109 protein-coding genes, 1 rRNA gene and 1 pseudogene (2 of these 111 cut by a window edge) are annotated in these 114,824 nt (G+C 60.1%); 59 read left to right on the forward strand and 52 right to left on the reverse strand.

All coding sequences use genetic code 11. The features are described 5' to 3' along the window. Both RR_RS02495 and RR_RS02500 read right to left on the reverse strand, forming a co-directional pair. A protein-coding gene (locus RR_RS02495; RefSeq protein WP_011222537.1) for a hypothetical protein crosses the window boundary here: on the reverse strand, positions 1-332 show its start. Its footprint begins 1,102 nt before the window's first position; 332 of the gene's 1,434 nt are visible here — the first part of the coding sequence; the start codon lies at positions 330-332; the stop codon falls past the left edge of the window. Then, positions 325-1,074, reverse strand: coding sequence for an ABC transporter ATP-binding protein (locus tag RR_RS02500; RefSeq protein ID WP_049938528.1), 750 nt, complete (start codon positions 1,072-1,074; stop codon positions 325-327). The genes RR_RS02495 and RR_RS02500 overlap by 8 nt, the downstream gene beginning before the upstream one ends. 448 nt (positions 1,075-1,522) lie before the next feature. Here RR_RS02500 and RR_RS02505 point away from each other — a divergent pair, with 448 nt between their 5' ends. From RR_RS02505 to RR_RS02520, 4 genes are all read left to right on the forward strand, one after another. Further along, a complete protein-coding gene (locus tag RR_RS02505; RefSeq protein ID WP_011222539.1) occupies positions 1,523-2,848 on the forward strand; it encodes a hypothetical protein in 1,326 nt (441 codons plus the stop codon). A gap of 241 nt (positions 2,849-3,089) precedes the next feature. Continuing rightward, on the forward strand, positions 3,090-3,707 hold the full coding sequence (locus RR_RS02510; RefSeq protein WP_011222540.1) for a nitroreductase family protein: 618 nt from the start codon (positions 3,090-3,092) through the stop codon (positions 3,705-3,707). Positions 3,708-3,927: 220 nt separating this feature from the next. Beyond that, positions 3,928-4,050: ribosomal RNA gene (gene rrf / locus RR_RS02515) — 5S ribosomal RNA — on the forward strand. A gap of 297 nt (positions 4,051-4,347) precedes the next feature. Further along, positions 4,348-5,157 (forward strand): hypothetical protein, encoded by an 810-nt coding sequence (locus tag RR_RS02520; protein WP_011222542.1) that lies wholly within the window; start codon positions 4,348-4,350, stop codon positions 5,155-5,157. A gap of 51 nt (positions 5,158-5,208) precedes the next feature. Here RR_RS02520 and RR_RS02525 read toward each other — a convergent pair whose 3' ends face one another. The 4 genes from RR_RS02525 to RR_RS02540 all read right to left on the reverse strand — a co-directional run bounded on the left by RR_RS02525 (position 5,209) and on the right by RR_RS02540 (position 8,245). Continuing rightward, on the reverse strand, positions 5,209-6,219 hold the full coding sequence (locus RR_RS02525) for a hypothetical protein (RefSeq protein ID WP_011222543.1): 1,011 nt from the start codon (positions 6,217-6,219) through the stop codon (positions 5,209-5,211). Positions 6,220-6,382: 163 nt separating this feature from the next. Next, entirely contained in the window at positions 6,383-7,042 is a 660-nt protein-coding gene (locus RR_RS02530; RefSeq protein ID WP_011222544.1) for a cytochrome c biogenesis protein CcdA, read from the reverse strand. Between the two features lies 1 nt (position 7,043). Continuing rightward, positions 7,044-7,571, reverse strand: coding sequence for a TlpA family protein disulfide reductase (locus tag RR_RS02535; RefSeq protein WP_004965823.1), 528 nt, complete (start codon positions 7,569-7,571; stop codon positions 7,044-7,046). Further along, positions 7,568-8,245: an SCO family protein gene (locus RR_RS02540; RefSeq protein WP_011222546.1), complete on the reverse strand. Its 678-nt coding sequence runs from the start codon at positions 8,243-8,245 to the stop codon at positions 7,568-7,570. The genes RR_RS02535 and RR_RS02540 overlap by 4 nt, the downstream gene beginning before the upstream one ends. 536 nt (positions 8,246-8,781) lie before the next feature. Here RR_RS02540 and fmdA point away from each other — a divergent pair. Together fmdA and RR_RS02550 are read left to right on the forward strand one after the other, a co-directional pair. Continuing rightward, positions 8,782-10,053: a formamidase gene (gene fmdA / locus RR_RS02545; RefSeq protein WP_004965819.1), complete on the forward strand. Its 1,272-nt coding sequence runs from the start codon at positions 8,782-8,784 to the stop codon at positions 10,051-10,053. A 34-nt stretch (positions 10,054-10,087) separates the two neighbouring features. Continuing rightward, a complete protein-coding gene (locus tag RR_RS02550; protein ID WP_011222547.1) occupies positions 10,088-11,704 on the forward strand; it encodes a TCP-1/cpn60 chaperonin family protein in 1,617 nt (538 codons plus the stop codon). Positions 11,705-11,759: 55 nt separating this feature from the next. Here RR_RS02550 and RR_RS02555 read toward each other — a convergent pair whose 3' ends face one another. Further along, on the reverse strand, positions 11,760-12,494 hold the full coding sequence (locus RR_RS02555; protein ID WP_011222548.1) for a universal stress protein: 735 nt from the start codon (positions 12,492-12,494) through the stop codon (positions 11,760-11,762). 2 nt (positions 12,495-12,496) lie between these two features. Further along, positions 12,497-13,927, reverse strand: coding sequence for an APC family permease (locus tag RR_RS02560; protein ID WP_004965814.1), 1,431 nt, complete (start codon positions 13,925-13,927; stop codon positions 12,497-12,499). Between the two features lie 216 nt (positions 13,928-14,143). Here RR_RS02560 and RR_RS21420 point away from each other — a divergent pair, with 216 nt between their 5' ends. Further along, positions 14,144-14,620, forward strand: coding sequence for a Mov34/MPN/PAD-1 family protein (locus RR_RS21420; RefSeq protein ID WP_011222549.1), 477 nt, complete (start codon positions 14,144-14,146; stop codon positions 14,618-14,620). A 79-nt stretch (positions 14,621-14,699) separates the two neighbouring features. Here the strand turns inward: RR_RS21420 and RR_RS02565 are convergent, their stop codons facing one another. Beyond that, entirely contained in the window at positions 14,700-16,262 is a 1,563-nt protein-coding gene (locus tag RR_RS02565) for a sodium:solute symporter family protein (RefSeq protein WP_049938531.1), read from the reverse strand. 420 nt (positions 16,263-16,682) lie between these two features. Between RR_RS02565 and RR_RS02570 the strand changes: the two genes are divergently transcribed. From RR_RS02570 to RR_RS02585, 4 genes are all read left to right on the forward strand, one after another. After that, positions 16,683-17,699: a phosphate signaling complex PhoU family protein gene (locus RR_RS02570; RefSeq protein WP_049938532.1), complete on the forward strand. Its 1,017-nt coding sequence runs from the start codon at positions 16,683-16,685 to the stop codon at positions 17,697-17,699. Positions 17,700-17,886: 187 nt separating this feature from the next. Further along, the gene (locus RR_RS02575; RefSeq protein WP_007188496.1) at positions 17,887-18,993 is read left to right on the forward strand and encodes an agmatinase family protein; all 1,107 of its coding nucleotides are present in this window, start codon (positions 17,887-17,889) and stop codon (positions 18,991-18,993) included. Positions 18,994-19,215: 222 nt separating this feature from the next. Then, positions 19,216-19,824, forward strand: a complete 609-nt coding sequence (locus RR_RS02580; protein WP_011222552.1) for a class I SAM-dependent methyltransferase — start codon at positions 19,216-19,218, stop codon at positions 19,822-19,824. Positions 19,825-20,023: 199 nt separating this feature from the next. After that, positions 20,024-20,431, forward strand: a complete 408-nt coding sequence (locus RR_RS02585) for a hypothetical protein (protein WP_004965802.1) — start codon at positions 20,024-20,026, stop codon at positions 20,429-20,431. 84 nt (positions 20,432-20,515) lie between these two features. Here RR_RS02585 and RR_RS02590 read toward each other — a convergent pair whose 3' ends face one another. Further along, positions 20,516-21,445: an SDR family NAD(P)-dependent oxidoreductase gene (locus RR_RS02590; RefSeq protein WP_011222553.1), complete on the reverse strand. Its 930-nt coding sequence runs from the start codon at positions 21,443-21,445 to the stop codon at positions 20,516-20,518. Positions 21,446-21,668: 223 nt separating this feature from the next. On the opposite strand from RR_RS02590, the gene RR_RS02595 reads away from it, so the two are divergent. After that, entirely contained in the window at positions 21,669-22,367 is a 699-nt protein-coding gene (locus tag RR_RS02595) for an SDR family NAD(P)-dependent oxidoreductase (RefSeq protein ID WP_269764277.1), read from the forward strand. A gap of 105 nt (positions 22,368-22,472) precedes the next feature. Here the strand turns inward: RR_RS02595 and RR_RS22230 are convergent, their stop codons facing one another. The 5 genes from RR_RS22230 to RR_RS02615 form a co-directional block, all read right to left on the reverse strand. Continuing rightward, positions 22,473-22,646, reverse strand: coding sequence for a hypothetical protein (locus RR_RS22230; protein WP_004965797.1), 174 nt, complete (start codon positions 22,644-22,646; stop codon positions 22,473-22,475). Positions 22,647-22,857: 211 nt separating this feature from the next. Continuing rightward, positions 22,858-24,066 carry a PQQ-dependent sugar dehydrogenase gene (locus RR_RS02600; RefSeq protein ID WP_011222555.1) on the reverse strand — a complete coding sequence of 403 codons (1,209 nt, stop codon included), beginning with the start codon at positions 24,064-24,066 and terminating at the stop codon, positions 22,858-22,860. Between the two features lie 73 nt (positions 24,067-24,139). After that, complete coding sequence (locus tag RR_RS02605; RefSeq protein ID WP_049938533.1) at positions 24,140-24,469, reverse strand: hypothetical protein; 330 nt, start codon at positions 24,467-24,469, stop codon at positions 24,140-24,142. A gap of 107 nt (positions 24,470-24,576) precedes the next feature. After that, positions 24,577-24,912, reverse strand: coding sequence for a hypothetical protein (locus RR_RS02610; protein WP_011222557.1), 336 nt, complete (start codon positions 24,910-24,912; stop codon positions 24,577-24,579). 117 nt (positions 24,913-25,029) lie between these two features. Continuing rightward, a complete protein-coding gene (locus tag RR_RS02615; protein WP_011222558.1) occupies positions 25,030-26,136 on the reverse strand; it encodes a hypothetical protein in 1,107 nt (368 codons plus the stop codon). An 85-nt stretch (positions 26,137-26,221) separates the two neighbouring features. Between RR_RS02615 and RR_RS02620 the strand changes: the two genes are divergently transcribed. Both RR_RS02620 and RR_RS02625 read left to right on the forward strand, forming a co-directional pair. Beyond that, positions 26,222-26,896 carry a ribonuclease HI family protein gene (locus tag RR_RS02620; protein ID WP_011222559.1) on the forward strand — a complete coding sequence of 225 codons (675 nt, stop codon included), beginning with the start codon at positions 26,222-26,224 and terminating at the stop codon, positions 26,894-26,896. 121 nt (positions 26,897-27,017) lie between these two features. Continuing rightward, the gene (locus RR_RS02625; RefSeq protein WP_049938535.1) at positions 27,018-28,088 is read left to right on the forward strand and encodes an NAD(P)/FAD-dependent oxidoreductase; all 1,071 of its coding nucleotides are present in this window, start codon (positions 27,018-27,020) and stop codon (positions 28,086-28,088) included. Positions 28,089-28,150: 62 nt separating this feature from the next. Here the strand turns inward: RR_RS02625 and RR_RS02630 are convergent, their stop codons facing one another. Beyond that, positions 28,151-28,549 (reverse strand): ribbon-helix-helix domain-containing protein, encoded by a 399-nt coding sequence (locus tag RR_RS02630; protein WP_004965786.1) that lies wholly within the window; start codon positions 28,547-28,549, stop codon positions 28,151-28,153. Positions 28,550-29,010: 461 nt separating this feature from the next. Here RR_RS02630 and RR_RS02635 point away from each other — a divergent pair, with 461 nt between their 5' ends. Next, positions 29,011-30,366 carry a sulfatase gene (locus RR_RS02635; RefSeq protein WP_011222562.1) on the forward strand — a complete coding sequence of 452 codons (1,356 nt, stop codon included), beginning with the start codon at positions 29,011-29,013 and terminating at the stop codon, positions 30,364-30,366. A gap of 120 nt (positions 30,367-30,486) precedes the next feature. Further along, complete coding sequence (locus tag RR_RS02640; RefSeq protein ID WP_007188487.1) at positions 30,487-30,921, forward strand: universal stress protein; 435 nt, start codon at positions 30,487-30,489, stop codon at positions 30,919-30,921. A 71-nt stretch (positions 30,922-30,992) separates the two neighbouring features. Here the strand turns inward: RR_RS02640 and RR_RS02645 are convergent, their stop codons facing one another. Next, on the reverse strand, positions 30,993-32,906 hold the full coding sequence (locus tag RR_RS02645) for a methyl-accepting chemotaxis protein (protein ID WP_011222563.1): 1,914 nt from the start codon (positions 32,904-32,906) through the stop codon (positions 30,993-30,995). A gap of 701 nt (positions 32,907-33,607) precedes the next feature. On the opposite strand from RR_RS02645, the gene RR_RS02650 reads away from it, so the two are divergent. Then, a complete protein-coding gene (locus RR_RS02650) occupies positions 33,608-33,805 on the forward strand; it encodes a heavy-metal-associated domain-containing protein (RefSeq protein WP_011222564.1) in 198 nt (65 codons plus the stop codon). A 105-nt stretch (positions 33,806-33,910) separates the two neighbouring features. On the opposite strand, the gene RR_RS02655 is transcribed toward RR_RS02650, so the two are convergent. Continuing rightward, positions 33,911-34,174, reverse strand: coding sequence for an MTH865 family protein (locus RR_RS02655; protein ID WP_011222565.1), 264 nt, complete (start codon positions 34,172-34,174; stop codon positions 33,911-33,913). Positions 34,175-34,237: 63 nt separating this feature from the next. Beyond that, complete coding sequence (locus tag RR_RS02660) at positions 34,238-34,450, reverse strand: hypothetical protein (RefSeq protein ID WP_004965776.1); 213 nt, start codon at positions 34,448-34,450, stop codon at positions 34,238-34,240. A 228-nt stretch (positions 34,451-34,678) separates the two neighbouring features. Between RR_RS02660 and RR_RS02665 the strand changes: the two genes are divergently transcribed. Beyond that, positions 34,679-35,869 (forward strand): PQQ-binding-like beta-propeller repeat protein, encoded by a 1,191-nt coding sequence (locus RR_RS02665; RefSeq protein WP_004965774.1) that lies wholly within the window; start codon positions 34,679-34,681, stop codon positions 35,867-35,869. Positions 35,870-36,118: 249 nt separating this feature from the next. Then, positions 36,119-36,496, forward strand: coding sequence for a hypothetical protein (locus RR_RS02670; protein WP_049938536.1), 378 nt, complete (start codon positions 36,119-36,121; stop codon positions 36,494-36,496). 28 nt (positions 36,497-36,524) lie between these two features. Here the strand turns inward: RR_RS02670 and RR_RS02675 are convergent, their stop codons facing one another. After that, positions 36,525-37,823 (reverse strand): DUF6498-containing protein, encoded by a 1,299-nt coding sequence (locus RR_RS02675; RefSeq protein ID WP_011222568.1) that lies wholly within the window; start codon positions 37,821-37,823, stop codon positions 36,525-36,527. 153 nt (positions 37,824-37,976) lie between these two features. On the opposite strand from RR_RS02675, the gene RR_RS02680 reads away from it, so the two are divergent. Next, positions 37,977-38,408: a DCC1-like thiol-disulfide oxidoreductase family protein gene (locus RR_RS02680; protein WP_004965769.1), complete on the forward strand. Its 432-nt coding sequence runs from the start codon at positions 37,977-37,979 to the stop codon at positions 38,406-38,408. A gap of 71 nt (positions 38,409-38,479) precedes the next feature. Here the strand turns inward: RR_RS02680 and RR_RS02685 are convergent, their stop codons facing one another. Continuing rightward, the gene (locus RR_RS02685) at positions 38,480-38,704 is read right to left on the reverse strand and encodes a hypothetical protein (RefSeq protein WP_011222569.1); all 225 of its coding nucleotides are present in this window, start codon (positions 38,702-38,704) and stop codon (positions 38,480-38,482) included. A gap of 193 nt (positions 38,705-38,897) precedes the next feature. Here RR_RS02685 and RR_RS02690 point away from each other — a divergent pair, with 193 nt between their 5' ends. Together RR_RS02690 and RR_RS02695 are read left to right on the forward strand one after the other, a co-directional pair. Continuing rightward, entirely contained in the window at positions 38,898-39,350 is a 453-nt protein-coding gene (locus RR_RS02690; protein ID WP_011222570.1) for a pyridoxamine 5'-phosphate oxidase family protein, read from the forward strand. A gap of 478 nt (positions 39,351-39,828) precedes the next feature. Then, entirely contained in the window at positions 39,829-40,587 is a 759-nt protein-coding gene (locus RR_RS02695; protein WP_011222571.1) for a creatininase family protein, read from the forward strand. Positions 40,588-40,778: 191 nt separating this feature from the next. On the opposite strand, the gene RR_RS02700 is transcribed toward RR_RS02695, so the two are convergent. From RR_RS02700 to RR_RS02715, 4 genes are read right to left on the reverse strand one after another with little or no spacing between them, the layout of a single operon-like run. Continuing rightward, positions 40,779-41,258, reverse strand: coding sequence for a hypothetical protein (locus tag RR_RS02700; RefSeq protein ID WP_007188477.1), 480 nt, complete (start codon positions 41,256-41,258; stop codon positions 40,779-40,781). A gap of 25 nt (positions 41,259-41,283) precedes the next feature. After that, positions 41,284-42,057, reverse strand: a complete 774-nt coding sequence (locus RR_RS02705; protein ID WP_007188476.1) for a CDP-alcohol phosphatidyltransferase family protein — start codon at positions 42,055-42,057, stop codon at positions 41,284-41,286. A gap of 45 nt (positions 42,058-42,102) precedes the next feature. Beyond that, entirely contained in the window at positions 42,103-42,486 is a 384-nt protein-coding gene (locus RR_RS02710; protein ID WP_007188475.1) for a DUF7475 family protein, read from the reverse strand. A gap of 49 nt (positions 42,487-42,535) precedes the next feature. Continuing rightward, complete coding sequence (locus RR_RS02715; protein ID WP_049938537.1) at positions 42,536-44,506, reverse strand: aldo/keto reductase; 1,971 nt, start codon at positions 44,504-44,506, stop codon at positions 42,536-42,538. An 89-nt stretch (positions 44,507-44,595) separates the two neighbouring features. Between RR_RS02715 and RR_RS02720 the strand changes: the two genes are divergently transcribed. The 5 genes and pseudogenes from RR_RS02720 to RR_RS02740 all read left to right on the forward strand — a co-directional run bounded on the left by RR_RS02720 (position 44,596) and on the right by RR_RS02740 (position 48,951). Next, on the forward strand, positions 44,596-45,465 hold the full coding sequence (locus RR_RS02720) for a hypothetical protein (protein ID WP_011222573.1): 870 nt from the start codon (positions 44,596-44,598) through the stop codon (positions 45,463-45,465). A gap of 132 nt (positions 45,466-45,597) precedes the next feature. Beyond that, positions 45,598-46,587, forward strand: coding sequence for a zinc-dependent alcohol dehydrogenase (locus tag RR_RS02725; protein ID WP_011222574.1), 990 nt, complete (start codon positions 45,598-45,600; stop codon positions 46,585-46,587). A gap of 30 nt (positions 46,588-46,617) precedes the next feature. After that, positions 46,618-46,994: pseudogene (locus tag RR_RS02730) on the forward strand (6-pyruvoyl trahydropterin synthase family protein). Further along, the gene (locus RR_RS02735) at positions 46,991-48,058 is read left to right on the forward strand and encodes a glycosyltransferase family 4 protein (RefSeq protein ID WP_011222576.1); all 1,068 of its coding nucleotides are present in this window, start codon (positions 46,991-46,993) and stop codon (positions 48,056-48,058) included. Before RR_RS02730 ends, RR_RS02735 begins: the two are co-directional and overlap by 4 nt. Continuing rightward, entirely contained in the window at positions 48,055-48,951 is an 897-nt protein-coding gene (locus RR_RS02740; RefSeq protein WP_049938538.1) for a hypothetical protein, read from the forward strand. Before RR_RS02735 ends, RR_RS02740 begins: the two co-directional genes overlap by 4 nt. Positions 48,952-49,049: 98 nt before the next feature. On the opposite strand, the gene RR_RS02745 is transcribed toward RR_RS02740, so the two are convergent. Together RR_RS02745 and RR_RS02750 are read right to left on the reverse strand one after the other, a co-directional pair. Further along, positions 49,050-49,493 carry a MaoC family dehydratase gene (locus RR_RS02745; RefSeq protein ID WP_007188468.1) on the reverse strand — a complete coding sequence of 148 codons (444 nt, stop codon included), beginning with the start codon at positions 49,491-49,493 and terminating at the stop codon, positions 49,050-49,052. Positions 49,494-49,748: 255 nt separating this feature from the next. After that, a complete protein-coding gene (locus RR_RS02750) occupies positions 49,749-49,964 on the reverse strand; it encodes a hypothetical protein (RefSeq protein ID WP_004965744.1) in 216 nt (71 codons plus the stop codon). A gap of 125 nt (positions 49,965-50,089) precedes the next feature. On the opposite strand from RR_RS02750, the gene RR_RS02755 reads away from it, so the two are divergent. From RR_RS02755 to RR_RS02765, 3 genes are all read left to right on the forward strand, one after another. Then, the gene (locus tag RR_RS02755; RefSeq protein WP_011222578.1) at positions 50,090-50,440 is read left to right on the forward strand and encodes a hypothetical protein; all 351 of its coding nucleotides are present in this window, start codon (positions 50,090-50,092) and stop codon (positions 50,438-50,440) included. A 312-nt stretch (positions 50,441-50,752) separates the two neighbouring features. Continuing rightward, positions 50,753-51,661, forward strand: a complete 909-nt coding sequence (locus RR_RS02760; RefSeq protein ID WP_049938539.1) for a DUF7139 domain-containing protein — start codon at positions 50,753-50,755, stop codon at positions 51,659-51,661. Positions 51,662-51,827: 166 nt separating this feature from the next. Then, a complete protein-coding gene (locus RR_RS02765) occupies positions 51,828-52,856 on the forward strand; it encodes a hypothetical protein (protein ID WP_004965739.1) in 1,029 nt (342 codons plus the stop codon). A gap of 90 nt (positions 52,857-52,946) precedes the next feature. On the opposite strand, the gene RR_RS02770 is transcribed toward RR_RS02765, so the two are convergent. Further along, positions 52,947-53,420 (reverse strand): hypothetical protein, encoded by a 474-nt coding sequence (locus RR_RS02770; protein ID WP_011222580.1) that lies wholly within the window; start codon positions 53,418-53,420, stop codon positions 52,947-52,949. 81 nt (positions 53,421-53,501) lie between these two features. Between RR_RS02770 and RR_RS02775 the strand changes: the two genes are divergently transcribed. Beyond that, positions 53,502-54,191 (forward strand): hypothetical protein, encoded by a 690-nt coding sequence (locus RR_RS02775; RefSeq protein WP_011222581.1) that lies wholly within the window; start codon positions 53,502-53,504, stop codon positions 54,189-54,191. 70 nt (positions 54,192-54,261) lie between these two features. Here the strand turns inward: RR_RS02775 and RR_RS02780 are convergent, their stop codons facing one another. Next, positions 54,262-55,026: a DUF7093 family protein gene (locus tag RR_RS02780; protein ID WP_011222582.1), complete on the reverse strand. Its 765-nt coding sequence runs from the start codon at positions 55,024-55,026 to the stop codon at positions 54,262-54,264. 308 nt (positions 55,027-55,334) lie between these two features. On the opposite strand from RR_RS02780, the gene nth reads away from it, so the two are divergent. After that, positions 55,335-56,036, forward strand: coding sequence for an endonuclease III domain-containing protein (gene nth, locus RR_RS02785; protein ID WP_004965732.1), 702 nt, complete (start codon positions 55,335-55,337; stop codon positions 56,034-56,036). Between the two features lie 214 nt (positions 56,037-56,250). Here the strand turns inward: nth and RR_RS02790 are convergent, their stop codons facing one another. From RR_RS02790 to RR_RS02815, 6 genes are all read right to left on the reverse strand, one after another. Continuing rightward, positions 56,251-57,666: a sodium-dependent transporter gene (locus tag RR_RS02790; protein WP_004965731.1), complete on the reverse strand. Its 1,416-nt coding sequence runs from the start codon at positions 57,664-57,666 to the stop codon at positions 56,251-56,253. Positions 57,667-57,843: 177 nt separating this feature from the next. Beyond that, positions 57,844-58,542, reverse strand: coding sequence for an ABC transporter ATP-binding protein (locus RR_RS02795; protein ID WP_049938626.1), 699 nt, complete (start codon positions 58,540-58,542; stop codon positions 57,844-57,846). Next, entirely contained in the window at positions 58,542-59,348 is an 807-nt protein-coding gene (locus RR_RS02800; protein WP_004965728.1) for an ABC transporter ATP-binding protein, read from the reverse strand. The genes RR_RS02795 and RR_RS02800 overlap by 1 nt, the downstream gene beginning before the upstream one ends. Beyond that, positions 59,348-60,502, reverse strand: coding sequence for an urea ABC transporter, permease protein UrtC (gene urtC / locus RR_RS02805; RefSeq protein ID WP_011222584.1), 1,155 nt, complete (start codon positions 60,500-60,502; stop codon positions 59,348-59,350). Before urtC ends, RR_RS02800 begins: the two co-directional genes overlap by 1 nt. After that, on the reverse strand, positions 60,503-61,441 hold the full coding sequence (gene urtB / locus RR_RS02810) for an urea ABC transporter, permease protein UrtB (protein ID WP_004965724.1): 939 nt from the start codon (positions 61,439-61,441) through the stop codon (positions 60,503-60,505). A gap of 2 nt (positions 61,442-61,443) precedes the next feature. Continuing rightward, positions 61,444-62,751: an urea ABC transporter substrate-binding protein gene (locus tag RR_RS02815; protein WP_004965723.1), complete on the reverse strand. Its 1,308-nt coding sequence runs from the start codon at positions 62,749-62,751 to the stop codon at positions 61,444-61,446. Between the two features lie 632 nt (positions 62,752-63,383). Here RR_RS02815 and RR_RS02820 point away from each other — a divergent pair. The 7 genes from RR_RS02820 to RR_RS02850 are packed head-to-tail and all read left to right on the forward strand — an operon-like array spanning position 63,384 to position 68,672. Next, positions 63,384-63,800, forward strand: a complete 417-nt coding sequence (locus tag RR_RS02820; RefSeq protein ID WP_011222585.1) for an urease subunit beta — start codon at positions 63,384-63,386, stop codon at positions 63,798-63,800. Then, positions 63,797-65,503 carry an urease subunit alpha gene (gene ureC / locus RR_RS02825; protein WP_011222586.1) on the forward strand — a complete coding sequence of 569 codons (1,707 nt, stop codon included), beginning with the start codon at positions 63,797-63,799 and terminating at the stop codon, positions 65,501-65,503. The genes RR_RS02820 and ureC overlap by 4 nt, the downstream gene beginning before the upstream one ends. Continuing rightward, positions 65,500-65,886 carry an urease subunit gamma gene (locus RR_RS02830; protein ID WP_004965718.1) on the forward strand — a complete coding sequence of 129 codons (387 nt, stop codon included), beginning with the start codon at positions 65,500-65,502 and terminating at the stop codon, positions 65,884-65,886. The genes ureC and RR_RS02830 overlap by 4 nt, the downstream gene beginning before the upstream one ends. Continuing rightward, positions 65,883-66,506: an urease accessory protein UreG gene (gene ureG / locus RR_RS02835; RefSeq protein WP_004965716.1), complete on the forward strand. Its 624-nt coding sequence runs from the start codon at positions 65,883-65,885 to the stop codon at positions 66,504-66,506. The genes RR_RS02830 and ureG overlap by 4 nt, the downstream gene beginning before the upstream one ends. Beyond that, on the forward strand, positions 66,506-67,405 hold the full coding sequence (gene ureD / locus RR_RS02840) for an urease accessory protein UreD (RefSeq protein ID WP_011222587.1): 900 nt from the start codon (positions 66,506-66,508) through the stop codon (positions 67,403-67,405). The genes ureG and ureD overlap by 1 nt, the downstream gene beginning before the upstream one ends. Beyond that, positions 67,405-67,986, forward strand: coding sequence for an urease accessory protein UreE (locus RR_RS02845; RefSeq protein ID WP_011222588.1), 582 nt, complete (start codon positions 67,405-67,407; stop codon positions 67,984-67,986). Before ureD ends, RR_RS02845 begins: the two co-directional genes overlap by 1 nt. Further along, positions 67,983-68,672 (forward strand): urease accessory protein UreF, encoded by a 690-nt coding sequence (locus tag RR_RS02850; RefSeq protein WP_011222589.1) that lies wholly within the window; start codon positions 67,983-67,985, stop codon positions 68,670-68,672. The genes RR_RS02845 and RR_RS02850 overlap by 4 nt, the downstream gene beginning before the upstream one ends. Before the next feature lie 97 nt (positions 68,673-68,769). Here RR_RS02850 and RR_RS02855 read toward each other — a convergent pair whose 3' ends face one another. The 3 genes from RR_RS02855 to RR_RS02865 all read right to left on the reverse strand — a co-directional run bounded on the left by RR_RS02855 (position 68,770) and on the right by RR_RS02865 (position 70,951). After that, a complete protein-coding gene (locus tag RR_RS02855; protein ID WP_011222590.1) occupies positions 68,770-69,330 on the reverse strand; it encodes a class I SAM-dependent methyltransferase in 561 nt (186 codons plus the stop codon). Continuing rightward, the gene (locus tag RR_RS02860) at positions 69,330-69,770 is read right to left on the reverse strand and encodes a DUF302 domain-containing protein (RefSeq protein ID WP_004965704.1); all 441 of its coding nucleotides are present in this window, start codon (positions 69,768-69,770) and stop codon (positions 69,330-69,332) included. Before RR_RS02860 ends, RR_RS02855 begins: the two co-directional genes overlap by 1 nt. Before the next feature lie 593 nt (positions 69,771-70,363). Then, positions 70,364-70,951, reverse strand: a complete 588-nt coding sequence (locus RR_RS02865) for a hypothetical protein (RefSeq protein WP_011222591.1) — start codon at positions 70,949-70,951, stop codon at positions 70,364-70,366. 241 nt (positions 70,952-71,192) lie between these two features. On the opposite strand from RR_RS02865, the gene RR_RS02870 reads away from it, so the two are divergent. The 3 genes from RR_RS02870 (at position 71,193) to RR_RS02880 (ending at position 73,755) form a co-directional block, all read left to right on the forward strand. Next, positions 71,193-71,597 carry a helix-turn-helix domain-containing protein gene (locus RR_RS02870; RefSeq protein WP_011222592.1) on the forward strand — a complete coding sequence of 135 codons (405 nt, stop codon included), beginning with the start codon at positions 71,193-71,195 and terminating at the stop codon, positions 71,595-71,597. 161 nt (positions 71,598-71,758) lie between these two features. Then, entirely contained in the window at positions 71,759-72,118 is a 360-nt protein-coding gene (gene trxA / locus RR_RS02875) for a thioredoxin (RefSeq protein WP_004965691.1), read from the forward strand. A 212-nt stretch (positions 72,119-72,330) separates the two neighbouring features. Next, positions 72,331-73,755 carry an FAD-dependent oxidoreductase gene (locus RR_RS02880; RefSeq protein ID WP_004965688.1) on the forward strand — a complete coding sequence of 475 codons (1,425 nt, stop codon included), beginning with the start codon at positions 72,331-72,333 and terminating at the stop codon, positions 73,753-73,755. Between the two features lie 15 nt (positions 73,756-73,770). Here RR_RS02880 and RR_RS02885 read toward each other — a convergent pair whose 3' ends face one another. From RR_RS02885 to RR_RS02900, 4 genes are all read right to left on the reverse strand, one after another. Next, positions 73,771-76,353 carry a calcium-translocating P-type ATPase, PMCA-type gene (locus RR_RS02885; RefSeq protein ID WP_011222593.1) on the reverse strand — a complete coding sequence of 861 codons (2,583 nt, stop codon included), beginning with the start codon at positions 76,351-76,353 and terminating at the stop codon, positions 73,771-73,773. Between the two features lie 222 nt (positions 76,354-76,575). Further along, a complete protein-coding gene (locus RR_RS02890; RefSeq protein ID WP_011222594.1) occupies positions 76,576-77,010 on the reverse strand; it encodes a pyridoxamine 5'-phosphate oxidase family protein in 435 nt (144 codons plus the stop codon). 124 nt (positions 77,011-77,134) lie between these two features. Next, entirely contained in the window at positions 77,135-78,037 is a 903-nt protein-coding gene (locus tag RR_RS02895; RefSeq protein ID WP_011222595.1) for a universal stress protein, read from the reverse strand. 253 nt (positions 78,038-78,290) lie between these two features. Beyond that, positions 78,291-78,740: a DUF2267 domain-containing protein gene (locus RR_RS02900; RefSeq protein WP_004965680.1), complete on the reverse strand. Its 450-nt coding sequence runs from the start codon at positions 78,738-78,740 to the stop codon at positions 78,291-78,293. A 214-nt stretch (positions 78,741-78,954) separates the two neighbouring features. On the opposite strand from RR_RS02900, the gene RR_RS02905 reads away from it, so the two are divergent. From RR_RS02905 to RR_RS02925, 5 genes are all read left to right on the forward strand, one after another. Beyond that, a complete protein-coding gene (locus RR_RS02905) occupies positions 78,955-79,434 on the forward strand; it encodes a pyridoxamine 5'-phosphate oxidase family protein (RefSeq protein ID WP_011222596.1) in 480 nt (159 codons plus the stop codon). A 168-nt stretch (positions 79,435-79,602) separates the two neighbouring features. Beyond that, entirely contained in the window at positions 79,603-80,025 is a 423-nt protein-coding gene (locus RR_RS02910) for a universal stress protein (RefSeq protein WP_007188444.1), read from the forward strand. A 138-nt stretch (positions 80,026-80,163) separates the two neighbouring features. Next, positions 80,164-80,484 carry a DUF7471 family protein gene (locus tag RR_RS02915; protein ID WP_004965673.1) on the forward strand — a complete coding sequence of 107 codons (321 nt, stop codon included), beginning with the start codon at positions 80,164-80,166 and terminating at the stop codon, positions 80,482-80,484. 57 nt (positions 80,485-80,541) lie between these two features. Continuing rightward, positions 80,542-81,108 carry a nitrous oxide reductase accessory protein NosL gene (locus tag RR_RS02920; RefSeq protein WP_049919381.1) on the forward strand — a complete coding sequence of 189 codons (567 nt, stop codon included), beginning with the start codon at positions 80,542-80,544 and terminating at the stop codon, positions 81,106-81,108. A 70-nt stretch (positions 81,109-81,178) separates the two neighbouring features. Next, positions 81,179-81,706 carry a winged helix-turn-helix transcriptional regulator gene (locus tag RR_RS02925; RefSeq protein ID WP_007188442.1) on the forward strand — a complete coding sequence of 176 codons (528 nt, stop codon included), beginning with the start codon at positions 81,179-81,181 and terminating at the stop codon, positions 81,704-81,706. 74 nt (positions 81,707-81,780) lie between these two features. Here RR_RS02925 and RR_RS02930 read toward each other — a convergent pair whose 3' ends face one another. Genes RR_RS02930 through RR_RS02940 form a run of 3 tightly spaced genes read right to left on the reverse strand, consistent with a single transcriptional unit; the run spans position 81,781 to position 85,225 of the window. Continuing rightward, complete coding sequence (locus RR_RS02930) at positions 81,781-82,593, reverse strand: ABC transporter permease (RefSeq protein ID WP_011222598.1); 813 nt, start codon at positions 82,591-82,593, stop codon at positions 81,781-81,783. Next, positions 82,590-83,315 (reverse strand): ABC transporter ATP-binding protein, encoded by a 726-nt coding sequence (locus RR_RS02935; protein WP_011222599.1) that lies wholly within the window; start codon positions 83,313-83,315, stop codon positions 82,590-82,592. Before RR_RS02935 ends, RR_RS02930 begins: the two co-directional genes overlap by 4 nt. After that, a complete protein-coding gene (locus RR_RS02940; protein ID WP_011222600.1) occupies positions 83,312-85,225 on the reverse strand; it encodes a NosD domain-containing protein in 1,914 nt (637 codons plus the stop codon). The genes RR_RS02935 and RR_RS02940 overlap by 4 nt, the downstream gene beginning before the upstream one ends. Positions 85,226-85,430: 205 nt before the next feature. Here RR_RS02940 and fdhF point away from each other — a divergent pair, with 205 nt between their 5' ends. Then, entirely contained in the window at positions 85,431-87,500 is a 2,070-nt protein-coding gene (gene fdhF, locus RR_RS02945; protein ID WP_011222601.1) for a formate dehydrogenase subunit alpha, read from the forward strand. Positions 87,501-87,832: 332 nt separating this feature from the next. Further along, positions 87,833-88,111: a hypothetical protein gene (locus RR_RS02950; protein WP_049938540.1), complete on the forward strand. Its 279-nt coding sequence runs from the start codon at positions 87,833-87,835 to the stop codon at positions 88,109-88,111. Between the two features lie 60 nt (positions 88,112-88,171). Here RR_RS02950 and RR_RS02955 read toward each other — a convergent pair whose 3' ends face one another. Next, on the reverse strand, positions 88,172-89,281 hold the full coding sequence (locus tag RR_RS02955) for a guanosine monophosphate reductase (RefSeq protein ID WP_007188435.1): 1,110 nt from the start codon (positions 89,279-89,281) through the stop codon (positions 88,172-88,174). A gap of 268 nt (positions 89,282-89,549) precedes the next feature. Here RR_RS02955 and RR_RS02960 point away from each other — a divergent pair, with 268 nt between their 5' ends. Continuing rightward, a complete protein-coding gene (locus RR_RS02960) occupies positions 89,550-89,891 on the forward strand; it encodes a branched-chain amino acid ABC transporter substrate-binding protein (RefSeq protein WP_232508520.1) in 342 nt (113 codons plus the stop codon). A gap of 1,022 nt (positions 89,892-90,913) precedes the next feature. Here RR_RS02960 and RR_RS02965 read toward each other — a convergent pair. After that, positions 90,914-92,860, reverse strand: coding sequence for a hybrid sensor histidine kinase/response regulator (locus RR_RS02965; RefSeq protein ID WP_011222604.1), 1,947 nt, complete (start codon positions 92,858-92,860; stop codon positions 90,914-90,916). Between the two features lie 234 nt (positions 92,861-93,094). On the opposite strand from RR_RS02965, the gene RR_RS02970 reads away from it, so the two are divergent. Beyond that, on the forward strand, positions 93,095-96,994 hold the full coding sequence (locus RR_RS02970; RefSeq protein WP_011222605.1) for a PAS domain S-box protein: 3,900 nt from the start codon (positions 93,095-93,097) through the stop codon (positions 96,992-96,994). A 72-nt stretch (positions 96,995-97,066) separates the two neighbouring features. Here RR_RS02970 and gdhB read toward each other — a convergent pair whose 3' ends face one another. From gdhB to RR_RS02980, 3 genes are all read right to left on the reverse strand, one after another. Further along, positions 97,067-98,362 (reverse strand): glutamate dehydrogenase GdhB, encoded by a 1,296-nt coding sequence (gene gdhB, locus RR_RS02975; RefSeq protein ID WP_004965653.1) that lies wholly within the window; start codon positions 98,360-98,362, stop codon positions 97,067-97,069. A 2-nt stretch (positions 98,363-98,364) separates the two neighbouring features. Then, the gene (locus RR_RS21870) at positions 98,365-98,508 is read right to left on the reverse strand and encodes a rubrerythrin-like domain-containing protein (protein WP_007190230.1); all 144 of its coding nucleotides are present in this window, start codon (positions 98,506-98,508) and stop codon (positions 98,365-98,367) included. A 125-nt stretch (positions 98,509-98,633) separates the two neighbouring features. Then, positions 98,634-101,501 carry a bacterio-opsin activator domain-containing protein gene (locus RR_RS02980; RefSeq protein ID WP_011222606.1) on the reverse strand — a complete coding sequence of 956 codons (2,868 nt, stop codon included), beginning with the start codon at positions 101,499-101,501 and terminating at the stop codon, positions 98,634-98,636. A gap of 346 nt (positions 101,502-101,847) precedes the next feature. Between RR_RS02980 and RR_RS02985 the strand changes: the two genes are divergently transcribed. From RR_RS02985 to RR_RS03005, 5 genes are all read left to right on the forward strand, one after another. Next, positions 101,848-102,393: a ribbon-helix-helix protein, CopG family gene (locus RR_RS02985; RefSeq protein ID WP_004965646.1), complete on the forward strand. Its 546-nt coding sequence runs from the start codon at positions 101,848-101,850 to the stop codon at positions 102,391-102,393. Positions 102,394-102,574: 181 nt separating this feature from the next. Further along, the gene (locus RR_RS02990; protein WP_004965643.1) at positions 102,575-103,783 is read left to right on the forward strand and encodes an Nramp family divalent metal transporter; all 1,209 of its coding nucleotides are present in this window, start codon (positions 102,575-102,577) and stop codon (positions 103,781-103,783) included. Beyond that, positions 103,784-105,778 carry a hydantoinase/oxoprolinase family protein gene (locus tag RR_RS02995; RefSeq protein ID WP_011222607.1) on the forward strand — a complete coding sequence of 665 codons (1,995 nt, stop codon included), beginning with the start codon at positions 103,784-103,786 and terminating at the stop codon, positions 105,776-105,778. Then, positions 105,775-107,403, forward strand: coding sequence for a hydantoinase B/oxoprolinase family protein (locus RR_RS03000; RefSeq protein WP_011222608.1), 1,629 nt, complete (start codon positions 105,775-105,777; stop codon positions 107,401-107,403). Before RR_RS02995 ends, RR_RS03000 begins: the two co-directional genes overlap by 4 nt. A 102-nt stretch (positions 107,404-107,505) precedes the next feature. Beyond that, positions 107,506-108,498 carry a DUF3592 domain-containing protein gene (locus tag RR_RS03005; RefSeq protein ID WP_011222609.1) on the forward strand — a complete coding sequence of 331 codons (993 nt, stop codon included), beginning with the start codon at positions 107,506-107,508 and terminating at the stop codon, positions 108,496-108,498. Positions 108,499-108,543: 45 nt separating this feature from the next. On the opposite strand, the gene RR_RS03010 is transcribed toward RR_RS03005, so the two are convergent. Next, positions 108,544-109,104 (reverse strand): PAS domain-containing protein, encoded by a 561-nt coding sequence (locus RR_RS03010; RefSeq protein ID WP_011222610.1) that lies wholly within the window; start codon positions 109,102-109,104, stop codon positions 108,544-108,546. Between the two features lie 129 nt (positions 109,105-109,233). Here RR_RS03010 and RR_RS03015 point away from each other — a divergent pair, with 129 nt between their 5' ends. Next, complete coding sequence (locus RR_RS03015; protein ID WP_011222611.1) at positions 109,234-109,638, forward strand: DUF4864 domain-containing protein; 405 nt, start codon at positions 109,234-109,236, stop codon at positions 109,636-109,638. Between the two features lie 759 nt (positions 109,639-110,397). Here the strand turns inward: RR_RS03015 and nhaC are convergent. After that, positions 110,398-111,864 (reverse strand): Na+/H+ antiporter NhaC, encoded by a 1,467-nt coding sequence (nhaC, locus tag RR_RS03020; protein ID WP_004965630.1) that lies wholly within the window; start codon positions 111,862-111,864, stop codon positions 110,398-110,400. A 370-nt stretch (positions 111,865-112,234) separates the two neighbouring features. On the opposite strand from nhaC, the gene RR_RS03025 reads away from it, so the two are divergent. Further along, entirely contained in the window at positions 112,235-113,029 is a 795-nt protein-coding gene (locus RR_RS03025) for an IclR family transcriptional regulator (RefSeq protein ID WP_049938542.1), read from the forward strand. 1,175 nt (positions 113,030-114,204) lie between these two features. Next, positions 114,205-114,824: the 5' portion of an NAD(P)-binding protein gene (locus tag RR_RS03030; protein WP_011222614.1), read on the forward strand. 451 nt of this gene lie beyond the right edge of the window; only the first 620 of its 1,071 coding nucleotides appear in the window; the start codon lies at positions 114,205-114,207; its stop codon lies beyond the right edge, outside the window.

The following is a 114,824-nucleotide window of genomic DNA, read 5'->3' on the forward strand; positions in this document are numbered from 1 at the left end:
AGTCCCAGCAGCGTGTTCTGCGATAGCGGGAGCGTGCGAGCCGAAAAGACCAGCAGCGTCACATCACCGAGGAGGTTCCGGAGAGCATCCCGTCCCACAAAGCCGATGGACCCCGTGTGGAGACCAAAGACGAACACCAGTGCGTGGAGGCCGGCGAACACGGTTTTCGGCTCGGTCCCGGTAACAGCAAGAAGCTTGGCCGCGGCTCCAGCGAGCAGACAGATAAACACCGGAAACAGGAAGAAGTGACTGCCGCGGAAGAGCCGACTGTGGAGTCGCCACTCCTCCCGGAGCATCTCGACAAACACCCTTCGCGCTCGTCCGTCACTCATGTGTCAGCGATTTCGGTCCCTGGTCCACTGTTGCGTCAACGTTGTCCAGAAACACGTCGAGGAGCGTCACATCAGCGTCGAGTTCTGCCGGCCGGACATCGGCGACGAGTTCGCCGCCGTACATGATGCCGACCCGAGAGCAGAGTTCGGCAGCAACGTCTACGTCGTGTGTCGTAACAACAATCGTGTTGCCGTCGTCCCGGTACGAGCGCAGGAAGCGCTTGACCCGCTCCTGAACGATTGGGTCGAGATTGGCCAGCGGTTCGTCGATGAACACGACATCCGGCTCGTGGAAAAACGCGCCGGCGATCATCACTTTCTGCTGTTGGCCCCGCGAAAGGTCCGAGGACAGCGTGTCGAGTTTCGCGGTGAAGCCGAGACGGTCGGCCCATGACTCGGTCTGCGCTGTTACCGCGTCGTCGGACATATCTCGGATAGCACCGACAAAGTCGAAGTACTCGCGTGGCGTCATGAAACTCGGCGGTGACTCTTTTTCAGGGAGAATCCCCGCTCGTTCGCGGACCGCTGTTGGCTGCGTTGCCGGGTCGACACCGAGTACCGCTGCCTGTCCACTATCCGGACTGAGCTGCCCGGTGAGTATTTCCATTGTGGTGGTCTTGCCGGCCCCGTTCGGCCCGAGCAGTCCGAAGAACTCGCCATCGTCGATGCTGAGCGAGAGGTCCGCTATCGCGGTCATGTCGCCGTAGGCCTTCCGAAGCGACTCGATCTCGATTGCTGTCACGGCGTTCTGCCGACCATCGTGGTTCTGTCCGTATAAGCTATTATACTAGATAAGAACATTCCAGATAGTCTGACAGCGGTTTCGGGGACACGTGCATCTAAATTGACGAATCTGTGCCCTGCAGTATCGACCTCATCGACGACGAGACCACGTTTCTGACCATTGACCGCGAACGTAACAGTGGATTCGACAGTTCCACTGGACGCCTCCCGATGTGGTCGAGTGGGCGTCAGGGATGCTCGACGAAGCAGCGACGGCGTCTGCTCCGCTCAACGACCACGCTGACACCGCCGAAAGTTGAATCTGGCCGGCATAGCGGACGCGATATGTATTGAGCGGCATACTTGTCAGATATGTATCGGCCGAACTGTCACCTGTAGTCTATGTTTGTATAACCATTCTTTGAGTAATCGATATCTCTTAACACATGACAGGATAGATATGCTATATGGCCCCGCATCGACTCCACCACCTCGCCCTCCTCTGTCTGGTCTGTGCGTCGCTCCTCTGTACCGCCATGCCAGTCGGCGCAGCGCCCCCGCCAAGGCCGCTGTGTGACGCCTGCGGTGACACCTTTGAATCGACGGCCGAGTCTCACGGTGTGTCGGTCACTGTCACACACAGCAACGCAACCGTCGCCGTCAACAACAACGGAACCGCAACGTGGGTCGTCCACAATCGTCTGTCTAACGCAGAAGGTGTTACACGGCTTCGAGCAAACGAGAGCCTCCGGACCGCTATCGCCGACAGGGCGATGTGGGACACCGAACTCCTGAGCGCGAACGTGTCCGGCGATGGCGTCATAACGCTACGGTACCGCGAGGCCGACTTCGCTCAGCAGTCCGTCGGCGGGACAGTCCGGACTGGCGAGTTTACTGAAGCCTACGGCTATCGAAACCTCGATGGCCTCGGTGCTGATCGGCTCGTCGTCGTTGCTCCCGACGGGATGCGAGTCGAGCGAGCCATCGACGGCGCAACCGTCTCAGACGACGGACAGCGGATGACGCTGACCGAACTCAACGACGGGCGTATCGTGACGTTCGTTCCCCGTGACACGGCCGTTGGGCCGCTATTGAGTCTACTCGCGGTCGGAGCACTGCTCGGACCCGTGATGGCGGTGAAGGCGCTCGCATACACCACGCTCCCCGCAGCGGTGTTTACCCTCTTGATCGGCGCTGCCGCCGGGGGTGTCGCCCGGCTCGATTGGGACTTGAAACGCGTCCGGGACTCCGCGGGCATCGTCTTCGCCGGCGTGGGCGCGCTAGCGACTGTTCTGTCGCTTCTTGGAGCGACGGGCGTTTTGCGGTTGGGTGGCATAGCGGCACCGCTGTTCGGCGGTGGCACCGCGCTGTTCATCTGTGGCATCGCACTGTCACAGCGGCGCGTCCGTGAGCGCACAAGCTATCGGACGGTCGTTGGCGGCGCAGTAGTCGGCGCAGGCATCGCGCTCGGAGTGACGATAGCGGCGGCGCCGATGGTTGTCGGGGACGGGTTCACGTTCCCGGTGTCAGCGCTGCTGGTTCTTGGACCTGCGTTTGTGCTTCTCCCAGCCGGGTACGCAGTCGGCCATGGGAACCGCCGGCTGGCGTTGAAGACCGCCGCCATCGGGTTCGTGCTGTCGATGCTACCAGTCCTCCCGATACTGCCTGCGCCGTTTGGACTGGGCGTGCTTTTCATCCCTATCGCAACGGCCAGCGCTGCTGCCGTTGCTGTCGCCGGTCTCCCTCTCTTCCTTGCCGGCGTCTCGCTTGGCGTTCCCTCATCTGGCTGTTGACCAGTTCTCTGGCGACAACCGCAGTGCAAACACGCTATTCGGTTCGGCTCTGAGTAGACCGGTTTAGACGTGTCAGGACAACGTGGGCGACCACGGCCGTGCCCTGATTTGATCGGCAGTGTGTTCCCGCGTTACTCTATGCCATATTCTTTGATAATTACCCGAAGATAGCATCGATGTTACCTGGTTGTGCTTATGTTGCCATTAGTACATAAGCGCGTGAACCGAACAGAAATACACGATGTCACAGACGAATACTGGTCACAATCTCGACGATGAAGTTGCTGAATACCGTGACCCCGTCCACAACGTCGACCCGCTCTTTGTCAATCGCTGGTCGCCGCGTGCGATGACTGGTGATTCGCTTGCTGAAGATGCCCTCCATTCGTTGTTCGAAGCCGCACGCTGGGCCCCGTCCGCGTTCAATAACCAGCACTGGCGGTTTGTTTACGCTACCCGCGAAGACGACGAGTGGGACTCCTTTCTCGACCTGCTGAACGATGCCAACCGCTCGTGGGCACGCGACGCTGGCGCGCTCATCGCCGTCTTCTCGAAAGTCACCCTCGACCACAACGGCGAAGCTGCTGTGACGCGCTCTTTCGATACCGGCGCTGCGTGGCAGAATCTCGCTCTCGAAGGCGCTCGGCGCGACCTGGCTGTTCATCCAATGGCAGGCTTCGACTGGGACCGGATTCACGACACTCTGGGCGTCCCCGAAGACGAATTCGACGCCGAGGCGATGGTCGCTGTCGGTGAACGCGCCGATCCCGAGACGTTGCCTGACGACCTCAAAGAGCGTGAAGAGCCGAGCAATCGGAAGCCGCTCGACGAAATCGTCTTCAGCGGCCGGTTCGAGTGAGCGAGCAGGTGTGTTCTGCACCCAGCTGAGAGCGTAGCGAAACCCAGGTATCTCTTCGTTACCGCCAACCATGGACGGGGAGTCGGCACCCTGAAACAGAGCGCTGAACTGAGTCGTATCGTGCGCCCTTCGGTGCTGTGCTAGTGAGTGTCGAACTGTGTTCGGGTAGTTCTCGTCTCCGAGTAGCTACGCTTATAACTGTGGCCACGAGAGGTATCGTATAGGCGGCCACAGCGGCGGGGTTGCCTCCCGTACCCATCTCGAACACGGAAGATAAGCCCGCCAGCGTTCCGGGGAGTACTGGAGTGCGCGAGCCTCTGGGAAACGCGGTTCGCCGCCACCATTCATACCTGATTTGAGTTCCAGTGAGCGACGCGGCTTTGCTGTAGCTCGGCTTGAAGTCCTCCTAAATTCGGTAAGCACTACCAGACAGTTCTGCCGTTGCGTATCGAAGTGTTTGCAGCGACATCGTTAGTCTGTCGCCGTCGATGCTGCGAAACAACGAACGGTCAGTCGCTCGCGGGGCAGGCACAGCGGCCATGTCGCTCACAGAGTGAATGGGCTCTGTGGTCATGCGTAACGCACAAGTTCTGTTTTGAGTCTTGAGCACTTACTTAGTGGTGCTGTGATTTGATTCGGCATGGACCGTCGCTACGTCATTGGTCTCGCCGTCGCGCTCGTAGCAATCGGTATCGGACTGGCCGCTTTCACGGCCCCCTGGTCCCCGCAAACGACCTCACCTGGGCTGGACGAGACGTATCCTGCAGGGGCAGGTCCGGATCACATCAACTTCTCGGCGCTTGAGGAAGACGATATGAACGTCTCGCACACCCCCCGTGAATACTGGGACTCGTACGCTATCATCTACACCGCACCACCCGACCGCCCGCTCATAGAAGGCGATTATTATATCAATTCCAACACGGGGGAGATACTCGCTGACCGGTGGCACAACGCCACGGTCTATCGGAACGGGACGACGTATGCGGCCGTTCAACTGGTCGACGATATTCCGAACGAGCGCCAGAGGGAGGAACTGGAATCGGACGACAGCTACGTCTACCACGACGCCACCGACGCGTATTACCGGTACGACCCACGCTACGGACAGATTGCGCCCACGAACATCGGCCGACATCCTGACCTCCTCGACGGGTACACGTGGACGGCCACCAACAGGACGACGCACCACGGCGTCTCCGTCATCACGTATCGCGTCACGGGCAAACGAGCGACCGCCGCCGACGACGCCCCACCGCTTCGCAACGGCACGCTCTCGCTCGGAGTCGAGGATGGGATCGTCTACGCGTTCGATATCACGTTTGGCAGAGACGGACGCACCGGCCGATACACGTACGACGTTCGTCCCGCTTCCTTCCCGGACCACAGTTGGGTCGACACAGCCCGAGCGGTCGCTTCTGAGAACGCGACCGAGAGTTCCGCCCGTTGAGGCCCGTCAAGGTCCTCGTGACTTTGCGGCGTTCCGGTTGGTCACGACCAGTCAGGGGGTCACGATCAGGCTAAACCGATAGACGGTGCCTTGGTATTCGGCGACGACACCCCGGAAGTCGACTCGGTCGTCGTAGCTGTCTATCGGCTGGAGGTCGCCAGCGATGCCGAGCGCGTCCAAAACCTCAGCAAGTCCGTCAGAAGGCGGTGCGCCCTCTTCGTAGCGGCGAGGCTCCTCGCTGATCGCGTCGTCGATCACGCCACGAGCGGCCTCCGAGAGGTCGAGTGAGGTCAGATCGAGTTCCAGAACCGCCGTTCGTGCGTACTCCTGGAACGCTTCGCGATTGTTCGAGATCTCGTCGATAGTGTACGTCCATTCTGGGACAGTTACCGTCCGCTGCTCTGTGACGGGGCGAAAGTATTCGTCTTCGTACTCGATGTAATCGAACGGCGGCGATGGGACGAACTCACTGGCTTCAGCGTCAAGGTGCTGGTGATACTCGACGGCCTGCAGGTTTTCGAATTGAGGGTCGCCGAGAAACCCATCGTTGCCCGCGTAGACCGCGTCGAGCGCAGCCTCAAGGACGCGTTTGTCCTGTGTCGAGCGGTCGAAGGGCCGTCTCTCGACCGTCGCGTCGTCCGGCGGCGTCTCCTCGGACCGTGTGACCGCAAAGTGCCAGCGGTCCCGTTCGAGCTGCCGTGCCTCATTTATCTGGACCTGATAAAAGATCCCGTCCTGCCGGAGGAACGTCGGGCGCGGCCTCGTGTCTTTGCCCCACCGGTCTCGTCCGACGAGCGGCCACTGTTGGACGGTAACGCTACCGGTGTCGAACAGTTCTGACGTATACTGCTGTTTCGTCTCGGCAGTAAAGTCGACCCTGGTGGTCGCATCAATTGCGGTCGGGTCGGGCCAGAGATACGGCCGACCGATTGATGAGAGGTCCTGTTCACTGGCGATGAGCGCGTAGTTGTCGAGACTGCCGGGATTGAGACAACCGGCGGTCGCGGTGATCACCCCGGACGCGCCGATGAGTCGGAGGGCGTGGCGGCGGGAACAACGCATTGCTGTACCGAAGTAGTTAATATACCGATAAATTGCTTGTGGTGTAAATCTACGGGCGGAACAGGCCGAATGCGTCGGGGCTTGACCTCGAGGCGGGTCACATCTCTCCGTGGGAATGCCACACGAGTCCGCATTTTTCGGGGCCAGCCCCCATTCGACTGAATTAGAACACGCCGAGTTCGAACACGGCGAGGTAAATCTGCCCGCCACCGGCGAGTATCATCACGACGGCTGCGACCTGGTGCATTCGTTGCAGGTACGTGCCGACAGTGTGCCAGAGCCCGATTCCAACGCCTGCAAGGAGTGTCACGCCGACAAGCGGAACCGAGACGCCGAGTGCGTACGCTGTGAGGACGAGAATACTTGTGTGGACTGGCAATGCGAGCGCCTGGGTAACCACGCCGAAGAACAGCGGCACGACACAGCCCGCTGCGGCAACCGCGTACACAGCACCGAACACGCCGAACCCGGCTACCGACGCCGGTCGCTCTGGCAGCGGGACGCGGAGTTCGGGCTCGCGGTTCAGGAGCATCACGACGCCGAACACGACCAGACCGAGTCCGATGACCGGTTCGAGCATCGGGAGTGCGTTCTTGAGCGGTTGCCCAAGTGCGAGGACGAGCAGCGCAACGAGGGTGAGCGCAGCAAGCGCTCCGCCAGCGGCGGCGGTGGCCGGTGGCAGCATACTCACATCCCCGCCGCTTTCACGCAGGTAGTACCCAATGTAGCCCGGGAGAAGCGGGAACGCACACGGGGCAAAAAAGGTCGCGATGCCAGCGCTCGCGGCGAACGCAAGTGTCCCGAGTACGGCAACATCCGCCATCTTACACCAGTGCGTCGAGTTCGTCTCGGAGCGTCTCTTTCCCGGCGAGCCCACTGTGACCGAACTGGACGGTCCCGCGCTCGTCGACGATCGCAATGTACGGAAGTCCGTCCGCCCCAAATGCCGCAAGCAACTCACTACCGGGGTCAATGCCGACAGTCCAAGCACCGCCGTTCCGGTTCCACCATTCACCAATGTCAGCCCTCGTCAGAGTCTCGCTCGGGCGCTCGTTCGTCACTGAGATGAACGAGACATCGGTGTACTCGGGCCGAATCGAATCGAGTATCTCGAGCTGGTCGTCACAGGGTGCACACCACGTAGCAAAGAGGTCGACTACCGTGACGGTTCCCGGCGTCGGTACGGGCGTCTCGCCTGCCGACGAGCCGCGTGCATCGAGCGTCTCAACGCGAACCGGAAGCTGGTCTGTGTTTTGGGACCGGATACCTGACAGCCCGTTCTGGGCAACCCACAGGCTTCCCCCGGTGAGACCGAGCCCGGTCATGGCCGCAACAACCTGCCGGCGGTTCACGCGGTTCTCACCGTTTCAAGGTCAGCAATAATGGTTTCTTCGTCCGGTGACTTCGAGCGGTAGGCACGCTCGACAAACCCATCGGCGTTGACCAGTAGCGTCAGTGCTGTATGCGTGAACATGTACATATCCATGTCCTCCGGTTCAGTTCGCTGGAACATAACCCCGAACTGGTCCTGTATGACAGCCTTCGCCCGCTGCTTCGGCGCCGGTCGAAGGAACTGCCAGCTTTCGCTATCGGCGTCGACATTCATTTTGTCGGCATACACCCCGAGTCGTTCTGCGGTATCACGAGCGGGGTCGAACGTCATCGGGATGAACCGGACGCCAGCGGCGTAGCCGTTGTTCTGGGCGTGGCTCTGAATGTTTCGCTGCGTCGAGATGAGAACTGGACACACCGTCTGGCAGTGGCTATAAAAGAATGTGAGGAGGGTCAGCGTTTCAATATCCCGCAGTCGAACCTCGCGGGATGCGGTCGGTGTGGCGACACGCACGTCCGGAATCTGCTCACCCCATGCGGGGTACGGAAGGTCACTGCTCTCGAACTCCCGGTCGGGCTCTTCGAGGACGACGTCGGGATTCGAGTCGCCGAGCCGACCACCACCGAGACAGCCGGCGACTCCAACAATTGTTCCAGCCGCACCGGTCGATTTGAGAAGCGTCCGTCGGCGCATACGCAGTATTTGTGCCCTCGAATATTTGGAGAATCTGGTGTGATTCTCGTAAACCGTCGTTCGCCTGCTTTCGCGTGGTTTTGGACTGTGGGTGTGAGCAAAACCACAGCACAGTGAAAAAGACAGTTCCCGGACCCGGACAGACGGCGTTGAACTGAGGCGAACCGCACATTGACATTCTCATCACGTGTTACCGGGGCACTGTGTACCGCGTACTCTCTGGCAAGTTCCGCTCAAATCACGTCACAGAGGACAGCGTCTCGTTGATTTAGGAGAGCAGTCGTGTCTCAACTGATACGCCGTGATAGTTGGCGTGTCATGAATGGGCATGTAACACTATCAAAAACAAGACTTTTTCATATTATATCCGTATTTTGGTGAGAGTGTCTGTACAGATTTCCTCTGTATTAAGATGAGTATGTAGCTATATCTCGAAGAATACGGAGATAAGATTTCGTATATTGTATCAGAAGTGGACATTCTAAACGTCAACCGTCCGAACACTTATGTGTAATCTATTCGATACTGTAGTCGTAATGCCAGAAACGAAGTTCGAGGTTGATGTCGACAGCGCGCCAGACGAACAACCGGGCGCGAACCCGTTCAATCGGTGGCACCCGGACATTCCGGCGGTCGTCGAAGCGGACCCTGGCGAGAGTATGCGATTAGAGGCACTCGACTGGACCGGCGGACAAATAACCGATAACGACAACGCCAATGAGGTCCGCGACGTGGACCTCTCGCAGGTGCACTATCTCGCAGGGCCCGTTCACGTCAACGGTGCCGAGCCGGGTGACCTGCTGAAAGTCGAGTTCCACGACATGGGGCCGCTCAACGACCGCTCGGAGTTCGGGTTCACTGGCACGTTCTCCCAGCAAAACGGCGGCGGCTTTTTGACCGATCACTTCCCGAAGGCGGCCAAATCTATCTGGGACATCGACGGCTACACGGTCTCCTCGCGCCACATCCCCGATGTCGAGTACGAGGGGAAGATCCATCCCGGTCTCGCAGGCTGTGCGCCAAGCGAGGAACTGCTAGAAGCATGGAACGAGCGCGAACAGGAACTCATCGACAAGCACGCCGAGGACCCCGAGTCGATACCGAACCATCCGACCGGGAAAGAGGAGCCAGCCGTGGCGAACCCGCCGACACCCGACGGCGCGCTCATGGGCGAGATGGACCCCGACGAGGCCGAGGAGGCAGCAGAAGTCGCGGCCCGAACCGTGCCACCTCGAGAACACGGCGGGAACCACGACATCAAGGACCTCTCCATCGGCTCAACGGTGTACTTCCCAGTCTACGTCGAGGGCGCAAAGTTCGGAATCGGCGATTTCCACGCCTCGCAGGGAGACGGCGAGATTTCCTTCTGTGGCGCGATCGAGATGGCCGCCTACGTCGATCTCGAATTCGACCTCGTGAAAGACGGGATGGAGAAGTTCGGCGTCGACCACCCGATCTTCGAGCCGGGTCACCGCGGGCCGAACTTCGAAGACTACGTCACCTTCTGTGGCTACTCCGTCACGGAGGACGGCGAACAGAAGTACATCGACTCCCACACCGCGTATCGGCGGGCCTGTCTGCAGGCTATCGACTACCTCAAGCAGTTCGGCTACACCGGCCAGCAGGCGCTGCACATCCTCGGGACTGTCCCTGTCGAGGGACGACAGAGCGGCGTCGTAGACGTGCCAAACGCCTGTTCGACGCTGGCGCTCCCAACGGGCGCGTTCGACTTCGACGCGTCCCCCGAAGGTATCGAGCACAACAGCGCCGACCGCGGTGACCTCTGTGTCACTGACGACCCGCTGTAATGAGAGCTAGAGACAATACGGGCTGTCGACACTGATGTTGGGAGAGACGACCGATGACGACAGCAATAACGAGCCGAACCCCACACAGACCGCCGCAGGCGAACTCGCCGACGCAATCCGGACAACACTCGGGCCCAACGGATTGGATAAAATGGTCGTCGGCGAGAACGGGACGGTCATCGTCACCAACGACGGGTCGAAAATCATCGAGTGGATGGATATTACGCATCCAGTCGGTCGGCTGGTCGAGCAGGCCGCGGCTGCACAGGACAATACCGTCGGGGACGGGACGACGACGGCGGTTGTGCTGGTCGGCGCGCTTCTTGAGGAGGCTGCAACGCTTCGTTCAGCCGGGCTTCATCCAACGACAATCATCGACGGCTACGGCAGAGCCGTCGAGGCCGCTCTTGACCAGCTTGCGCAGTACGAACGTGGCCTGCACAGCCGGCAGGACGACCGACTGACACAGATTGCGAAGACTGCCGTCACAGGACGGTGGGACGACGCTTCGACCGACCGGTTCGCCGAACTGACTCTCAGTGCGCTGCAGGCAATCGGGTTCGACAGGTCGCGGCTCACGCTCAAGTCCTACCCCGGCGGCGAACTCCGCGAGTCCGTCTGTCTCGACGGAGTGCTGGTCGATCTAGAGACATCATCGACATCCCTCAACACCCTCAGTCACCCGCGCACCCGGACCCATGACGAGCCGGCTATCGCGATGGTCGACGCCGAAATCGGCATCGAGGAACCGAACAATGTCGAATCGGTGGAGCTGCAAGACGCGACACAGCGGAACGCGTTTCAGGCCCACGAACAGGACCGGAGGACCGAACTGGTAGAGCAGGTGGTACAGTCGGGTGTTACCGTGCTCCTCTGTCAGAAATCCATCGACGAAGCAGTCAGGACCGCGCTCGCCCAGCGGGGTGTCCTCCCTGTCGAACGGACCCGGCGAGACGAGTTCGATGTTATCGCCCGAGCGACAGGAAGCACGCCAGTCATGTCTGTCGACGACCTGACCGCGGACGACACCGGCACTGTTGGGTCGGTCACACAGCGGACGGTCGGGACTGCACAGACGCTCGTGCTGCAGGGCTGCCCCGAGGAACACCGAGCAACGCTACTGCTCCGTGGCGGCACGCCACACGTCGCAGAGGAAGTCCGCCGCATCGTGGCAGACTGTATCGACGTTACTCGTGTCGCACTTGACGACGGCGTGTTCGTGCCGGGCGGTGGTGCGGTGCCGACCGCACTGGCGATGGACCTCGCCGCGCTGTCCCGTGAGATCCCGGACCGGACACAGCTCGTCTTCGATGGGTTCGGAACCGCACTGGAAGCCCTCCCGCGGACACTGGCCACGAACGCGGGCACGGACCCACTGACCACGCTGACGGAGATAAAACAGCGACACGACGCCGGCGCAGAGACGGTCGGTGTTGGCCCCGATGGCCATCCCCGCGACATGATCGACGCGGGTATTCTGGAACCAGCCGCGGTGTTCAGGAGTGCACTGCAACGAGCAGTCGCCGTTGTGACACAGATCCTTCGGGTCGACGACGTTGTGCGAACCAGCACAAACGAGCGCACAGCGGACGGTGAACACGACCACGCCCACGCGGCGACGGGTGGCTATCCGTGGGCGGTGGGGCACTGAGAAGCGAGCAGACACCGACAGCCCTCCAGCCGACCGGCCGCTGGATCAGGCTGTGTTACTCGTCTTCATCCGCTGAAGGGCGTTCGCGCTGGGCCACGAACACCGGCCCGAGGAACCGGTTGGCGACCTGATCAGCCGGCATCCCGAACACGAATGTCGCCAGCGACGGGTCAGTTTCACCCATCACGACCGTGTCAAACCCATCAGAAACGTCCACAATTGCGTCAAGGGGGTTCTGGTCGCGGTCGATCCGCGTCTCGATAGTCGAGGGGTCCATGCCGAATTCTGCCAGCCGGTCCGCCAGCCCGCCGAGCAGTGTCTGGATATCGTCGTCGGTTGTGTCTTCATCCGCGACGTGATATAGCGTCACGTCGGCGTCCATCTCTCCGAACACACTGGCGACAACGCGGGCAAGCCGGTCAACCCCGATGGCCCCACGGACTGGGACCAGTACGTCTTCGACCGGCCCTGTGGCGTTCGGAACGAGAACAGCCATGCAGTCGTGCTCAGCAATCATACGGTCGATAGTCTTCTGTCCGTTATGAGTGAACACGAGTCGCCGCTCGACGGTGGCTCCGGCGTCCTCGAACATCTCCTGGTACTCGTCGAGCCGTTCCGTTGCCCGGTCCTCGAACTGCATCCGTGCCTGTCCGGGGGCAGTCTGTTCCGGGATGACATGGTATCCCAGCAGGACGACGTGCGCATGGGCGAGCAGTTCGGGGACACCCTCCGGGACCGATTCTCCCTCGAGGACACGGATCGGGACGAGTATCGATAGACGGTCAGTCATACTCAGATATCTCCCTTGAGTGTCACGTCCCCAGCGTAATAACGGTACCAGAGGTACGAGGCAAGCATGACCACGACGCCGATACCGATTGACGCGGGCTGCATGAAGACGATCAGTCCGAAGCTCGCGAGCGCGCCCACGACCGGGACCAACGGATAGCCCGGTACTCGATAGCTTGGCGAGTACCACTCTGGGTTCCGACGGCGCAACACGAGCAGGGCGATACACATCAGCCCGTACATAATCAGGTGAAGAAACGAGGCGACTTCCGCAAGGAGTTCGACCCGGCCAGTCGCGACGAGGACGAGGATCGGGCCGCCAGCGGAAAGCAACGCGACGTGTGGCGTGCCGTATCGAAGGTTGACTTCGCTCGCCTTTCTGGGAAGCAACGCGTCGCGGCTCAGCGCGTACACGGCCCGCGAGGCACTGAGAATCGACGCGTTCGCGCTCGAAAACGTCGCCAGCAGCCCGGCACCCAGAATCGCGACCGCACCGGGCAACCCAAGGAAGTCACGGGCTACTTCGACCATCGCTGTCTCCCCGAATTCGCCGAGTCGTTCAGCGCCAAACGCGCTGGTTGCGACGAAAATTGTGACAACGTAAAATACGGTCACGATCAGGACCGAGCCCACCATCGCCAGCGGGAGGTTCCGACTCGGTTGTTTGATTTCACCTGCAACAGTGGCGACCTGTGCGAATCCCAGATACGACGTGAACACCAGCGCAGCGGTCGTCAACACCCGGAAGTACCCTCTGGAGAAGAACTGCTCCGGAACGGTGCCGCCGCCGAACACACCAACAGCATCAAGAACGCCGTAGGAAAGGAAGCCCGTCAACACCACGAGGAGAACCCCGACTACGACGTTCTGGAGCTTCGCGGTGTTTTCCGTGCCGCCGATACTCAACGCCGTCAGTGCGACCCCGAACAGCAACCCGATGCCGATGACCGGGCTGAACGGGAGCCCGATGCCGAGCTCGGCGAACACAGCGCTCGCGTAGTGGCCGAGCCCAACCAGATAGAACGCGGACGCGAACATCAGGCCCAGCCACAGCCCAAGGCCTACGATTGCGCCATAGGCCGTCCCCATCCCCCGCGAGATGAAGTAGTACCCGCCGCCGCTCCGTGGCATCGCTGTCGCGAGTTCTGAAGTCGGAAGCGCCACGAGCAACGCTATCAGGCCGCCAATGGCAAACGAAAGGGTAGCTGCGAGCCCAGCGTTTGCGGCCGCCAGCCCCGGGAAGACGAAGATTCCGGCTCCGATCATCGTCCCAATCCCGATTGCCAGCCCGCCGACCAGCCCGATAGTCCGTTCTAGTTCAACGTCGTCGTCATGGACGACTGTGTCGTCGGTGACGGCTTCCGGCTCCTCAGCAGGTGCCTCACCGGCGATGTTCTCGCCCGCAGGGTCAACGTCGACAGGCTGTTCAGCCATGTGACAGAATATCCCACCTGTCTGATAAAACCGCCGGCAGGAGACATAGCAGACGCCGGGGATAACAGCGGTAACTGTCCGTAAGACGGATTGAACAGGCCGTTATGAGGATATCAGGCCGTATCGGAGTCTCTCGATAGTCGGGTGAGACCCCATTGTGGCTTCAGAAGCCAGTCATTCGGTTAAGCAGCACACCCAGCCAGTCGAAACAATTCTATGCGTAGGTCACCTCTACGTAGTACTGTGCGGTTCAGTCATCATCCTCAGGCGCTCATCATTCCCGACGACATCCGGGATACAATGGCGGCGCATATCGCGGCGCGTCACCCCCACGAGGCCGGTGGATATCTGGCGTGTACGCGACGGGACAGTCGGTTGTACGCGACCGACCACGTTCGGCTCGACAACGTTTCCCCCAGACCGCGGCGTCGGTTTGTCGCCACAGACACCGGTGCCATTCCAGCAGGGCCACGGGTGTTCTATCACTCACACACAGCAGCGTCGACACCATCAGGGTTGACGGGCACTGACCGACAAAACATCCGTGACCGGTTCGCGCTCGTCGTCTTTGCCCCACATGGGGAGCCCTACAGTTACCGGCTGTTCCGACTGGGGTTGTTTAATTGGCAAGAGGTTCCAGTGATGGGAGAAGCATCCCAAGAAGAGCCAGCCAGATTGCCACGGCTTGTTTGAGGGGCTGTAGGGGCGTATCGCTTCGAGACTGCTGTGTGCCGGGCGAAAACAATTATCAAGTGGGGTCGAATACGTCCGGTTAGTCTTCCTCGCCGCCAGCTACAATGTTGGGGTTGCTCTGTTTCTCGACGCTGTAGATCGGGTAGTCGTCCTTGGTCGCGTAGGCGATGACGAGGAACGACACGAGCCCGACCCCGGCGGCGATGAACGTCGGCAGGCCGTCGAAAGCGGCGGTGAAGATGTCGTTCGGGATATACAGGAGCGTGTTTTCGTAGGCGTAGGTCGTCGGCACCAGCACGAAGAGCACGAGACGGGTGGCGGAGCCAGCGATCATCGAGCCGAGTGCTGCCGGCGTAGTCGCGATATCGGACCAGTATAGCCCCATCACCAGCGGGACAAACGCGCCGGCCAGCATGATATCAAACGCCAACACGAGCAACATTCCCGTCGCAGAGACACGTATCGCAAGGAACACGCCAAGCAGCGTAATCGGGACAGACATCAGGCGCGTGACGGTGAGCAGTTTGTCACTCTCCGAGCCAAAGAAGCCTTCATCGACGCCGCCGTCCGCGGCGGCTGCCGGACTGCTGGAACTCTCCTCGTCGACGCGGATGTTGCCGATGTTACGGGCGATGACGGCCGACGTTCCCAGAATCGCCCCGTCGCTCGTCGAGAACGAGGCGGCGACGATGCCGGCGAGCACGAGTGCAGCCAGCCACGGTGGCACAGCGTTCTGGAGGAGCGTGTACAGCACAGCCTGATTCCCGGCTTCCACGCCGAGCGAGGCGAGAATCGGGTTCGCCGACAGCGCAACGACGGAGAACGGGACGCCGATGACGAGCGTGCCGGCGGCCCCGATGAAGCAGGCCTTCTGTGCGGTTTCGGGGCTATCAGCCGCAAACACCCGCTCCATGAAGTCGATGGCGACGATGTCACCGAGGCCGAGAGCGACGATGGTGGCGAGGTTGATGTACGCCCCCTGACTTGGGTCGGTGAGCTGTCCGAGGTTCGTCGGTCCCATGCCGGTGGGAATGGTGATGCCGTAGTTCGTCGTGACGTAGATAATAAGCGCGATGGAGCCGATGAACGCGACGCCTGCCTGTAACACGTCGGTGTAGGCGACCGAGAACAGACCGCCGGCGACAGTGTACGCGAGCACGAGCCCGGCGATGATGAACACGCCCAGCTGGAAGCTCGTTCCGACGAAAATCTGGAAGAGGTACCCGCCGGCGACAAGGTTCCCCGCAAGCAGGAACGCGTAGGCGACGGACATGATGATACTTGCGACGATCTCAGCGGTCCGACCGTACTTCCGGCGGTAGAAATCCGGTAGCGTCGTGAGGTTGAGTCGGTTCATCGGCTTCGCAAAGAACAGCCCGGTGAGGAACAGACAGAGCGCCAGCCCGACGGGCAGTGCCGCGCCGGCCCAGAAGCCAAAGCCTGCTGCGAGGTCGGTATTCCCGAGCGTTGCGTTTGAGTCGAGCGACTGCGCCATCAGCGTCGCCGCAGCCAGCGGAAGGATAAGTCCCCGACCGGCGACGATGTAGTTGATGCTGTCGCCGTTGACTTTCTTGGCAACATAGAACCCGATGGCCATCATCGTCACGATGGTGGCGGCGAGTCCGTAGAGGATGACGCTCACGGCGAACCACCACTGTTGACGATTGAACAGGTATCAACGTTTTTTACCCTACTTCTCGCACTTTTCTTCCCGATACAGTTTGGGTTTGGGTAGTATTCAGTCACATGAGTTCCGTTTTGAGGACCACATAAAGACGTTGTGACAGTATTGTTTACACAGTGGAGTTATCCCGCAACGTCCATGGACTGTAGGCGTAGGTGAATGGACATATGTACAGTACTTCATTGAATGTGTTTCCTAAAACTGTTTTAATACGGTATCCCAAAATTGAGTGAAAATCTGTCTACTTCTGCGCCCGGTTGGAGTATTTGTTCCAACCCAAAGTAGAAAATGCGGCCTGACCGGACACGAAATAGAGAAATAAATGCACGAAGCTCGAAATCTCAGGAGGACAAGGCAGTGACGCCCGACCCGATTCGAATGAAACGGAAAGTCCAGCAGTTGGGCTCCTCCACGCTGGCGGTGACAGTGCCCGTCGACTGGGCGCGCCAACACGACATCTCGAAGGGTGACGAGGTCATCGTCCAGCGCGACGAGAACGGCGGGTCGCTGCTCGTCGTCCCTGAACAGCCAACCATCGAGGATGTGGAGGCGACCATCGACGCCGACGCCCTGACCCCCGATGCACTGGAGCGGGCCATCATCACGCAGTACGTTCTGGGCCGACAACTCATTCGGGTTGAGGCGACAGCGCCGCTTGGTATCGAACACCGCGACGCCATCATGAACGCCGAACGGCGGCTGATGGGACTAGGCATCGTCGAACAGGCCGAACGGACGGTAACGGTGCGGTGCTCAGTCGCGCCGGAGGACTTCGACCTCCCGACGCTGCTGGGCCGACTCAGTCGGACCGAGGCAGTGATACGTGGAGATGCGATTTCCGCGCTCATCGAGGGAGACACCGACCTCGTCGAAACGGTAGAAAGCCGTCAAGAACAGGTCGAGAAGCTGTTTTATCTGTTTCTCCGTCTGGTGTTTACCATCTACCGGAACCCACGACTGAACCAGGCCGTGGGACTGGAGACCGGATTCCCCCTTATCGGATACCGCTCGGTCGCACAGGACGTGGTTCTGATGGCTGACACAGCCGTCGAGATCGCGAGTCTGGCGACCGACTCGGCGACGCCCGATCAGTTGACTGCGTCAAAGCTCACCGAACTTGGGGACGCACTTGACGACGCAGCCAGCGCAACCCGGTCGGCGGTGACGACACCCGACTACGACGCGACCGAAGACGCCCGCGCCGCGTTCGACCTGGTCGACGACAGGATCGCCGACCTGAACGCACATCTGGAATCAGAGCGTCCCGAACCGCTGCTGGCGCTCCAGCGCGCTGTGGTCCTGCTTGAACGCAGCGCTAGACACGCTCGCGATAGCCTCTCGGTTGCGACGCATCTGGCCTTCCGGAATGACCCCTCGCTGGTCACCGGGGAGTAACTGCTGACCGAGAGGGGCGAGCCAGCATTAAATTCCTTAAGGAAACTCGAACGGTACATGTCCACTCGTGGTCATAGGAGTGGGTTTTACACATCCGAAGGAACGCTTATCCGTAGTTCGCAATCATCTACTTTTGTCGATACACACGCTGGGTTCGACCAGTTCGAGCCCAGGAAACCACTATATCATGACTGACCGAAACGGCGACGACATCTACGGCGAAAAGCACAAAGAAGCGAACGAACCCATCTTCAGCGGCATCCCAACCTTCCTCAAACTCCCGGAGGTCGAGCGCGACGCGCTTGACGAAGAGAACGTCGACATCGGCATTCTCGGCGCGCCGCTGGACACGGCGACGACTATTCGTCCGGGCACCCGCTACGGCCCACGTGCGGTCCGGGCTGCCTCAACGGTCCCCTCGCCACCCTACGAGCACTTCAATATCGAGACCGGTATCGACCCATTCGACACGTTTAGCGTCGCCGACACCGGTGACGCTGCTGTCTCTCCCGGTGACACGCGCCAGAGCCAGTTGAACATCGAGGATGCCGTCTACGAGATCAGCGAGCAGGCGACGCCCATTGTCATCGGCGGCGACCACTCTATTTCATACCCCGACATCAAGGGCTGGGCCGAAGCGAACGACTACGACGACATCGGCCTCATCCACTTCGACTGTCACGCGGACACGGGCGACGAAGGGCTGACCGGCTTCGAGTACGACCACGGCGCGTGGGTCAAGCGCGTCTTCGACGACGACCTCATGGCCGGCGAGAACTACACCCTGATCGGCCCGCGTGGCTTCTGGCCCGGTCCGGACACCTACGAGGAGATGCGGGAGGCCGGCATGAAGTGGTACACTTCCATGGAAGTCGGTGGGATGGACCTCGACGACATCGTCACCGATGCCGTCCAGCGGGCTACCGACGGCACTGACGCTGTGTGGGTCTCCTTCGACGTGGACGTGATGGAGCCAGCTTACGCGCCCGGCACTGGCGAACCCGAACCCGGCGGCCTCATCCCGCGTGAAGCCATCTACATGGTCCGTGAGGTTGTCAAGGCGCTCGACCCCGAGGACTTCGGCTTCGACGTGGTCGAGGTTTCCCCGGCCTACGACACCAGCGACAGCAGCTCCTACAACGGTGGTGTCACCAGCGGGCTTGCCAACCGACTCATCATCGAGGTGATGGGGAGTATGGCACTCGCCGAAAAGGGACTGGAATCTGGCGACCCGATCAAGCCCAAGGAACCGCTCGGTCCCACGGAGGAAGCCGAGACGCCCGCCGACGACTGAGATAACGCCGCGGTATACGCCTCAATCGCTATTGTTGTACTCCGTTGGTGGGCGGTACTTGAGGGGTGGTGTGTCGGCCGATGGACGCTGGCTCGGATGACGCAGGAATGGTGTCACAGGATAGCCATCGGCGATACATGGACGCATCAGTACGCTCGGTGTTGAGATGGGCCCCATTTAGACCGCCGTTCGGGTTTTCTTGATGGAGTTCTAACCGGTAATATGGCGTCGGTCCTTACCTCACTGGGGCGATCTCGGCGGGATGAAAGCGACGACGACAATTTCTACGATAGCCCACGGTTCGTGACACACGCCGACGATGGCTTCATAAACAAGTTGATAAACATCTACGCGTCGGTGCTGTCTCCCGGCGACCGCATCTTCGATTGTATGAGCAGTTGGGTCTCACACCTGCCGGACGAGGACTACGGTCGGACTGTCGGTCACGGACTCAACGCAGCCGAGCTTGCGGCCAACGACGCACTCGATGAGTGGTTCGTGCAGGACCTCAATCGTGAGCAGTCGCTGCCGCTTGATGACGATGCGTTCGACGCAGTATTGTGCGCGCTATCGGTCCAGTACCTCCAGTATCCGGCTGCTGTGTTCAGTGAGTTCGACCGGATTCTGGCACCGCAGGGCCGTGTCATCATCAGCTTCACGAACCGGATGTTCCCCACGAAAGCAGTCCGAGCGTGGCGCGTTGCCGACATGGACGAGCGCACGACGCTGGTTGAGGCATACTGTCGTGCAGGTGGGTTGACGGTAACAGAGACGGTTACAGCGCAACCGGAAAACGACCCGCTTGTCGCCGTTATCGCGCAAAAAGAGTGAACAGACGGCGGCCGACGCGGCAGTAGCGAAGCGCGCTCTTCATAGCGGAAATCAGCACGGCCGGGACAGAAAGTCCGGACTGCCCGGTGCCGGCAGATGGCAACTACTGGAGTGGCGTTCGCTGTGGCCGCGTAGATGGTTAATTCGCTTGGTGTTGGCCGTGCGACAGCATTTGTATCTACAGAACATACTGCCTAGTATGGCATCGGAACAGCACGACGCCACGGAGACGCCAGCTACTGAGCCGAATCCTGCGGCGCTCTCGCTTGTCGGCGGGTTCGTCGGAACGGTGAGTGGGCTGAAGCGCGGCGGGCTCCCCGGCGCTATGCTCGGCGGACTCGTCGGTGGGACCACTGGGTACGTCGCTGGCGCTGCAGCAAAGGACGCAGCGACCGGCCACGAGACGCACAGCGATGAACCGATTACGATTGAGACGACAGACGCGGAACACGAGGATGACGGCACCGAGAGTGGGTCAGAGGAAGACGTAGCAGGAAACGAGCATGAAGACGCGTCGGCCGACCCTGACAGTGATGCTGAGGCTGACAGCGATGCCGACGGTGATAGCGATGGCGGACACAGCGACGCTGACGAATCAGACGCCTGAGACACACTGAACGTAGCCCTGTCGCGCACGGAGAACTCGGCACGCGAGACCCCCGATCAGCAGTCCTGTGATCTCACTCGACAGTCAGTTTTCAGTTGGAGCGGACGATTGTACATCGCCGAGTGGTACATCGATTCCCAGTAGGTCAGCGCTTCGCCGCCAGAGCCGGCTTGCAGCCGCCCGGTCCCGAGCAGCGTGTGAGGGTGTCGCCGGGCGTTGGCCAGCGAAGTACCGGCCAGAAACATCGCCGATTCGGCTGGACACGGCGAGATGCAGGATTTCGGCTGCCCCGTCTTCGACAGACGTGATTCCCGGCACAGCATCGAAGAGCTTGACGAACTGCGGGATCGGGCCGGGAAGGAACCGGCTGAACCCGCTCCCGGGGATCGCACCCGGGTGGAGACAGTTCGAAACGACATCCCGGCCTGTGGTCTCGAGTCGGCGCGCCAACTCTGTCGCAAACAGCACGTTCGCGAGCTTCGAATGACTGTATGCCCACGTCCCCGTGTAGCTGTCAACAGTGGTTACCCGGTCCAGATCAAGTGATGTCCCTCTGTGCGCGCTTGAGGCGGTTGTAACGACACGAGCGCCAGCGTTGAGATGGTCAAGCAGCTCTGTGGTTAGTAGGTACGGCGCGAGGTGATTGACGTGAAACGTGTATTCAACACCGATGTCCGTAAGCCGGCCCTGACGGAACAGTCCGCCGGCGTTGTTCACGAGGATATCGAGCCCGTCTGTCTCGTCACGGACGGTGGCTGCGAGAGACCGAACCTCGTCGACAGCAGCGAAGTCGGCTTGGACGAACGCCGCGTCGACGCCCAACCCCGACAATTCAGAGACAACCGCCGCACCTGCGTCAGCGTCCCGACCATGCACGATAACATCCGCCCCGAGGCGACCCAGAGACAGCGCCGCCTCGCGCCCGATACCGCTGGTCGAACCGGTGACAAGTACCTGCATGCCCGTGCAATCGATATCCGCGACACCGGCCCGTTCCGCAGGTCGTTTCGCCATGGTAGTACTACTGTCTCTGCAACTATAACGGAACGGCTAGTACGGTTATTTGCGACCGAGCGACGTATCGAACTCACGAGCCGGTTGCCAGTACGAGAAGAGCTCATGACCGGACAGCAGCCAGTCATCGAGAGTTGTGAGTACCCGCGCATTTTTGATTGTCACAGCGGTATATTGAGAGGTGGTAGCAATTCAACCGGAGCTAGACGGGCGCACTGCTCTTGTGACAGGGTCTGCGAAGCGAGTCGGCCGAGAGATGCTGCTTGAGTTGGCGGCTGCCGGTGCCGATGTCGCCGTGCATTACCGGACGAGCGAAGAAGCGGCGGCGGAGACAGCAGCCGACGCACGGGATCACGGCGTCGAGGCAACGACCGTGGAAGGTGACGTAACTGAGCCTGACGCCGTTGATTCGCTGTTCTCGGACTGTGAATCGGAACTGGGGGATGTCGATATCTTGGTCAACGCAGTTGGTCCGCTCCCACAGGGGCGGTGGGATGAGCTGTCCCTCGATGAGTGGAAAACCGCTGTTGAGGGGTGTCTATACTCGACGTATCTGTGCTCGCAGCGAGCGCTCCTGTCGATGCGGGCAGCCGGCTGGGGACGGATTATCAACTTCGGCGTGGCAGACGCGCGTGATGACAGGGCAGTCCCGATGAACTTCCCGTACTTCGCGGCAAAAAAGGCAGTCCTGCAGTTCACGCGAACGTTGGCGTATGATACACAGGACGACGAGATTACAGTCAACGCTGTGTCGCCCTTCGCGGTCGAGAACACGGTTGTAGATGTCTCGGAGTTTCCGCGTGGGCGGGCAGCCACGTTCGAGGACGTTGCGGCACCGATTCTGTTTTTCTGTAGTGACGCGGCTGCGTACATTTCTGGCCAGAACGTGGCCATCGACGGTGGTCGACTGCAAGAAGCGTGACCGGTCAGGTAGCGGTCCGTGCGCGGCCAGGTGTGGTTTTACGGGCCGGTACAGCTCCGCGGAACCGTCTATCTCGTCCTGAGAGCAGCGTCTATGTTTGAGCTATCAGACGCTATCAGCGGCTTCCGGCTCATCGCTATCCTGGCGGGCAAGTACAATGCCAGCAATGAAGCACGCAGCTCCCAGCCCGTACAGGCCATAGCTCAGTGGTGCCGAAACGAGGAACCCTGCGACGATCAGTACTCCGAACGCGGCGTGCAGAATCGCAGTCTGATTCACGGCCGGTTTAGCGGGTTCAGAAGCAAAAATGACCCGGTCCGGAGCTCGGGGTTCGGGACTAAACGATGCAAATCTGTGTGGCGTTTTGCGACTAGAACGGCACCGATGCGACCGGAGCGGTATCCAGTCACCGTTGCCGCACCTCTCCCGCACCAATTAGACCCTATGCACAGGTCGCCGGCCCCACACAGTTGTCGCCGAGTCTCCCGACTTAGGCGGGCTGGAGTCGGACAATCGGTGCATTCGACGCATCAACGACAGCAAGGATATGTCCGCTTCCGGGTTCAACCACGACATCGCGGATGCGCCATCCGCGGTCGGCGAGGAGAGATGTCGCCTCTTTGACCGTTCGCCCGTCGACGGTAAACCGGGCAAGGTACTGCGACGCCAGTCCGCCGACGAGCAAGTCACCAGTCCACTCAGTGAATGCGTCGCCGGTGTAGAAAGTCGCGCCGCTGGGTGGGAACCCACCGGAACCACAGTCCCACGAATACACTGGTGCGACGACATCGTCGCGGTCCGCATGGCTGACACCGATCGGGTCGCCGCTGCCGTAGGTACAGCCCTCGTCGGCGACCGGCCAGCCGTAGTTCGCGCCCCGTTCGACGATGTTGATTTCGTCGCCGTCCTGCTCGCCGAACTCGGCCTGCCAGATAGCGCCGGTGTCAGGATGGACGGTCATTCCCTGTGCGTTACGGTGGCCGTAGCTGAATATCGAATCGACCGCGTCCGGGTCGTCGGTGAACGGGTTCGCATCGGGAATGCCGCCCGAAGGCGTCAGTCGAAGCGTTGTTCCGAGTTCGTTTGTCCGGTCCTGCGCGACGTGGTCAGGCCCGAAGTTCTTGAACTGCCTGTCGCCGACAGTCATGTACACCAGCCCGTCAGGGCCAAACACGACGCGGGACCCGAAGTGGCCGTCAGAGTCGACGAACGGCTCGGCGACGTGTAGGTGTTCGAATTCCTCGAATTGCGCGTCAGTCACGTTCAGGCGACCACGTCCCAGATGTGTGGCCGACTCACCGCTGTCGTTGGCCTTCGAATATGTCAGATACACCCACGCCGGGTCCGGAAAGTCTGGATGCAACGCCGCATCAAGCATCCCGCCCTGGCCGCTCGCATACACAGACGGCGCGTTACTGACCGGTGTGACTATACCGTCGGCCGAGTCGACCAGCACCACGCTGCCGACGCGCTCCGTGGCCAGCAGTTGCGAGCCATCAGGCAGCGGCGTGATGCTCCACGGGGATTCGAGCCCATCAGCGACGGTTTCGACAGTCACAGCGGTCGCTGAGTCGTCGGTCTGTCTAGAATCCGTGGCTGTATCGCCGTCCCGTTGTTGGTTGTCACTGGGGGCACTACAGCCCGCGAGTGTCCCTGCGACCGTGAGCCCGCTCGCAGCAAGGAAGGTCCGTCTGTCCATCGTGGCCACAGCTACGGTCTCAGTGCTGTTAACTGCGGTCCCAACTGCGGACAGTCCGCTGCAATCATGCGCTTTAGGACCGGGCGTGTTCGACGGCGTCCTTGACGGTATCGCCGACGTACTCGTAGAACTGTCCGCGCAGGCTGTCGCTGTGCTGTGACATCTGCGTGATGACTGCGACGTGGTCGCTTTCGATGGCGAACACGATGTCAAGCGGTAGTCCGTAAAACTCACCCCGCAGTGTAAATTCGTTGTCCGGGTACAGGTCGTCGTGGTTCGGTGACGCGCGCCGGCACACGTACCCAGTGTGGTCCCGCAGTACGGTCTTGAGTTGTCCTGGCGTGAGATATCGGTCGGCTTTCTCTGCAGCGGTGTGACTTACTTCGATTCGGTCGACGGTCATCAGATATCTATCCGGTAGGCAGCGACGGCTTATTTGGGCTCCCATCCGTCGCGTCCAGTCATTGGAGCAAGCAACGCGGCAACCGCTGGGTAGCTGTACGGTATCTGCTACTCGAGTTTTCCACGCCACCGAAGCGAGTTATTGTTCAGTTCGACAACCGCAGGCCGGCCCTCCGCAAGCATCCGGTCGGCGATGTCGGTAGCTCGCGTGAGTTCCGCCACAGAGAGGTGTTCGTACGCCGGCCGCCCGTTGACGTGGTCGTACCACTCGTCTTCAAACACGGTATCCAAGACGACGCGGCTGAAACAGTGGTCTCGGTGAATTGGCCAGTCCCCGCTCGCCCGTGCTCGCGCCGGGAGGGTTTCAGTGACCTTCCGTAGATACGTCTCCCGAAGCGACGCAATGTCGACACCAGTGAGCGTCGTCTGACCCATACAGAACATATTGTTCTCCGGGAGAATAACACTGTTCGTGCGGGAGAGCAGACAGTACGATTGTCGTCGCTAATATAATTGGAGGCGAGGCCAACGCGACCGGACAAGTGCGTCACAGCTAGTGCATCACTCACTGGAATTGTACGGCTGTACATCACCGTCGACTTCCGAGACGCGGCGGTGAAGGTCACGTGCTGTTGCCTGTGACACCTCCACACGAACATAAATCGCATCGTCGTATTCAGTTGCGTGCACGGTCGCTTCCCCGTGTAAGTCCGACACAAGCGCATGTGCGGCGTCACTGTAGGGGAGTTTGACCGCGAACTCCGATGTTTCGAGCAGTGTGTCGAGCGCGTCGCGGGCCGCGGACTCGGTGTCGGATGGCAGGGTTCGGCACCGGACATCGAACTCCTCAGCAACCGCGGTGAGCAGAGTCTCACAGCCCTCACCGACGCCAAGCACGCACGTTGCCTGTTCAATTGCCGCTGTCAAGCCGGGGAGGGCGTTCTGCAGCCAGTCCGGGACACCGTGGCTGCCGAGGATTCCGGGCGTATCGGTCACCGCCAGCGTATGCGGCCCGACTGTCGCCATCGCAGTCGTCGGCTGGGCCGGTCGGCCAACAGTAGCGGTTGCAGTTGTTTCAGTGAGGGCAGCCCAGATGGGGGTCGTCGGAGCGCTAACCCGACCGAGCAGCACTACCCGGCCGTCGACGGACGAGTAGCTGGTCTGGACCCGCTGGCGGGCCGCTGTTCGTCGCTTTTCGAGTGTGTCCCGTAGCTCCTGTATCCGTTCGTCATGCGCTGTGACAGAGCCACTTGTCCCGGATGGGCCCTGTTCCGCTGCGTCGCGTTGCTCGGCGGCGGCCGCGCGGCGGGCAATCCGAGCCTGCTGGAGTTCCAGACACGTCGCTGCAACAGGGTTCGCTTCGCCAAGCCACTCCCAGACTGCGGCACGCTTATCTCGAACCGTGACCGGCGAAAGTCGCGTCTGCAAGTCAACGCTCTGTCCCGGGTGCATCTCACCGTCAACAACCACAGTCACGGGCCCGTTGTCGGAGTCGGAACAGCGCTGCTCGACGGCTTCGACAGTTGTAGGCGAAAGGTAGTACTGGTTGTCCTCCGGGCGGTCGGTGACGAACGTGGTAACCGGTCCGTCGCTGTGTGGCGAAACAATCGCAGACAGCCCCTGCGTGAGCTGTCCGGACTGGCTCACGAGTAGCGTTGGCGCAGTCATCACCCAATAGCCGTAGTATGTGTTCAGCCGTTTTGGGCCTGTCGCGGCGAAGTGTCTTTTACTCGCCCGCAGTTACACTCTACTGATGGACCGTCACGATCAGCCGGCAGGTGACAGAGAGCGTCTGCCAGCCGAGACGCTCTCGCCGCTGGCAACACGGGTCGACGAGCTGCTTGCGCTGTATCGCTACGAGCTCACCCCCGCTATCGATGCGATCAATGCTGCCGTTGCCGGCTACGGCGGCCTGTTCGACCCGGACACGTCTGCTGCTGAGATACGGACCGCAATCGATGATCTCCTCGAATCCAGCCCACCCCCGACACAGCAAGAAACGACCGATGACGCCGCGTCACGAGTCGTCCTCTATGTGGACGGCAGCGCACACAGCAACGGCCCAGCTGGTGCTGGTGCTGTGATTCAGGCTGATGAGACACCGATTGCCCGGCTCGGACGACCGGTCGGCTCCCGGACAAACAACAACGTCGCCGAATACGCTGCCCTCCACCTTGGACTGCAGGCGCTGGCGACACGGTGTGACCCGGAATCGGTTGAGATACGCATCGATTCGATGACCGTCATCAATCATATCTGGGGTGACAGTGAGAGCACCGTGAAGGCGACGCCGTACAGCACCGCAATCACGGACCATCTGTCGGCACTGCCTACCCACGAGTGGACGCATCTGGCCGACAGTGACCCGAATCCGGCTGATGCACAGGCGACGGTCGGGGCCGACATCGCAGCCCTTGGCCCGGGGTGAGAGAGGACTGCCAGCGAACCGGTCGTTCGCGTCACTCATAGCGTGGCTCACCAGCGTCAGATTGCTGTGTCGGTCGCCGCCGTTCTGCTGTTTTTATTCCTTGAGCACGTACACTACGGTAATGTATACTGACGGGCAGTACGATTACGACGTGGCCGTTGTCGGCGGCGGGCCTGCCGGACTGACGAGCGCACTATACACCTCCCGGCTGGGGATGGACACGATTGTTATCAACCGCGGTGGGGGCCGCGCTGCGATGATGACCGACACGCACAACGTCATCGGCGTGACCGAGGATGTCTCAGGGAACGAATTCCTGGAGACAGCGCGCGAGCAGGTGCAGGACTACGGCGGAACCTACGAGCGGGGCTTTGTCGAGTCAGTGGACCCACTCGCCGACGAGGAGGACGGCTTCACGGTGACGACAAGCGACGGCGAACTGGCGGTCAAGCGAGTCGTGCTGGCGACCGGGTTCGCCGATGAGCGCCCGGACCCACCGCTGCCACGGACCGGCAAGGGGCTGCACTGGTGTCTCCACTGTGACGCGTTCATGTTTGTCGGTGAGCCGGTGTTCGTCATGGGGACCGGCGAAGCCGCGGCCCACGTCGCGATGATTATGCTGAACTACACCGACGACGTTGACATCCTGACCCGCGGCGAAACGCCGGAGTGGAGCGACGAGACGCAGACGATGCTCGACAATCACCCGGTCGAGATCGTCGAAACGGAACTCTCCGGGAAGCAGACCGACGACGACGGCTGGCTATCCGCCTATGAATTCGAGGACGGAAGCGTTCGGGAGTACAAGGGTGGCTTCCCGATGCTGGGGTCGGACTACCACGCGGAACTGGCCGATGAACTGGGGCTCGATAGAAACGACGACGGGACGGTGGCCGTCGACGACCACGGCGAGACCAGTGTCTCCGGTGTCTACGCTGTCGGAGACCTGACGCCGGGCCACAACCAGATCCCGATCGCCATGGGTGAGGGCGCAGACGCGGGTATTGCGATCCACAAAGACCTCAGGAAGTACCCGCGTTCAGTCGACGACATCGAGTCCGAGGGAGCGGTCGAAGATGTGGAGGTGCCCGCTGTCTCGGAGGAACTGTTCGCCACGGCGCTGACCCACGAGGGGCATGCTGCCGGGCCACGGTCGGAGGAAGCGCCAGAGGTCCGCGCTGACGACGACTGACATTCCGGAGGATAGTTCAATCAAATACGGCAAGGCAACCGAGTATCGACTCCGGAAAGCAACTATTCGTCGTCGGTGTCGCGCTGTCGATAGGATTCAAGCAAGTCGTCAAGCAGCAAGCAACGAGGGTCAGTGACGGGGTAGGCAGTGTCGATGTACTCCTCTGCCGTCTCGATATCACCGCGAATAGCGAACTGCCGGACGCGCGCAGCGTTCTCGTAGAAGTTCTCGTTGATCTCCGGCGACATCTCGGCCCGACTGGAAACCGCCTGGTGTTGAAAGACCTCTTTCTGGAGTTCGTCGAAATCAACCATCTCCGGTTCGTAGTCCTCGATTTCCGAAAGGACGTACTCAACGGCGAACCGCTGAAACTCGGACTTGTTCGAGAAGACACCCTCTTCTACCATCTCCTCGACGCAGTCCATCACCGCTTCGGGGAACCGGACCGTTGACTTGACCACGTATTACTCATCAGACTGTCGACCCATATAAAATATACTCCCGTGGGGTCTGGCACACTGTGTCTTGGCTCTACTGAAGCCCTACTTTTCAAATAAAAAACAGGGAGAAACAGTCGGTCAATAAGGGGCGCAGTCTCGACGCAGTACTGGACGATTGGGAGACAAAACTAGTACTTGCTGCAGATTGTAACAGAGCCTGTGTGTCGGGTTTCTGTCATAGTCCCAGACGTGACCCGTTGCCTCGAAATGGTGGGAAAATCGTAGCCGGTGTGCAACGGTAGCAAGAGTTGACTCTGGCGCTTACTGACAGAAGAGTTCTCCGCCGGCAACCGTCGAATAAGCGACTGGCTCTCCGGGCATTCGATGTGATTCCCAGACGTATCGATATGAAAGCCAGTCTGTCGTGAAAGAAAACGGTTACAGAACATACTTTTGCCGTGAAGACCTCCTAAAGCCTGACAATGGGTCGGCCAAACGTGTTACTCGTCGTTCTTGACTGTGTACGCGCGGCGAACACTTCGCTGTTAGGTCATCGGCGCAAGACCACACCCTTCCTCGAAGAGTTTGGTCGTGAGGCGACGGTGTACACGCAGGCACGAACGACCGCGAGCTGGTCGCTGCCGGCCCATACGAGCCTATTTACCGGTGTTCCGTCCGAGGGTCATAAACTCCAGATAACTGAACGGCTGCAACCCGGCCAGACCATCTTTGATTTCCTCGATGGGGAGGGCTACGAGACCGGCGTGTTCACCGAGAACCCGTATCTCACGGTTCACCCGTCCGGGCTCAGTGACAGCTTCGAGACCGTCGTGACGGAACGGCCCGATTCGACGGACGTTGACGACCCATCCGAGACCCGCAACGGTGTCGACGGGTTCTGGTACGCTGACAGGCTGACAGAGTGGATCGACGAGCAAACGGAGTCCTGGGCTGCGTGCCTGAATCTGATGGATGCGCATATGCCGTACGCAACGCGGGACGCCTACGATGAGTGGGGGGCGGACTTTTACTGGGCAATGCATGACGAACTCCCGATCAAGTGGGAGTGGAGTGTCTATGGGGAGCAACTCCCGGCGGGCGTCGGACAACTGCTTGAGCCGCTGTACGACGGCGCGATTCGCCAGACTGACGCCATTCTGGAGCAGGTCATTGGTGCTCTGGAGGCACGTGGTGTTTTAGACGATACGCTCGTGGTCATCACGTCGGACCACGGTGATGGGTTCGGAGAGCCGCCACAGGCCGCCACAGAGCCACCGGCCGTCATGCACGGGATGGGCACGCAGGAGGAACTGTTTCACGTCCCACTGGTCGTCCGCGGACCGGGGCAGACCGGGGGACGGCGAATCGAGTCCCTGGCGACGTTGGCACAGTTTCCCGACGCTGTGCTGGCTGCCTTTGACGGCGAAGCAGACGACTCCGGGTGGTTCGTCGCACCCGATGGGCAAACAACTGCATATCAGGCACCACCGACCGGGCAGACGGCGGAGTACGCCGAACAGTACACTGACGAACCGGACCGATTCCGACAGTCTGCGTCGCTCGTGTATCGTGATGGGCCCGGCGACACCGTATACAAGCGCGCAGCGTGGGGGGATGATGAGTACGAAGCGGTCGTGCGGGGCCGGCGGTCCGAGTCGAGCGACGACACACCTATTGACCGCCCGCCATCGGACGTTGTCGCTGACTCCGCAGAGCACAGTGAGACGCTCGAAATCACCCAACTCGCCGCCGGGGAGGATGAAATGGCAGAATACGACATCGATGGCTTTGAGGACATAGATCTCCAGTCACGGCTGGAGCGACTCGGCTATCTCTAAAACGGTGCTAATCAGGCCGAAACCGAGCATCGTCCGCCACACTCGTCCTCTAGCTGTCGTATTTGCGATGCCTGAACAGAATCGAAAGGGATGTTTGTCGCAACTTGATTTGTACGAACGATGTATAGCGATATTCTCGTTCCAACGGATGGGAGTGCGTCAATGGAGCAGGTACTGGAACACACGATCGATATTGCCGACGGGCGGGATGTCACCGTCCACGCGCTGTATGTCATCGACGACCGGGCGTTCCTGTCGATGGATGACGAGATGCAGGACGAGGTGCTTGAGAACCTGCGAGCGGAGGGCGAAGAAGCCACGTCGGCAGTCCGGGACACACTGGAACAGGACGGAATCGAAGTCTCGACAGCGACCCAGCGGGGCAAACCGGCAGACAACATTGTGTCGTACGTTGAAGACGCCGATATTGATCTGATTACGATGGGAACGCAGGCAGACAAATATGAACAGAATATGCTCGGGAGCACGGCACAGAAGGTCGTCACGAAGTCGTCCGTTCCAGTCCTCACTGTTGGCGTTTCCGAGTCGGAGTAAGCGCGCGGTTCGTCAGTGGTCGCAGGCTGCGGTAGTTGATGTAGGCGGAAACTAGAAATTCGGGTCCCTAATTACTGTGACTGAGCGACATCGGTTCTGACGCTGAACGACCCGACCAGCGTTTCGAGCTGTTGTGCCTGGTCGGACAGCGACTCCATCCGATTGCTCACTTCGTTGATCGAAGCAGTTTGTTCTTCGACTGTCGCGGACACGGATTCCGTTTCGTCTGCCGACTCAACACTGATCTCCGCTACCTCGTCGATCATCGACACAACACCTTCACTGGTCGCTGCCTGGCTATCAGTCGTGTCGCTAATTTCTTGGACACCAGTATCGGTTTCCGCGGCGTTCTCAGCAACCCGTTCGAACGCAGTAACGGACCGCTCAACGGCTTCGATCTCTTTTTCCACTAGCTCACTCGCCCGTTCAACCTGACTGACGACAGTGCCGGTCTGGGCCTGAATGTTCTCGATTCGGGTTCGGATGTTCCCCGCAGATTCCTGGGTCTCGTCGGCCAGTGTCTTGACCTCGTCAGCCACAACAGCGAAGCCGTCGCCTGCATCTCCAGTCCCGGAGTTCCCAGCGCGGGCCGCTTCGATGTTCGCGTTCAGCGCCAACATATTCGTCTGTTCGGCAATATCGGAGATGAAATCAACAATTGTCGCGATCTCTGCCATCTGGTCGTCAAGTTCGGTTACTGTCTCCACCGTTTCGTCGATAGACGCCTTGACATCTTTCGCATCAGTTAGCGTGTCTTCGGCGAGTGACTGCCCATCAGTCGCGATTGTTGCGGTTTCGGCAGAAGTCTGTGCGACTTCATCAGCTGACGCCGCGATCTCTTCGACCGCCGCTGAGAAATTCGAGACTTCGGCGCTCGCCTCTTCGACCATTTCCCGCTGTTCATCAGCGCCGGCAGCGATCTGCTGGATAGAGCCGCTCACACCGTCGCTCGCTGTCGCGACTTCCTGCAACGCTGAGTCCGACTCCGTGACCTGTCTATCGACGGCAGCAGCGAACGACTGAATCTCACCGAGCGTCGCTTCGAGTTCGTCCGCCATACTGTTGAACGCAACGCCGATTTCAGCCATCGAGTCGTTCATACTGTCCGAATCAACACGCGTTGTGAAGTCGCCGTCAGCCATGTCCTCCATTGCGTCTTTGTACGTCTGGGCCTTCAGTTCGAGATGGCTGTTGAGCGCAGCGACCTCTTCACGCTCTTGCTCGGCCTCGTCTCTAAGGCGTTGGGCTTCCTCGCGCTGCTGTTCAATTTCGGCTCGCTCTTCTTCCAAGTTATCGATCTTATTCGCCCGTTCGCGGGCACGTTCAATCTCTGTCTGTGCCTTTTGTCGGGACTTTTCGATGGAACTCAGGTGGATCGTCAGTGAGATAGCCAGCATTGCGACGAACCCGCCGTGGACGGCGCCCCAGGCGATGGGGTTCAGCTGCGCCGCCGTGTGGTTGTAGACTGACGTGGGATCGATGATGCCGAAGATGATGTGGCTCGCGACAACGTATCCAATGCCGATGCCGAACGGAATCCAATCTTCATAGATGGCGGCGATACCGATTGCGATGAAGAAGTGGAAGTGTGCCTCGATGTACCCGCCGCTGAAGTGTACAAGCGTGCCGGTACAGAACGCGAGTCCCGTGACCGCTAGCACAGTTCGCACTCGACGGCTGAGTTGCGGTAGGGCTGCGGCGAACGCAAACCCAGCAATAAGACCAATCTGAAGCAGCACCCGTCCGGTTGGTATCGAGGGGATGGTTGCGCCAATGATTGGGCTCTGCGTCGTCTCAACGAGCCCGAGGGCCAGTAAAAACGGAATGTGCGACAGAACTGTGATTATGAAATATTTGTGGCGGCGCTGCCACGTCTCGTCAGGAATTGAACTCCCATCCGGGATGGTCGAGAGGAAGCCACCATCGCCGCCGGCAGTGTCCTGACTTCCAATGTTTCCAGCACCTGTCATGTTACCATTTGCCATATCTCTTAAAAACGCTCAGAAATTATATTACTGTTCATGAAATTATCAAATTTGATTAGTACACGCTGGATAGTGCAAGGATATACACTATTATTCAATATGATTCGTTCACTATTTGCGCTGTTGTCATGCGGTCAGGTATGCGCTAAGGGTCAACAGCTACGACAGGCGACCGTGTGTATTCACTGGGAGACAGTTATCACACTTTGTTGCTTGAGTTGGACGGCAGCGACTGCAAGCACAGTGCTGCGGTAGCGACCCTTGAAAACGCAGGTCTTGGTTTACTCACAACAACACCAAAGTCGGCACATGACAGTCTCTCTGTCAATAAGGGAAAACACACTGACCGCAGTTCGGGTCAAACGAAAGGTGGGTTGCTGGGGGTGGGGTGGGAGAAACGGTATGCAACCCACCGTGGGAGTCGCCATCCACGACGACAGGTTCTGTGCTCCGGTACGTCAGTAGCCTGGAGGAGACACACTGACTGTAGGGCCGGGTAGCAGAACCCACGTGCAATGTTACCAAGCAAGTAAAAAGCTCTTGTGACTCTCAGTTACAACACAAACAGTTCCGTCCAGATTCTGCCGCTCCTGAACAAAGTTTTTGAAGGTCTGAATCATCGTTTGCCTGAAACTATTTGCTAGTGTTTTGGTAGTTACTTCGTAATCGAAAAGTCCCATGCCGTCCTTATTTAAATCACTATGTCCACGGCACTGACCGTCGAAGGGATGAGTTGCGGTCACTGTGAGCAGACCGTCGAGGAGGCCATCGAGGCCCTTGACGGTGTCAAAGACGCTGAAGCCGACAGAGACGCCGAGCAGGTGTCTGTCGACGGCGATGTCAGCACGGAACAACTCATCGCCGCTGTGGAGGATGCGGGGTATGACGCGAGGACCTGAGACAGCCAGTGGTGAATAGTGTAGTTGTTGTTGATACGGCTTTGTTGCCACTGCTGGGTAGCGGATGGCTGTCACCCCGTAGAGAGGTGAGACGGAAAATCCGGCTCAGTCAAACAGTCCTTCTTCCCGAAACCCAGTCATCAGATCGTCAATGAGGGCCTCTGCCGTCTCGTACGGGTACTCTTGATAGTCGGCGTATTCTGCACCGAAATCCATCACCCCGACGCGTACATCACCCGCCTCAAATGTCGTACCGGGACCGTCCGGCAGGGCTGGCACCAGTTCCATCGGTTCTTCGACGGGGTACTCTGCGTTCGTGAACACCGACTCTAATTCCGCTCTGAGCTGCTCAGCAGTATCTGCTGTCATGCCAAAACGTTGGTTGAGAGGGACAAAAGACTTGTTCTGTGTCAACAGGCAGCTAGTGCCGTATTACTCAGTATAGCCAAGATCGCGGAGGTTCTCTAGGACTGCTTCATCCTCAATGGCAGTGTCGATGGCTTCGTCGATGATATCCTGCCGCTGTTGAACGACTTGCAGAAGTTGTCGCGCACTTCTGAGTTTATATCGGACTTCAGGGTCGTCCACGTCATTTAAAGCGCCTTCCAATAATTCGTCCATCGTCGCGAGTGTCGTTTCGGCCATGGAAACGCTATTGCGAACGGTTCACTAAGCTTTGCTGGATTTATCACAGGCAGAGCCGCCAATACATGGTAGAACGGGTTTCATCCGACTATTGGCTTGGAGATGACTGAACGGTCTGTGTCCCCAGGAGAGAAATTCCTGCTCGTCGGGATATCTTGTTAACATTTTTTGTGCAGGTATCGAAACGAACAGTCGATGCCCTCCACATCGCGGCGGACATTCCTCGGAATGGTCGCCACCGGAACAGTCGCCAGCGTCGCTGGCTGTTCGTCGACGTGCCCCGATGAGGGCGCGCCAGACCCATCACATACCGTTGAATCAGGTATCGAGAACCCCGGCTTCGAGACGGTACCCGATGGCTCATGGCCCTTACCGCGGTTCGATGCAGCGAACACGGGCTATGCACCAGTCCAGATGAAAACGACAGCACCATCGGTCAGCTGGCAAGCAGATGTTTCTCCATCCGCTACTGGCGGTGAAGACACGAGTGTAAGCGCGGTCGTCGTCGCGGACGAAACTGTCGTGCTAGCGACTCCAACCGGTGTCGTCGCGCTGTCGCTCCGTGACGGGACAGAGCAGTGGCGGCGCGAATTCACACCAGCAACAGTCCCGTCAGCAGTCGACATTGGAGACGGCGCAACGTCACCAGTGATTGCTAACGGTCGTGTCTTTCTCGCGACGGCGGACGGTATCGCTGCACTCGAAGTTGCGGACGGCGCTGTTGCGTGGCGAAACACCGACACGGCCGGGGCGGGCGTTCCAACAGTGACTGATGACGCCCTATTCGTTCCCACGACTGATGGAGTAGCGAGATTTGATACCGACGATGGAAACCGGCAGTGGACGGCAGACGCCGACGGGACGAGGCTGGCCGTGGCAGACGACACTGTCGTTGTGGCCGGTACGGAGATAGTTGCGATAGACGCCGCAACCGGGGTGGTCCAGTGGCGACGCTCGGACCGGCCCGGTGGACATCCTGTCGTGTCCGATGGGACGGTCTACGTGAGCAACACGTACGGCGACCTGCTCGGCCGGTCACTCACAGACGGGACCGAGCAGTGGCGTCTCGACAACAGGCGGTCACTTGAGTTTCCGGTCGTGACGCCCGAAGGCGTGTACGCAATCGAGCGCCCGGGTGAGGCATCCAGCGCGACGTTCGCGTTTGACCGGGTCGATGACGGCCCACCGGAGCCCCGGTGGTGCTCGGAAATCAAGCTCGGTGGAGCGGTGACTGCCGCGGCTGATGACGCTGTGTTCACGTTCCAGCGCGAAGATGGTCTCACCGCATTCACAACGCGTTTCGGCGAGGCAGTGTGGCAGTATCCGGTCGAATATCAGGCTGTTTCACTGGCGATACTCGATGGCGGAGTCGTGGGCGTCTCTCCGGATGGCACTGTTGTGGCTCTCGGAGGTGAGTGACCTGTTATGTGGCGTCGCTCATCTCAGATCGCCGGTTCGCTCCTCGGCCTAAGTGCAGTCTGTCTGCTCGTCACCACAGTGCCGCTTGAACTCTGGCCGACACCGCGACCGGGAGATTCGTATGTGTTCAACCCGCCGCCGTTTAGCGCAATTTGGGTGCAACAGACACTCAGGCCCGGACTCATCATAGGCGCAAATGCACTACTAGTAGTCGGTCTAAGTGCAGTGCTCAGGCGTGACAGCGCCTCGATGTCACGCTTGCAGCGCGCGTTCGCATTCGGCGCTCTCTTTGGGACTGGGGCCTGTTTGCTTGGAACACTGTTGTTCACCACGGCCGGCACGGACGATATCGGGAGAGAACTCACTGCCTTCCTCATCTGGGCTCTTGCGATCCCGCTCATACTCCTGGGACTCATCGGCTGGGGCGCTGGCTACCTCCGGGCGGACAGTACTCGACTCGGTGCCGCACTCACTGTCCCACCAGTACTCGCTGTTGCATACATCGGTCTCTCGGTGGCCGGCTTCTCACCCGTTGGCAGACTGCTGTTGGTCATACCGACGAGTGGCATGGCGCTTGTCGTCGGTTATGACCTGTGGACCGGTGACACCGTCTCCAAGGATAGATAACGACCCTTCCGCGGGCCACGCAGACGACTCACCCGAGTAGACCAGCCCGACCAGGGATTATCGGTTCTGACCGCTCGGGTTGCCGGTCAAACGCCGCGACGACTGCGGCGGCATCAGGTAGATGTGGCAGTAGATACTCGCCATCGGCGTGTTTGATAGTAACCGTCTCTGTTCCGAGCAGCGAATCAAGAGGGGTCTTCTCAACGCGCAGGCCGCTTTCCGCCCACGACTCGATGCGCCAGAGTGCTGTGCCAAACAGACGATCATATGCGACGAGGACACCAGCATCAGGGTCAATTCGGTATTCGATCGTCCCGTATCGAAGTAGCTGATCGAGACACAGCAGGAGAATCGGGATGCTAACGCTTGCAGCAACAATGACGGCGACGGTGTCCCACGCACCCCCAATTGCAAACAGGGCCGCAACGAGAAGTCCTATACCGCCGATAGATGCGCTTCCCGGGTGGTATGGGAGTCTGAGGAGGCCGCCGATGACCCGCCCCAACCGAACCGGGCGAGCGCACTCAGGTGCAGCAGTGCGTGTCCCGTCGATAGACCGTGCCTTCGGCGGGGCCGTTTGCCAGCCGTATTCCTGGTCGTATGACTTAAAATAGACGGCAAGGCGGTCGCTATAGACGCCCAAGAGGTCAGACATGAATTTGAAGCAAACGACCATAAGTAATAGCGGCAGTCCAACGACAGATGGATCAAGACTGCCGAGTTCCGCTTCAGGCCCCTCCGTAGCGGCCGTTAGCAGTGTCAGAGTGAGTATCCCACCGAAAAAGACGGTGCATATCCGAGGTAACAGGCCACGAAACGCCGTCGTCGAGTTGTGGTTCCGATACTCCCCGTTGTAGAAGTACTTCCGTACCGTTGTAACGCCCGTCAGAACGAAAATCCCGACAGTTGCCAGTAGCACACCAGTTAGCGTCTCTGTGCTGGGTTCCGGCAGTGGCCCGACGAGCAGGGCCCCAGTAAACAACCAGACGGCCGTCAAGATGAGAATGGTAACTGGGAGCACGAGCAACGTCGTAAGATAGACTCGCAGGCCGGTTCTTGGGACGGAGAGAGAGTATTGTCGTGCCGCCAACGGTCCTATGAGTAAGGTGCCGGTCTCAATCTCCGGCGGGCGACCAGCGAACACTGCCCGGACGAGTGCCCAGACTGAGTCGACACCAAGCTCAAACCAGTAGAGAAACAGCAATGCAGCCGCACTCCAGTCGAGGAACGCAACACCAACAATTGGAAGCGAATTCGAGGCGATAGTGCCGAGGAGGTCTGTCCGACGGCTATCCGCTGTCCGGAGGAGCTGTCCGGTGGAGGGCATTATTCCGTGGTGATAGCTAGTGCCGTATGAACGAACTGATTACGAAACAGTCCAAGGAAATAGACAGGCAAATTACTGTTCGAACTGGCCGCTGACACTACCTACAGCCCTCCCAATCCAACAATATATCCAGCGAGAACCCCTAGTAGATGTATGGCCCGTTTTAGCTCGGTTCTTATCTACGACGGTGAATGTCCGTACTGCTCAGTGGCTGCGAAAGCCCTCGAACAGGTCGACGATATCGGCGCGATCTCGTGGTACGATGAGTCTGCCCAGTCGTTTCTGACGGCCCAGTTCGACGAGCCGCCGTTTGCAATGGTTTTAGTCGACCGGCCGGCACAGCAGGTGTACGCGGGCCGTGCAGCCGCCGAGGAACTCGCCGGCCGCGCCGGGCTCCCCGATCTCGTTGGCTCGCTCGTCAGAGATAACTACGAGAAAATCGCTCATGTCGTTGGTCTGGCAAGCGGGCGCGGCAGAGAGCCGGATGATGTCCACGAGCGATACGTGCTGGCAGACGACGCACAGGACCGCTTCGACACGCTTGCGAAGGACGCCGTCGATCGGGATATTCGCGCCGACGCGTAGCCGTGTGGTCATAGCCCGGCGCTCTGTAAGGCAGCAGTGCCCAGACGACAGCAGGAAGGAGCGACTGTACCTTACTCACTTGCTGCCCTTGCAGCAGCCGTGAGCCGCCAGCGGCGAACGCCTCTGTGTGTGTTGAATCCGACGAATCCCTTCAAGGCGAGCTGCTGGAGGTGTGTCGTGACATACGGTTTCGGGGCCGCAAGGCGTGCAGAGATATGTGCTGTCGGGACCGCCGTCGCCTCACAGTTTTCGAGGGCCGCCAGAACTTCGTCGTTTGTCAGTGGGTCGATCGCCATACCTCCCGTTCGGGCTGACAGGTAACAAACGCTTGCAATCAGATAGCAGGTGACAGGGGCCGGCGTCGGCTGTTACCTATTATATTGATGCTCTGTGCTCCTGTGCGTCCCGGGTTCGTTAATCGGGAGTCGGATTCCGAGTTCCCGGGAATCTTATCCAGCTTTAATTCAGTATCAGGAACATATCTTAGCTATGAGTTCAGATTTCCAGCCCTTACTGGGCGCGGAGTTGGAAGATTCGGTCATTGATGAGGTACTAACTGAGAGGGGTGTTGGTGTGCTGTCGATGGCCGCTGAAGGAGTGCCATACGGCGTGCCGCTCTCCTTCGGATACGACGGAGAGGACACCCTGTACTTCGTGTTTCTGGGCGCAACCACCGAGCTCCGAAAGGAGACGTATGCGGAGCAAGCTGACGTAGCTAGTTTCACCACCTTCGATATTGGTCCGGACGGTGCATGGCGGAGTGTGATCGTCGCCGGCCCGCTCAGCCGTATTGAAATTGACGAATGGGACACCGCACGTGAGTCACTCGCCGATAACGCATACCAGTCAAACCTGCTCTCTGAGTACGAACTGCAGGAGAATCCCAACGTGTGGGCACTGAAAGCGCAAAAACGGTCAGGCCGCGCTGTTGGCCAGCAGTGACCGTCGGCATCTTTTGACCCTGTTTTGACTGGCCGCGCTGCTATCGGCCTCACTGAAGTAGGGGTTGTAGTTGTGCGTGTACAAATGCACTATTTTGTGCCACGCACAGCAGATTATATGTCTTTTCGCACACTGATTGAGCTGTTTGAGTCACATTTACCCCAAATGCTAAAATAGCTGGCCGCAATACTACGCTACATGAAGAAGCGGCTACGAAAAGCACTGAATACAATACCTGTCCCACAGGAAAAGCCCAGCGCAGGCCTTGATGCGTGCACAGAATGCGGTGGGCCCTCGCTACCCGGCGCTGGCCGCTGCACTGACTGTGTAGAAGGCTAACACCGAGTTACTGGCACAGCAGGACTAAAGCCAGTTCTGAGTACAAAAAAGCGAGGCAACAGTGGATCCACTGCCAGTTGATAGATGATCGTCTGCAGGTTTCGGCAGGTATTTGTTTCAAGACAGAAAACTGACACCAATGTCTTCTCGCAGGTCAGTGTGTCTTGAGGAGATGGCATGGCCAGAAATTGAGTCTGCCCTCGAAAACGGAACACGGACAGTGGTCGTAGCTGTCGGTTCGATCGAACAGCACGGCCCACACCTGCCGCTGAATATGGATACGCTGGATGGGGATGAACTCGCACGGCGAATAGCGGCCGAGATGGGTGATGCGCTTGCCGCCCCCACAATCCGCCCCGGATGTTCGGGGCATCACATGGAGTTCCCCGGGACAATAACCGTTCCACCCGAGACATTGATGGATGTCATCCGGTCGTACTGCAGGTCACTCGATACCCACGGCTTCGAACACATCGTGCTGGTCCCGACCCACGGTGGGAACTTCGGACCGGTCAAAACCGTGGCACCCGATATCGCACGTGAACTCGAAGCCGCCGCAATCCCGCTCGCCGACCTCGACGAACATATGCAACTGCTGAACCAGGGACTCAGCAAGGCCGGTATCGAGTACGAGCAAGATGTAATTCACGCCGGGGCCGCCGAGACAGCGATTGTGCTGGCCATCGACGAGGGACTCGTCAGGATGGAGGATGTCGAACCCGGGCCTGAAGGTGATATTTCGCCGGCTCGGTTGCTAAGTGACGGATTCAAATCAATTACTGAAAACGGCGTCCTCGGTGATCCGACGGCGGCAACCGCCGAGGCCGGCGAAGCGATCATCGAAAATGTCGTCGGAGCGTACGTCAAGCAGGCCACGGCCGAGCGCAATGCCGTCTAATGGAGGTATAGGCGTGTGTCAGCCTTGCCGGGCAGTGATTTGAGGTGAGAAGAGATGCCGCTGTCCGAGAGACTGTCGATTTGGTTGTTCTGTTGGCAGAGACTGATTCAGTCCAGCAGTGTTGGTAGTTCCATGCAGCGACGGTTCAGGGCTGTAATGCGGTGCTGTAGTGTACGCAGGAGCAGAGTTGGTCAATCGATTCGGTCCCGCGGGCCAGCACGGGCGCTTCTTGTGACGTGCCTGATGAGCAGCCCCGCGGCAGTCAGCCAGAGCATAACTTCGAGAAAAAACGATGGACTCCAGAGGTAGTACAGGAAGAACGACCCCGGTGGGAGCGCCAGTGGGTCCGTCGGAGTGACAGCAGGCCAGAGCAGAAAGACCGCGTCGCCGGGGCGACCGTTGAGGACAACGTGAAGGGCATCGAGGGAGAGATGCAGCGCCCACCCGAGTGCTGCCGACAGCCCGGCACGCCCAGAAAGCGCTAGAGGGAGAGCCACAATGACGAGCAAAACAGAGTGACCGACAGAGTGATACAGGGTGGTGACACCGACCATGGCAAGCGGCTTATCGACCACATCGGGCACGGCGGTCCCGACCACCAGCCACAGCGGCGACAGCCGTGACACACGTCCCAGAATCGCGGCCGCGAGCAGGTGTGTCAGAAAGAGCATATGGAATGATGGGTACAGAGACGTATCAACGCTGCCGGTCGAACCACTCGCGGGGGAGTCGCCCACTGGCAACGAGGAAATCACGAAGGAACACCGCCAGCGACGGTGCGAGGACGACCGGCGTGAGCCTGAAGACGAGTTCTGTCGGTACCACAGGGACGAGTGCGGCAGTGATAAACACCATCTGGACGCCGGCGAGATACTTCCCGAGGTTGCTGTCGGGCCGCTCGAAAACCGGTCGGTCCCGGTATCGCCGCCAGCGGATACCGCCGACATAGGCGTACCGGGCCGCCGACAGCGAGAGGTACAGGACGGGGAGTTGGCCCCAGAAGACCGCGACGAGTGGTGCGACCACGAACCCAAAGGTGTCGAAGGCCATGTCCAGCCGCGTGCCAAGTTGCGTCTGTTCGCCGACTGTTCGGGCGACGGTGCCGTCGAGTTTGTCCAGCACGACGCCGACGCCGTAACACGCCGCCGGGACCCAGGCGAGGTCGGTCGTCGCCGGCACCACGAGAAAGCCCGCAACGACAGCATAGAGCCCACCGCGGAGTAACGTCACGGTGTTCGCCATCCCGAAGATGTAGCGCCAGGGGTTACCGGCAGCCGGCGGGACGCTGAGCTTTCGGCCGACGTACCAGAGCTGTCCAGCCCAGCAACAGCCCGCGACGACCGCCGGGTGGAACATCCAGCGCGTCATCGCATCGGCGGGAAACAGCATGCCGACGATGACGGCTATGAGGAACCCGCCGACCACAGAGAGTTCGACGGGAACTGGGCTGTCACCGTGTTGCTCGGCCATCGAACCCTCCTGGTTCCCGGCTGTTCGCCGCCGTGCTAGCTTCGCTCATCGCAACAGCGCAACGAGGACCGCAAGCAGGACGAGCTGTGCGAGCTTGTCGGCTGCGCCGAGAGTCCCGACATCAGCCGGGAACGATTTCGGCCCGGCGGCGAAGTTGACGTAGTACCACAGCAGTATCTGGACGAGCGTGAACGGGATACCGACAGCGTAGACGAGGCGACGGCGGATACCCAAGGCGACCAGCGCGATAGCGCCGAGAAACCCCAGTCCCGCGAGGATGAAGCTGATACCGAGCCCGGATGGAGCCAGCCTGACGCCGAGAAGGAGGTGTATCGCGGCTGTGACGAGTGCCGCGATGATACCAAGCCAGTGTCGGCTATCCAGTGAGGCTACGTCGAGGGAACGTCCCTGTGTCTCCGTCGCGGCCATGGGCTAGGTTCGGCGTTCAGTCACATAATGATACTGCCAATTGCACCGCTTACCGCTCGAAATCCGGCTGTCGAAGTGCCTCGATGCGGGCACACGCTTCTGCGTCGAGTCGCTGCCCAGCGGCGGCGAGGTTCTCGACGATGTGGGACGGTGTCGTACTGGACGGAATCGGAACGACGCCCTGTGTGACGTTCCAGGCCAGTACCACGCCGGCTGGTGATAGGCCGTACTCCTCCGCGATAGCCGCCAGAACAGGCTCGTCGAGCAGTCCGGGGGCTGACAGCGGGGAGTGAGCGACGACCCTGATGCCGCGTTCGTGGCAGTATTCAATGAGGTCTGTCTGTGGCTGGTACGGATGGCGCTCGACCTGTACCAGCGCCGGCCTGACAGTCCCCGTTTCGATGACTGTCTCCAGTTGTGTCTGCGAGACGTTACAGAGCCCGAGCGTGCGCGTCCAGCCTCGTTCGTGGAGGGCCTCCAGATTCTCCCAGGCGCGCTGGAGTGAGACCGAGTCCGTCTCGATGTCGCCACGATCGTTTTTGGGGAAGGTCAACGCCTCCTGACGCGCGACCGATTTCTCGGCCAGTCGCGTTAGCGACCCGCGATGAGCTAACGCCTCGGGCCAGTGCAGGGCATAGCAGTCGAACGCGTCGATACCCAGTTCGTCGAGACTGCTCCGACAGGCCGTCAGCATGTGCTTTCGACGGTGGTTCGTGCGCCAGACTTTCCCGAGTATGAACACCCGACGCCGGTCGGGGGCACCGGGGGCAGCCAGAATGCGGCCGATACGGTGCTCGTTCCCGTACAGTTCAGCGCTGTCAAGCAGTCGGTAGCCGGCGTCGAGGGCCGCCGCGATAGAGTCCGCACGGTCGATGTACGTTCCGTCACGATATCGGGAACAGCCAAAGCCGATAGCCGGGAGCCGGATCGCTTGCTCCCGGCTCCCGTCCCAGTCTCTGTCCGGGGTGACGGTCGGCGGTGGCGTTGAGTCCGCCGCCGTGCCGTAGTCGGACACAGTCTCAGACTCGCCCGTCTCGGCAGCCGTCTCAATCGCATTACAGACTGCAACAATGTGGGCACCGCGGCGACCCGTCATCCGCGATGGGGTCCCCCGGGTGACACTGGCCGCAAGCGACTCGACCGGGTCGAGATAGCGGTAGGGTTGCGTGGGGTGCTGTGCGGGAGCATCGATGTATTCGCGGCCGATACGACCGTACTGCACGGCGGTCGTACTATCAGCCATCGCGCCGGTCCCACGGAGATATAGCGACCCGTCGTCACCGTGGAGTTCGAGCCCGTAGAACTCGCGGCTCCGGTGTGGCGCGTAGAAGCTCGCGGTCAGCCGGACCGTCAGCCCTCCGTCGAACGAAAGCATCGCCTCGACGTGGCTGGGCGCAGACGGTCGCTCTGGCTCTCGCTCGGGCCAGCTATCGAGTGTCGTTGCGGTCTGAACGGATTTGACAGGGCCGAACCACGAGACCAGCAGCGCGAGCGGATAGACGCCCCCGTCGTACAGCGGCCCGATAGAGAGAAACGAGCCGGGTCGGTCGTGCCAATCTGTCACGCGACCGACGTGGGCGTGGGCGTACCCCAGCTGAACGGGTCCCATACGGCCGTCGGCGAGCATTTGCCCGGCGCGACGCTGTGAGGGCGCATCGGGCGTCCCCGGGGCACAGCCCAATGCCAGATTCCGGTCTTGGGCCAGCGCCAAGAGCTCCGCGGCCGCCGCCTCGTCCAGTGCGAGGGGCTTTTGCGAGTAGACGTGCCGTCCGGCTTCGAGCGCCGTTCGGGTCACCGGTGCGTGGGCGGCGTGGTTCGTCAGGTTCACAACCAGCGGCGCGTCAACGGCGGAAAGCGCGGTGTCGAGGTCGGTAAAGGCCGGGCAGTCGTGCGCCGCGGCGAGTGCTGTCGCCCGGTCTTCTTCGAGGTCGCAGACGCCCGCCAGCGAGAGCGGGCTGTCTGCCAGTTCGGCCGCGTACTCCGCCGCGATACTGCCCGCACCGACGAACAGACAATGCACACTCGAACGCGGGCGTCCTCGCATATATATCATATCGCCAGTGGGATTTTATTGGCCGCCGCCGAATACCGGACGTGACAGAACCGGGAATGAGCCGGCTCGGGACGGCGTACTTGCGCGCATTGCAGGCGCTGGGCCGGCGGGTTCCGTACGGAACAAACGTCTACCAGCGCGAGTGGGACGTTCTCGTTGTTCTCGATGCCTGTCGTGCTGACTTGTTACGGGCTGTCGCCCCCGACACCGGGCTGTTCGATACCGTTTCGACGGTCCGCTCGGTCGGGAGTTCCTCCTCGGAGTGGCTGGAAAACACGTTCTCCGGTCATCCAGAAACAGCTCAAACCGTCATGGTCACCGGCAACACGTGGACCGACCGGTATCTCGATGCCGACGCCTTCGCTGCGCTGGACGAGGTCTGGAAGTACGCGTGGGACGAGGACCTGAACACCGTCCCGGCTGCAGCCGTGACCGACCGGGCCATCGCGCTAGCCCGGCGGCTGGACCCCGAGCGGCTGGTCGTCCATTACATGCAACCACATCACCCGTTCGTCCCCGAGCCGCTCGACGGCGACGGCGGTCTGGCCCGTACTGGACGCCACAGTAACACGGCAAATCCGTGGGTCGCGCTCCGTCGTGGCGAGGTTTCGGCGGACCGCGTCTGGAACGCATACGAGGCGAACCTCCGGTATGTCCTCCGGGAGGTGGAAGCGCTGGCTGAAAACGTCGACGGCCGCATCGCTGTCACCGCCGACCACGGCAATCTCTTCGGGGAGTGGGGGTTGTACGGCCATCCGATGCACACGCCAGTCCCGGCGCTGCTGGCGGTGCCGTGGGCCGAGACCGACGGCGTCGACAGCGGGGAACGCGAGCCCGACCTGCGTCCGCCCGAGCCGCTCCCAGTGTCGCGCGTCTACGGCGCCGAAAGCGACAGGGACCGACTGGATTCGTTGGGATACTTGTAGTCAATCAGGAGGTACTTTTTAGTCGGAGAAAGCCTGGATAGGAGACGTGCATTCCCGGAGCCGTCGCCACGTCCGAAGGAGCTGGCATCGAAACATCGGCACCGGCCGCCCACGTCCTCAGGAGACGGTGTAATGTCCGCCAGAACGCTGTACTTTACCGGCGGGAAGTCGGTTCGGGTTGACGAAGAAGCGGTGCCTGACCCCGGACCATCGGAGGTCCGTGTTCGAACCGAACTCTCAGGAATCAGTCCCGGAACAGAGCTGTTGGTGTACCGTGGTGAGGTCGATTCGGAACTCGCGACCGACGAGACGATCGACGCCCTTGATGGTACGTTCTCGTATCCACTGCAGTACGGCTACGCCGCTGTCGGCTGTGTCACGGCCGTCGGGGACGCGGTTGACGACGACTGGCTCGACCAGCGTGTGTTCGCGTTCAACCCACACGAAAGCCACTTCCTCGCCGAGCCGTCGTCGCTTATTCCCACGACGTTACCGCCGGAGCAGGCGGTGTTCATCCCGAACGTCGAAGCAGCGGTCAACTTCGTGATGGACGCTCGACCGCGTATCGGGGCTCGGGTTGTCGTCTTCGGTCAGGGGCCGGTGGGCCTGTTGACGACCGGGCTGCTGGCCGATTTTCCGCTGGCGTCGCTCGTGACGGTCGATCCCTGTGCGGGCCGCCGTCGGCTCTCGGAAGCGCTCGGGGCAGACCGCTCAGTCTCTCCCGGGAATCTCGATGACGACGACGCCGACATCACGTTCGAGCTCTCGGGGAACCCAACCGCACTCGACAGAGCGATCGACGCCACTGGCTATGCCGGTCAGGTCATCGTCGGTTCGTGGTACGGCTCAAAGGATGTCTCGCTTGACCTCGGACATCACTTCCACCGGAGCCACATCCGCCTTCGCAGCAGTCAGGTGAGCCGCATCGATCCGGATCACGCCGACCGCTGGGACAAGGACCGGCGGCTGGATGTCGTCCGGTCGTGGCTGAGCGACACTGACCTCTCGGCGCTACTGACACATGAGATCGATATCGAGCGTGCAGCCGAAGCGTATCAACTGCTAGAGAGCCGGCCAGACGACGCTGTACAGGTAGTGTTGACGTACAACGGACACCCGTGATTTAGGTGGGTCCCGGCCGTTCGTTCGGGTATGTACACGACGACGGTTCGGACTGAGTTCGTGGCACAGCATTACCTCACTGTCCCGAACCCGGGGCCCGAGGGTGACCCGCACTACACCACTACAGGGTCGAACTATGTTTCCGCGGCCCCGAACTCAACGAGTTCGACTACATCGTCGACATCGACAATGCCGACACAGCCCTGTCGTCACTCGCCGACCGGTACCGGGACACGATGCTCAATGACCTCCCGGAGTTCGAAGGCTACAACCCCAGCGTGGAGCGGTTTGCCCGTGTTATCTTTGAGCGTGTCACCGAGCGTGTCACCGACGAGACGGTCACCGAACTGTCGGTCACCATCTGGGAGGACGAGGAAGCCGCTGCGAGTTACAACGCCGCCGTATGAGGGTCGGCCTGACCCTGTACGGGAGCCTCGACGAGCAGTCAGGCGGGTTTCGATACGATAGAAAACTCGTCGAGGGACTCCGAGCGGCCGGCGACACTGTCGAGTGTATCCAGCTCCCCTGGCGTGACTACCACAGAGGGCTGCTCGACAACGGGTCGCGAAAGCTCCGCCAGCGGCTGGATGTGGATGTCGATGTCATGTTACAGGACGAACTCGCCCATCCGTCGCTCGTCCGCACAAACCGTGCCCTCTCGTACCCGATTGTCAGCATCGTCCACCACTTGCGGGCGAGCGAGCCGCGCCGACTTGCACCGCTGTACCGGGCGGTCGAGCGTCGCTACCTCGGGACTGTTCAGGCCGTGGTCTGTAACAGCGCCACGACCCGAAACGTCGTTACCAACCTCGGCGTCGACCCCGAGGACACCGTCGTCGCGCCGCCGGCTGGGGACCAGTTCGACCCTGATATCGACCGAGCGACAATCGAGCGACGGGCTACCACCGAGCCGCTGCAGGTTGTTTTCGTCGGAAATGTCTCGCCTCGAAAGGGGCTCGATACGCTCGTCGATGGTGTGGCTGCGGCTGCTGTCGACATCGACCTCACCGTCGTCGGTCGCCACGTCGATGCAGCCCACGTGACTTCGGTACAGGAGCGCGTCCGCGAACACGATTTAGCTGACCGCGTGCAGTTCGCGGGTCGGCTCCCAGACGGCGAGTTGGCGAAAACCCTCCGGTCGAGCCACGTCCTTGCGGTACCGTCCCGGTACGAAGGGTTCGGCATCGTCTATCTGGAGGGGATGAGCTTCGGCCTCCCGGCGCTGGCCACCCGGGCTGGCGGAGCGGCCGACATCGTAACCGACGACGAAACAGGGGTACTCGTCGACCCGGACGACTCGGCAGCCGTCGCTCGCGAACTGGAGCGGTTCGCCACCGACCGGGACCGCTTGGCTGAGATGGGGTGGGCCGCGAGACGGAACTACGAGACGCACCCGGATTGGGAAGAGACGGTCGGGCGGGTTCGGGACCTGCTGTCTGATATTGTTCAGCCCACGGAGGTACCGGCGTGACGGAATCGTTCCAGCGGTATCTGCGGGCGAAGCGGACTGTCGACGACCGCGCGCTGGACCGCCGGCTGGTCGAGATGCTCCGCGAGCAGTTGGCGGCCCGGGCAGCCGACAGCGACGGGCCGCTACGTGTCCTCGAAATCGGGGCCGGCATCGGCACGATGCTCACCCGGTTCCTCGAATGGGACGTGCTTCCCGCGGGAGAAGTCCACTACACTGCAGTCGATATTCAGTCGGAGAACGTAGCTCACTTGCCCGACCACATCCGGGACTGGGCCGTCGACCGTCAGATATCGATAGGCGACAGCCCACTCGTCCTGAAAGCCGAAAACCGACGAATCGAAATTGAGACGGTACAGGCCGAGGCGGTGGCCCATGCGGCGGCCGCCGACGGCAAATACGACCTTCTCATCGGGGCCGCCCTGCTCGATATTCTCGACCGTCAGAAACTGCCGACGTTGCTCGAACCGCTTGCACCGGGTGGCCTGTACTACTTCCCGATCACGTTCGACGGGGCGACCCGCTTTCAGCCGAGCCATCCAGCCGACCGGGCAGTCGAACAGCACTATCACGACCACATGGACGCGAAAGAGGGCGGTGACAGCCGTGCCGGCGGCGACGTGCTTGCCCATCTCCAGCGCCTCGACAGCATAACGCTGTCAGGGGTGGCCGGGTCGGACTGGGTCGTCCGGCCTGTCGACGGGAGCTACCCGGCTGACGAAGCCTACTTCCTCAGATACATTCTCGACACTATCGAGGACGCGGTCGGCGAGATGACTGGTAGCGACTTCGAGGAACTCGACGGCTGGCTGGCACGCCGACGTGCGCAGGTCGCTGCCGCCGAACTGCTGTACCATACGCATCAACTGGATTTCCTTGGCCGTGTCGACTCGTGAATCCCGCACTGTTAAGCCCTAAAACACGGCTGAAGCGATAGTATTTTTCGGAACGACCGGTCTGCCACACAGGTATCACAGACTGCCTGACCCTGTCGTCACTCGTCGGTCTCGCGGCGGATCATGGCTGTCGCCTCGTATGAGATGACCAGTTCATCGTCCTGATTCAGTCCTTCGTGGCGGGCGGTGAGGTACCCCCGGCTCGGGTCACTGTCGGAGGGTCGCTTGTCGATGATTTCGGTTCGTAATCGTAGCGTGTCACCGGGCTGGAGTGGCTGATGCCAGCGGAGATTGTCGACGCCGACGCCAGCCTGTGTCGCCATGTCCTTGCTGGTCTCGACGTTGAGACGCATACAGATCGCGGCGGTCTGCCACCCAGAGGCGACTAGTCCGCCAAAGACTGAGTCTTTCGCTGCCTCCTCGTCGGTGTGAAACGGTTGCGGGTCATACTTTTCGCCGAATTCGGTGATTTCGGATTTCGACACAGTGTATCCATCCGACTGCCGGACGTCGCCGACCACGATATCCTCGTAAAATTGCATATAATTATGAAGGTGATGGATAGATAAAAATCCGACGTGGTACGACCGCTGGCAGGGTGAGTGGCCGCAGGCGTATCGACGGCATCAGGCACATGGACAACATTGCAGCCAGTGGCGCTGCAGATGATAAGAGCAGTTAAACGACGAGATTGCAGAACTCGAAGCCCATAACGAGGAGCTACCCACGTTTACTCGGAGCCTTCTATCACACCTCATCAGTAACTGCGTACCCATCATCTTGCTCTTGTCGGGCTGCTACCGCCGTTGGAGTTGCCAGTTATTTCGGGGGTCGGAACTGTTCGTGACCCGGACAACGCCATCTCTACGAAGTTGGTCAACCGTCTCATCAAACTCCGCCATGGAGAACTGGGTCTCCGCTTTCTCTAACTGGTCAAGCACGAACATCACAGATGCCATTTCGTTTCCTTGTGCTTCCAGTATCTTGAGAATCTGCTTCGCTAGGTTAGACATGAATAAGTAGCAATCACCGGGTAGTGGTTGTGCGCATATATGTGAGTTGCAGACTGCCCGACGTGTATCTTCGCTATTTATTCTTAAAATATATATTTCAGCTATAACATAGGCACGATGTCGACATGCCCTCCAACAGTCGAACACTCCTCTCGGCGACCAGTGAAGAGTGGCGCTTAGCACGCGAAGACCTCCACATCAGAAATGCCACCGACGCCGAGCATGATATCCAGATAAAAATATACGATGACAAGGAATGGTGTCATACAGCACGTTATCACCTTCTGGCAGGTCAGTCGGGTTGTTCGGTTAGCTTGTTACAGGATGGCGTTTATAAGGTCAAGGCCGTCCTCGACGGACAGCACGAGTCAGTCGCTGCCGTCACAGTCTCTGATGAGCCTGAACAGACCATCTTCATCCACATTCAGAACGACGGTATCATTATTGAAGAGGGAGTGACTCCCTCACGTCCCTGAACCGACGTGTCGCCTTGCCCTGCTTGAGACCCTCCCGTGCTGAAGCGCAGGGATTCCCACGTTCGGAGAGCAGGGTTCAGCGGACGACCTGTTCTCACAGGCATACTCTGCCCGTAGATTTGTCGAACAGGCGTGGAAACGCCAACTGTCGGCTTTATTTCCGCCGTGAATGGTGCGTCTTTCGTCTCGAAGTATCGTAACAGAGTTTGAGTGACAAGGGGTAAGCTCATCTTTAACACCCATCCGAACAAAATAACAAATTGAATGAGCCCTGCATCTACATCGAACAGGTCCCCTGAATCTGCCGATCCTGTGTCGGGCTATCGCGACAGGCTCAGGTCGATTTATCGCGATTATATCGGCGAACCGGATAAAGAGCGAGACATCTATATCGGGTTTGGCCTCTTCTTCGCTGGAGTCACGCTTGCCGTCGTCGGATTCGGCCTCTTTTTGTACAGTAACGTCCTAGAATCCGGGAGTACGCTGTACTGGCAGATCCGGGAGATTGCACTCGTCGTCGGGTTCATTGGACTGCCCTCCGTGCTATTGAGCGTCGTCGTGCTCCTCCCAGTGGGCTTCAAAACCCGAGTTGTCAGTGCCGCTGGCACAGTGTTCTGTCTCGCTGCAACTGTGATTCTGGTTGATGTTTTTCCGTACGGGTGGACGACCAGTGAGGGCATCAACGGTAGCGTCTGGACTATCAGCGTCTACGCTACTGGCCTAGTTACACTTGTAGCGTCGACAGGAGCGGCACTGGTCGCACATTACCTCGAGCGAGCAACAGCGCCAGCTGAGTCAGCCGAGCCGGTTGACTCGGCCGAGAGTGAGTCAGAGTCAGTCAGCAAAGCAGACGTAGACAGCGACATAGAGCAAGCCATGGAGGGGGCGGAACTATCCTGGGGCGGCGTCGAACAACAGCCCAAGACCAAGCGGCTGAATCTAGATATGCCGGACACAGACTCCGACCTCGACCAGACGGCTATCGAGAACTCCGAGGCGACCACGACACGGGCCGACAGCAACGATGTTGACGACGCAGTAGATGGACTCAGGCAGCTGCAAGGTGGCCAATCAAATACGGATCGAAGCACTGGAACCGAAGAGCAGGTCAACGCTCTTACCGAGTTCCGGAATGAGCAGGCCGAAGACGATGATGTAGAGACTGGTGTCGAAGAGCAAAAAGGTCTTATGAGCCGCCTTCGGTCATTGTTTTTCGAGTGAACAGTCTGATTGGCCCATACACGCTCTACTGTGGCGGTTTTGTTGGGTTGCTTTTATCATGTTAGCATATCCTTACACTTCTTTCGCTCCAAAGTTGGTACGTAAGTTGTAATTTGTTCTATATTATAGGCTAGTTTTTTCAACTTGGTAGGAGGAATACAACTGTATGCCCCAAGGTCTCGATGTCGGTACGATGAACCTCCTGTCTGCACGTCAAGATGGTAACGAAACAGTATTCGTGCAGCAACGGAACTCCTTCGTTGAAATTGACTACAGCGATATGGCCGAACAAATGCTGTCGAGAAGTGACGTTCTCCACATCCGCAAGGATGATCGGGTCTATATTGTTGGCGATGACGCCCTGAATTTCGCGAACATCTTCAGCGAGGAGACGCGCCGACCGATGCAGGCCGGGATTCTCTCAAGCGACGAGCAATCAGCAATTCCGATGATTAAGCTCATCACTGAACAGGTGGTGGGACAACCGGAGTACCCGAATGAGCGTCTGTTTTTCTCGGTTCCTGCGGACCCTATCGACGCCGATGTTTCGACGCTGTATCATCAAAAGACGGTTGAGTCACTCCTTACTGATATGGGATACAGCCCAGAGCCGATCAATGAGGGGATGGCCGTCATCTACTCGGAGCTTGCAAATCGTGAGTTCACTGGCCTCGGCATCAGCTTTGGCGCTGGGATGACCAACGTTTGTCTGTCGTACTATGCAGTCCCCGTAATGAAGTTCTCCATCGCACGCGGTGGTGACTGGATCGACGAGCAAGCTGCACAGGCGACCGGCACGCCCGTAGATAAGGTTACTTCGGTCAAAGAAGAAGACTTCGCACTCAACTTTGAGACGGATGTCGGTGGTATTGAAGGTGCATTGAGCATCTATTACGACAATCTCCTCGACTATGTCATCGAAAACATCATCAGTGAAGTTGATGAGGAAGATGTCGAGGAGGGATTGGATGTCCCGGTCGTTGTGACTGGCGGGACATCGAGTCCTGATGGCTTTGAAGAGTTGTTCGCCGAACGGATCAATGACTCCGAGATACCATTCTCGATCAGCGATGTCCGCCAGGCCGAGAATCCACTGTATAGCGTCGCACAGGGAGCACTCGTCGCAGCGCGGTCGGAAGAGGAGCGCGAAGGGCAAGCCGAGCAGCCCGAGGAACCAGACGCCTCCGCTGAGTAACGGGTACTCCCGCACCGACACAATACTCGCCGACATCAGCCAGAATCTGTGCCTGGTCCTCGTTCCAGATAATTCAACCGACGTTTGGCGTTACTCAGTTTCGTCCCCGTTTTCGTCAACTTCAGTGTCCGCGTTTTGACTGTCCGTATCGTTCTCATCAAAATTGGCTGTACCGTCTCCACTTGATTCACTTTCGGTCTCGTCGATAACGCGGTTCAATTCGTCAGCAGCGTCCTGTCGGAACGTGTTAGCATCAGACCCCAGAGAGATGCCGACCGCAACACCAGCCTGTTCAAGCGAGAACTCTGGTCGGTCTGTGGATTCGTCACTCTCTGGAATCGGGACGCTGGGTGTCCGGCCAGTATTCTCGGGTTTCCCGGGGGTAGAATCAGGATGCTGGTTGAACCGGGCAAAAGCGAGTTCCCAGGACTCTGGAGGAGATGCCTCGTTGTGATGGGACGTAGAGAGGTCTGCGAAGCCGCACGATTCACAGACGATCGCTGTCTGGTTGCCGGTCGCAAGCGTGTACGTGCTGAGGTCGGAGTCGCAGCGGGGGCACCGCATACCAGAGTATGCGTGTCTCTGCTATACAATGGTTCCGTCAGTTCTCCCCCTCTAGGGAACGAGTTATGAGTTGGGCGACCGATGTTTGAGGCAATGCCGGAGATCGAGATTACGGACACACAACAGGCGGATTTAACGGCAATTCAAGAGGACCTTGAAGACGCGTTCATCGAAACGTACGGTCATATTCGTACGCAAGATGTCGTGGACTACCTCCTCGATACATACACACCACCGGACCAGCTCGAAGGCGAGCAAGGCCTGAGCCGTCCCGACTACGAGCGAATCGCCTCAGCTGAGTATCCGGAACTCCAACGCATCGCGTCCGAGGTGTCGGAGGTTCCCGGAAGTGGTATTGACGCCGACGAGATGCGAGGGAAGCTGCTCTCGGCGCTTGGGACAAGTGAACTCGCCACTCGCCTCGCAGATGTCGAGTCCGAGACGAAAGCAGACGAAGGTGATAAAGAAGGGGCAACTGGTCCAGATAACTCGGCGGATGCGGCCGGCGACGGACACGATAGCACACAAACCGATACGTCGGGACAGGCTGGTCCAGCACCCGATACTGTCGAAACCGGTGACGCAGCCGAGCCCAACAACGCTCCGGGAGACACCCTGTCGGTCGCGAACCGTTTGCTGACTGAACATGACGAAAAGTGGACTCGGTCAGATGAAACCGACGAACCATACGAAGTCACGCTCCCCGACGGTTCAACGGTGAGCGCACGGACGAAAGATGACGTGCGAAAACTGCTGTTCCAGAACTATTGAGCGGGCGCTCATTGCAAAACTACTATTCCATAGTGACCATCTCTCTGGGGGGGTACGTCTCGTCGAAGGCTTAGGACTCACTGTCCGATGTGTCCTCGAGGTAACCGACTCGACACTGTGGACAGACATCACCGCGAAAGAACGACGATTCATTCACTGGGAGTTCGAACTCACATCTTGGGCACCGATATGTGGGGTCTGAATCGGTTGTCGTACTCTCTAGGTCGTCCGCTGTGTGCAAACTCTCGTCTTGGCCGTTCCCAGTACCTGATCCTTCGGAAGTTTCAGACGACGGATGCACAGTGTCTGAAGCATCATCAATGATGACTGCATCGTCGCTATTCGGCGGCGTGGAGCCGTCGTCATCTGGCTCTTGTGTCGCTGATTCAGACAGTATCACGGCATCGTCAGTCCGCTCCGGTGGTGTCGATGCGGTCACCGCCGATGACGCATCACTCATTTCCGTATCCGAGGATGGATTTGCGACCGTATCCGAGGCATCTGCAGTCGATTCGGGAGTATCGGTCGATTCCGTTTCCGCCGGCTGACCTGTGTCCGTCGCCTCGGTCTCGTCCTCTGCATACTCTCTCCGTCCCACTTGCCGCTCGGTTTCGGCTCTGTATTCGGCATCGTCCGATCGCTCGTCATTTGCTTTCGATTCCGCTATGGTGGATATCAAGCCTCGATTCTCAGAGATATGGCGGATATGTCCACATCGCTGGCAAGACCTGTATTCCCGAACGGTTAGAACAGTGCCGCGCTCGCCTTCATCGTACGACTCCTCTATCTTCGAATCTCCAAATTCATGTCCAAAGAGTTCACAGCGCATCCCCATACGTGGCCATTCACTTCGTGTAGGTAAGAAGGTATTCACACTCAATGACACCTATATCTCAGTCGGCTCAGGCGAAGCCATCCATGACTGTCCTCGCGCCATCGCTAGACGCCGTTGCTGATAGTGACGGGGGACTTGCCCTGGTAGACAGCCCGACACCGGTCTTGCTGTTCCCTACTCACAGTCTAGTGAGTGGCGTGTCACCGTCGAAGGCCGTCTCTGGCAAGGTATAGAGCCAGCGTGGACCGGCTCGAGTCGAAACCGAACGAGGGCGGTGTCTTGAAGTCGGTCTGGGCCTTGGCAGAAGTATGTCGATGACTGAGGAGTGGGACGCCGCCAGTGTTCGTGACCTCCACGACGACCTCGTCTCGCTGCACGGCCCGGTCGAACGCACAAGCGACCACGGCGCCGACGCCAGCGCCGACCCTGGCGAAGGAGTTCGACAGTTGGTGACGACGATTCTCTCACAGAACGTAGCCGACGAGAACACACGCCGAGCCTCCGAGGCGCTGTTCACGGCATACAGCGACTTCGCAGCCATTGAATCGGCAGACCACGACGAACTGGCCGACACCATCCGCGTCGCAGGGCTCCCCGACCAGAAGGCCGCCCGCATTCAGCGGGCGCTTGCGGCCATCCGCGAGGAAACCGGTGGGGCCTACTCTCTTGCCTTCCTTGACGCCATGCCAACCGACGAGGCGAAAGGCTGGCTCACCGATATCAAGGGCGTCGGCCCAAAGACCGCCAGCGTCGTCCTGAACTTCCACTTCGGGAAGCCGACAATGGCTGTCGACACCCACGTCGAGCGGGTCTCCAAGCGGTTCGGGCTGGTAACCGAATCAGCAACGAACAAGCGCGCCCACGACGAGCTAGACGCAATCATTCCCGACGAACTGACCTATCCGCTGCACGTCCTGCTGATTACCCACGGCCGGGAGTTCTGCTCAGCGCGCAGTCCCGACTGCGCTAACCCCGTCTGCGAGCGCTACTGCAGTTGCGAGGAGTGCTAGCGACAGCCGACGACAGAACGTCGAAAGGCATTGTCTGAACAGGGCTGATCTCAACGGCGAGTTGGTGACAGGGAGAGTCATCGACTTGTGCTCGGTGGGCAATTTTACCGTCGTTTCAGGCTTGAATGGTTGAGATTGTCGTGGTCCGTAGTCATGCGTGACACGGACACCGATTAGACGGCTTCTGGAGAAAGACTGAGTCAGGACAGTTAGACTAGTGCGAACTCAGCCGGTCGGTCCGGCTTCCGTTTCGAACGACGACAGCCAGAGCAACAGTGCCGATGACAGCGATAATCACTCGACCGCCAAGTCCCACTGAGATCCCGGCGAGCGACGCGAGCGTGTTCGTCAACAGGAACAACACGACGACGGGGAGAACCCAGCTAACGGTCAGAAGCCACGGCTTGGCTAGCCATTCGAAACGGGCAGTTCCAGCGCGGAACTCGGCCAGCGCGTCCCCGCGCAGCAGCCAGCCGACGATGACAGTGAATGCGAACAGCCCGACGGTCAACATCAGGTCTGCGAGCGTGCCGGAGACGAACTGGAACACCGAACTTGTGAGTGCCAGCCCGCTCCCAGTGGCCGCAAGCAGGACCGAGACCAGTACCGTGGCCCGGCGTCGCGGGACGCCAAAGCTATCGACGAGCGTTGCCACCGGCGTTTCGAGCAGGCTGATACCGCTGGTCACCGCAGCCATCAGCACGGTCACAAAGAACGCGGTCGCGACGAGTTCCCCGCCCGGAAGTGTCGCGAATGCCGTCGCGAGCGCGACGAACAGCGCACCGGGGCCGCCCTGCCCTGGGTCGACGCCCTGGGAAAACAGCAGCGGAATGACGACCAGCCCGGCGAGGACACCAATGAACGTGTTCGAGACCGCGATGACAAGTGTATCCCGCGGGAGCGATGCGTTGTCGTCCAGATACGAGGCGTACGTTAGCATCACTCCAGCACCGAGCGAGAGGGTGAACAGCGCCTGGCCTGCCGCTGGCCCGATAACGCTCAGGAAGTTCGCGGCGAGGTATTCGGCGTCAAAACTGAGATAGAACGCGTAGCCGGCGGCCGTCCCCGGCTGGGTGGCTGTCCACACAGCGAGGCCGAGCAAGATAATTACAACACCGGGAAGCATCACCTTCGAGACGCGTTCGATACCGTTGCTTATGCCAAAGAAAACGATGGCAGCAACGATACCGAGGAATAGCAGGTGAAAGGCGACCGCTTCGAGGCCAAAGCTCATTGCCCCGAAGTACTGCTGGGGCTGCCCGAAGTACGTCCCAACCGGTGAGACGAGCGTGTAGCGAAGGATCCACCCGCCGACGACAGAGTAGAACGAGAGGATGACGAGCGTTGTGAGGACGTTAAACGCGCCCAGCCACGACCCCCAGCGGGAGCCGGTGAGCGAGCGCAACGCCGCGGTTGGCGTCTGTCGGCCACAGCGTCCGAGGACGAACTCAGCGAGCAATCCTGGGACGCCGATGCCGACGACAACGAGCAGGTAGACGATGAGGAACGCACTGCCACCGTTTCCGGCGGTCAGCCACGGGAACCGCCAGATGTTCCCCAGACCTGCCGCACCGCCGACGGCAGCAAGCACGAAACCGAGGTTCGATATCCATGAGTCACGATCGGACATTCGTGTACAGGTCTGTTCAGTGGGTACTCAAGTTCCTGTTGATTCGGTTGCTTGCGTGTAATCAGGAAGGAATTAGGTAGCCGACAGTCCACTCGCGTCCGAACTTCCGTCCGTCGTTCCACAGGCGACCGTCCGAAGGCGGGTGCCAGCAGCGTGGAACGGCGACGGCAGTCCGTCTCAGACCGCGAGGTACTCCGCAATCGCGTCCTCGTCGGCAATAGTCGACGGACCGAGTTCGTCAACGACCGTGCCACGCTCCATCGCGTAACAGCGGTCGGCCATCTCGCGGATGACCCCGAGGTTCTGCTCAACGAACAGAATCGTCGTCCCGAGGTCGTCGTTGATTGTCTGCATATCCTGGCTGATCTGGTCGACGATAGAGGGCTGGATGCCCTCGGACGGTTCATCGAGCAAGAGCAAGTCAGGATTCGAGACCAGTGCGCGGCCGATGGCGAGCATCTGCTGTTGCCCGCCCGAGAGCGTTCCGGCTTCCTGACTGGCCCGTTCTTCGAGCACGGGGAAGTAATCGTATATCTGGTCGTACAGCGTTTCGTCGCTCTCCGACCGGATGGTCTCGCCCATCTTGATGTTCTGCTCGACGGTTAGCTTGGGGAACACGTCCCGGCCCTGCGGGATGTAGCCGATTCCGGCCCGGGCGCGCTCGTCAGCACTCGCGTGAGTCACGTCCGTGCCGTCGTAGCTGATGGTCCCCTCGCTGGGCTCCAGCAAGCCCATCACCGTCTTCAGCAGCGTCGTCTTGCCGACGCCGTTTTTCCCCATCACCCCGACGATTTCTTCCTCCTCGACGGAGAGGTCCACATCCCGCAGTATCGGCGTTGTGTCGTAGGCTGCAGAAACCTCGTCGAGTTCGAGCATCATGACTCACCTCCCAGATATATCCGCTGGACCTCTGGGTCGGATTCGATTTCTTCAATCGGTCCCTCGCGGAACACCTCACCGTTGTGCAGGACGGTCACTTCTTCGGCGATGCTCGCGACGAAGTCGGTGTCGTGTTCGATAACAATGAAGGCGATCCCTTCCTCCTCGTTGAGCCGCCTGATCCGCTCGGCAATAGCTTCGCGTTCGGCCACGTCGAGGCCGGCGACCGGCTCGTCCAGCAGGAGCAGGTCGGGTTCGAGCGCGGCGGCCATCCCGATTTCCAGTTGCTGCTGTTGGCCGTGTGAGAGTTGCGACGCAGCAACGTCCTCGTAGCCGGTAAGGCCCGCAGCCTCGATAGCCTCGGCGACCAGCCGCCGTCGCTCCTCCCCGTCGGCGAACTGCTGGACGGGGAGCCTGACGTTCTCTCTGACACTCAGGTCACCGTACACGGACGGGACCTGGAATTTCATACTGATACCGCGAGAAACCCGCTCATGTGGGTCGAGGTCAGTGATGTCGTGGCCGTTGTAGTAGATACTGCCGTCGCTGGCCTCGTACGTCCCGGTAATCAGGTTCAGTAACGTTGACTTGCCAGCGCCGTTTGGGCCGATGAGACAGCGTAGTTCCCCCTCGGCGACCGAGAAGTCCACGTCGTCAGTGGCGGTGAACCCGCCGAACTGCTTGACGAGCCCGTCGGTCTGTAGCAGTGTCTCCGTTCTGTCACCCGTTGCCAGTTCCGCAGCGGTTTGCCGGACGTTCGGTCCAAGCGGGTCGATGTCGGATTCGGTTTCAGTATCACTCATTAGTCACTCACCTCACTCGGCGTGTCGGGTGCGTCGGCCCCGCCAGCTTCGCCCGGACCGAGTCGAGTTTCGACAATCCGCTCGTGGAGCCACGGAACGAAGCCGCTCGGAAGGACCAGAATCGTCACCAGCAACAGGGTGCCAAGCAGGACTAGCGCCAGCTCACCCGCCATCGAGATGCGGAGGTATTCGATGGCGAGCGTGGCGACAACGGCCCCGAGCAAGCTCTTTCTGCCGCCGATGCTCACCCAGATGACCGGCAGCGTCGCGAACAGCAGCGAAAACACGGTCGGGTCGATGTAGACGTTCCGTGCGGCGTACAGCACACCGGACAGACCCGCAAGCGCGCCCCCCAGCGTGAACACGACGAACTTGATGCGGGTCACGTTGTAACCGAACATCTCGGTGCGGTCCTCATCCTCCCGGACAGCGACCATCACGCGGCCGTAGTCGGAGTTAACGAGGACCCGCAACCCGAGGTACGTCCCGACCAGCAGGAGGAGGACGAGATAGTAGAACGGGCTGATTTCAAAGGATCCGATACCGATAATCCGCATCGGGAACGGGTTGTAGATGAACTGGTAGGAGGCACCTTCGATGCCGAGCGTCAGCAGCGGGATGTCCGGCATCCCGTTGAACCCGCCCAGTGCCGCCTCACCAATGGCCCACTCGGACCCGGCGGTCTGGGCCATGAAGGTGTGCATGACGATCGTCGAGACGAGCGTGATGATGGTCACGTAGACATCCCGCACGCCACCGTAGAACATGAAGTAGCCCAGTATGGCTGCGCTGACACCGCCGCCGACGATACCGGCGACGACAGCGGCCGTGATACCCCCCGGGGTCGCAAAGTTGATCGAGACGACGCCGAACGTGTAGGCCCCGATACCGAAGAAGACGACCTGCCCGAAGCTCAGTACGCCCGAGTAGCCCCAGACGACCGACAGCGAAAGCCCCAGCAGGGCCAGCACCATGAACAGCGACAACTGCGAGCCGTCACCGAAGGCCGGGTAGACGACGAGCGCCGCCACAGCGACGGCGAAGCCGACCCAGAACCCACGCGATTCCCCGATGGTGTTTGGCCCCTCGAACCGACTGCGAAGCCGGCCCGGGAGCGACCTGTTCGCCTCGCCGTTTGCACTGTTTCTCGACATCTAGTCGCTCTCCTGTCTCCGTTTCCGCAGTTGTTCGATGAACCCGGTGATGCCGTCGGGGAGGAACCGGAGGGCGATGAGCGCAGCGACGAGTAGCGCGATACGGCCGATGAACGTCCCGTAGAGGTTCGAGAACGTGGCCAGAATCGCCCCGAGGACGCCCCCCGACAGCGCGGTCCCGAGAACGACGCTCGGCCCGCCGACGACGACGGCGACGAACGCCTCGACCAGGAACTGGTCGCCAAGCGTCGGCTGCATCGAGATGACTGGGGCGAACAGCGCACCGGTCAGCCCGGCCAGCGCCGAGCCGATGCCGAACGTCAGCATGTACATCCGGTCGGTGTTGACGCCCATGGCCTGTGCCGTTTCCTTGTCCTGTATCGTCGCCCGGGCGCGCATCCCGAAGTCGGTCCGGGTGAACAGGTAGTAGGTAGCCAAGAGCAGCCCGATGCTAACGCCGGCCAAGACGATCCGGTACGTTGAGTAGGAGAACGCCCCGTACGAGATCGCGCCGAACGGCGTGGCTATCTGGTCGATGGAGTTCCCGAACCGAATCCGGGCCCCCTGCGTCAGTATCAGGCTGAGCCCGAACGTGGCGACCATCGAATCGGCCAGTCGGTTATACAGCGGTTCGATGATGTCACGGCCGAGGGTCCGCTGGCTGACCCAGTTGGGCCACGCCCCGGAGATGATGACCCGCTCGGTCAGAATCCCGAAGAGACCAGTGACCACGCCGCCAACGAGCATCGCCACGACGAGCGGGAGGCCGAGTTGCGTCACGGCCAGCGTCGCGGTGTAGGCACCGATGAGGATGAACTCCCCGTGTGCCAGATTGATGACGCCCATAATCCCGAAGATGATGGCCAACCCCGCCGCGGCGAGCACGATGAACGCGAAGCTATCGAGGAACTGAAGCGCGAGGTTGATCCCGTTTACCATCCCTACTCGGCCTCCTCGTAGTAGTCCACCGGGGTGTACTGGGTCTGTTCCGGGTTTTCGGGGAGGTTGCAGCCGGCCGTCTCCGAGAGGAACGTCTCGGGTATCTGGCGGTTCTCGACGGCTTCGACGTTGTGGTCGTCGTCGGCGCGCATAATCCACATGTGGTGGTCGACGTGGTGGGTCGCGCCGTCAAGACGGATTGTCTCACCCTCCGGTGCTTCAGGTGCCTCCTCGGTGCCGAGTTCGATGCCCGACTCCAGAGCGTCGATGACTTCCGGCTGTTCGGTGGTCCCGGCCTGCTCGACGGCTTTCTTGTACATATACGTCGAGAAGTAGTTGGTCTCGGCCTCCTCGTTGAGGTACGGGGCATCAGGGTACATCTCGAAGTATCGGTCGACGAAGCCGCCATCGCCGGTGTTGCTGTCGGTCGGCACCTCCTCCATGTAGTTGACGCCCGCGTAGATGTTGGCCATCGCCGGGGCGTCGAGCCGTCGGTGCTCGTATCCCTGTGCCATTGCCGTCGAAGTGCCGATTGGCACGTCGAGACCGGCCGAGGCCTTCTGCTCGTAGAACGACGTGTGGTTCGCGCCAACGAGCATCGACATCACGAAGTCCGGGTCGGCCTCCTGAATCCGGTTGATGGTCGACCCGAAGGAGGACTCGCTCAGCGGGATGAACTCCTCGCCGAGGACGTTCGCATCGTTTTCGTTTGCCAGCACCTTCACCCAGTCCGCGGAGAGCTGGCCGAAGTTGTAGTCAGCCGCAATGGTGTAGATGTCCGGGCCGAACTCCTCGACCAGATACGGGAGGACGATACCGAGTTGCTGGCGGGCGGTCGGGCCGACCGCGAAGGTGAATTCGTCACAGACGCCGCCCTCGTACTGGGTGGTGTAGAAGTAGAGCTGTTCGTTGCGGTCGATTATCGGACGGATGGCTTCCCGGGTTGCTGAGGAGTAGCCGGCCCACAGTGCGTCGACGTTCTCCTCGTTGATCGCCGTGCGGGTGAGTTCCTGATAGCGCTGATTGTCCGACTGTGGGTCGCGCTGGAACGTCTCGATTTGCTTCCCGTCGATACCGCCGTTAGCATTGATTTCCTCGATGGCGAGCATCGACGCCTTTGCCTTCGGGTCGCCGACGAGGGCGAAGTTCCCGGACTGGTCCTCTAGCACCCCGATTTTGAGCGTGTCGGTACTGCTCGCGGTGTCCGTCGAGGTCCCGCCTTCACCGGCAGAACAGCCGGCGAGGCCGGTAACGAGTGCGGCCCCGCTCGCGCCGAGGAACTGACGGCGGCTGACAGACGAGCGATTCATGCGTCTCCCTCCGATACTAGGTTCTTGTTAGGATTATTATGTCCATTATCTTTGGCCATCTCTCGTTCTTTACTCACAATATCCAAACGTTCGTCCATGATTTCGTTCACAGTGTTGCCGTCTGGGAGGGAGAAAATAAGTTTTACCACTCTTATCTTATATTGTCCACCACATAGTCTTGAGAGTATAAGGTCGTCAAAGGATATGGCGAATAGTCAGCGAAAGCAGTAGTGCTGCCGATAAAATTTGAACTATTCCGCTATTTTGTGCCGCTGTCGGTCAATGGGACAAAAGAACAAATTGCTGGCGTTGTTCCGGTGCAGTGACCTGTACGACCGTTGTCAGTCAAATCTGGCTTCTGCGTCCCGAAATCACCCGCTGTATGCTCGCCCGCGCTGTAAGTGTCGCCGGTCACCGAAACCACCGGTAGACTGGACGTGAGTCGTGTTGGCTTCGGGAAGTAGGACAGTTCGATAGTCGAACCCCTTTATCTAGGGTCGAAACTTTAGCATTTAATCCGGTTCTCGATATAGAGGCGTCACTTGCGCAGAGAGCAATCATTTTAGTATGTGTATTCAAAGAGAAGGGCAGATGATAGACAAACAGTCAGAAATACTCGGGGCGGTGGCGCGATGAGCGATGGACTCGTGCCCGGTGAGGTCATCCCGGGTGAAGGGACAGTGACGCTGAACGAAGGCCGAGAGAGGACGGAAGTGACTGTCGGGAACACCGGCGACAGACCCTCGCAAGTCGGGTCGCACTTCCACTTTTTCGAGGCCAACGCGGCGCTGGAGTTCGACCGCGAAGCGGCCATGGGGATGCGGCTGAACATCCCTGCCGGCACGGCTGTCCGGTTCGAACCTGGTGACGAGCAAACGGTCGAACTCGTCGAAATCGGTGGGAAGCGACGCGCCCACGGGATGAACGGACTTGTCAACGGGAGCGTCGACGGCGAGACGGGCGACGCGGTCGAACGCATGCGTGCGGCAGGATTTGGAGACACAGGCGAGGCGGCACCGGACGACGGCGACACGGAGTCCGACCAATGACACGCGACATTGACCGCGAGAACTACGCCGAACTGTACGGGCCGACGACGGGCGACAAAGTCCGGCTGGGCGATACGGAGCTGTTCGCCAAGGTCGAAGAGGACCTACGCACCCACGGCGACGAGGCAGTGTTCGGCGGCGGGAAAACGCTCCGGGACGGGCTGGGAATGGCTCCCGGCGTCACACAGGCGGAGGGCGCACTCGACTGGGTGCTGACGAACGCGACGATTATCGACCCGATACTGGGTATCGTTGCCGCCGATATCGGCATTCGAAACGGGGAAATCGCCGGCATCGGGAAAGCCGGCAACCCCGACACAATGGACGGCGTCGACATGGTCGTCGGCCCGTCGACGGATGTCTATCCGGCTGAGGGGAAGATAGCAACCGCCGGCGGCCTCGATATCCACATTCACTTCAACTCCGCACAGCTTCACGAACACGCGCTGTCAGGCGGTATCACGACGATGCTCGGCGGGGGGTACGGCGGCGGCGCAACCACCTGTACTACCGGGCCAGAGAATGTCAAGCGCTTCCTGCAGGCCGCCGAGGCGTGGCCGGTCAACGTCGGTTTCTACGGGAAGGGCAACGCCTCCGACCCGGGCCCGCTCCGCGAGCAGGTCGAGGCCGGTGTCTGTGGGCTGAAACTACACGAAGACTGGGGGTCGACCCCGGAAACCATCAACACCTGCCTCGAAGTCGCCGAAGACGAGGACGTGCAGGTGTGCATGCACACCGATACGCTGAACGAAGCCGGCTTCCTCGAGAACACTTTCGGGGCTGTCGACGGGCGGACGATGCACCTGTTCCACATCGAGGGCGCTGGCGGTGGTCACGCGCCGGACATCATGGAGATGGTCGGCGAGCCGAACATGCTGCCGTCGTCGACGAATCCATCGATGCCGTACACCGACAACACGTTCGACGAGCATCTGGACATGGTGATGGTGTGTCACCACCTCAACCCTGACGTGCCGGAAGACGTGGCCTTCGCCGAATCCCGCGTTCGCGCGGAGACCATCGCCGCCGAGGACGTGCTCCACGACATGGGCGCGATTTCGATGATGACCTCCGACTCCCAGGCGATGGGGCGGATAGCCGAGGTCATTCCGCGGACGTGGCAGACAGCCTCGAAGATGAAATCCCAGCGTGGCCCGCTGCCCGAAGACGAAGGGACGGGCGCGGACAACCACCGTATCAAGCGCTACATCGCCAAGTACACCGTCAATCCTGCTATCAGCGCCGGCATCGAAGAGCACGTCGGGACACTCGAACCCGGCAAGCTTGCCGACATCTGCCTGTGGGACCCCGCGTTCTTCGGCGTCAAGCCGGCGATGACGTTCAAGGGCGGCTTCCCGGTCCATTCGGAGATGGGCGAAGCCAACGGGTCACTGATGACCTGCGAGCCGATTCTCCAGCGCGAACGCGCCGGTGCGGTCGGCAAAGCCAAGCACGCCATTTCGCTGTCGTTCGTCTCCCCGGCGGCCGCCGAGGCCGGCATCGACGAGGAGTACGGACTCGACTCCCGCGTCGTGCCAATCGAGGGCGCACGGACGCCCGGCAAAGACGACATGGTGTACAACAGCTACTGTCCGGATGACATCGAGGTCGACCCGGAGACCTTCGAGGTCCGGGTCGACGGCGAGCACGTCACCTGTGAACCGTCTTCCGAACTCCCACTTGCGCAGCGATACCTGCTATGAAACTCACAGCCAAAGAACAGGAACGACTCACGGTCTTTACCGCCGCAGAGGTCGCGCGGCGCCGCAAGGAACGCGGTGTCCCGCTGAACCACCCCGAAGCCGTCGCTTACATCAGCGACTGGTGCATCGAACGCGGTCGTGACGGCCAGTCGGTCGCCGAAATCCGGTCCGGTGCGTCGAAACTGCTCGGCCGAGAGGACGTGATGGACGGCGTGCCGGAGATGATAGACATGATTCAGGTCGAACCGGTGTTCCCCGACGGAACCAAACTGGTCACGGTTCACGACCCGATTCGGTCCGACAGTGTTGGGTCCGCTGACGACGAAACGACGGAGTCAGAGGCGGCGACCGATGGCGGGGACTCGGCGGGGACAGACGAATGAGTCTCACACACCGCGACGTGGCGACGGTCGGTATCGGCGGGCCGGTCGGTTCCGGCAAAACCTCGCTACTGACCGCGCTCGTTCCCGAACTGCGCGACCAGGGGCTTGATGTGGGTGTCATCGCCAACGATATTCTCACACAGGAGGACGCGGACGTGCTCCGCGAGCGCTTCGCCGGGGTCGTCCCGGAAGACCTCGTCGCTGGCGTCGAGACAGGCGCGTGCCCGCACACAGGTATCCGTGAAGACCCGTCGATGAACCTCCAGCAAATCGATTCCTTCCTGGCAGACCACCCAGAGCTGGACCTGGTGCTGGTCGAGAGCGGCGGCGACAACCTCGCGGCGACGTTCAACCCCGAGCTCGCCGATTACTCTCTGTACGTCATTTCGGTCGCCGAGGGGGAGGACATCCCCCGAAAACGCGGCCCGGGGGTCGTCGACTGTGACCTACTCGTCGTCAACAAGACTGACCTCGCGCCCCACGTCGGCGCTGACCTCGACGTGATGGAGCACGACGCAAACGAGGTTCGGGACGGACCCGTCGTCTTCACCAACTGCAAAGACGAGACGAATATCGACACGGTGCTGTCGCACGTCCGTGACGGGGTGCTGTTCGCCTGATGGCCGCTGACGCGCCCCATCCGGCGTTCGAGGGGTATGCGACCGAGGCCGTGCCACAGGCCGCTGTGGGGTCCCCCGGGAAAGACGGCGTGCTCGAACTGACCTTCGAACGGACAGCCGACGGGACGACCCTTGTCCACGATTACGCGACAGTCCCGTTCCACATCTCAGGAACGCTGGGCTACGACCCACTCCCCGAGGCCGATACCGTATTCATCCAGTCACCGACCGGCGGCGTCGCGCAGGGTGACCGCCATGACGTGTCGATAACCGTCGGGGACGAGGCCGTCGCACACGTCTCGACCCAGAGTTCGACGAAGGTCCAGACGATGACGTGTAACTACGCCGCCGCCGACACGACGCTTAGCGTCGGCGCTGGCGGTCATCTGGATTACGTGCCCGAGCCGACAATCCTCCACGCTGACTCCCGGTACCTGCAGGAGCTTTCGGTCGATCTGGCCCCCGGCGCGACCGCCGTGGTCAGCGACGTGGTCGTCCCGGGCCGTCTCGCCAGAGGCGAGCGCTTCGAATTCGAGCGGTACCTCTCGCGCGTGCGAGCGACCGGACCTGACGGGCACCTGTTCGAGGACGCGACACACCTGACGCCGGGAGACGAGGACCCCACAGCCCCCGGCGTCCTCGGTGAGTTCACCGTCTACGGGACGACGTTCGTCCTCGCGCCGGACCACGACGAGGCCGAACTGAGCGATGCGCTCCACGCGGTCGTCACCGACGGTGATGCTCGGGCCGGTGCAACAGCATTGCCGAACGGTGCCGGGGTCGCAGTCCGTGCCCTTGGCGACCGCGCTGAGACCGTTCAGGCAACGCTCCACGCGGCCTGGGACCACGCGCGCATTGAGCTACTGGACGCCCCTGCGCCCTCTGGGAGGAAGTACTGATGCTGGTCGCAGACACCTATCTCGGCCATCGCGATGGCGATGCTATCCCTGAAACCGTCGAGGCATCGGCCCACGCTACTGTCGTGCTCTCGGACACCGAACGCCAGCGCTCGCGGGTCCGGACTGAAACGACAGCCGGCCGGGACCTCGGTATCGTGGTTGCCCGTGACCTCGCGGACGGCGACGTACTTGAAGCTGAGGACGGCACTTTCGTCGTTGTCGAACTCGCCGAAATCGAGGCCCTCGTGCTCGATTTCGCCGACAGCGATATCTCACCGGCCGCGGCGCTGGAGCTCGGGCACGCGGTCGGGAACAAACACTGGAACCTCGCGGTCCGCGGGCAGGAGGCCCTGTTCCCCGTGACCGACTCGAAGGAACGAATGGAAGACACGGTCGCCGACCTGCTCCCCGGGGACGTACCGATGCGGTACGAGCACGTACCGCCGACGACGTTCGACGATGACGGGGTCGACCACACCCACGGTGACGGGACAGGCCACGAGGGTAGTGGTCACAGTCACAACGGGACCAGTCACGCCCATGACCACGGCGTTCGTACTATTGACGGAGGGGACCAATGAGCGACGTCGCAACGCTTGAATCGTTCCGCCTCGCGGATTCGTTCCTGCCAGTCGGGACCTACACCGTCTCCTACGGGCTGGAACAGTTCATTCAGGACGACCGGGTCGAAGACGCGACAGACCTCGAAGGGCTCCTGTCGACGTACCTCAGACGGCAAATCGGCCCCGCCGAACTCGTCGCGCTCCGGGCAGCACACGCCGCTGCGACCGACGGTGATATCGAGGCGATCTGTCATGCCGACCAGCGCCTGTCGGCCGTGACGCTGGCCGCAGAGTTCCGCGAGAGCGCCCAACAGTCCGGCGACCGGTTGCTCTCGCTCCAGACGGAACTACGTGACGAGGCGCTCCTGAACCGCTACGCGGAGCGCGTTGATGCCGACGACGCACCCGGGAACTACGCCGTCGTACTCGGCGTTGCGACGGGGCTGGCCGACGTGGCTGTCCGGGAGGCCTGCTTGCTGTGCTGTCACGGGTTCGTCACCGGACTGCTGGGCGCGGCTCAGCGTCTCCTCTCACTCGGCCACACGGATGCCCAGCGAATCCTGAACGACCTGCAGCCAGTGATGACGGCTGCAGTCGATGATAGCGCGGACCGAGGAATAGATGAGATGACGCCGTTCGCCCCACTGGTAGACGTATTAGCCGCCGAGCATGAGCGGGCAGAGCGCCGGCTGTTCGCCAGTTAACGCCCAACAGGTTCGAGCGTAACAGTCCGACCAGTCCTGTTCCCGAACCGGCTCTTGGAGGAAAAATCGGGCGTGTCCGGTGGCCAGTGCCGCCCCGTTAGTCAGCACTAACAACGAGCAGGAACGTTTCCGGTCGCACCGCCTCAAACTCGACCGTGAACCCGTGCTGGCGGAGCGCATCCGTCGCCTCGGCAGCGGAAAACCGCTCATCGACGGGCGGGCCGTTGCGACCGCTTCCAGAAGCCGCCCAATCGGCAATAGCAAACGTCCCCCCAGGCTTGAGCACTCGTGCGACCTCGCGCAGCGCCCCGTCGCTAGCGAACTCATGGTACGTCATCGTCGAGAACGCCGCGTCGAGACTGCTGGTGTCGAACGGGAGGTCGTCAACCGCACTCGTCACGAGGTCGACGTTGTCGGGGACGCCTTTCTTCCGGTAGTAGTCGTGCATCGCTTCCTGGATATCCACGGCGTACACGTGGTCGACGGCCGGTGCAACATCGTCGGTGTAGAAGCCGGTCCCGCTCCCGAGGTCTGCGACCGTCTCGTCACTACTGGCCGACAGCGCCCAGCAGAGCTCTTCAGCGGAGAGGGAACGGTACCGTTCCTGAGCGTCTTCGAGCTTGTCGGCCCGGCCGGCATCAAAGGTGTGATAGCCCATTAGAGGTTCTGGAACGCCTCGTCAACGATTTCACCGGTGTCGGCGACGATATCTGCCATCTCCTCGTTGTCGGGTGCCATCCCGACGAGGCGAGCGATACGCATAATCGAGACGTGATAGACACGCTGTTGCCCGGGCTCTTCTTCCCAGATGACGACGTTACAGGCCATGAGGCCGCCGAGTTTGTTATCCGTCGCATCGAGGGCACGGTCGGCAACTTCGGGGTTACAGGCCCCCAGCACGTAGTATGGGTCACGGTCCGCGTCGATCTTCTCGTTGAGCATTTCGGAGGGCGAGAACTCGACGGGGACACCAAATCCGGCGTCAGTGAACACGTCCCGGACGTGTTCGATCGCGTCCTCGTGGCTCATTTCGAGCGTCGCCTGTTGTTCGCCGATGTCTTCAGGGTCGATCTGGCTCGGGTCGATTGGGAGCGTCATTCGTGTATTGTATTGTGCCTATAGAGCAAAATCTCTTCGGATACACTCTCAGTAGTGTGGCGCGATCTCGGAAATACGGAATCGAACAGAAGGGCGGCTAAGCGTCGAAGACGCGACTGTAGCCTGTAGGCTGAATGTGGATTAGTGTCCAATTCCTCGGGACCGACACGGGTAGAGAGTAGCACGGAAACTGCGCCGGTAGCGAGTGCTTCCACGGGCTCTGAGCCGAGCCCGCCCATGGAACCCCACATGCCTCCCCGGTGGCTTACATGTGACTGCCCAGCACATTTAGCGTTCGAGGAGTCTCACACTCGGGACGCCGATAGCGGGAGTCCGCGGTCGGAGTCGCTTCACTCTTGGACCCCGTGCTAACCCTCTTAATGTGGGCTAGTAGTGTAAATAGTGTGCAAAAATAACTTGTCCAGAAGCAACACCAGAGAGACGGTTACGTGGCGCTGTAGAAACACTCCAGAGTTGATAGGAATAGAGTCGTAAATGCTGGGTATACAGTCACCAATCTCCAGATGCGGTCAGATGAGGATGATGACTGTTCAACATAGAGAAGACAGAGGGAGATCGACGAGAGAAGACAATCATTCAGTCTCGCGTCGAACAAGGTTCCCGAGAAGAGCGTCGCCGAAGACAAGAACGAGAATTGCGCCGACGAGATTGGAGACGAGATCGAGCAGCGTGTCAGTCTTTCCGTAGGAGACGAGTATTGGTTCGAGACCGACTCGGCGCGACGAAGCGTGAATAATGTACTCCATGAATTCCCAGAGGATGCCCATGGTAACGACACCGGTAATGACCCGCTGCTCCGGGTCTACGCCCAACCGCCGCGAGAGTACGTGAATAAGCCCACCAAGAACCGTCGCCGAGTGAATATGGGTCAGATTGTCCCACCACCAGATATCGTCGTACGGGCCGAGCATCCCGACAGCGTGTGTCAGCATCGCTGTCTCTACGTAAATCCGCTGCCACGGCCGAAATTCAACGGAACACCGCCGTTCCAAGATGTCTGGCAGATACGCTCCCCCGAAAGCGATGAGAGCATTCACAACCGCCCCAGGGCTCCGCCTCCGGATTCCCTCGGCGAAGGATACAGCGATACCCGTGCGGATCGCACTCCTGAGTAACCCTGTGACGCCCGGGGAAGGTGTCCGAGATGCAGACCTGCTCATACCTCACTGGGCCGCATGTGTCGCGTGGCTGCCAAAGCAGCGTGATCGTATATCATTTCCGAGGGCCTCGTTTTCTATTTCTGTCAGTGAGGAGGGAGCTACCGCAGAAATACTTTGTGTCGCTCATTCTACAAGCTGGCCGAGACTTCCAGCGAACCGTTCGCTGGCAGCTTTTGCGTGCAGTTGTGCGAACCGTACACAAGTCTTATAACTGCGTAGCGGGTAGAAAAAGGTGATAACGATGCCAGATTCGATGTCTGAACAGCTCCGGCGGGATATGCAGTGTGAGGGCCTATTAGAATGTTTCCACGGACTCAAGGAACTCGACAAGGAGTGCTTTCGGGCGCTTGTCGAGGCTGAGGAACCACTGACCGTCGACGAACTCGCCGATGCAGTCGATCGTGAGCGCTCAACCGCGTACCGCGCCGTCCAGCGGCTTCTCCAGACGGGCTTCATCGAAAAAGATCAGATCAACTACGACCAGGGCGGCTACTACCACGTCTACTCGCCGACAGACCCGTCGCAGATAGCAGACGAGATGCAGCGGATGCTCAACGACTGGTACGCGAAGATGGGCCAGCTCATTCAGGAATTCGAGAACAAGTACGAACAGTCCGAGTCCACAGCCCCGACCGTCGAAAGCTAACGCCGCGTCCTTCTCTCTATCATACTCTGTCGCCCCCGACCCAGGCGGATTTCTCTCTGTGAAGCGGTAACTGACCCACTTCGTCTGGCCGGGCAGCAGTATTCATAGTATTGTGCAATCTATACAAAAACTTATCTGACGCTGCCGCGTACATTCAGGTGATGGCAACTGATACTGCATCCGACGCTGGAACCACCACGACAAACGAGCCACTTCACATCGACGGAGCAGACCAGCTTGATGATGTCGTTAATAAGTACGACCTCGTCCTCACGGACTTCTATGCCGACTGGTGTGGCCCGTGCCAGATGCTCGAACCCGTCGTCGAGACATTGGCCGCAGAAACTGACGCGGCTGTCGCCAAAGTCGATGTTGACGCCAACCAGCAACTCGCTCAGTCGTACGGCGTCCGGGGCGTGCCGACGCTCATCCTGTTTGCCGGCGGTGAGCAGGTCGAAGAAGTCGTCGGCGTCAAAGGAGAAGATGACCTCCGGGCGCTTATCGAATCCTACGCGGAATAACGAACCGGTGACACACAGGGCTCGTCATCGTTGGCTCTGGAAGCGTGAGAGTTGGTCACCTCGTCCATATGCAGTCGTGACAGCGGGAGACAGGCAGTTTTTGCGGCGCGGAAAGACCAACGAATAGCGTTGAATCCGTGTCGGGCACAGCGGCATCACGGGTTACCTACACCACACTCAACCATTAGTACCGTAGCGAGACGAGAGTCTGTATGACTGACCCGTTCGTGGTCATCGGTGGTGACGCAGCCGGGCTCAGCGCTGCGAGCAAGTTCGCCCGCGAGGCACCGGACCGTGACGTGATTGTCTTCGAAAAAGGCAAGTGGGTGTCCTATGCCCACTGCGGGACACCGTATTACGTGAAGGGGACTGTCGAGCGGCTGACGGACCTCCTCTCGCTGTCGCCCGAACAGGCGGCCGAGCGGGGTATCGACCTCCGCCGGAACCACGAAGTCGTCGGCGTCGACACCGACGCCGAGACGGTTGCCGTCGCCCACGACAGCGAGACGTTTAGCCAGCCATATGGCGACCTGCTGGTCGCGACGGGGGCACGCGCGATGACTGGACCGATACCGGGGACAGAACTCGATGGTGCGTTCACGATGCACGGACTTGATTCGGCTGCTTCGGTTCGTGCCGCGCTGTCCGAGCCGGGGGAATTCGCCGTCGATACGAGTATCGAGTACGTCGACACGGCGCTCGTCGAGAAGTACACCGACTGGGAACCACCGGAGCGAGTCGCCATCGTCGGCGGCGGCTACGTCGGCGTCGAGATGGCCGAGGCGTTCCAGGCTCACAACATCGAGACACATCTCTTCCAGCGGTCGGGCCACCTCCTGCCGCCGTTCGGGGAAGCAGTCGGCGAGCGCGTTGCCCGCCAGCTCCGGGAGCAAGGCGTGATACTGCATCTGGACACCGCCGTTGAGGAGATTGTCGGAAACAGAGACGAGCGCGTCACGGCGGTTGCCCATGACGGTGGCACCACCGATGTGGACCTCGCGCTGGTCGGTATCGGCATCAGGCCGAACACGGCCCTCCTCGCGGACACGCCGGTCGACCTTGGCTATTCAGGCGCGATAGCGGTCGACGAGTACGGGGCGACGAGCGTCAACAGGGTCTACGCCGCCGGGGACTGCGCCGAAGACCGCCACGCCGTGACCGGCGAGCCTGACTGGGTTCCCCTTGGACTGACCGCGAACCGGGCTGGTCGCGCAATCGGGCAGACCGTCGCCGGCGACCCCTCACTTGTCGGCGACATCGCCGGAACAGCTGTCGTGAAGGCGTTCGACCTCGAATGTGGCCGCGTGGGCCTCCTCGACCACGAACAGGCCAGCGCCGCCGGCTTCGACCCGGTGTCGACGACGGTCACGGCTGGGTCCCGGTCAGGGTACTACCCCGGCGGCGACGACACTGACGTGACCCTCGTCGCCGATCGAAATAGTGGTCGCCTGCTGGGCGGCGCACTCGTCGGGGAAGACCGGGCGGCGATACGTATCGACACGCTTGCGACGGCCATCGAGGCAGACATGACTATCGACGAACTCGAACGGCTAGACCTGGCGTACGCCCCACCGTTCAGCCCCGTCTGGGACCCGGTGCTAGTCGCCGCGAAAGTGCTCAACGGACAGCTGGAGTGAGGGCGGCCCGACCCGTTACAGACGCTTCACACCGCTGGCGACAGCGAGGTACAGTGGTAGGGCGAGTAAGAGGACACCACCAATCAGCCCCCAGTCGACGAGTCCGAGTGGGACCGTCCCGAAGTAGACGTTGAGCGGGGTGTACAGGACGGCAAGCTGCAGGAGTATCGATCCACCGACTGCGGACGCCAGCCAGCGATTTGAGAGGGTCGGTGTCTCTCGGAGCCAGCGGATCACGTACAGCTTTTCGAATTCGAGGAAGACGAAGCCGGTGAATACCATTGTCATCGCGTAGGGCGTGACTGCGGGTGCGCCGGCAAGCGTGACCAGTAGCAGGCCGAGCATTACCAGTGTCGAGATGACCCCTGTGCCCCCGATGAGGGCGAGCATATCGTGGTCAACGATACCGCCCGGGTCCCTGGGCGGTCGCTGCATCACGTCACCGCTTTTGGGGTCGGCCCCGAGCGCGAGTGCTGGCAGCCCGTCAGTCAGGAGGTTAATCCACAGCAATTGGACTGCCGGCAGGACGAGGTAGCCAAAGAGCGAAGCGATAAACACGATGGCGACCTCGGCCACGTTGGCACTCAGCAGGTAGCCGACGAACTTCCAGACGTTGTCGAAGATGGCCCGTCCGCGTTCGATTGCCCGCTCGATTGTCGCGTAGTTATCATCCAGCAAGATAACGTCGCTGGCCTGTTTAGCCACGTCAGTCCCACGGACGCCCATCGCGACACCGATATCGGCGTTTTTCAGCGCGGGTGCGTCGTTGACCCCGTCGCCCGTCATTGCCACAGTGTGACCGTTTGCTTGCAGCGCCTGCAGAATCCGGACCTTGTGCTCCGGGGACGTGCGTGCGAACACGTCCACAGACTCGACACGGTCGCAGAGCGTGTCCTCGGAACAGTCCTCAACATCGCCGCCTTCCATCACGCGCTGGCCCAGACCGAGTTCGCCGGCGATGGCTGCGGCGGTCCTAACGTTGTCACCGGTGACCATCTTCACCCCAACGCCTGCACGCTCGGTCGCCGCAATCGCGTCGGCGACTTCCTCGCGGGCCGGGTCGATCATACCGACCAGCCCAGCGAAGGTCAGGTCGTCACTGACATCGTCGGCATCGCCAGTTGTGTCATCCCGTTCCACTACGTCGACATCCTCTGTGTACGCCACTGCGAGCACCCTGAGCGCGTCGTCAGCGAACGTACCGACCTGTTCTCTGATCTGCTCAGCTCTATCAGGGGTGAGGTCCGCCGGACCGGTATCGGTGAGGACGCGGGCGCACTTCGAGAGGATGACTTCAGGCGCGCCTTTGACGTAGACCGTGTCATCGTGAACAGTGCCCATCCACTTGCGCTCCGACGAGAACGGGATCTCGTCCGTTCTCGGGTTCGCTTCACGGAGGCGTTCGACATCGATTCCGGACTCGGCGGCCGCCATGACGATGGCCTGCTCCGTCGGGTCGCCTGCTTCGAGCGTCGCATCGCTGCACAGTGTCCCTGCGCGGAGCACCGTAGCAACGCGGTCCGGCAGGGCGTCCCCGTACATTTCGTCACTGTCGACAACGGCGTCGTTGACCCAGATCCGACTGACTGACATTCGCCCCTCGGTCAGCGTCCCGGTCTTGTCCGTACAGATGACATCGACGGAGCCCAGCGCCTCGACGGCGGGCAAGCGCCGTACGAGCGCGTTCTCGTCGGCCATTTTCCGGACACCGAGAGCCAGCGTTAGCGTCACAACCGCTGGCAGTCCCTCGGGAACCGCGGCCACAGCGAGCGATATCGCGGTGAGTGCCGCCTGAACCAGTTCGGTCCCCCGGAAGACTAAGAGTGGAACCACAAGTGCAGCAAGCACCATTACGCCGAGACCAAGCGTCCGCCCGAGCATGTCGAGTTCCGTCTGCAGCGGTGTGTCTGTTTCCTCCGTGCCCGCAAGTTGGCGAGCGATAGCCCCAACCTCGGTCTCCATCCCGGTCGCCGTGAGGACGGCAACGCCCGAACCGCGTGTGACGTTCGTGCCTTTGTACACCATCGATTCGCGCTCCGCAAGCGGTGCATCGGCGTCTACTGGGTCAGTTCCCTTCGAAACCGGGGTACTCTCACCAGTGAGCGCTGCTTCGTCGACCTCCAGAGACTGACAGTCAATCAGCCGAGCGTCGGCTGGAACGACATCGCCGCTCTCCAGTTCGATAACGTCGCCCGGGATGAGTTCGGTCGCGTCGACCTCAACGGACTGGCCGTCGCGTCGGACTGTCGCTGTTGGTGCGGTCAATTCTCGCAGGGATTCGAGCGTGCCCTCTGCACGGTAATCCTGAACGAAGCCGAACAGCCCGTTCCCGACCACAATCACGGCTATCAACACTGCGTCGACTGCGTTGCCCGCCCACACGGACAGTATCGCGGCCGCAACGAGAACCCAAATAAGGGCGCTATCGAACTGGGAGACAGCGATGTCGAGTGGTGTCCGTTCGCTCCCCCGTGTAATCTCGTTCTCGCCGTATCTGTCGCGTCGAGTTCGGGCTTCCGATGCCGAGAGCCCAGCAGACTCGCTGTCGAGCCGCGAAAGAACGTCGGTAGTTGGTTGCGTGTGGGCGGCTTCGGACATGGAACTCTGATCTGCCGCTGTGTTGATATGTGTTTGCCTCCACAGTACGGCGGTTCTGCGTTGAGACGCTGGTTTCGACGGTGGGACGGTCGTGTTTGGTTCGTGACAGCCGCATCAAAATGAGCGAGCAAGACCAACTTCGAGACGCCGATGTGACGGTGAGTCCTGAAATCGTGTAATGTAGCCCCCAGTGATGAGTGATGCGTGGGGGGCCGTCTCGCACTAGGGTTCGGTCCGTCCCGTGAGGTCATCCGGCACGAGACGGTAGAATCCGAAGTCCACTTCGCGGAGTGGGCGTTCGAAGATGTCGATAATCGGAATTTCGACGTGTTCGAGCCCCGCTAGCGTTTCCGTCTCGATTCCTTCCCGCTCGATGTCTTCAAGTCGACCGCTGGCGACCACACTCTGCCATCCGGCCTCCGTCTCGTGATAGGTCACGAAGGTCGCTGGACGGTCGCTGAGTTCGCCTTTCGACTTCTCCGTCCCAACAGCCAACCGGAAATAGAAGGTGGTGGTCGGCGTGTCGTACCCATATGAGACCGGAACCGAGTGTGGCGGCGCGTCACCGGCGGCGAGCGAGAGGACGCCCGTCCCCCCGTTGTCCAGAAGCGCGTCCCGTTCCTCGTCGGTCATCGTAACCGGGTTTTCCGCGGACATAGTTATTGTCACGACAGGAACAACAATAAGTGCATGGTCGTGTCGTATCTGCCTGCCGCCCCGCTGGACATGGCGGACAGCGTACGCAGTCGGACGCTGACAGACAGAAACGAGTGTCCCTGTTTCAGGCCTCGGCGACACGCTGGTCTCGGGCGTTGACTGCCAGCACAGGCATGTCGGCGTGTCTGATGAGCCGTTCTGTCGTGCTTCCCATGATGAACCGATTGAGCCCAGTTCGACCGGCCGTCCCCATCACGATCAGATCGATGTCGTTCTCCTCGGCGTAATCGAGGATATCCGCCGCCGGGAATCCATCGACGACCTGTGTGACAGTTTCGACGCCGGATTCGCGGGCTCGCGCTGCAATCCGCTCGGTGACTTTCTCACCCTGTGCTTCCAGCGTATCAATCAGGTCTGTCGGCAACGTGTATTCTGAACCGGTCGCAACATCGCCAAGATTGACGACATTCAGAGCATGAAGGCGGGAATCGAACTGCGCCGCAATCTCGCAGGCCGGTTCGACAGCGGCTGTTGCGGCCGTGCTTCCGTCCGTCGGGACGAGAATATCATCGTAGGAGTCGGTCTTGCGACTCTGTTCGGTGGCGCGGACAGTGAAAACGGGGACATCGGCGTGCCGAACAACGCTCTCTGTCACGCTCCCGGCAAGATATCGCCCGACACCTGTGCGACCGTGTGTGCCCATTGCAATCAGGTCTATATCGTGGTCGTCGCGGTATGCACATATCTCGTCGGCGGGATTGCCCGTGCGGATAGTCGTCTGTATCGCTCCAGCGGCGTCCACTGCGTCTGTGATGGCCGTGACTGTGTCTTCGGCGTCAGCCGTCATGCGGTCGAGTGTCTCGTCTTCGAGATCGCCGCCGCTGAATGGCCCGCCTGCTGTTCGTGTATCGATGACAGCCATGACGTGCAGGCTCGCGCTGAACGCACGTGCAAGCGCTGCCCCGTGTTCAGCGGCCCGGGTCGCGTGTTCGCTGCCGTCGGTCGGAACCAGAATTGAATCAAACATCGCTGTGTTTACACCTTGTTGCTGTCAGTAAATAAACTGCAGTCGCGATTCTCACGCTATTAGAAATCCAGTTGTTGAGGGCGGCGTCTCGAGTGTCTCGCACGCGTTCACAACAGTTTTTGTTGGTATGTCTCCCAGAGTTTGAGCGAACGAAACAATCGGACAGAGAAGAGCAGAATGTATCAGAAAAATAGTCATCTGGAAAATACCGTGAGATGGGCTACTGGTTGTCCATCTGATAGTCTTCAGCGAACTATTGCGGGCCACCGCCAGTTTGCGCCTCTTCGGCTTCACCCCAGCCACCGGCATCAACCATTCTGAAGAGTTCACGCCAGTTTTCAGCGCCCTCGCTTTCAGGCAGTTGGTCACGGAGGTCCTGAAAGTCAGCGGCTGGAACCACAGCGTGCGTCAGGTCAACAACGACGCGTGCGTGATACGCTGCGTCCGACGGGTCAACACCCTCTATGTCGGCAACGCGCTCGACGAACTCCGTCCAGTCAAACCGCTGGCCGTGGTCGTGGACAGCACCGGTCATGTACCAATTGATTTCCATCGGGAGCGAGGCGGCAAAGTCCTCGGCGTTTTCCTCCGGGATGCGCTGTCCCAGCGGCAGCAGTGTCGCGCGAATCGCACGAACGGCCTCACCAGTGCCGGGTAGTTCGAGCCTGTGCTGTATTTCGCCGGTGAACTCATCGTAGTCCATGCGCTAATGTTGGGATTACAACACTATAGAGGCGCATGAAACTTCCCACTGGATGAAAATGAGTGGGCATACGTACTACCGGTCGACGAGTAACGGGTGGTTTTGTCGGTCCAGCAGTCTCTGCCACATGACAAACTGCCCTGAATCGCCCGCTCTACTTTTTTTAGCGTGGGGTTGCATTCGTGATACGTAACTGGATGATCAGACGCGACCTATGACAATCGACCAAATAGCGGAGTACGGACTCGAACAGATGGACGAGGACGAGATTCAGGCATTTCTCGCGACACACTCAACCGGAGTTCTGGGGCTTCCGACGGCAGATGTTCCGTATCTGCTGCCGCTATCGTATGGCTTTGACGACGGGGCGTGCCTGTATTTCACCTACCTGCTGGGCGAAGCAAGTCAGAAAGCGGAACTGACTGAGCGGGCCGGCCGCGGCCGGTTTCTCGTCTATGACATCGACACCGCGTTTGAGTGGCAGAGCGTGATGCTGGCTGGCGATATCAGCAGTGTGCCAGAGGACGACTGGTCGGAGATCACGGCGATGACACAGAACGCCTGGCGGCCCAACACGCTCCAGACGGCTACCACCTCCGGCGGGGTCGCACTCTACGAGTTCGAGATAACGGAGCTTGCCGGTATCCGACAGACCGGATTGGCGCCCGACTTTCGGGAAAATATCGAACCATGACTGCGCTGGCTCATGACAAAAGGCCGTATGCGCTCTTGAAAGCTCGATAGACAGCATCTCGACGAAATCTAGCCGCTGATCTGTAGACGGCCGCAGTATGTGACAACAGATTATTATCGTTTGAGATTCGTCAGCGGATTGAAATAGGAGGGTGCCCCTTACTCTAGTATGTACGACACGATTGTGGTTGCGACCGACGGGAGCGCTGACGCGAACCGCGCAGCGACACACGCACTTGAACAGGCTGAGCAACACGGTGCCGAGCTTCACGCCGTCTTCGTTGTCGACACGGACCGACACGCGGAGCCGGCCCTGAGCAGTATGGAGCTGGAAACCATCGAGGTCGAGGAATGGGGGAACGATGAACTCGCAGAAGTCGCCGAGAGAGGCGACGCAGTTGACGTTGAGGTCACGACTCGTTGCTGCCACGGGAAACCGTACGTGGAGATTATCAGCTATGCCGACGAAGTCGACGCCGACCTGATAGTGCTCGGATACCACGGCCATTCCCACAGCAAAGGCGACCAGATCGGAAGTGTGACCGACCGGGTCGTCCAGAACGCGGGACGCCCGGTTCTGGTGGCGACCTGAGAGGACCACACACCTGTTCGAACGGGTAGTCACTGGGATATCGGTGTCCAGAACACATCCTAGACTGGGATTCAGGCGCGACAGCGACTGCGACCGAAACCGATTCCAGTGCGACCGCTCGAAACGTACTCTTGAGAGATGCTCCAACCCACGGCTGATTGGATCGGCCCCGGTCAAACGGCGCTGTTGATCGCCGTGCTAAGCCTCTCTGCGCTCGGAACGCTGGCGCTGTTTTCCATCGCCGCAGTCAGTACATACCGCCGCCGGTCGCGGCCGTACGTGCTGTTGACCGTCGCTATCGGGTTGCTGGTATTTCGGTCCGTGGTCGGCATCGGGACCGTCCTCGGTGCTGTCCCAATGGTCGTACACCACCTCACTGAACACGGGTTCGACTTCCTCATCGCGCTACTGGTACTGAGTGCGATCTATTCAGTCGCGCCGCCGAGCCTCCCCGACTGACCGCGTTTCGACGGTCGCACCATGAACCATTTGGTGTCGTTCAGCGTAGCATCTAGTATGTCTGAACATGCAACAGGCCTCACACGACGATGCTTCTTGGCCGGGACTGGGACTGTGGCAGTCGTGTCACTCTCTGGATGCCTGGGAAACAGTGAAGAAATCGACCCGGTCAGCATCGAAAGCGGCCAGAACTGTGACCAGTGTGGGATGGTCATCGACCAGCACCCGGGTCCGGTCGGCCAGACGTACTACCAGGACAACACGCCCGAGGGCCACGACCCGCCGGCACGGTTCTGCAGTACGACCTGCACGTATCGCCACCGATTCGCCAAAGAGCAATCGGGGTGGACCCCCGCGGAGACGTTCCTGACCGACTACAGCACAACCGATTACGAGATTCGGACCGACGGGGGCAAGACAATTATCTCCCGGCATCTGGAGGCCGAGGCGTTCGCGCCGGTGGGGCAACTCACCGTCGTTGCGAACTCCGACGTGGAGGGCGCGATGGGGACGGCTATCGTTCCGTTTAGCGACAGCGCGGACGCCGAGTCATTTGCCGAAGAGTACGGCGGTCAGACCCTCCCCGCAGAAGACATATCGCGAGAACTGGTTGGCGGGATGTAGGCGAGTTCCCACGCGGTGAGAACGCCCGATACCCTGTTGCCTCGGTGGGTGGAAAGCTATCTTGAAGACTATGTCCACGGTTACTGAGCAAGTGCGTTCCCATGTCGATTCCAAACCGGGAGTCCATTTCAACGCACTTGCGGCCGACCTCGATATTGCGACCGGGCAGGCACAGTATCACCTGCGGAAACTGCGCCGTGCCGGCGATATCGTCGCCGAAGAGATTCAGGGTAAAACGCACTATTACAGCCGGGAGTACGACCCCTGGGAGCGACGTGTGCTTGCCTTTGCCCGGCGGGAGACCGCGCGGACGATTCTTCTACATCTGCTGGAAGCGGAGTCCCTGTCGGCAGACGAACTGGCCGACCGACTGGGCGTCGCCCGGAGTACTGTCTCCTGGCACGTTTCGGCACTGGCCGACGCGGCGATACTCGAAAAGTCGTACGGCGAACGGGGGCGTGTTGTCGTGGCTCTGAGCGATCCGGACGCGACACAGCGGCTGCTCGCGGTGGTCCGACCATCGCTTACGGACCGTCTCATCGACCGGTTCACGCGGCTGGTCGACGAAGGGCTCGCAGCCGCCTCGGACGACGACTGAACTGCTACTCTCGGCCGTAACTACTGCTGGATATTCAGAGGACGTCATTCTTTCCGGGCTTACAGCCGTCAGTATCAGGCCGCATCCGTCGCAAGCATCGCCCCCACAAACGTGAGTCCCCACCAGAACAGGAGCGAGAGGGTAGCGACCCACGTCGGGACGAACGCTGAGCGGCCCGGGACAGCGACGTACAGGACCTGATCGAACACGAGGCCGCGGTACGCCCCCGCCGGCGTCATGGCGAGCGCGCCGCCGAGCGTGCCCGTGGTGACGCCGGTGTCAAGCGCCGCGAACACCGCGAGGTCACTTCCGACAGTGAGGACAAGCAGCCCGGCGAGTGCAAGCACGAGTGCTCGGCCCCGGCTGCCGGCAAGCGCTGACAGCAGGAACGCGATAGTCAGCGACGAGAGCGCGTACAGGACTGTTAGTGCGATGAATCGGATGAACAGGAACGGGGAATCGACACCGCGGTGGCTCGCAAACACCGTCGTCTCCGGTCCTGCAGTCGTCGCTACGTTGATGCCCAGCGCCAGCAACGGGACGACAACAATAGTGAGCAACAGCAGGGCGCGGCCAGCGTACACCCCGCCGACGTACGACCACGTCGAAAGCGGGTAGGTGTCGAGGATATCTAGCTCACCCCGGGTAGCAGGGTCGGCAATGGCGCGATAGCCGACGGCAAAGGCGAGCGTCGGGACGAGTACTTCGACAGCGACGAGCGTATCGACGACGGTCGGAACGTAGCCGCCGGCGGGGCCGCCCCCGGCATAGGCGAGGCCGAACAGGACAATCCCCGTGACCAGCCCGAGTGCGAGATAGGTGCGTGTCCTGACCGCGCTTCGGACCTCTCGCACGAAGACCGTCCAGAACCAGTTGCCCTCCGTCATGCCTGCTCTCCCTCCGGCGCAGCGATAGTGGCTCGGTCCTGTTCCAGAAGCGCTGTGAACGTCTCGTGGAGCGGCCCGCCGGTCTGTTCCCGAAACGATTCTACCGACCCAGTCCGCACGAGACGGCCGGATTCAAGCACTACCAGCCTGTCGGCTGTCTCCTCGACGAGCGGCAGTTCGTGCGAGCAAAGAACCACGGCACGACCGGCGTCGGCAATCGACTCGATGATGTCGAATATCAGTCGGCTCATTGCCGGGTCGAGCCCGCTTGCCGGTTCGTCGAGCATCACAATCGGCGGGTCGCCGGCCAGCGCCTGTGCGATTCCCAGAAGGCGCGTCATGCCCCCGGACAGCCCGGACACGGGGCGGCTGGCCACTTTTTCGAGGCCGACGCGTTCCAGCAGTCGGTCCGGGTCGTCGTCGACGAGGTCCGCGTAGAACGCGGCAGTCTCCCGGACGCTAAACCCGGGCCGGAAGGTCGGCCGCTGTGGCAGGTAACCCAGTTGCCGCTCGGCATCAGGTCCGCTGTACGAGACGGTGCCGCTGGTGGGTCGCTCGACGCCCAGAAGTATGCGCAGAAGCGTCGTTTTCCCGGACCCGTTCGGGCCGATGAACCCGGTCACGGCGTCGGACGGCACGTCGAGTGACACTTCCGAGACGGCTGTCACATCACCGTACGTTTTTGTGATTTCGTTTGCCGTGAGGTACGTCTCGCCAGTCATGCTGCCCCCTCCATCGATGTCTCGTTTCGAAGACGCCTGACGGTCTCAGGATTCGCAGGGTCTGCCAGCGGAGCCCTGTCGACAATGCTGCCCCGGCGGAATCCGGGCGTGGTGCCGCGGAGCGCCCGGAGCCCCCGGACACTCGGTGCCGCCCTGAGGACGACCGCAGCGTCGGTCTGGTGGAGACGGCGGTCGACAGAATCGGTGGGCGAGTAGGACTGGGCCAACACCGGGCCAGTCCCGCCAGTGAGATCGTACGCGCCGCTCCAGTAGTTCCCCCTGCCGTCGTGCGTGTACACGCGCAGCGGCCCCGGTCCCGAGATAGCGTGACGGTCGTTCGCGATGAAATCGTTGTCGGTGACGATGTTCGACGGGACGACTGTTGAGGCCCGCACCCCGATGTCATTCCCGTAGAGGACGTTGTGCTCGTACAGTGACCGGTCGGCGTTTGTCGACATCGCCTGCGTAGTGTCGACTACCACGTTGTGCGCAATATAGCTCCGGGACCCGGCTAACATGATGCCGCTGCCGGAGTGGCGCACGTCGTTCCCGACGATGGCGTTTGCCACGGGATTCGTCATGACGACGACGCCGGCGTACTCCTGTCCCCGAGCGACGTTGTCCGCAACGAGCGACCGGGAGGTGTACATCAGGTGGACGCCAAAGCGGTTGTCCCGGAACGCGTTGTTCCGGACGGCGGTCCCGTCGGCCCGGTGGAGGTACACGCCGTCACGCCCGCCGTTGAAGACCGAATCCTGCACGACAATCGGCCTGTGCATCCCGATAACGCCCATGAACCCGTCTTGCCAGTCTGCCGTCCCGTTGACCGTGACATTCTCGACGACCGCGCCGGGTGTCCGCCGCAGCACGACGCCGCTGGCGGGTGTCTCGACAGTGATGTTCGCAACGTAGAGCCCGGACGCGTTCCGGCCGGTCACGGCGGCATCGCTGTTGCCGTAGGCGGTCGTGACGGTGGCGTCCCAGGCGCTGTCGTTGCTCTGTGTCGGGTCGCCGACCGTCGTGTTGCCGATGCCAGTGATTTCGAACCCAGTGACGCCGACGCGGTCGGCAGTCACGGTCACGACAGTTCCGTTGCCGCCCCCGTCAAGCGTCGCTCCGGGACCGCTGAGGGAGAGTGGCTTGTCTATCATCACCTGTTCGTTGTAGGTGCCAGCCGGGACAACGACGGTCGTATTCGGCGGTGCCGCATCGACGGCGGCCTGAACCGTCGGGGCGTCTGTTCCAACTTCGACCGAGACAGGTCGGTTTCGATGCTGTCGTGCCGCCTGTACAGTGGCGTCCGCACCGCTTCGTCGCGGGCCAACCTGTTCTCGGACTGCTGCCGCCTGTTTGAGGTCAAACGAGTAGGTCTTGAGAGTCTCCCAGTCGATTATTTGCCCGCCGCACGTCTCGGTGAACGCCGCGGCATCGTCCCGGTCAGCGAAGGGCACAACTGCCGGCCCGGACGGGACTCGCGCCGAGCCATCGACAACGTAGTGGGCCTGATTGGCTTCGACCCAGTCCGGCGGTGTGGCGGTCCGGAGCGAGCCGTCGTCGCCGCACCTGACCGGCCTGTCACTGTAGTCTGAAACGTACACCGCGAGTGGATAGCCGAACTGCTGCTCGTGGCCCGGTTCCGTGAGCGCGGTCACGGCCTGACCGATACCGACGTAGCCGACGACGTAGCGGTACTGCGAGTAGAAGACTTGCGCGCGGGGGATGCTGATACTCCGATTCCGGGCGATCTGTTCGTCGGCCGCCGTAACACCGCGTTGCACAGTGTTATCGAACGCCACTGGTTCGGGGCGGGCGCTGGTGGTGTCGACGGCGAACGACGCAGCGAAGACCAGTGTACTGAGAGCTACCGCGAGTAGCGCGAAAACTTGCACAGTCGTCAGAGCTGGTCGCATCTACCGGCACTACGAGCGAGGTCCCATTACAGTATGTGGTGTGGCTCTCGAAACTGGCGGCGCACCTGCACACAGGGCCAGCCACACCAGTCCAGACCCCAGCTCTGACAGCGTTCGAGTGATGTGGCTATCCTCACGGTTATAAAATCGCCTACGTTTTACCGCCTGACTACTTGTAGCTGCGCTTCTACTATGTTACGTAGAAATGGGCACCGACCAGAACCGAAATCCCCGGGCCGAGCAGACAGTCTGTCCGTACTGTGGCGTTGGCTGTACGATACAGTACGCGGGCAACGGGAAGGCGACCGGCACAGCGGGGCCAGTGAACACGAAAGGAGAGATCTGCCCAAAAGGCGGAGCCGCATTCGACGTAGTCGAACACGAAGACCGGCTAACCGAGCCACTGGTCCGGGAGAATGGGCGTTTCGTCACCGCACTCTGGGAGACCGCCCTCTCTCGCGTGACCGACCAACTCGGGGAAATCATCGACCAGCACGGGCCAGACGCCGTCGAGTTCTTCGCGTCATCGAACTGCACGAACGAGGAGAATTACGTCTTTCAGAAGATTGCGCGGATGCTCGGCACCAACAACGTCGACAACTGCGCTCGTCTCTGTCATTCGTCGACCGTGGCCGCGATGAGCGAGCGCCTCGGTGCCGGGGCGATGACGAACACACTCGATGACCTCGCCGAAACCGACTGCCTGCTCGTCACCGGCGCGAATCCGGCCGAACAGCACCCTGTCATTTTCCGCTCGTACTTCCTGCCGGCGATTCGCAACGGCGCCACGCTCATTCATATCGACCCGCGCGAGACAGACACGACCGAGGCCGCCGACATCCACCTCGACGTTCGCCCCGGATACGATATCCAACTGCTCAATTCGATGGCGAAGGTCGTCCTCGATGAGGGGCTCGTCGATGAGTCCTTTGTCGAGGAACGGACGACCGGTTATGCGGACCTGACAGCACATCTCGATGATGTCGACGTCGGGTCGGGTGCCGACGTGGCCGGCGTCGACCCGGAAACCGTTCGGGAGGCAGCCCGGGCGTACGCCGAGGCCGATAGCGCGGCGATTGTCACCGGAATGGGGATGAGCCAGCACACGTGTGGGACCGACAACGTGCACGCGCTGTTGAACCTCGCGCTGCTGACCGGCAACGTCGGTCGCCCGGGCACGGGCGTGAACCCGCTCCGTGGCCAGAACAACGTCCAAGGGGCCGGCGACGTCGGCGCGCTTCCCAGCGTGCTCCCCGGATACGAGCCCGTTACTGATGCGGATGCCCGACAGCGTCTCGCCGACGAGTGGGGCGTCGAACCGCCGAGCGAGCCCGGCCTGACGGAGACGACTGCAACACACCAGTTCGGTGACTCCGTCAAAGCTGCAGTCGTCTTCGGTGAGAACCCGGCTGTCACGGAACCGAACGCCAGTTCTGTCCGGGCCGGTTTCGACGACCTCGATTTCTGCGTCGTCATCGACCTCTTCGAGACAGCGACTGTCGACCACGCCGATGTCGTGCTCCCGGGAAGCAGTTGGGCGGAGAAGGCAGGGACGGTGACCAACACTGACCGGCGGGTGATGCGGATGCGGCCGAACGCTGACCTGCCCGGAAACGCTCGCCGTGACCTCGACATCCTCACCGGCCTCGGCCAGCGGCTGGTCGGCCAGTCAGACGCGTTCGACTACGACGGTCCGGAAGCGGTGTTCGAAGAGCTAACGCGGGTCAATCCGCTGTACGCCGGCATGAGTTACGACGGCATCGGCGACAGCTACCAGCGGTGGCCGTTCCCGGCGGACGCCGATTCCGGCACCGACGTTCTCCACACGGAGACGTTCGCTTCGGGCCAGCAAACCGCGCCGCTGCGCCCGGTCTCGCCGACGCCGCCAGCCGATGCCGTCTCCGGGGAGCAACTCGTCCTCACGACGGGGCGCGCGCTCCAGCACTTCAACAGCGGCGCGCTCACCCGCCGGTCGGAGACACTTATGCGAATGCGTGGAGAGGACGTGCTTGAGATCCACCCGGACGACGCTGCCGCTCGGGGCATCGAGGACGGCGATACTGTCATTGTTGAGAACGACCGCGGCAGCGTGACAGTATCAGCGGCTGTCACGGCGGCTATCCGGCCCGGGGTTGTGTTCTGTACGTTCCACTATCTGGACCCGCTCGCAAACGCACTAACCGGTGATGCCCTCGACCCTGTCGCCGAGATTCCAGAATATAAGCATTCGGCGGTGCAGGTGCAGAAGTCATCGGCTAGCACAGACGATAACTAACGGGTCCGGAGACGCTCTGGAGAAACTCTGAAGACGCCTGAGAGGGGCGAAGACGTAGGTCTGGAGAGTAGCATCCAACTCGGTGAGTTCCAGCGGTGTGGTTTCATACTGATTGCTGTAACTGGGTGTCGGGACGACCGCACGGCGTAGTACGGTCGATGCAGAAATGACAGATAGCTGTCGCTATTAGACAGCTGTCGGTAGATAGAGAGCCAGCCTGCGGAGTACTAGAGCTACTGGCTCGCTGTAAGGGAGGATAAAACAATTTCTACGTTTCTCACGGCAGTGGATTAGGCGCAATGGTAATCCCACTTGCAACTATAGTTATACGTATGATGGGCAGTCAAAAGAACCGGAAACTCAGTGCGGCAGTGGTACTCGTTCAGGGCGTCGTAGCTGCGCTCTTCCCACAGATCAGTGTCAAACTTATCAAGCGTATGATCGGGAAGAACTTCGAGAACGCGTCCCAGCTCACGGTGAAGCCAGCGTATCGCCGACAGTTGCGCGCGGTTGGTGTCGGGATGGTCGCCGCAGCCGGGACCGATCTCCTGCTACAGAGCGCTGAGGAAGCGGACGATGGCCCGGCAGCGACTGGTGGAGACAGCGAGTAACGAGGGCGGCTACACCGACAGCGGTGGGTCGGCGCGCTTCTGGAACAGCCTGCTAGCAGTTCAGTCGTCGCTGTCGACTGTCGCCTCGGTGCCGGCGTCGCGCACCTGTGTGGCTTCACTCTCCACGTTGACGCCTTCCCAATCGTGGTCCGTGTGGAACCCTTCGCGTTCTTTCGCACTCTGGGCGACACGAATGAACTCCGCCTTGTCGCGAGCCGCAGCGATGGTGTGCCCGCCACAGTAAGAGAGCCCGGAGCGGATGCCAGCACAGAACTCCTCGGCCACAGCAGCGACCGAGCCTTTGTACGGGGTCAATGCTTCGACTCCTTCGTCGGCACTGACGTTGTTCTGCTTGTCATCACGGTCCTCGGCCGCGGCGGTGGTCGCCATCCCGCGTGACCGCTTGTACCGCGTCCCATCGACTTCGACGACAACACCGGGGGCCTCCTCTGTGCCGGCAAAGAGGCTCCCGAGCATTACGGTGTCCGCCCCGGCCATGAGGGCCTTCACCGCATCACCGGACGTGCGAATCCCGCCATCCGCGCAGATAGTGACATCCAGGTCTTCGGCGGCCGTGGCACAGTCATCAACGGCGGTCAGCTGGGGGACGCCAGCACCCGCGACCTTCCGGGTGGTACAGTGGGACCCGGGTCCGATACCGACTTTGACGCAGTCGGCCCCGGCGGCAGCGAGGTCCTCGACACCCGCTGGCGTCGCGACGTTGCCAGCGATGATATCGGCGTCAGGAAATTCGTCTGCAAGGGTTTCGACGGCATCGAGCGCGCGGTTGAGGTGACCGTGAGCCACATCAACGACGAGCGCATCGACACCGGCCGTAATCACGGCCGCGCTTCGTGCGACGTAATCCTCATTGATGCCGACGGCTGCGCCGACCTGTTCACCTGCCTCCGTCACCTGCTCGACCTGCTCGGCCTGTTCCTCGGGCGTCAGGAACCGGTGTAGTACCCCGAATCCGCCAGACTGTCCAAGCTCGATTGCCAGTTCTGCCTCCGTAACGGTGTCCATCGCCGCGGAGACGAGCGGCGTGTCCAGTTCGACGGTCGGAGTAAGCGGCGTTGAGAGGTCGATGTCGCTCCGACTGTCGACCGGTGATCGTTTCGGGACGAGAAGAACGTCGCCATAACTCAATCCAGTGCGTAACTCGTTCATACCCCGCTAAAGGAACTCCTCCTAGCACAAAAGGTCTCGGATTAGAGCTGCCCCGCTCATTCTCACAGCCACGACGCGCTCCGCGTGGCTGGCCTGCTATGATTTTTAGGCCAATCTAAAAATCAGAGTTTATTTATTTTTAGGCTAGGCTAAAATTCATGGCGGGGACTGATCCGGACAAAACGTTGTCGACGCGTTCGAGGGCGAGTACGATGGCCAGTCCGGGACCCAGGTCGACTACGAGGCACTACTGGAGGTCGATCCCGACGTGCTCGTGTTCCACTTGGGCGTCAATTACCGCGACTGGAACGGCGAAGATGCGCTCCGAAAGACAGTCGAAGGGATGCGAGACAGTTCGCTGGGGCAGGAACTCACCGCCGTTCAGGAGGAGAGACTCTACGTCGGTGGGTCAGCCTATCAGGGTCCGATCATCAATCTCTTCCAGACAGAGATGCTCGGAAAGCAACTCTATCCTGACGAATTCGGTGAGTGGCCGGGCGAGATCACCGCTGGCGAGTTTCCAGAAATTCCCGAAGGCAAACATCTGTTCGACCGCGAGGAAGTCGCGGATATCCTCACTAGATCGAGCGAAGCTACCGACCCACAGTAACAGCAGTTCCCTCAGAAGCATGGTTGGAAAAGGTAGGTGTTGCGCTCCTGCAGGAAAGCGGATGACGGGTGGCGATGGGCACCGTGTGTGCCACCCACTGCAGTCAGAGGCACGGATGGGTTCTGGACCCGAGACATGGGGTGGGGCGAGTGGGCGCAAAGTAGGAAAGGGCCCAAAGCGGGGACCAGAACCCGTATAATCGTAATTCATCGTTCGACATATTTTTTGTGGTAAATACTAGCATAGTGGTAATTTCAGTGCAGTCATCACCGGAACGCACGGCTCCACCAATCACGTAAAAGGATGGGACGTTGCTGTGGGGGTGGGAGAGATGGGGTGCAACGTCCCATCGGAAGTCGTCGGTTTCGACGACGGATTCCAGCCCAAAGCAATCGTGTGAGTGAATCCAGTGCGATTGGGCAGGGCACAGAACCCACCTAGCTCGGATACGAGTGTATATAAAGTATTTATGATATCCCCACGCCGTCTGTTGATTTGGTTGCAAGCCGCTCATTTTTACTGGCGTTGTTTCCATCTGATAACGTGAGAAGTACACCCCATGCAATAGCATAGGAATGGTGGGCAGCCGGGGGGAGTGGTGTGCACCGCACCATTCGGAGTCGGTATCCGCGTCGACGGGTTCTGGACCCGGACCGCTTGATGAACGTGATCGGATTCAGTGGGGGAGGTGGCGCGGGGACCAGAACCGCATTAAGTAACATACAGTTGGTACGAAATAACGATTGTGACGTTTTATGCCATTTTATTAGCTATGCGGTCACTGAGCGTCCGCAATTGCGGCATCGAGGTGGACGATGACCGGACAGTTGGATCTGTACTAGTTCCTGTAGTTCCGAGTCCCTGAATGTGTAACGGAAGGGCAATTCAATCCAGCAGCACGTGGCAGAGAAGTGGGAAATCGTAGCCAGCTCGGTGGGGGTAAGTAACTCAGTAGAGGTGAATCCACCAACGCACAGGAAGCCCGATGACCGGTTCGAAACAGTGCGGTTCTAAATAGTGAGTTATTCCACGAGTTCGAGGCCCGTTATCTCAAATCGTGTCCCACCCATCGAACTCTCAGTTGCACAGATATCCCAGCCATGTGCGTCAGCGACTCGTTTGACGATGTTGAGACCCAGCCCAGTCCCTGATTCGGAAGTCGAGTAGCCAGCCTCGAACACCTTTTCGCGGTCCTCGGCAGGGATTCCAGGGCCATCGTCTTCGATGTAGAATCCGGTGGCGTCAGCGAAAATCCCGCCCACAACGACAGTGACATCCCGGCCTGCGTGGTCAATCGTGTTCCTGAACAGATTTTCGAGCAGATGCCGGAACTGATCGGTGTCAGCTTTGACCAGTGGCTGGGTATCGGCCCCGCAATCACAGTACAGTTCGGCTTCGTCTGCAGGGTCAGAGACGAGCTTCCACGCGGCCTCAGCGGCTGTGTCGATCGAGACAGGTTCCAGTGACCCGATTTCTTGTTGCTCTCGCGCTAGCCAGAGGAGGTCCTCGACAATGCGTTCCATCCGATCGGTCGCTGTCTCGATCACAGCGAGATGCTCGTTTGACTGTTCGGCCTGCAGGAGCGCCAGGCGACCTTGTATGACCGTTAACGGGTTCCGAAGGTCGTGGCTGACAGTTGCAGCAAACTGCTCTAGCTGTTCTTTTTGATCCTGCAGTTCCCGTTCACGTCTTGTCCGTTCGGAGATGTCTCGACCGGTGCCGACGAGCCCTATCAGGTCACCGTCCTGATCAGTTAGCCGGTCAGCAGTGAACTCGTGGGGAACGCGCTTTCCCGCTGCGGTACGGAACTCCGCTTCGATGGTTGATTGCCCCGTTGTGAGCGCCTCCTCAATCGCCTCGGAGACTCCCTCTCGTTCTTCTTCCGGAAAAAGACTGAGTGCGTCGAGATCAGAGATCTTCTCGTCGGCGTACCCGGCCAGTGTTGCGAATTGTTCATTACAGCGCTGGACAGTGCCCGCAGAATCGATGACGTAGAATATGTCAGCAAGCGAATCGAGTGCCTGGTCGATAAAGGTCCGCTCGGCACGCAGTTCGTCTCGGATCTTCAGCGAATGCATGGCGTGTGAGATGCTATTCCCAAGTTCGCTGAGTAATGCCTGTTCGTCCTCAGCAAAGGCAAACGAACGGGATGAATAGACGCACAGGAGACCATACAGCGTGTCATTGTATTCTAGCGGAACCGCAGCGGTGCTTCGATAGCCGCGGTCGAGTGCTTCCTCTCGCCAGACCTCGAACGCCGGGTCAGCTTGAATATTCTGCGACGTCGCAATACGTCGTTTGCGGACGGCCGTGCCTGCAGGACCCTGTCCAGTCGGAGAGTTATCCGCAGTGACAACAATAGTATCGAGATACGCGTCCTCGACGCCGGCCCAGGCCTGTGGCTCGATTCGGTCTGTCTCAGGGTCACGCTCGCCGATCCATGCGAAACGGTAGGGCTCAGAGTCGCTAATGGTCTCACAGACCCGAGTTTTGATTTCCGATAGCGAACTCGCCCGGATGAGCGCCTGGTCGATGTTGCTGACGAGCGCGCGAACCCGTTCAAGTTCGGCAGCGCGCTGATTGGTGCGGTACTGTTCGACGGCGTTTTCGATACGATTTGCGAGGAGTGCGTATCGTTCCGTTCCGTGCCCTTTTCGGAGATAATCGGTTGCACCGGCGGCAATTGCGTCGCTGGCGACCGCTTCACTCCCCTCCCCAGTGAAGAGGATAAACGGTAGGTCAGGGTACTCTGCACGGACAGCTTTGAGGAGTTCGATACCGTCTTTCTCAGGCATCCGGTAGTCACTGATAATACAGTCAACAGAACGTGTAGCAAGTTTATCGAGCCCTTCAGCAGCACTCGCTGCGGTTATTATCTTGAGTTGATCGGATTGCTGTGCAAGTATTTCCGATGCCACGTCCAGAAAATCGGGTTCATCATCAATATGAAGCACAAGGATACTCGTCATCTCTGACACAATATCGGATGTACCTAACTTCGAACGATAAACTTGCTGACCCAAGTATCAGATTATATACTTTGATGGTGTCATAGTGTGACTCAGTAGCGGTATGAGCCGGTGGCATGCTGGACGCCGAATATCCAACTAAACCGGGCAGTACAGAGCTATATGGGGCACCCGAATATCATATATAAAAACTGGCGCGGTTGATTCATAAAATCTCGATGCATAGTTGTAATAATGGCTTATGCCGGTGACGGGACTCCCGATACCATTCACGTTTTGTATGTAAACGACGATGGCGACTTTGCTGAGTTAGCGCAGACGAAACTCCGGAATATCTCATCTGACTTTGACGTCACAGCAGTCGGGACTATAGAGGCTGCTCTCGACCTGCTTGCAACTTCGGCTATCGATTGTGTGGTCACATCGTACTCATTGCCGGACGGGACGGGAATTGATCTTCTGGACCGGTTACAAGCGGAACAGGACGAACGACCGACGATCCTGTTTACCGGCCGTGGGAGCGAGCGAATCGCCAGCGAAGCGACACAGGCGGGTGTCTCCGATTACGTTCCGGTCCGCGCAGGCCAGAACAGTTTCGAGTTGCTCGCGAGCCGTATCCAGACGCTCACCGAGGCCGCTCGCAAGCAAGCGGCCGCCGAGCGACTGTCAGACCGCTTCCAGCGAACGCTTGAGCGGGCAACTGACGGGATTTATGCTGTCGACAACGAATGGCGTATCGAATATATAAACGAGAAGATGGCAAAGCGCGTCGACCGCGACCCCGACGCTGTCGTCGGTGCAGTCATCTGGGAAGAGTTTCCCTCCATAGTTGGAACGGAACTCGAAGAGAAATACCGAACCGCAATGGAGACCGGCGACCCGGTGTCGTTCGAACAGTACCTTGGCGAGCCGTTGGATTACTGGGTTGAAATACGAGCCTTTCCCGACGATGACGGTCTGACCGTCTTTTCACAAGAGACCACGGCGGAGCGGGAACGAGAACTGGAGTTAGAGCGCAGTGAAGCCATCCTCGAAAATATCCACGACGTTGTGTTCGTTCTCGATGACGAAGGGACAATCGAGTTCGCGAACACCGCTTCGAGACGACTGGTTAGCGGAGACAGAGCGACCAAAATAACGGGACAACAGCTGGAAGCGGTCGTTGGAGACCGGATGTCCAAATCCGATACGGAGCGGTTCACAACGGCGGTCGAATCAACGGTCGATGATATCGAGACCGACGGTGGCGTGACAGGATTGTACGACACGGACCTGCAACTCGATGTGACGACCGACGGCGGCAAGCGGACGTTAGATGTCCGCGTCACACCGTTCCGGGGCAACGCTGACCGGCAGGTGCTCGTCGTTGCCCGAGACATTACCGAACAGAGCAGGGCGAAACGACAGTTAGAGCAGGAGCGGGATGCACTGCGGGAACTCCAGACCGTCATGGCAAGGGGTGATATCTCGGCCGAGACGCGCCTCGAAGAACTGCTCGATCTGGGCTGTCAGACACTCGGGCTCGACATCGGAATCGTCTCACACGTTCAGGGCGACGATTACACAGTCAGAGCAGTACACGCCCCAGATGCGGAAATCGAATCCGGGGACCAGTTCGACCTCGAATCGACGTACTGCGCGGAGGTGGTCGGAACAGATGCGGTCTGTTCGTTCGCAGACGCTGTCACTGAAGGGAAAGAGACCCACCCTGCGTATCGTGAGCTGGAGTTGGAATCGTATATCGGCGTGCCACTCATCGTCGATGGGGTCCGGTACGGGACAGTCAACTTTTCCAGTCCGGCAACACGAGTCGCACCCTTCGGGGCGCTTGAGCGAACGTTTGTGAAGCTACTCTCAGAGCTTGTAAGCGCCGAAATATCCCGGATGCAGGACCAGACCGATCTTAAGCGCCAGGAGTTCCTGTTCGAGCGGGTGCAGAACATCGCGGATATCGGTGTGTGGGAGTATTTCCCGGCCACGGACAGCCTCGACTGGTCTGACGGCGTCCGTCGGATTCACGGTGTTGCCGACGAGTACGAGCCGTCACTTGATGACGCACTTGGTTTTTATCATCCTGACGACAGAGACAAGATTTCGAAGGCAGTGGAACAGACGATTGCGGACCGGGAACCGTATGACATCGATCTCCGGATCGTTCGGACCGACGGCGACGTGCGCGACGTTCGGGCGTGGGGAGAACGCGTCGACGACCCACAAGACGATGAGCCCGTTCTTCGAGGCGTTTTTCAGGATATTACGGAGCGGAAAGCCCGGGAACGAGCGCACCAGGAACTTGCTGAAGAGTACGAGGCACTGCTCAACAGTTCCGGTGACGCCATATTCATGCTTGACGTCGATACGGCGGGTGACGAGCGAGCGTTCGAGTTTGCTCGACTCAGCCCCGGCTACGAGTCACAGACAGGACTCACAACCGAGGACGTTCGAGGACGGACGCCACGAGACATCTTCGGTGATGAACGTGGTGCTGAACTCGCGGCGAACTACACGCGCTGTGTCGAGGAGCGTGCGCCGATTTCGTATCGGGAAGAACTGGATATCGCTGACGACGCACGGTTCTGGGACACGAGCCTCGCGCCAGTTATCCTTGACGATGAGATCGTCCGGATCGTCGGTATCGCCCGCAACGTAACTGAACAGGTCGAGCGGGAACGTAAACTTGAGACGACGAACCAGCGACTTGAATCACTCATCGAGGCGACGCCACTCACTGTCATGGAAATCGACACGGACGGAACGGTCACCCGCTGGAACGACGGGGCCGAGAATATGTTCGGCTGGTCACGGGCGGAGGTGCTTGGCGAGTTCAATCCGATTGTCCCGGACGAGCAGCAAGCTGAGTTTGAATCCCACCGAGAGCGCGTATTGAGCGGCGAGCCGATTCGGGGCAAGGAGGTTCGACGGAAGACGAAAGCCGGTGAGGAACTAGATCTGCTCCTGTCGGTTGCCCCGATCGCTGCTCCCGACGGGGAAATAACGAACGTACTAGCTGTTCTAGAGGATATCACTGAACAGAAGCAATTAGAGTCGAAGCTCCGCTCACTGCAGGAAACAGCACAGCGGCTCAGTGCCGCACAGTCGAGTGCGGAAATCGGCGACATCGCTATCGAGGCTGCTGTCGAGACGCTCGGATTCGAACTCACCGGGATCTGGGAGTACGCCGACCAGACAGACGAGCTTGTTCCACTGACGGCGAGTGCTGCCACGAGCGAACGGTTCGGTGAACTGCCACGGTTGCAGTCCGATGAGTCGCTTGCCTGGGAGGCGTTTGCGGCGTCAGAAATGCGTCGCTACGACGACATCCAGTCCGTGGCGTCGGTCGGCGAAGCTGACAGGAGCCTCAGAAGTGGCCTGTTCGTGCCACTGGGAGAGTTTGGGCTTATTTGTGTCGGAACGCCACAGGAACAGATCTTCTCTGAAGCAGACGTAGACCTGTTCCAGATACTGGGCGCGACCGTCGAGGCGGCATTCACCCGCGCAAGCCGGGAAACCGAACTACAGCGACAGAACGAGCGGCTCGATGAGTTCGCCAGTGTCGTCGCCCACGACCTCCGGAATCCGCTATCCATCGCCATCGGATTTCTCGACATCATCGAGGAGTCGGGCGACCTCAGTCACGTAGACCGGATCGAGGCGGCACATGACCGCATGGAGCGGCTGATCGACGACCTCCTGACGCTGGCGCGTGGTGAGACCACGGTTACGGATACGAAACAGATCGACCTTGCGACCGTGACGACGGAGGCCTGGGGATACGTCGACACCGTCGAAGCAACGCTGACGGTTGCTGAGACGGTCCCGACAGTGGCTGGTGACGCCGGCCGGCTGACGCAGCTGTTCGAGAACCTCTTCAGAAACGCTATCGAGCATGGCGGGGAAGCCGTCACGGTAACCGTCGGGCAGCTAGACGGCGGTGAGGGGTTCTACGTCGCGGACGACGGCGATGGGATCCCCCCGGCAAAGCGTGGGGACGTACTGGAACACGGCGTTACGTCTACCAAGGGAGGCACTGGCTTTGGGCTCTCGATCGTAGAGGACATCGCCAAAGCGCACGGCTGGACCGTCCGTGTGACGGAAGGGGCTGCTGGCGGGGCACGGTTCGAGTTTTGCTACTGAGGGAAGCGCCGGTAGCGGTTTCTCGCCCCCGACTGACGGTGTGGCCCCCGTATGAAATCAGCGGACCCAGTGTTACGGCCAGAGCCCCCGTGCTTCGTGGGCCTCCGCGATGCGGGACAGGGCGACGATGTACGCCGCATCGCGCCACGTGATATCGCGGTTTTCGAACTCCGTTCGGACTGCGTCCCAGGCCGCTCGCATCTCTTCGTCGAGTTCGTCGTTCACTCGCTCGAGAGACCACGACCGGCGGTTGATGTCCTGTAGCCACTCGAAGTAGCTCACCGTGACGCCGCCGGCGTTCGCCAGAATGTCCGGAATCACGACGACGTCCCGGTCAGCGAGGATCGAATCAGCGGTAGACGTAGTCGGGCCGTTCGCCCCTTCAACGACGTACTCCGCAGCGATGTCGTCCGCGTTTGCCTCGGTGATGACGTTCCCGAGCGCTGCCGGAATGAGGACGTCGACATCCAGCGTCAGCAGTTCGTCGTTCGAAATCACGGTGTCGGCGTACTCGGTGACCGCCTCCGGTTCCTCGTCGTGTGATGGCACTGTCGCCGTATCGATACCGGCGGGGTCGTACATTGCCCCGTTCACGTCGCTGATCGCGACGACAGTCGCGCCCTGTTCGTCGAGCAACCGTGCGGCATTCGCACCGACACTGCCGTAGCCCTGTACTGCGACCGTGGTCTCAGACAGCGGCTGGTCGTAGTACTCACAGACCTGCTGTGTGATAATCGCGACGCTCCGGCCGGGCGCGTCTTCACGCCCCTCACTCCCACCGACAATCGGTGGCTTACCGGTGACGACCCCCGGTATCGTCTCACCCTCCTGCATGGAGTAGGCGTCCATCAGCCAGGCCATCGTCTGTGGGTCTGTTCCCATATCCGGGGCTGGTATGTCCCGGTTTGGCCCGATGACCGCACGGAGTTCCTGTGCGAACCGGCGAGTGAGCCGTTCTTTTTCGTCTCGGCTCAGCGTTTTCGGATTGACCGCGATACCCCCTTTTGCGCCGCCGAAGGGGAGATCCATCACCGCACATTTCCAGGTCATCCAGATCCCGAGGCCGACGCATTCGTCCCTCGTCACGTCGGGGTGATAGCGAAGCCCGCCTTTGTACGGTCCCCTGACGCTATCGTGCTGGGCTCGATAGCCGGTGAACACTTCCACTGTGCCATCGTCCCGCTCGATCGGGACAGTGACCTCGTGGACGTTTTGCGGATGATTGAGTCGTTCGACGATGTTCGGGTCGATATCGAGGTGGTCCGCGGCCCGGTGGAGCTGCAGACGGGCTGTTTCGAGCGCTGATTCGGGCTCGGACGGCGTCGACGAATTGTCCGACGAAGAGGCGGAGCTCAGTTCTGGTCCCATCGTTATTCAAGTGGTGTCAGTCGGTTGCGCATTTCGCCGCCACAGTCCTGACAGTTCTCCGGTTGGCTCACTGCAGTGATGACTTTGCCACACGCAAAGCACTCGTACGGTGTCTTCTCGCCGTGGTCTTGCTCTACATCTCTCATATGTATTCACGAGTGGCGGTGTCCGACCGCCAGTACTCGATTAAGGAATAGAAGGACATCAAAGGAATATTCAGAGGTTAAACAAAGGGGCAGGGGTAGAGTTGGTTGTTTATTATTGAACCCCTCTAGGACTCCCGGCCCGAAACGCTCCGTTCTTCGAACAGTGCTGTGAACAGTTTCCGCTGGACGGTCCGCACGTGCTGATAGAACGCTGGTGGCGAAATCGCAAGCATCGATGCGATGTCCTCACCGGAGTTTGTGCGCGGTGACTCGAAGTAGCCGCTGTAGTAGGCGGTCTGAATCACTTCGAGCTGTCGCTCCGTGAGGTCCGTGAGAAACTCCGAACTGCGGTCCTGCTCGATACCCCGTTCAAGCGTTTGTTTGCGCTTGAGTTTGACGCCGGAGAACGTGCTGTCGACCAACTGTGCGATGTTTCGAACGTCAACGCTCTGGGGCACATCGACGACGAGTGTCGTTCCCTCCGGGTCTGCGGTCGCTTCCCGGAAGATAGCGCCGTGGTCGGCGAGTTCCAGCGCGAGGAACGGCTGTGACAGCTCCAGCCGCAGGACGCCGCTGTCAGTGTCGTCGTCACTTATCTGTGTCACGTCGTCGATCGTCGTCATGTCAGCCGCAGCCGCCGCGACCGCTTGCACGTCAGCGTCTTCGACCGTCACAAACACGCTGTTACCGGCCGGTGCGTGCTGGATGCCGCCTTCGTAGGCAATAGTACATCCCGTTGACTGGGCGAGTCGCGACAGGAGGAACCGCTCGTCATCGATGACGAACTCGACGCGGGCCACCGACGTCGTGAGCAGCGCGTGTTTCCGTTCGATGCCGCTGAGTGCCGAGGCGATCGTCTCGCCGAGTTCGTGTAACACTGTGCGCGTTGTCTCATCGAACGCGTCTTTCGTGTCCGCATAGATGGTGAGAATCCCGTGCCTGAGGTCGTTGTACACCAGCGGGATACTCAGGACAGAAAGGAAATCACGCGTGAGCGCGTCCGACCGCCACGGCGCGTTCCGAAGATCGGCGGCGACGTTGGATATCATCGTCACGTCGCCGGTCGCAGCCGTCTGGCCCGCGGGGTCGGTTTCGGAGGCCGCGACCGCGATTGACTGACTGTCGAGATACCCCTGTTCGGTGCCGGCCCACGCTCGCGGTTCGACGGTAGTACCGCCCGGGTTGACGCTCCCGATCCACGCGAATTTGAATCGGTCTGTGTCAGTGAGCCGTTCACAGACAGTGTGGGTGATCTCTTCCTTCGTTTCGGCGCTGACAATCGTCTGGTCGATCTCCCGAATCGTATTGTTGATCTGATTCAGAGCAGTCAGCTGCTCGTTCTGTCGCTGAAGTTCGCGGTCCTGTTTCCGAAGCTGGGATTCCCGGGCGACCCGGTCGAGGGCAGCCTCGGCGGTGGCGGCAAGCAGGTCGGTGAGTTCCTGTGTCACGTCGTCGAACGCCCCGACGGCCGTCGACCCAGCAACGAACACGCCGTGGTTGCCGAGCGGAATGAACATGACACTACGGAGGTCGGTTGCCCGGTTTTCCAGTCGGTCCGACGTGTGGACATCGTCGAACACGAGTGTCTCATCCTTGACGAAGCTGTGGCTTGGAAGTGTGTCGGCATTCGTTCGGACGGCCGGGAGCGGCCCGTGGTGTTCGGTCATCGCCTGTGACTGTGCGACCGGGCGGAGTTCGTTCGTCTCGGCGTCGTGCAGATAGATGGCACTCGCGGAAACGTCGAACACACTGAGGACGTCATCGACAATGTGCTGGGCGATTTCCTGATTGGTTTCCGTGTAGAGGAACTCCCGTGCGGTCTCCTGTAGCGTCGTCAACGCTTCCTCACGCCGTTTCCGTTTCGTGATATCCCGACAGCTATACAGCAGTGTGCCGTCCTGAATGGAGACTTCGCGGACGTTGACCAGCAACGTGTGCTCGTGACCCGCTTTGTCGGTGACGGTACACTCGATGTTTTTGAGAACGCCCTTCTCGGCGAGTTCCGCTCGGTCGAACAGGTTCTCACCAAGGAGCGTGTCGATCGTTCCCTGCTGGCGGATCTCTTCGTCGGTGTAGCCGAAAATGAAGTGCACGTTCGGGCAGACGTAGGTGTAGTCCCCGGCCTCGTTCGTCATGAGGACGGTGTCGGTCATATTGCTGAGCGTGACCCGGTGGAGTTCCTCAGATTGACGGAGGTCACGGTCGAGGGTGACCTGCTCCGTGATGTCGATCCCTTCAATCACGATCGAGGTGACCTCGCCGAAGTCGTTCTCGACCGGCCGGACTGAAAGCTCGATAACGCGATTCGTAGCCGTGGCCGGCCGGTGAACGACTGCGTTACCGAACTGCCCGTCGCGTGCAGCCGCGACGAGGTTCCGGATGTCGCGTTCTGTCGCGTCGGACTGTGACCACCACGGCAGCGTCCAGAACAGGTCACCGATGACCGTGTCTGCGTCCGCATCAAGCATTGCTCGTCCCGTCTGATTCACACGGGTGAGCGAGCCGTCCGGATCGAGGACCCACGTGGCCGTCTGTGTGTCGTGAAAGACGGCGTCGAACTGCCGTGCCCGTTCGCGCTGCGTGATCGCTTGCCGAGCGGACTGGAGCGCCTTCCCGGTTCGCTCAATCAACTCGTCTATCCGCAGGCCGTCCGTTCCTGTGAGGGGAACGTAGTCGGAAACGCCGGCCTCGATTGCCTCACTCGCTAGGGCTTCGCTTCCATCCGTGGTCCCGAGAACGACTGGGAGGGCCGGAGCCGACTCTTGGAGCTGTCGGACCAGCCCAATCCCACTTTCGTCATCGAGTGACGCTCCCGTGACGAGACAATCGACCGAGCGCTGCCGAACGGTATCGAGGGCTTCCGATGTCGTCTCAACAGTGCGGATAGTGGCCTCGGTGCTTGCTGTGAGAGCTTCTGAGAACGGCTCGCTCCAGGTCGTCGAACCGACAACAAGAACCTGAGCCGTGTCGAGTGGACTCCCGGCGTCTCTCATCTGCTGCTCCCGGGCGCGAAGCTATCGCTATGAACGGTGGCGCTAAGCGTGGCCGCTCGTTCGGGACGTCGACACCTGTCGGGAAAGGTATGGTTCAGTTGCCGCGTGCTGGATGAATGGTTCAATAATAAACACCAGATTTCTGAACTCATTTGTTGGTGAATGATTTAATATTTACTTATTTCTGCGCTGATTTCGGGTGAGCGCCATGGGCCGGCGGCTGGGCCTCACGAAGACACATCACGGACATCCCGCAGGCACTGACGCACTGGTCTCGCTGCCATGCTTGAGAGCGCTCTGTCACCAAACAACACGATATTAAGGCCATCCAGTGAGGAGGGGCACTATGCCAACCGACCGCGTCACCGTCTCTCTCGACGAGGAGACCAAGGCGACGTTAGAGGGGCTGACCGACCGAACTGGGGAAAGCCAGAGCCAGCTGATCCGCGAGGCAATCGCATTCTACGCGGCAAACTTCGACTCGGCACACGCGAGTGACAGCGACCACCTCCAGACGTACTACGAGATGCTCTCGACGGGCGAGCACGTCTTGCTGGACGTCGACTTGCTTCACGCACTCCTGAGTCAGTTTAGCGATCCGGCAGAACAGGACGAGGAGGTTCTCGAGATGATCGATCAGGTGGCACAGTACCACGCTCAGGAATACGCTGAGCGGTTCGATTCGCTCGAAGATGTTCTCGAATGGCTCTCGCTGTGTGGGTTCCTGACCGTTCGGCGGGACGAAAAAGGGAGTTTCCACGTGGTGTTCCCATCCGAGTCGGTGCGGTGGTTGATGATTCGGTTCATCCGTGGTAGCATCGCCGACCTCCCGTTCGAAATTGAAGTCGACGAGAGTGTTTCGAAAGTTCTACTGAGAGAGCGAGAACCGTGAATACCCCCGGCACGGGACGTAAACAGACTCAAATCGGTGGGTGTGGGGGTTCTTACTAGTTCACACACTTGGTGACACAGACACAGGGTTCATACGACCGATGTTCCGGCCACACACAGGTCTTAACAATGTTTTTCATTACCTGCTGGGACCGTGACAGTGGCTATCAAAACTAACAATCATGAGCATTACAAAACGACTCAAAGCCGTCGGCCCGGGAGCGATGGTCGCCGCCGCGTTCATCGGCCCAGGCACGGTCACGACTGCGAGTGTTACCGGGGCGGAGTTTGGCTACGCACTCCTGTGGACAATGGTCTTCTCAATTGTTGCAACGATCGTTCTCCAGGAAATGAGTGCGCGACTGGGTCTTGTCTCGGGGGAGGGGCTCGGCGAAGCACTTCGAGAGCGGTTCGACAATCAGATCGTCGAGTACGTGAGTATATTCCTCGTTGTCGGCGCGATCGGCGTCGGGACCGCCGCCTACGAGGCCGGGAATATCCTCGGCGGTGCCGCAGGGCTCGCGACGATTACTGGTATCGACTCGACGGTGTGGGGGGTCGTGATGGGACTCGTGGCCGGACTCCTGCTCTACACTGGGCGCTACAAGCTGATCGAGCGAGCGCTCATTGGTCTGGTTGCCGTGATGGCGTTCTCGTTCGTAGCATCGGCGATCCTCATCGGTCCCGATCCCGGTGCGATTGCGATGGGGTTCGTCCCCGGTATCCCCTCGGGGTCGCTGTACCTCATCACCGGCCTCATCGGAACGACCATCGTCGGGTACAACCTGTTCCTGCATGCGAGTAACGTCCAGGAGCGGTGGAGCGGTCCCGACGATATCGGCCACTCCCGCATCGACACGGTGCTCTCGATCGTCGCAGGCGGCGTCATCACGATTACGATTATGGTCACCGCGGCTGCAGCGTTCGAGCCAGGAACCCAGATCAGCGATATCGGCCGGATGGCCGAACAGCTGCGACCCATCGCGGGTCCGTACGCCGAACTGTTCTTCAGCATCGGCATCTTTGCCGCCGGGTTCACGAGCGCGACGACAGCACCACTCGCGGGCGCGTGGGCGACCACAGGTGCACTCGGCTGGGATTCGGATATGCAGAGCACACAGTTCCGTGCGGTCTGGGGGACGATCCTCAGTGTCGGGGTTCTTTCGGTGTTGCTGGGCGGCAGCCCCGTCCAGATCATCGTGTTTGCACAGGTGGTCAACGGGATTTTATTGCCGATCGTCGCGGTATTCCTGATATACGCGATGAACCAGCGGGACCTCCTCGGCGAGTACACGAACGGGTCGATTGCGAACGCCCTCGGCGCGATTGTGACGCTCATCGTCGTGTGGCTCGGCGTTCGGACGCTGCTCAGCGTCGCGGGGGTGCTGTAGATGGGAGACCGGCGGATCGGCGTCGACGTCGGTGGAACGTTCACCGATGTGACGCTGTCGCTCGACGGCGAACTCGTGACCGCGAAAGTCCCGAGCACTGAAGACCAGAGCGAGGGCGTTATCGCCGGGATCGAGAAGGCCTGTGACGCGGCCGACATCGACCCGGAGACTGTGAGCGAGTTCTCTCATGCGATGACCGTCTCAGTCAACGCGCTCCTCGAAGAGAACGGCGCAAAGACGGCACTCGTCACAACCGATGGATTCCGGGATGTTCTGGAAATCGGCCGCCAAGACCGCCCGTCGCTGTACGACCTATCCGCCGAAAAGCCAACACCGCTGGTTCCCAGACGCCGACGCTTCGAAGTGTCCGAGCGGACGACCACCGACGGCGTCGAACAGCCCGTCAACGAGGACGAAGTGCGGTCAATCGCCGAGCAGTTGCGCGAAATAGATATCGAGTCCGTTGCCGTCTCGCTCTTGCATGCATACGCGCACCCGGAAAACGAAAGCCAGGTGGCAGAAATCCTGCGCGACGAACTCGATGTTCCCGTCTCAGCCTCCCACGAAGTCCTCGCTGAGTTCCGCGAGTACGAACGAACGTCAACGACGGCCGTCGACGCATACGTACGCCCGGCGATTGACCACTACGTCAGTCGCCTCACCGACCGAGCGCGGGAACTCGGAGTCCCACAGCCCCGAATTATGCAGGCCAACGGCGGCATCACCGATGCCGACACTGTCAGGCGGAACGCCGTGACGACCGTCCTCTCGGGCCCTGCCGCCGGGGTCGTTGGGGCAGGGTCGATGGCGGCCGACGAACAGGACGGGCTCGTTACGTTCGATATGGGCGGGACCTCCAGCGACGTGAGTCTCGTCCGCGATGGCGAAGCCGAACGGACGACGGAGGGCGTCATCAACGAGCGGCCGATCAAGACGCCGATGGTCGACGTCGAAACAGTCGGTGCAGGTGGCGGGTCCATCGCCTGGGTCGACGCCGGGGGCGCACTCCGCATCGGACCGCGCTCTGCCGGAGCCGACCCCGGCCCTGCCTGCTACGGGAAGGGCGGAACTGAGCCGACGGTCACCGACGCGAATCTCGTGCTGGGCTATATTGGTGAGAGCACGAGTCTGGGTGGCGAACTCTCGCTCGATTCGGATGCGGCCTACGACGCGCTTGCAGATCTCGCCGACGAGGCGGGTTTCGACGGGCCCGTAGAAGCCGCCCGTGGCGTCTACCGCGTCGCAAACGCGAACATGACCAGGGCCATCCGTTCTGTGACCGTCGAGCGCGGGTACGACCCGCGGAAGTTCGAGCTCGCCGCGTTCGGGGGTGCCGGGCCGATGCACGCGGTATCCATCGCGGATAGCCTCGATATCGACCGGGTGGTGATTCCACGCGCCTCAGGTGTGCTGTCGGCATACGGTCTGCTCGCGGCCGACGAGAAGCGCGACGCAGTACGGACGTATCAGCGGTCACTCGACGCGGTCGACCCAGAGGATGTTGACACAGTCTACGAGGAGTTGTCCGAAGAACTGCTGGCTGAGGTCAGTGACCGCGAGGCGGCGACAGTACGGTACTCCGCCGACTTCCGGTACGCCGGCCAGAGTTTCGAGCTTACCGTGGATGTCGACCGACCGTTTGACACCGCGGACGCCCGCGAGCGGTTCGCCGAAGCCCACGAGTCTGCCTACGGCTATCGAGCGGACGAGTCGGTCGACCTGGTGAACTGTCGCGTGACGACGACCGTCGAACGGAGCGCGCCGCCGGTCAAGTACACTGCCGAAGGCGACCCACAGAAGGGCCCTCGAGAGGCGGTGTTCGCCGACGAGGTCCGCGAAACCCCGGTCTACGAGCGAGCGAAACTGCAACCACAGGATAGCATCGACGGCCCCGCGATTGTCGAGGGCGATGAGAGCACAATCGTCATCCCACCGGCGTGGAACGTCCGGGTGCGCGATGACGGGACACTGACAGCGGCGGTGAGCGACACATGAACGACGAAGCTACGACATCGAGTGACGGACAGGAGACAATCGACCCTGTAACGCTGGAAATCCTCAGGAACCAGCTAGAAAGCGTTGCAACCGAGATGGGCCACGTGCTCATCCGCGGGGCGTACTCCCCGAACATCAAGGAGCGACAGGACTGTTCGACGGCGCTCTTCGACGCGTCGGGTCGGATGGTCGCACAGGCGGAACACATCCCGGTCCACCTCGGCGCGATGCCCGATGCGGTGGATATTGTCCTCGAAAAAGACCCGAAACCGGGCGACGTGTTCATCGTCAACGACCCGTTCGCCGGCGGGACGCACCTTCCGGACATCACGCTCGTCTCGACGATCGCACCAAACGACGAGGTGATTGGATACGCTGTCTCGCGGGCTCATCACGCCGACGTGGGCGGAAGTTCGCCGGGGAGTATGCCACCGGGCGCACAGGAGATTTACGAGGAGGGACTCCGACTGCCGGCAGTTCGGCTCGTCGACGGCGGCGAACCCAACGAGGCGGTCCACGACCTCATCCGTGCCAACGTCCGGACGCCAGACGAGCGTGAGGCGGACCTCCGGGCCCAGCGCGCCGCCAACGCCCGGGCCGAGGAACGCATCGGTGAACTCCTCGAAGAACACGGGCCGACGCTGCTCGACGCATTCAATGCCGTCATCGAGTACTCCCGCGAGCGGGTCAAGGCTGAACTCGATGCTCTCCCGGACGGAACGTATCGCGCGAAGGATATCCTCGAAGGTGACGGTGTGACCGATACCGACATCCCGATTGACGTGGCCGTCACCATCGATGGGGCCTCGATAGCTGTCGACTTCACCGGGACTGCCGACCAGGTGGCGGGCAACCTGAACGCGCCGCTTTCAGTCGCGAAGAGCGCGGTCTACTTCGTCGTCCGAGCTATCACCGACCCGGAGATTCCGCCGAACCACGGCTGTTACGAGCCGGTGTCCGTATCCGCACCCGAAGGGTCAGTGCTCAATCCGAACCCGCCAGCCGCGGTCGTCGGCGGCAACGTCGAGACCAGCCAGCGCGTCATGGATGTCACGCTGGCGGCGCTCGCCACGGCAGTCCCCGACAAAGTCCCTGCCGGTGGACAGGGAACGATGAACAACCTCATCATCGGCGACCGAACTGGTGAGTTTACTTACTACGAGACCATCGGCGGTGGGTTCGGTGCCCGACCCGAGAAAGACGGGATGGACGGCGTGCAGGTCGGCATGACGAACACGCTCAATACGCCCGTCGAGGCGATGGAGACAGAGTATCCGCTCCGGGTCGAGCGGTACGCGCTGCGTCCGTCAAGCGGCGGCGACGGTCGATACCGCGGCGGGCTGGGGCTCGAACGCACCGTCACCGTCGAGACCGACGCCACCGTGTCACTGCTGACGGAGCGCCGGCGGACGGCCCCTGCTGGAATCGCTGGCGGCGAGGACGGCACGACAGGGGAGAATCTGGTCGACGGCGAGCCAGTCCCTGCCAAGGCCTCCATTGATATCGAGGCTGGGACGACCGTCTCCGTCCGAACGCCTGGCGGCGGCGGACACGGCAACCCAGCAGAGCGGGACCCGGAAGCGAGAGAGCGTGACCGACGCGATGGGAAGGCAGACGAGGGGTAGCGTCTCGATTCGGTTGCTCCCTGATAGAACGCGACCGGGCTGTGGAGTGGCGTGTTTCGAGCGCTACGCTCATACGAGTGGGATACAATACTGTGTATTGATATGAAGGTCTCGGTCGGAATCACGACCCTCCACCTTTCACAGAAGAGCGCACTTTTGCTGCTCCTTGCCACCGGTCTGCTCGGGTTCGGCGGGTACGACTACGTCCAGCAGTCACAGGCGGTCGACAACGCCGTTGCCGTCCAGGCAACCATCACCGATTCCAGTGTCGATCGAATGGACGGCGGGCGAGGAATCGATTACGAACCGGAAATTCAGTACACGTACAAATATCAGGGGGAGACCTACACCAGCGAGCAGGTGTTCCCGAGCACAGGCGTCCGGACGTACTCCGACCGATCGAGGGCGGAGTCGGTGGTCGAGTCCTACGAGCCGGGAACGACGGCCCGCGCATACGTCTCACCAGCCGACCCGGACGACGCGTTCCTGATTCGAGAGCGGACGCCGTTCCCACTGCGGGCCATCACCATTGGCGGTTTTCTCTCCGTCATCGGCGTGCTGGCCGGGCTGGGGCCCAAGAATCCGGGCCAACAGGAACTACGGCCCGCGAACGAAATGCAGTCAGCACAACACGAGACGTGGGTTGACAGTCACGGCGAGACACTCCACCGGCTATCGAAACAGGGACTCGGTGTCTGTTTCGTCGGGTTCTGGCTCTCGATGGTCGCGCTGGTGTTCGGCCTTCTCAACACCCCCGGTGAATTTGGAGGCCCGCCACAGGAGATTCAGGCAGAACTTCTGGGGCCGATCGGGCTCCCGATGCTCGCGGGGTTCAGCTTCTGGGTCGGGATGATCCTCTCACTGTGCCTGTACGGCGGCTGGTCGTTCGCCGAGTACCAGCAACTCCGGCGGCGACTCCCAGACCCGAAGCCGCCGAGTCCATTCAGGCATCCGAGTCGGCTCATCACGATACTCGGAACTGAAGACAACGACCTAAGCGAGTACGGGCGGCGTGTCCGGCGGACTGGATGGGCGTTGATGATTGCTGCCGGGATGACAGCTGTGCTGGTGCATCTCCTCTACATCGCAAGCTGACCGGCCAACCGGTCAGAGACGCGTTCTGAGCGGTGCCACCGACAGTCAGGTGTCCGGCGTGTCGATAGCTTTCTGCACCCCGAGCCAGTTCGTGATGGAACCATCGGGGCCGGTAAGCGGCACTATCGTCACTCGGTTTCTGAAGCGTTTCCCGTCCGCTCGGTAGTTCCACAGTTCGACGGTCCGCTGTTCCCAGATATCGATCCCTTCCTGAAGCGTTGCGATTGCATCGGCGTCAGTTGCTGGCCCCTGCAGCAATCGAAGGTTCTCGCCGCGAAGCGCTGCTAGCGAGTACCCGGTCATCTCCTGAAACGTCTGTGTCGCGTATCGGACTGGATTATCCTGATACGCCGGGCCAGTGAGCGTCAGACCCAGCGGGACCGTCCCGAGTCGCACCATTCTGGCGATGCGTTCCCGCTCAGACGCCGTCACAGAGCTGGGCTCGAACCCATCGAGGTCTTGGAGGATGTCAGTCGGTGACTCGTCAGCGAGTTCCAGGTCAACACTCTGGAGATTGTGTGTTTCGACAATGTCTGGAAGCCGACGGCGAAATCTCTCCTCATCTAGCAGCATACAGTCGATAAGTGCGTCCCTGAGTGGGGCCATGTTCGCAGTTGGCTGTTGTAGTTAGCGGTAACACAAACTCCCGTCGATGTCCGGCCTATGGCTGCTCAGGCGTGCCATTCATGCTGATACAGCACCTGTTGCAGGTACGCGCTCGTCCCTACGATACCAATGTCTGAACGCGAATATCCGGTGGCCGACCTTCCGACGCCTCGTGAGACGTACAGCCCCGGCGACGCCGTTTCCCTGCAGCTTGACGCGCTGGAAACAAATGACGACCCGTTTGAGAACGCGGGAATCATGACGGCGTACAACTTCGCCTCCCCGGCCAACCGCCGCTCTACTGGCCCGCTTGACCGGTTCATAGCCATGGTCCAGTCACCACAGTACCGGCCGATGATCGACTTTGAGGAGGCTGTGCGGGGCCCTGTCGAGCGGGATGAGAACTATGCTGAACAGCGGGTGACGGTGACAGGGCCGGATGGCCGAACAACCACGTACGAGTTCGGTCTGTCAGTGCAGTCCGTCGGTGAGTTTCGAGGCTGCTGGCAGACCGACCGTGTTGTGGTGGTCTGAACGGGGCAGCAACTGAACCAGTGCCCGGTAACGTGTTGTGAACTGGGTTGCAGTAGCTACTGTCAGTGCGGCCCATTCAAGTGCTACTGCCACCTATTTCAGGCGTTTTCACGCGGCGAACACTTTACAGGTGTCGACCCACCAGCCACGAAGCAGTGGCATAAGTAAAACACAGCCTCCTTCAAGCAGCACGTTCCATTCTGTAGTCGTGTAATATTCCAATATAAGTAAGATATGTTATTATTTGGAGAACAGTTCCGTTCATTGTGCCGTCTCCGTAACGCGACGAGACACTAACTCAAGTTCAACTGGTCTATCAGCACCGAATGAGATTGCGTCATTCAGTTCGTTTAGCGCTCCTCGTGCTCTTTTTATACAGATTTGCTCACAACGTTACTTTTCCACTATACCTAGTGGCATTGTACTATTGAGTTGCTTAAATCGGCATACTGAGCGTAAAACTCGTAATAGTTGGCAGTAGGACGCTAGATTGTGAGATGCTGCGGTTTTAATCTTCAAAGAATAGCCGCTTAATTCTACACGTCGAAGGCGTGTTTAGTGCATTTCTCAATTAATCAGATATAGTATCAAAACCTATATTTTCAGTTTTTCCAACCTTTTCGATCAGGCTGTGTCAGTTACTGTATTTCACTCACTGCTACACTCGACCCAGTAGGCAGCAGGTTGCGAGACCGGAGGTGCACTGTGTATTCCAGATAGGATCTGGGTTCTCACATGGTCACTCTTCGAATAGTGTGATCAGTCACTATCTGCCGGTGCAGCCACGTTACTCGTCATATGGTCGTCAGCCTCGGCCTCAGTGTATGTGATCTGCCAGCCGGTAACTCCCATGAGGATGAGGATGAGCGGCGAGAGGAAGCCCAGGAAGTAATACGGCGCATACTGGAACGTGCTGACACCAAGCGTGCCAGCCATGAACACTGCGCCGCTATTCCATGGAATGAGCGCACTTGTGACGGTCCCGGAGGACTCAATCGCCCGCGAAAGGTTCTCTGTCTTGAGCCCCTTCTCCTCGTAGAGACTGCCCAGCGTCACGCCGGGAACAACGATACTGATGTACTGTTCTGCCGCAAGGACGTTCATCGAGACTGACGACAGGACCGTAATACCAGTGAGACTACCAACGCTCTTGCTGAGCTGGCCGAGGTGATGGGCTAGAACGGCGATAATTCCAGTACACTCAAACAGCCCACCCAGTGCGAGTGCGGCGATGGCAATTGTTACGGCCCATGCACCGCCAACCATGCCACCGCTTGCGAGGAGGCCGTTTACGAGTTCCATCCCTGTTTCCGGGCTTGTCCCACTCTGTGCGACGGTCCAGACCGACGTGAACGAGTTGCCCTGAAGCACGGCCGAGGTTATCGCGCCGGCAAAGACACCAGCACCGAGAGCTGGAATTGCAGAGATGCCGTAGATGGCCAGTCCGAATGTCACGAGAAGCGGGAAGAAGGCAAGCGGTGAGATCGTGAACGAGCCCGTAAGCGCCGTCTGGATCTCAGCGATCCGGTCAACAGGAATAGCCCCTGATGCGCGGATGCCGAGGCCGGCGTATAGGACGACAGCGATGGAGAAGGCAAGGAACGTCCCTGCCCGCATCGCATTGATATGATCGTACAGATCAGTGTTCGTCACCGCCGAAGCGAGGTTTGTCGTGTCCGAGAGCGGTGACTGCTTGTCACCCGTGTATGCGCCGGTGAGGATTGCCCCTGCAGTCATCGGTTCAGGGAGTCCAAGTCCAGAACCGATTCCGATGAAGGCAACGCCGAGCGTCCCCGCCGCGGTCCACGATGACCCGATAGCAAACGTTATCGCCGCAGTAATGATCGCTGTGAGCGGGAGGAACACTATCGGGTGCAGCAGGTCAAGGCCATAGTACATGAGCGTCGGAATCGTTCCGGCCTGTATCCAGGTCGAGATGAGCGCATAGACAATAAACAGGATGAACACGACCTGAATGCCCATCAGCAACGTGTGTGTGATCCCGGAGTACATCTCGTCCCAGGAGATGTCGAATCGGAAGTAACTGAACAGGCCAGTGAAGGCAATCCCCCAGAGGAGGGGGAACTGCGGGTCAAGCCCGTAAATTCCGATACCTATCCCCAGTGCGGTTAGCATCCCAATAATCGGTATCAGCGCCTCTACCAGAGAGGGTCGGTCTTCGGGGTCAATGTCGTCGTACAGCTTGATGTCGAATTCAGAACTCATTCTTATTGATTCGGTTACGTATCGCCATTCCGCTCGTTGCGCAATGCTGTATCTGCATCAAAATCTGTTCCTGCCGATGAGGTCCGTATCGGCTTTTCAGTCGCTATACGGCCAGTTTGGCGACTACACCGACTATGGCAACAGCGCATGTCGTTTGCTCCATCGACATCATCATTAATAAAAGTTCATGTAGGGGAGTGCTGCTGACAGTCGATATATCCGGGTCGGATTGGATTGTGCTTCAAGATCCAGTCCACTGAGGCGGACCATCCCAATCTGGCGCATATATCTTAGACGAAGAGGGCTACAGCAACAGACTGTGCATTCGATATACCAAAATCATATAACCATGATAAACGAGAATCAGCACATGACTGAACGCGAGCCATCGACCCGACGAATCAAGTCAATGCAGACTGCCAGTGAGGTCCTGCGTGAACTTCAGTCACAGTCTGAGGCGACGCTTTCCGATCTCTGTGGGAATATAGATGTTGCCAAAAGTACACTACATACGTACCTACAGACACTCGTTGCTGAGGGCTTTATCGATAAGTCAGACGGGGTATATCGGTTGGGGCTGCGGTTCATACCACTCGGTGAAAGCGTTCGGAATCGGATCGACCTCTATCAGCTCGGAAAAGAGGAAGTGAAGCGCCTAGCCGAAGAGACAAACGAATGGGTCCATCTCACAGTTGCGTACCGGAGCAGGGAGGTGACGCTGTACGAGCATAATGGGGGCGAAACTGTCGCTGTGGATTATCAACGGCGAACCAGGGAATCCCCACAGTACCTCCACTGTACTGCGACCGGAAAAGCGCTGCTGGCATATTTCGATGACGATCGGGTCACTGAAACAGTGGCTACCGAAGGACTTGTTCAGCAGACAGAGCAGACAATCACTGACCCCGACGAGCTACGGGAAGAACTCGAAGAAATTCGAGCGCGGGGGTACGCGGTAAACGATGAGGAGGAAATTCGGGGCATGCGGTCTGTAGGCGCTCCGATTCAAGACGTGGACGGTACGGTCTGTGGAGCAATCAGTGTGACCGCACCGAAAACGCGGCTCTCCGGTGACTACCTCTACAATGACCTTCCAGAATTGGTAATGGAGGCAGCAAACATCATCGAGATCAATTTGGAGTCCGCAGCCGCCAGCGGTGAGTAGTATTCACATATCTCAAATACTATGGGCACCTTTGCAGAGCGTTGTTACAGGTATATGTCCCAGAGACAGCACCGGCGACTCACCGATGTGGAGTCGCGTTTCAGACGCCCTCTACCTGAGTCAACCGGTCGTGGCGAGTGCTGTGAATCCCCCTGAAACCCCTTCGAGCGACTTGAATTTTAGCTATGTTCGTTAATTCCGAATCGGGCTTGCTTGCTAGCGCGGGGAATACTCCTGACGACAACAACATACCCTCTGCGCTCTGTCCGTAGGCCTCAGCCACGCACCGGCCAGCGCGTCAGGAACCAGAGTAACCGAGATTTTGTTCGGTATAGTCAATATACAAGAGTGAGCAGAGTGTGATCGGTTCCCTGCTCGATAGTATCGTCGATAGGTTGTCTCCAATCCACCGGATCAGCCAGTCACAACCTGATTGCGCAGATACCACTCATAGACCATACCAGTCGCTTCTGTGCCGTTCGTCAACAACCACGCTTCCGGCCTCTCAGTCGGTTCCAGTGATTACATCGAAGGAACGTGACTCTAGTGGGAACTAGGTATTCGGAAGCAACAGATTAGCACGTCCGCAAGACAATAACAGTGGTACATTCGTTATACTCCCGCACGGTATAATTTGAATGCGAAGATAGCAATTCGATATCCTCGCGGCATTTCAATGTCCACTGCTACACTCTAGACAACGGCTATAAGTTTTAACATTATATTTTCTCATCTACTGTCTTATGTGGGTATCTTACTAACGAATATCGCATATTTGGTCATCGTATTTCTGAAATAGGTAGACAGTTGGGCTCTTCAATTATAATACTGTCAGTGAATAACCAATCTGCCCCATTCATGAGTTAGCTACTCGATCTGGATGGGTTCTTCTGGGTAGCTGCTGCTAAGTTTCCGGTCCGATATCCCGCAGGTGAAGACGTGACCGAATTGCCGACACGATCCGGCACTACGCTTGTCACATGGTTTGTTAGACCTCGGCCATCGGGTCCCACCCCATCCACCATAGCAGCCATTCTGGTAGACATCGGTTCTGGAGTTCTAAGATGCAAACAGTGCCGCCAAAGCAGGATAGCAGGCGAATACCCCGTTCAACGGACAGCGTAGCCGTTCACGGCGTTCGGAAACCGGCGCGAAAGACATGCGGGCAATAGGGTATGTTTGAAATAGCTACCGCCAAAGTGGACAATATGAGGGTTTCTATTGTCGGCGGGGGCTTCGCCGGATTAGCAGCAGCGCAACTGGCAGAAGAGGTTACATCAGACGTACATCTCTACGATAAGGGCACATACAGCGGTGACCGAAGAGGCGCCTGGGGAGAGATGGTCTGGGACTACTCACAATTGCCACTAGATCGGCACGTTCCGGGCTACGTCAGGGAAGCTACAACCGGGATATTTATCGGTTCCGACGGGAAGACTGCGATAAATGTCCCTGATGGTGTAATACTGAATAGAGGGGAATTAGAGAAACACTGGGCAAGCACGCTCGAAGAAACAGAGATTATAGCGGACGCAGAAGTTGACGAAGCGGAGTTTCGGAAGCTGTCTGCGGAATCAGATCTGCTAATTGATGCCACCGGGCAGTTCCCGATCTCAAGGCGGTTCACGTCCCTGTCATATGACGTGGCGTGTCCGACGCTGAGCGGGAGGATAGAAGCCGACTTCTCACACCTGTATCCAGAACCAAGAGCGCTTGCGTACGAGAATTACTTCCTCTGGATCGTGCCACAATCGCCAGACGAAGCAACTATCGGGCTTGGTTGCCAGGAGGACAA

The organism is Haloarcula marismortui ATCC 43049 (assembly GCF_000011085.1).
Classification (GTDB): Archaea; Halobacteriota; Halobacteria; order Halobacteriales; family Haloarculaceae; genus Haloarcula; species Haloarcula marismortui.

Excerpts from the sequence above, each read along its gene's own strand:
- RR_RS02600 (WP_011222555.1), bottom strand. The coding sequence starts at position 24,066 with ATGGACAGACGGACCTTCCTTGCTGCGAGCGGGCTCACGGTCGCAGGG.
- RR_RS03005 (WP_011222609.1), top strand. The coding sequence starts at position 107,506 with ATGAAGGTCTCGGTCGGAATCACGACCCTCCACCTTTCACAGAAGAGC.
- RR_RS02915 (WP_004965673.1), top strand. The coding sequence starts at position 80,164 with ATGCTCCAACCCACGGCTGATTGGATCGGCCCCGGTCAAACGGCGCTG.
- RR_RS02640 (WP_007188487.1), top strand. The coding sequence starts at position 30,487 with ATGTATAGCGATATTCTCGTTCCAACGGATGGGAGTGCGTCAATGGAG.
- RR_RS02735 (WP_011222576.1), top strand. The coding sequence starts at position 46,991 with ATGAGGGTCGGCCTGACCCTGTACGGGAGCCTCGACGAGCAGTCAGGC.
- RR_RS02580 (WP_011222552.1), top strand. The coding sequence starts at position 19,216 with ATGGCGTCGGTCCTTACCTCACTGGGGCGATCTCGGCGGGATGAAAGC.
- RR_RS02910 (WP_007188444.1), top strand. The coding sequence starts at position 79,603 with ATGTACGACACGATTGTGGTTGCGACCGACGGGAGCGCTGACGCGAAC.
- RR_RS02720 (WP_011222573.1), top strand. The coding sequence starts at position 44,596 with ATGAGCCGGCTCGGGACGGCGTACTTGCGCGCATTGCAGGCGCTGGGC.
- RR_RS02755 (WP_011222578.1), top strand. The coding sequence starts at position 50,090 with ATGCCCTCCAACAGTCGAACACTCCTCTCGGCGACCAGTGAAGAGTGG.
- RR_RS02605 (WP_049938533.1), bottom strand. The coding sequence starts at position 24,469 with ATGACCGTCGACCGAATCGAAGTAAGTCACACCGCTGCAGAGAAAGCC.
- RR_RS02585 (WP_004965802.1), top strand. The coding sequence starts at position 20,024 with ATGGCATCGGAACAGCACGACGCCACGGAGACGCCAGCTACTGAGCCG.
- RR_RS02965 (WP_011222604.1), bottom strand. The coding sequence starts at position 92,860 with ATGACGAGTATCCTTGTGCTTCATATTGATGATGAACCCGATTTTCTG.
- RR_RS02920 (WP_049919381.1), top strand. The coding sequence starts at position 80,542 with ATGTCTGAACATGCAACAGGCCTCACACGACGATGCTTCTTGGCCGGG.
- RR_RS02940 (WP_011222600.1), bottom strand. The coding sequence starts at position 85,225 with ATGCGACCAGCTCTGACGACTGTGCAAGTTTTCGCGCTACTCGCGGTA.
- RR_RS02870 (WP_011222592.1), top strand. The coding sequence starts at position 71,193 with ATGCCAGATTCGATGTCTGAACAGCTCCGGCGGGATATGCAGTGTGAG.
- RR_RS02650 (WP_011222564.1), top strand. The coding sequence starts at position 33,608 with ATGTCCACGGCACTGACCGTCGAAGGGATGAGTTGCGGTCACTGTGAG.
- RR_RS02690 (WP_011222570.1), top strand. The coding sequence starts at position 38,898 with ATGAGTTCAGATTTCCAGCCCTTACTGGGCGCGGAGTTGGAAGATTCG.
- RR_RS02705 (WP_007188476.1), bottom strand. The coding sequence starts at position 42,057 with ATGGCCGAGCAACACGGTGACAGCCCAGTTCCCGTCGAACTCTCTGTG.
- RR_RS03000 (WP_011222608.1), top strand. The coding sequence starts at position 105,775 with ATGAACGACGAAGCTACGACATCGAGTGACGGACAGGAGACAATCGAC.
- RR_RS02675 (WP_011222568.1), bottom strand. The coding sequence starts at position 37,823 with ATGCCCTCCACCGGACAGCTCCTCCGGACAGCGGATAGCCGTCGGACA.
- RR_RS02890 (WP_011222594.1), bottom strand. The coding sequence starts at position 77,010 with ATGTCCGCGGAAAACCCGGTTACGATGACCGACGAGGAACGGGACGCG.
- RR_RS02685 (WP_011222569.1), bottom strand. The coding sequence starts at position 38,704 with ATGGCGATCGACCCACTGACAAACGACGAAGTTCTGGCGGCCCTCGAA.
- RR_RS03010 (WP_011222610.1), bottom strand. The coding sequence starts at position 109,104 with ATGGCCCCACTCAGGGACGCACTTATCGACTGTATGCTGCTAGATGAG.
- RR_RS02880 (WP_004965688.1), top strand. The coding sequence starts at position 72,331 with ATGACTGACCCGTTCGTGGTCATCGGTGGTGACGCAGCCGGGCTCAGC.
- RR_RS02610 (WP_011222557.1), bottom strand. The coding sequence starts at position 24,912 with ATGTTCTGTATGGGTCAGACGACGCTCACTGGTGTCGACATTGCGTCG.
- RR_RS02575 (WP_007188496.1), top strand. The coding sequence starts at position 17,887 with ATGACTGACCGAAACGGCGACGACATCTACGGCGAAAAGCACAAAGAA.
- RR_RS02710 (WP_007188475.1), bottom strand. The coding sequence starts at position 42,486 with ATGGCCGCGACGGAGACACAGGGACGTTCCCTCGACGTAGCCTCACTG.
- RR_RS02700 (WP_007188477.1), bottom strand. The coding sequence starts at position 41,258 with ATGCTCTTTCTGACACACCTGCTCGCGGCCGCGATTCTGGGACGTGTG.
- RR_RS03015 (WP_011222611.1), top strand. The coding sequence starts at position 109,234 with ATGTCTGAACGCGAATATCCGGTGGCCGACCTTCCGACGCCTCGTGAG.
- RR_RS02925 (WP_007188442.1), top strand. The coding sequence starts at position 81,179 with ATGTCCACGGTTACTGAGCAAGTGCGTTCCCATGTCGATTCCAAACCG.
- RR_RS02955 (WP_007188435.1), bottom strand. The coding sequence starts at position 89,281 with ATGAACGAGTTACGCACTGGATTGAGTTATGGCGACGTTCTTCTCGTC.
- nhaC (WP_004965630.1), bottom strand. The coding sequence starts at position 111,864 with ATGAGTTCTGAATTCGACATCAAGCTGTACGACGACATTGACCCCGAA.
- RR_RS02660 (WP_004965776.1), bottom strand. The coding sequence starts at position 34,450 with ATGGCCGAAACGACACTCGCGACGATGGACGAATTATTGGAAGGCGCT.
- RR_RS02670 (WP_049938536.1), top strand. The coding sequence starts at position 36,119 with ATGTCACGCTTGCAGCGCGCGTTCGCATTCGGCGCTCTCTTTGGGACT.
- RR_RS02530 (WP_011222544.1), bottom strand. The coding sequence starts at position 7,042 with ATGGCGGATGTTGCCGTACTCGGGACACTTGCGTTCGCCGCGAGCGCT.
- RR_RS02620 (WP_011222559.1), top strand. The coding sequence starts at position 26,222 with ATGGACCGTCACGATCAGCCGGCAGGTGACAGAGAGCGTCTGCCAGCC.
- RR_RS02555 (WP_011222548.1), bottom strand. The coding sequence starts at position 12,494 with ATGACTGACCGTCTATCGATACTCGTCCCGATCCGTGTCCTCGAGGGA.
- urtC (WP_011222584.1), bottom strand. The coding sequence starts at position 60,502 with ATGTCGAGAAACAGTGCAAACGGCGAGGCGAACAGGTCGCTCCCGGGC.
- RR_RS02540 (WP_011222546.1), bottom strand. The coding sequence starts at position 8,245 with ATGCGCCGACGGACGCTTCTCAAATCGACCGGTGCGGCTGGAACAATT.
- urtB (WP_004965724.1), bottom strand. The coding sequence starts at position 61,441 with ATGGTAAACGGGATCAACCTCGCGCTTCAGTTCCTCGATAGCTTCGCG.
- RR_RS02905 (WP_011222596.1), top strand. The coding sequence starts at position 78,955 with ATGACAATCGACCAAATAGCGGAGTACGGACTCGAACAGATGGACGAG.
- RR_RS02985 (WP_004965646.1), top strand. The coding sequence starts at position 101,848 with ATGCCAACCGACCGCGTCACCGTCTCTCTCGACGAGGAGACCAAGGCG.
- RR_RS02560 (WP_004965814.1), bottom strand. The coding sequence starts at position 13,927 with ATGGCTGAACAGCCTGTCGACGTTGACCCTGCGGGCGAGAACATCGCC.
- RR_RS02790 (WP_004965731.1), bottom strand. The coding sequence starts at position 57,666 with ATGTCCGATCGTGACTCATGGATATCGAACCTCGGTTTCGTGCTTGCT.
- RR_RS02695 (WP_011222571.1), top strand. The coding sequence starts at position 39,829 with ATGTCTTCTCGCAGGTCAGTGTGTCTTGAGGAGATGGCATGGCCAGAA.
- RR_RS02770 (WP_011222580.1), bottom strand. The coding sequence starts at position 53,420 with ATGCGGTGCCCCCGCTGCGACTCCGACCTCAGCACGTACACGCTTGCG.
- RR_RS02625 (WP_049938535.1), top strand. The coding sequence starts at position 27,018 with ATGTATACTGACGGGCAGTACGATTACGACGTGGCCGTTGTCGGCGGC.
- RR_RS02645 (WP_011222563.1), bottom strand. The coding sequence starts at position 32,906 with ATGGCAAATGGTAACATGACAGGTGCTGGAAACATTGGAAGTCAGGAC.
- RR_RS02845 (WP_011222588.1), top strand. The coding sequence starts at position 67,405 with ATGCTGGTCGCAGACACCTATCTCGGCCATCGCGATGGCGATGCTATC.
- RR_RS02935 (WP_011222599.1), bottom strand. The coding sequence starts at position 83,315 with ATGACTGGCGAGACGTACCTCACGGCAAACGAAATCACAAAAACGTAC.
- fdhF (WP_011222601.1), top strand. The coding sequence starts at position 85,431 with ATGGGCACCGACCAGAACCGAAATCCCCGGGCCGAGCAGACAGTCTGT.
- RR_RS02775 (WP_011222581.1), top strand. The coding sequence starts at position 53,502 with ATGTTTGAGGCAATGCCGGAGATCGAGATTACGGACACACAACAGGCG.
- RR_RS02930 (WP_011222598.1), bottom strand. The coding sequence starts at position 82,593 with ATGACGGAGGGCAACTGGTTCTGGACGGTCTTCGTGCGAGAGGTCCGA.
- RR_RS02860 (WP_004965704.1), bottom strand. The coding sequence starts at position 69,770 with ATGACGCTCCCAATCGACCCGAGCCAGATCGACCCTGAAGACATCGGC.
- RR_RS02750 (WP_004965744.1), bottom strand. The coding sequence starts at position 49,964 with ATGTCTAACCTAGCGAAGCAGATTCTCAAGATACTGGAAGCACAAGGA.
- RR_RS02665 (WP_004965774.1), top strand. The coding sequence starts at position 34,679 with ATGGTCGCCACCGGAACAGTCGCCAGCGTCGCTGGCTGTTCGTCGACG.
- RR_RS02780 (WP_011222582.1), bottom strand. The coding sequence starts at position 55,026 with ATGGGGATGCGCTGTGAACTCTTTGGACATGAATTTGGAGATTCGAAG.
- ureG (WP_004965716.1), top strand. The coding sequence starts at position 65,883 with ATGAGTCTCACACACCGCGACGTGGCGACGGTCGGTATCGGCGGGCCG.
- RR_RS02990 (WP_004965643.1), top strand. The coding sequence starts at position 102,575 with ATGAGCATTACAAAACGACTCAAAGCCGTCGGCCCGGGAGCGATGGTC.
- trxA (WP_004965691.1), top strand. The coding sequence starts at position 71,759 with ATGGCAACTGATACTGCATCCGACGCTGGAACCACCACGACAAACGAG.
- RR_RS02520 (WP_011222542.1), top strand. The coding sequence starts at position 4,348 with ATGGACCGTCGCTACGTCATTGGTCTCGCCGTCGCGCTCGTAGCAATC.
- ureC (WP_011222586.1), top strand. The coding sequence starts at position 63,797 with ATGACACGCGACATTGACCGCGAGAACTACGCCGAACTGTACGGGCCG.
- ureD (WP_011222587.1), top strand. The coding sequence starts at position 66,506 with ATGGCCGCTGACGCGCCCCATCCGGCGTTCGAGGGGTATGCGACCGAG.
- RR_RS02680 (WP_004965769.1), top strand. The coding sequence starts at position 37,977 with ATGGCCCGTTTTAGCTCGGTTCTTATCTACGACGGTGAATGTCCGTAC.
- RR_RS02765 (WP_004965739.1), top strand. The coding sequence starts at position 51,828 with ATGCCCCAAGGTCTCGATGTCGGTACGATGAACCTCCTGTCTGCACGT.
- RR_RS02510 (WP_011222540.1), top strand. The coding sequence starts at position 3,090 with ATGTCACAGACGAATACTGGTCACAATCTCGACGATGAAGTTGCTGAA.
- RR_RS02900 (WP_004965680.1), bottom strand. The coding sequence starts at position 78,740 with ATGGACTACGATGAGTTCACCGGCGAAATACAGCACAGGCTCGAACTA.
- RR_RS02855 (WP_011222590.1), bottom strand. The coding sequence starts at position 69,330 with ATGGGCTATCACACCTTTGATGCCGGCCGGGCCGACAAGCTCGAAGAC.
- RR_RS02590 (WP_011222553.1), bottom strand. The coding sequence starts at position 21,445 with ATGGCGAAACGACCTGCGGAACGGGCCGGTGTCGCGGATATCGATTGC.
- RR_RS02830 (WP_004965718.1), top strand. The coding sequence starts at position 65,500 with ATGAAACTCACAGCCAAAGAACAGGAACGACTCACGGTCTTTACCGCC.
- RR_RS02505 (WP_011222539.1), top strand. The coding sequence starts at position 1,523 with ATGGCCCCGCATCGACTCCACCACCTCGCCCTCCTCTGTCTGGTCTGT.
- RR_RS02850 (WP_011222589.1), top strand. The coding sequence starts at position 67,983 with ATGAGCGACGTCGCAACGCTTGAATCGTTCCGCCTCGCGGATTCGTTC.
- RR_RS03025 (WP_049938542.1), top strand. The coding sequence starts at position 112,235 with ATGACTGAACGCGAGCCATCGACCCGACGAATCAAGTCAATGCAGACT.
- RR_RS02635 (WP_011222562.1), top strand. The coding sequence starts at position 29,011 with ATGGGTCGGCCAAACGTGTTACTCGTCGTTCTTGACTGTGTACGCGCG.
- RR_RS02950 (WP_049938540.1), top strand. The coding sequence starts at position 87,833 with ATGATGGGCAGTCAAAAGAACCGGAAACTCAGTGCGGCAGTGGTACTC.
- RR_RS02550 (WP_011222547.1), top strand. The coding sequence starts at position 10,088 with ATGTTGGGAGAGACGACCGATGACGACAGCAATAACGAGCCGAACCCC.
- RR_RS02745 (WP_007188468.1), bottom strand. The coding sequence starts at position 49,493 with ATGCAATTTTACGAGGATATCGTGGTCGGCGACGTCCGGCAGTCGGAT.
- fmdA (WP_004965819.1), top strand. The coding sequence starts at position 8,782 with ATGCCAGAAACGAAGTTCGAGGTTGATGTCGACAGCGCGCCAGACGAA.
- RR_RS02885 (WP_011222593.1), bottom strand. The coding sequence starts at position 76,353 with ATGTCCGAAGCCGCCCACACGCAACCAACTACCGACGTTCTTTCGCGG.
- RR_RS02865 (WP_011222591.1), bottom strand. The coding sequence starts at position 70,951 with ATGAGCAGGTCTGCATCTCGGACACCTTCCCCGGGCGTCACAGGGTTA.
- RR_RS02815 (WP_004965723.1), bottom strand. The coding sequence starts at position 62,751 with ATGAATCGCTCGTCTGTCAGCCGCCGTCAGTTCCTCGGCGCGAGCGGG.
- gdhB (WP_004965653.1), bottom strand. The coding sequence starts at position 98,362 with ATGGGACCAGAACTGAGCTCCGCCTCTTCGTCGGACAATTCGTCGACG.
- RR_RS02725 (WP_011222574.1), top strand. The coding sequence starts at position 45,598 with ATGTCCGCCAGAACGCTGTACTTTACCGGCGGGAAGTCGGTTCGGGTT.
- RR_RS02525 (WP_011222543.1), bottom strand. The coding sequence starts at position 6,219 with ATGCGTTGTTCCCGCCGCCACGCCCTCCGACTCATCGGCGCGTCCGGG.
- RR_RS02655 (WP_011222565.1), bottom strand. The coding sequence starts at position 34,174 with ATGACAGCAGATACTGCTGAGCAGCTCAGAGCGGAATTAGAGTCGGTG.
- RR_RS02615 (WP_011222558.1), bottom strand. The coding sequence starts at position 26,136 with ATGACTGCGCCAACGCTACTCGTGAGCCAGTCCGGACAGCTCACGCAG.
- RR_RS02895 (WP_011222595.1), bottom strand. The coding sequence starts at position 78,037 with ATGTTTGATTCAATTCTGGTTCCGACCGACGGCAGCGAACACGCGACC.
- RR_RS02795 (WP_049938626.1), bottom strand. The coding sequence starts at position 58,542 with ATGCTCGAACTCGACGAGGTTTCTGCAGCCTACGACACAACGCCGATA.
- RR_RS21870 (WP_007190230.1), bottom strand. The coding sequence starts at position 98,508 with ATGAGAGATGTAGAGCAAGACCACGGCGAGAAGACACCGTACGAGTGC.
- RR_RS02970 (WP_011222605.1), top strand. The coding sequence starts at position 93,095 with ATGGCTTATGCCGGTGACGGGACTCCCGATACCATTCACGTTTTGTAT.
- RR_RS02570 (WP_049938532.1), top strand. The coding sequence starts at position 16,683 with ATGAAACGGAAAGTCCAGCAGTTGGGCTCCTCCACGCTGGCGGTGACA.
- nth (WP_004965732.1), top strand. The coding sequence starts at position 55,335 with ATGTCGATGACTGAGGAGTGGGACGCCGCCAGTGTTCGTGACCTCCAC.
- RR_RS02995 (WP_011222607.1), top strand. The coding sequence starts at position 103,784 with ATGGGAGACCGGCGGATCGGCGTCGACGTCGGTGGAACGTTCACCGAT.
- RR_RS02800 (WP_004965728.1), bottom strand. The coding sequence starts at position 59,348 with ATGAGTGATACTGAAACCGAATCCGACATCGACCCGCTTGGACCGAAC.
- RR_RS02820 (WP_011222585.1), top strand. The coding sequence starts at position 63,384 with ATGAGCGATGGACTCGTGCCCGGTGAGGTCATCCCGGGTGAAGGGACA.
- RR_RS21420 (WP_011222549.1), top strand. The coding sequence starts at position 14,144 with ATGCGTAGGTCACCTCTACGTAGTACTGTGCGGTTCAGTCATCATCCT.
- RR_RS02980 (WP_011222606.1), bottom strand. The coding sequence starts at position 101,501 with ATGAGAGACGCCGGGAGTCCACTCGACACGGCTCAGGTTCTTGTTGTC.